This is a genomic window from Streptomyces sp. NPDC031100 (genome assembly GCF_055570785.1).
In genome coordinates this window covers 787,780-870,452 of sequence record NZ_JBVIGN010000002.1, presented here as the reverse complement: position 1 = coordinate 870,452, position 82,673 = coordinate 787,780, and the positions used below count along the sequence as shown (strand labels likewise).

Below are 82,673 nucleotides of genomic sequence, written 5' to 3'. Positions count from 1 at the left end.
TCCTCCACACCTACAACCACCACCGCTGCCACACCGCACTCGGCGGCCAGCCACCCATCACCCGCGTGAACAACCCTGCGGGTCAATACACCTAGCGCGCCGACAGCGCGCGCAGTCTGCCCGGTTCCGGGCTGGGCCTGGCGATCGTGCACGCCGTCGCCCTCACCCATGGCGGCACGGCCTTCGCCCGCAACCGCCGCGGCGGCGGTGCGGTCATCGGCTTCACCGTCGGCCCCGCCTCCCGCGTCGAACACCTCGTACGGCGCCGACGGCCGACTCCGCTGTCGCGCCTCTCTGACCGGCAGAACCCGCCGGCACCCTCAGAGCAGCCCACGCTGCATCTGTCGCCATCGGCTCATGGCCGACTTCGAAATCGTGCGTCAATTGATCAAGTCGAGGCAGAAAGAGACGAGCGAGGCGACTGCGCCGGGGGCGCCCGCGCCGAAGGCGACCACCATGGCCTGACCGATCGCCACGTCATAGGGGTCGAGGCCGTGGGACCAGGTCAGCCGGGCGTCGATCCCGGGGATGCTGCGGAAGGGGCCGTACGCGCCCAGGGTGCCGTGCGCTTCGCCAATGGGCGTGCCGTTGCGCAGGATCCGGGCCCGGCACAGGCTGGTGGGCCGCAGCTCGTAGCTGCGCTCACCCACCACGGCCGTGCGGGTGCGTGTTCTGCGGCGCAGGGCCCAGCGGCTGTCGCTCCCCCGGCGCGTGGGGATCACCTGCCCGTCCACCCTGATCCAGCCGCGCTCACGGCTGGGCCGGACCGTGACGGGCGGCATGCCGGGTCCCTGGACGAGCGCGATGACGCTGGGCCAGCTGTCGTAGCTGATCCGTGTCGGCCCGAACGGGCTGTCGGCCGTACGGTGCTGGGAGAGCCGGACGGTACGGCGCTTGCTGAAGAAGGACATGGTCGTATGGGCTCCGAGGTGGGGAGTTGGGGACGGCACGGGCACGTGGGGCAACGCCGGTCATCGTCAGTGGTGGGGTGGCCCCGGCTGCCATGACTGGTACGGCGCGGCTCCTGGCGCGGATTGCTGGTGAGGCATCGCCGTGGGGACCGGGTGGTGGGTGCGCAGCAGTGCCTCGAACCCGGCGTGCAACTCGCGGGCCTTGTCGGGCCGGGCGGTGTAGGCGACGACGGATCCGTCGACGCGCTGGATCGTCACCGCGGCGTCGGTGCTCGGATTCTCCTGGCCCAGCCACACTCCGCCGAGGGCGGTGGCAGGCACCCACCCCGGTTCGGACTCCGGGCCGCCCTCGCGCCATCGGCGCAGCACCTTCCGCCGATAGCCCGGGATCAGCAAGCCCGGGAGCGTCACCACGACGAAGAGGAAGATCACGATGTTCGCCACCACATCGGCCGCCCACCGCAGCAGCGCGAGGAGTGCCGCGTAGCAGACCGAGACGATGAACACCCAGGCGCAACCCACGGCGACGACGTGCGGCGCACCCACCTTGTTCAGCAGGCTGTAGAGGCCGACTGAAGCGAGCAGTACCAGGACCGTGACGCACCCGGCCGTGTCGCCGAGGAGCCCTTCGGCGATGCGGCCGGCGAGCCGGTCGCGTCTGACGACGAAACCGTGGTCATGGAAGTGGACACGTACACGTCCCCCGGGCATGGCTCTGACGCCAGCGATCTCACGCACGCCGCTCACCCTAGGTGATCGATTCCAAGGGATCGGCTGCGCGCATGAGGTGAGGGAGCCCAAAGTGCGGTTGTGACGCCAGACTTGGACTCCCTCGCCACGGCGCTGTACGTGGAATCCGACGACCTGCTGAAGGCATCGCCGCATCTCGCGCCGTGGCGACCGGCTGTCGGGATCACCCCGAAACTCATCGACGCCGAGTTGGTCACCCTCGCGGTGATGCAGGCCATGCTCGGGTTCACCTCCGAGGCGAAGTGGCTCCGCCACGCCCGCGCTCACCTGCGGCATCTGTTTCCGTACCTGCCCCAGCAGCCCGGCTACAGCAAGCGCCTGCGCAAGGCCGTCGAGCTGCTCCGCCGGATCACGCGGCTGCTGGCCGCGGACACATCCGTGTGGAGCGACGACGTATGGATCGTGGACTCCACGCCCGTGGAATGCGGCCGTTCCCACGAGACCGTGAAACGCTCCGAGCTGGCTGGATGGGCCGAGTACGGCTACTGCGCCAGCCACAGCCGTTTCTTTTGGGGCCTGCGCCTGCACCTGGTGTGCACGCTCCAGGGACTGCCCGTCGCCTTCGCCCTGACCGGAGCGAAGGCCGATGAGCGCGAGACCCTGCTGGACCTGCTCGACGCCGAACCGGAACTCCTCGCCACCCGGCCGGGACAGACCTTGATCGGCGACAAGAACTACTTCGGCCGCGACTTCGGGCACCAGCTGGCCGAGCACGGCATCCGGCTGCTGCGGCCGACCCACAAGGGTGAACCGGAGCAGCCCGGAGCCAAGCTGTTCAAACCACTGCGACAGGTCATCGAGTCGGTCAACGAGACCTTCAAGGGCCAGCTCAACCTCGAACAGCACCACGGCCGCACACCCGCCGGCGTCGTCGCCCGCATCATGCAGCGCATCCTCACGCTGACCACCGCCATCTGGCACAACGACCAGAGCGGACAGCCCGTCCTGCGCTCACTGACCGCCTACGACCACTAACCCTCGGGAGTGACCATCCAATGGGACGGTGCCAGGGAGCGCACGACGTCGAACTCGTTGCCCTCGGGATCGGCCATGACCACCCAGCTCCGGTCAGGGCCCTGGCCCACGTCCACCTTGGCGGCGCCCAGGCCAAGCAGCCTGGCCACCTCGTCGTCGGTACTGCCGTCGATCGGGCTGACGTCCAGGTGGAGCCGGTTCTTCACGGTCTTGCCCTCGGGCACCTGGATGAAGAGCAGGGTGGGCGGCATCTGGCGGGCCCGGACCTCCTCGACGGTCGGCTCCCAGGAGCCGATCTCGACCTTGCCCTCCCTCCGGTCGATCACCTTGAAGCCCAGGACCGCGCACCAGAAGGCCGCGAGCCGCTCCGGATCCTGGCAGTCGACGACCAACTCGGTGAACCTACTGGTCATTACTCCCCCAGACAGTACGGACGGGGGCTCAGCCTATGGGGCCGCGCCACCCCTCCGGTCCAGAATGGCCACGACCACCAACCCTTGGAATCGATCATCTAGACGAACGTCCGTCGCTCACATGTCCCGCATGAATGCCACCACTGCCGTCCTGCACGGGAGTGGCTCGGCGCTTGGAATCGGCACCCCGGCGATCGTCTCCGGAAGGGGGAAGCGTCGGCGGCCAGTTTTGCCGTCGGCGTCCGCAGGGAAGCCTTTCCCCGCCCAACAGGGAGGAACTGGGACATCCCGGTCGACGAGGCTTCGGGGACACACTGGCTGATGCTCCGACCAGGGACGGGGATGACATGCGCCACTGGCAGCCACTGCCCGAATCTCTCGAACCGGAAACCAGGGCCCTGATCGAGCGCATGCGCGACCTCAAGGACGCTAGCGGCATGAGTCTGGCGGGGCTTGCCGCGCCCACCGCGCACAGCAAGTCGGCCTGGCACCGTTACCTCAACGGCACACAGTTCCCGCCCCGTTCAGCAGTCGAGGCACTGGGACGACTCAGGCCGACCGACCTGCCGGAGCTGCTGGAGCTGTGGACGCGCGCCGAACCCATGAGCGAACGGTCCACCGTCCCACGGCCACTCGAACTCCCGCCCTCACCTGCGGCCCCGGCACCAAGGAGGCGCCTGCGCAGCCCCCTTGTACCGGCCGCCGTCATCACGCTCTCCGCCGCCGCTCTCGCCTGGACGACCATCGCGGGATCGCCCCTGCTCGCGGGCCAGCCAGGGCCGACGACTGCCCCAGCAGCCACGCCACCGCCGACCGGCCCCGCCGTCCCAGCGTCATGCCGGGGCGAAAGCCGTGAAGGCCAGTATCCAACCCCGTCCGGATGCACAGGCGACGCGCGAACGGAGAGCACCGTGGCGGCCTCCGCCTACTCGGTGCGGCTGCGCTTCAGCCCCCGCTGTGGTGCCGTCTGGACCGAAGTCACCTCTCGCGCCGGCACCGTGCGCGAGGTCGCCATCACGATGGAGCCGAAAGACGAGCTCTCCTCTCCCCCCCAACGACCGCTTCCCTTCCAGCAGCCCGATGCTTGCTACGACCGACCCACGGGCCGCCGAAGCGTGCGCTGTCGTGGGAGACACTCTGGCCTGCACAAGCGCGAGCGGCGGCGGGGAGATCAGCTTCGTCGGTGGCCAACTTGGGAACACCGGCGGGAAAGCCGGTGCGCCCGAGGGTCGGCGCTGTGCGTACTCCCTACACCACCTGATAGTTGGCCATCATCGCCATGTCCTCGTGCTCCAGGTTGTGGCAGTGCAGCATGTACCGGCCGCGGTAGCCGCGGAAGCGGACCAGCAGGTCCACGACCTCGTACGGGCGCACATCCACCGTGTCTTTCCAGCCGGCGTCCGTGGGCTCAGGGGCCCGGCCGCCGCGCGACAGGACCTGGAAGTGGGCCAGGTGCAGATGCACCGGGTGGTGGAAGTCGCTGGTGAACCGCCAGCGTTCGACGGTTCCGAGGCTTGGCCGGGCCAGGAACTCCGAGGTGCTGAAGGGGCGTCCGTTGATGGTCCACGCGTCGTCGGAACGGCGGAAGTCGAAGTGCCGGGTGGCGACGGCGGACGCCGGACGCAGGGCCGTGAAACGCGAGAGGTGTGCCGGGAGGTGGCTCGGGTCCTTCTCCCTGCGGGCGACCCGGAAGCGCATGACCTGGCGCATACGGCCGTCCGCCAGCGTGTTGACCAAGGTGACCACACTCCCCACCGCGCACCCGGTGAAGTCCACGACGACATCGAAGCGTTCGCCGGGCGCCATCAGGATGCCGGCCAGACGCTGAGGCGCGGCCAGCAGGCCGCCGTCGCCGCCGATCTGAGTGAAGGGGAGCGTGCCGCCGTGCTCATTCTCCAGCACCAGATGGTAGCGGCGGGCGTTGGAGGCGTTCAGCAGGCGGAGGCGGTGACGGGTCGCCGAGACCTCCGCCTCCGGCCAGGGAGCGCCGTTCACCAGCTGTACGTCGCCGAGGACGCCGTCCATGTACGCGTCCTGGACGCCGGGGGTGCCGGTGCAGGTCGGCGAGTGGCCCGGGTAGCGGAAGGAGCCGTCCTCCTCGAAGGAGCGGTCGCAGATCAGCAGCGGGATGTCCCGCTCGCCGCCGGGCAGCGGGAGCGCGTCCTCCTCCTGGTCGTGGACGAGGAACATCCCGGCCAGACCGCGCCAGACCTGCGGGGCGCTGAAGTCCATCCGGTGGTCGTGGTACCAGAGCGTCGTTGCCCGCTGGTCCATCGGGTACGTGTAGGTCTTGTAGCCCTCCGAGACCGTCCAGTCGGCCGCGGGAGCGTGCATGCCGCCCATGCCGCGGTGCGTCATCCCCCGCGCCTTGAACTCGGCGCCGCACTGCGCGGGCACCAGCACATCGGTCGGGTAGCCGTCGGAGTGCGGCGGGGTGACGCCCCCGTGCAGGTGCAGCGAGGTGGGCACGGACAGCTTGTTGAGGACCCGTACCTCCATCCCGCGGCCGGAACGGGCGGTGAAGGTGGGGCCGGGGAAGATGCCGTCGTAGCCCCAGACGGTCGTCCTCAGCCCTGGGATGATCTCAACGGACGCCTCGCGCTGGGTGATGTCGTAGAAGTCGGTACCGCCCGCAGTCCGGGACGGGCGGGCGCGCGGTGGTACGGGCAGTGGCGCCGTGAACTGCCGGGGCGGGCGGATCCTGCTGGCCAGGACGGTGCCTGTGCGCTCGCCCGACCACTTCGCGTACGCCGCCGCTCCGGCGGGTACGGCGAGGCCGGCGGTAACTCCGGCCGTCACTCCGAGGAATCGTCGACGTGACGTCACCCGTGCTCCTCCCCATGGTGCTTGTACGTGCACGCCCAGCAGGCCAGCGCCACGCCCACGCCGAACACACCGAGTGCCAGCGGGACATGGCCACCCAGCATCCGGGCCGCGCCCAGACCCATCTGTGCCCCGACCAGCACGACCAGGCCGACCGTGAACGTGAAGGGCCACGCCGGTCCCCGCATCGAGCGCCACACCAACAGGGCGGCCACGGACCCCACGAGAGCGAGGACGGCGACCAGCTGGGCGTTGGCCGCGTGCAGGTCGAGGAAGCGCACGTCACCGGTGATGAACAGGCCCGCCAAGGCCGCTTGGAGGAGAGTGTCGAAGACGAACAGCAGCGAGACGGTGCGCAGCAGGGTCAGCGGCCATGTACGGGACCGCTCCGCGGCTCTGCCGGATTGCGGCTCCTCTTCCGTCGGGCGCGGACGCGGGAGTGCAGCCTCCGTGGACGTGTCAGTCACGCGCCACCTCACCGCCTCCGACACGGGCCTGCGCCTCGAATGCCTGGAACCCGGCCTCGACGCCCATGAAGATGTCGTTCATGACCAGGTAGCCCTGCGCGATCAGCGGCGAGTCGCGCAGTTCCTCGATGAGGAAGTAGTACGCCTTCAGGTCCTCGGTCTCCAGCAGCACGAAGTCGGAGAAGGCCGTGGTGAACGCCTCCGCGTCGAAGAAGCGGGCCGAGACACGGTCCGCATACCTGGCGAAAACCGGGTGGATGTGGGCCGCCGCCATCGCGTTCCGCTCGTCGCGGGAGAGTGCCAGCCAGGCCGGGGTGAAGGTGTAGGTCACGATGATCGTCGTCTTCACGACAGAGTCCCCCGCTTCCGAAAGCGACGTAAACGGCGTTAGCTTACGGCGTTTACTAGAGATGATAAGCGTTAACATTGTCAAGCGCGGGCCGGTCGGCGGAGCCGCGTCAGGTCAGGAGGCACAGCGTGAGCAGCGAGACCTCGCCGGCGCGACGGGCTCGGCAACGCGAAGAGGTGCGCGAGCGTCAGCGCGCCGAGACGAGGTCCGAGATCCTGCGGCATGCCCGCCGGTTGCTGGTGGACGAGGGCCCCGCCGCTGTCTCCCTGCGGGCCATCGCGCGCGAGATGGGGATGACCGCTCCGGGGTTGTACCGCTACTTCACCGACCACCGCGAGCTGGTCCAAGCGCTCACGGCTTCCCTCTACGACGAGCTGGCCGCCGCCCTGGAACGCGCCCGCGACCAGGCACCTCAGCAGTCCCCGCGGGGCTGCTTCACCGCCACCGCACGAGCCCTACGAGCCTGGGCACTTACCCACAAGCCGGAGTTCACCCTCATCTTCAGCAAGCCGATGCCCGACGCCGACTGCGCACCGGGGGACCCCTGCCATACGGCCAGCTGGCGCTTCGGCGGCGTCTTCCTCGACCTGATGTTGGAGTTCTGGCGGGTCGGCACCCTCCCGCTGCCGAAGGCCGACACCCTCGACCCGGACTGGCTCCCCCAGCTGGAGGAGATGAGGGAACACATCGACTCCGAGCAGCCGCCCCTGGAAGCCCTGTACGTCTTCGTCCTCGCCTGGTCCCGCCTGTACGGCATGGTGTCCATGGAAGTGTTCGGACACCTGGACTTCGCCCTGACCGATCCCGAGCCACTGTTCGAGCACAACCTCCGCGACATCGTGGAGCTACTCGAAGCCGACCCGCGAAACGACCAATAGTCCGCACCGCGCCGAGGTCAGGGCCTTGGCCAGTACTTCGGCGGCCCCAGGTGCGGATCCGTAACCTGCAATCGGCCGTGTCGGGAGGAGGCAAGGGCCGACGGCAGCGTCTCTTGTCGTCGCTGCCTACGAACCCTCCGCGCCCAAGGATCCAAGGATCTGCAGTACTCAGTCGCCGACGTCAACGGCCGCTTCCCGACGGGCCTGCTGGCCAGGATCTCTGCCCTCGCTGTCGTGGTGGTCGACAGGCTGCGCGGCGTGATGACGCTGGTCGCCCTGGCCATCAGCTTCCTGGTGCTGAACTTCTTCGTCCTGCCGACGGTCTTGCAGGGGTGTCGCCGAGGTGAGCCCACAAGCCGCCAGTTGTTGATCTTGAGACCCGGACGGCTCGCTATGGGGTGTCGCCCGCGAGGGTGCTGACGCGGTTCTCGTACTCGCGGCGGGCTTTGCGTTGGGCCGGGACCGCCGGGGTGCCCTGGCCGCCGTCGAAGGGCTGGCACAGTTCGAGGAGTCGGCGGTGGATCGCGGGGACGGCGGTGACGCGCAGGGTGTAGCCCTGGCCGCGCCGTACGGTCACGCCCTGGTCGAGCGCGGTCCGCTCGGCGGGATCCAGGTCGGCCACACGGAGGAAGTCGGCGACCTTGCCCGGTACGTCGAGGATGACCGGCAGTTCCGGGACCGGGGCGCCCTGGTCGTCGGCGTTGTGCTCGGGCATGAGGTCGGCGACGGCGGTACGGATGGCGCCGCGGCTGACGCCGTGGTCGCGGGAGAGGGCGGCGATGGACCGGCCTTCCAGGTACGCGGTGCGTACGGCGTCGGTTTTGTCGGCCGGGACGGCGGGTCGGCGCCCGCCCTTGTTGCCCTTCGCCTTGGCGGCCCGCAGCCCGTCGTACGTCAGCTCCCGCTGAAGGTCGCGCTGGAGTTCGCCGGCGGCGGCGAGGGTCTGCACCATGAACTTCACCGTGGACAGCAGCTCGCCGGTGCGCGGGTGGCGGGCGGTGAGGTCCATCGCGGAGAACGCGCCGTCGTGGATGCGCAGGGCGAGGCGGTCGCGGTGGAGGACGTCGAGCACGTCGAGAATGTGCCGGTGCCGCGCACCAGGCGGAACATCTCGGAGATGTGCACGGTGTCGCCCGGCCGCGCGTACGTGAGCAGCTCGCCGAACTTCGGGCGCTGAAGCGGGTGGAGGCGGCTGGAGGTGCCGGCCTGCTCCTCGAAGACGACCGGGTCCTCGATCCCGGCCTCGTCGAGGACGAGGTTCTGGCGGTCGGTCGACTGCTGGTCGGTCGACACCCGCTTGTAGACCAGGTTGGCCATGCCGCTCCCCGCTGTGGTGGTCGCATTCGACCCTAGCTGTCAGCAATCCCTGTCATCATCCGCCATCGGATCTGATTGGATCGGCGCCGCCGTCGGGCCCCGGAAAGTCCGGGTTCATTGGACGCCTGCTGCGCCTGTAGTCATTCGATCGATTGACGACAGGGCGGAAGCGGCAGGCGGACCAAGCAAAACAGCAAGTCCAGACAGAGCGTCACATCATGTGACGGCGAACTGCACTCTCTGTACGGTTCCTACTCGCCCCCCGCCTACTACCTCGCCTTCGCGCCCACTGAGGTTTTCTCAGAGGCTGAGTTCAACGTCTCTGCGGACCAAGTGTGGACCACTTCGAGTACGCGCGGCCTACGCCGGTGGGGAGTCACACCGGGTCCGGCAGGTCCATGAGCGCGAGTTTGGCCGGGTCGACCACAGCGGTGATCTCGGTGATGTGGCCGTCGGCGACGGTGAAGACGAGGAGGGAAAGCGGGGTGCCGTCTGCGCTCCAGGAGATGACGCCGGGGCGGTCGTTGACGATCGCCGCATGTCCTCGTGCCGCGCTGCCGGCCACTCGCGCGCGGGTGGCGACTTCGGTGGCCCCGAGCGTGACGAACGTGCCGTTCGGGGTGTGGACGGTGAACTTCACTTCGGGGTGGAGAACCTGCAGCAGCTGCTCGAACCGGCCGTCGCGGGCCGCGGCCAGGAAGGCTCGCACCACCTCGCGTCGTTGTCGTCCGGCGCTTGCCGGCTGCTGGGCGGCCTGTACTTTCCTGCGGGCGCGGCTGGCGAGCATTTTGGTCGCGTCGGCGGATTTGCCGAGAATGGTGCCGATCTCCGCGAAGGGCACGGCGAACACGTCGTGCAGCACGAACGCCAGTCGTTCGTCAGGGCGCAGCGAGTCGAGGACAGTGAGGAGCGCGAGGCCGACGGAGTCCCCGAGTGCCGCGAGGTCGTCCGGAGCGGGAGCGTCGTCGAGCGTCACCGTGAATTCGGGTAGCTGGTCGTCGAAGGAGACTTCTGGGCGCGTTCGGCCCGACCGCAGGACATCGAGGCTGATGCGGCCGACCACGGTGGTCAGCCAGCCGCCGAGGTTGTCGATGGTGCCGGTGTCCTGACGGGACAGACGCAGCCACGCCTCTTGGACCACGTCTTCCGCATCGGCATGTGATCCGAGCATCCGGTAGGCGACGGCGCGGAGCCGGTCACGGTGGGACTCGAAGGCATCGACGATCGGGTCCGCGGGATGGGTGCCGGCCATGGTGTTACCTCCGTGGAAGCTGCTCCGTCATAGGGATGACGCGCACAGGCGCCGCAACGTAACCCGATGAAGGAGAGCACTCCCCCATGGAAAACCGGCTCAAGAACAAGAACACGAACAACCCCGATGTGTGGACCGCGATCCAGCACCTCCACAAGGCGATCGCCGCCGGCGGTGTCGACCCGAAGCTGCTCGCGCTCGTCCACCTGCGCGCCAGCCAGATCAACAGCTGCTCGGCGTGCGTCTACGCCAGTGTCGCCGGCGGGAAGAAGGCCGGTGACACCGACGAGCGGCTGCACAACGTCGCAGCGTGGCGCGAGGCGCCGTTCTACACCGACGCGGAACGCGCGGCACTGGCGCTGGCCGAGGCCGCAACCCGACTGCAGGACGGTGCGCCGGGCGTCACCGACGAGATCTGGGAAGAGGTCAACGCCCACTTCACCGAGGAGCAGATCGGCGCCATCAACCTGGAGATCGCGCTGACCAACTTCTTCAACCGGATCAACCGCACCATCAAGGAACCGGCCGGCAAGACCTGGGGCTGAGCCCAGCGTGGCTCTCACCCACTGAAGCTTCGCCAGTGGGTAAGAGCCACGAGGCCGGGCAGGTGTGAAGCCCTGGTAGGACTGCTCTGCCAAGATCATGTCCGCTCGAACCAGAGGCTTCACGTTGGTCACTTATGCTGCCACGCTCGACGTCCCACGCCACGTCGTCGAGTTCCTCGCCCGGCTGCTGGCCGCCCACCGGCGCAGGATCGGCACGCCTAAGGGCTCTCGCGCCCTGGGCCCGTTCCGCCAGGCGGTACTGGTGCTGCGCTGGTTCCGAGAACACGGCTGCGTGCACTGCCTGGCCCGGGACGCCGGGATCTCGCAGGCCACCGGCTACCGCTACCTCCATGAGGGCATCGGCGTGCCGGCCGCCAAAACTCCTGATCTGCACGAGGTGCTGGACCTCTGCCTCGCCGAGGGGATGACACACGTAGTGCTGGACGGCCCGCTGATCGCCTGCGACCGGCTGGGCGGGGTCCGGGAGAACGGCAACGACCTGTGGTTCTCCCAGAAGCACAAGAGCTTCGGCGGCAACATTGAGCGTTTTCAGCGTTGCCTCTTCAGAGTGAGGACGGCCTGGGCGATGACGGTCATGCGGTTGGGGCTGATGCGGGCTCTGCGGAAGATCTGCCAGGACTTCAGCCGTGCCATGCCGCGTTCGACGGGAGCTCGGGCCTGGGCCAGTGCGCGATTGACGGTGCGCTGTGTGGGGGTGAGTTCGCCGCCGGCTGGTCGTTTGAGCCTGGTGGCGACCCAGGGGCCCGCGCCTTGGTAGGCGCGGTCGGCCAGGACGGGGACGCCCTGTCGCTCGCAGATCCGGATGATCCTGTGGGCGCGGGCCGCGCGGCTCGGTGGCCAGCCTCTTCGAGGAGCAGCGGGTGGCATAGGTGCGCGGACCCCCGACAGGTTCGGGGGCCCGCGCCTCGCTCACCGCCATGGCTCACTCAGGTCTCGAGTGGTCAGGACCACTCCGATCCGGCCTGGCCGTTGCAGGTCCACTGCTGGGCACGCGCGCCGTTGCGGTTGGAGGAGTTCTCGATCTCCAGGCACTTACCGCTAAGGACATTGATGATGTACAGGCGGTCACCGCCGGCATCGGCGAAGCGCCACTTGGACCCGGCCTGGCCGTTGCAGGTCCACTGCTGGGCACGCGCGCCGTTGCGCTTGGAGGAGTTCTCGATCTCCAGGCACTTACCGCTACGGGCATTGATGATTTCCGCGCGGTCCCCGCCGAGGCGCTGGAGGTTCCACTTGGCTCCGGCCTGGCCGTTGCAGGTCCACTGCTGGGCACGTGCGCCGTTGCGCTTGGAGGAGTTCTCGATCTCCAGGCACTTACCACTGTGGTTACGGATGATGATGGCGGCACTGGCGTCGATCGCGCCGTCGGCCGTGCCCGCCAGTTGCGCGCCCATCATGGCGCGCTCGGGCGCGGCGGCCGGGGCCGCGGCAGCCGGGCCGGGAGCAGCGACTGCGGACAGCGCCATCGTGACTCCGGCGGCGGCGAGAACACGTGAGAACCGCATGAACACATTCCCTTTCGTTGGTGTGCTGATTCATGCCCGACCGGGCCCGCAGCCGTCCCCCGTCATCCGTGGCAGCTGCGAGCCGTACGGCCGTGCCCCATCACAGTGGCCCGCCAACCGACTGCCGGTCGTTAGCAGTGAGTCCACACTTCCTTGGCACCGAGTCCACCTCGCCACAAAGGGTCTGCTGCCGGTATTCCGTGGGCGGCATCCCGTACTTGTTGCGGAACGCACGGCTGAAGTCGGCGGCGTGGGAAAAGCCCCAGCGGGCACCGATGACGCTTACGGGCGTCCCGTGCAGTGCTGAATCCGCCACCTCACGGCGGGCGCCCTCGAGGCGCTGCTGGCGTATGCAGGCGGCGACCGTCAGCTCCTCGTCCTGGAAAAGGCGGTGCAGATAGCTCGTGGAAATATGGTGCGCGGCGGCGATGGTGCGCGGCGTCAGTTCGGCGTCACCAAGATTCTGCTGGATGAAGGACTTGATGCGCAGTGTCAGAGCCCGTCGGTGGCTCTCCGGTGGGAGGCGGTCGTCGGCTTCCAGCAGGTGGGCGAAGAACGCGGAGAGCAGGTCGACCAGCACCGTGCCAAGGCGTGGTCCGTCGGCGGGCTGGTAGGCCCCGGCGTCCGACACGACCTGGGTGAGGAACTGGCTGAGCAGGGCGGGGATGCCTTCCTTCCTGGGCATCGGCTCCTCGAGGAGCCGTTCGGTCCGGCTCAGCGGGAACGGCAGCAGCGACTGGGGGACCGCTGCCGACACGGCTGTGAACAGGTCCTCCCCGTCCGCCGCCCGGACGTCGTATTCGCAGGGTCGGCACGTGTCGTGCACCAGCAGCTGGCCCGAGCCGCACGTACCCCGCCAATCGGCCTGCGCGACATCTACGGACCCAGGGCCGGGGAGGGTGAGGAGGTACACCTCCGGGTTGTCGGCGGACCGGATCATTTTCGGGGTACGGCGCACCTTCATGGGAAGATAGCTCGTCGTCCACAGCTGAATGGCGCCGAGTTCCACGAGGCGCTGGGTGGCTCTGAAGTCATCGGCGTGGTCACTGGTCAGTTCGGCGGGCGCGTGGGTCTGCCCCGTCCGCTCACGCCAGTAGTCGAACCGGTCCGCCGCCTGTACGTCCTCACTCCTGAATACCGTCTCGACGAGCATGTCCCCAAGCTCCCCCTGTCCCCTGGTCGCGTGGCTGAATTCCGCCTGCTGTGACGCGTAGTCGTCGACGGGCTAACGGCTCGGCGTGGCGCTCCAGCGGAGGCGCGTTGTCTCGGCCCGTGCCCGGTCCGTCGGCACGGGAGCGATGATGGCCGTGGCGTTGTCGACTCGGTGTGCTCACTGTTGGGAGCCTCATATCGTCATGCCGCCTGTCACTGGCGCGGCCTGTGTTCACGCTCGCGGAAGCCCGGTCTTGGGCGCGGGGTCGTCGCGGCGGGCGCGGCGGGTTCCGATCAGCAGCAGGGCGCATGCGAGCGCGAAGAGCGGCCAGGGCGTGAACGGGAGGACCACGGCGTCGACGACGGTCCAGCTCCCCAGTGTCCAGGCGATGAATGCTGGCGGGGTGATGCCGCGGCGGTCCAGCCACAGCACCGTCAGGCCGATCAGGATGAGCGGTATGCCGAAGCTTGCCAGGCTCAGCCAGTACGCGCTGCCCGCCGGGCTCATGTCGGTAAGGTCCTCGCTCCACAGTCCGCCGCTGAACCATGTCCCGGCGTGGCGCGCGGCTTTCTCCACCGTCAGGGCGCCGATCGTGTGTGCGGTTCCGAATAACGTGATGATCCAGCCAGCCCACTTGATCATCTGAGTTCTCCGTTCTTGTCGCGAAGCCACGCGGTGCGACTTCATCGCGGTTGTCTCTGCGCAGTGGGGGTCAGCGATCAGCGATCGCTGCACCAGCCGGAGCAGCTCAAGTCGTTCCACGAGTCCCTGACGCCGGTCGCGAAGCACCTGCGCGCCACGCGCGGCAAGCAGTGGCGGGACGCTTTCCCCTCCCGCGCCGCACACCCCCGTGGTGCGGCGCGGGCGAGGCGTTTTCTCAGCGTCCGCCGTTCACCATCCGCGCCACGCGAAGCAGTAGGTGTACGTACGGGCCGCGGCGCGTCGGCCGGGCGACCGTGCCCGTGAGGGCCAGCTCGGCGCGGTCCAGGCTTTCCTCCACGCACGCGTCGTGGAGCCACCGCCAGAACAGGGGCCAGGTCAGCCGCGCCGACCCGCGGGATTCCTTGGCGAGAGTGTGCCGCAGCCGGGTCCGTCCGTCCGCGTCAGTCAGGACCGCGAACTCATGGAAGCCGTCAAAGCCTTGTGGCGCGGTGAAGGCGAACCTCACCCAGACAGACGGGACATAGGCGGCCACACGGTAGCGGACCGGGCCGTGCCCGCCCCTGGCCCCCACCCCCAGCGGCCGGTCCAGCCGCATCGGCAGCCACGGCGCCTTCGGCCACAGCTTGTCGTTCTCACTCGCGAGCCCGTCGATCAGCGCTCCCACCTCGGCTGGCTTCGCCGGCAGCGAGCGCTCGTGCACGTTGTAGACACCGCTCATGCGGTCCTCCCCCACAGCGTTTTAGAGGATGCTCTCTAATACTACTGGAGAGTAGTCTCCCCTGTCATGGCCAGACCCCCTCGCTTCGACACGGACCAGCTCCTGGACGCCGCCGTACACCGCGTCGCCTCGTCCGGACCGTCCGGGGTGACCATGTCGGCGGTCGCCAAGGACGTGGGCGCGCCGAGCGGTTCGGTCTACCACCGCTTCCCGGGGCGCGCCGCCCTGCTCGCGGAGGCGTGGCTGCGGACGGTCGAGCGCTTCCAGGAGGGCTACTGCGCGGCGCTGGACTCGGGCCCCGATGCTCTGCGCTCGGGCTGCGCGGCGGCACGCCATGTGGTGGCGTGGAGCCGCGCCCACCCCGAGGAGGCAACCCTCCTGCTCTACGGCCCCGAGGACTTCGGCCGGGCGGACTGGCCGACCGAACACCGCGAACGGGCGGACCACGGCAAAACGCGCGTCCACGCCACCCTGGCGTCGCTGGCGACGGCCCTGGGCTCCGAGGGCCCTGCGGCGCTTGAGCGCGTGACGCTGGCCCTGATCGACCCCCCCTGTCCCTGGTCCGCCGCCACCTCCGCGCGGGCGAGTCCCTGCCCGCACACGCGGAGGCCCTGGCAGAGGAATGCGCAGCGGCACTGCTCACCGGCCCACGAGCACTCTGAGCGGGTGCTCCGCGAGCGTTCGCCGAAATTCGGCTTGAGTGGGCCTCTGGGGCGCCTGGTGTCGTCTTGGCGAGGGTGAACAGGCCAGGCCCGGTGGCGGGCCGTGAACGCGCCCCATCTCGTTGCTCATGTCCGCGCCGGGGCCCGCTGCGAACGCGGCCACCTCTTCGAACGACCCGAGACTCTCGCGGCATGAACACGTCCCGCTGCAGAAGTACAGATCTGCCTGAGTGTTGAGTCGGGTCGCCTGCCTGTGTCTAAAGGTCCGCTACGAGAAGTCGGTAGCCGACGTCGAGTGCTTCGCAGTCGAGCAGATCAGCATGGCGTTCGTGCCACAGGCCGGAGGACAGGTCGCTGGACAGCCGGGCCAGACCCGGGCGGACGACCTCCTCGCCGGTCTGGGCGAGCATCGAGATGCCAGCTCGCACGTTCGGATCGAGGTATGCCTCAGGTCGGCGCCAGAAGGCGGCGCCGAATCCGTCGGTGCAGTCGTGCGGAATCAGGACCGTCTCGACGCGGGCGGCTCCCAGCAGCGCAATCAGCCGATCGATGAGGACGCTTCGTGTGTCGGTGAACGCGGCCACCTCCGGCAGGTACTCGTCCAGCAGCCAAAACCTGCGGAAGATGGCCTGGTCCCAAGTGAAGATGACGACGCGTTGCCGGGCGATCCGAAGGAGTTCTTCGATACCGGCTTCCAGGTTCGTCCAGTGGTGCACGGTCAGGATGGCCATCGCCGCGTCGGTCGAGTCGTCGGCGATCGGGATCGACTCTGCGGATGCCTGCAGGGCCCACGCGGATCCGGCCGGACGTTGGGCGATCATCACTGCACTGGGTTCAACCGCCAGCACGGTTTGCGGTGGTTCGTAGGAGCCCGCGCCAGCGCCGACGTTGATGACAGTGGCGGCATCGCCAAGCGCCGCGTGGATCTTGGCAGCGATCCGGTGGTCGGGTCGTCGCGTGTGATTGTAGGTCGCACCGATGCGGTCATACGTCGTCACAACTGGCAGTATGCCTCGGCACTCGCCACCCACCGTTGCTGATGAGCCATCCACAAGTATTGACAATTTCTCGCAACGTACGAGGCTCCGGTGCCGTTGGGGGAAGTGTTCGAAGCCTCAACCCACCGACAGAGGAGTCGCGTTGGTTCCCTATCCTGCCGCACTCGACCTGCCTCACGCTCTGGTCGAGTGGGTCACGATGCTCATCGTCACCGTGAGGGTGACCGGCGGTGCAAGCTCCCGCCGCACCAGCGTGCGCTGGTCGCCCTGGTGTACACGCGCCGTCATGACACCCTCGCGCGCATCGCGGCCGGCTTCGGGATATCCGTCGGTACCGCTCACGCATACGTCACGGGTGTCGTCGGTCTGCTCGCCGGCCGTGCTCCGGGCCTGCTGAAGGTCCTGCGGGAGAGCGACCCAGACTTCGTGCTGCTGGACGGGACCCTCGCCGAGTGCGACCGGACCGGCGACGGCCGCGGCGACTACTCGGCCAAGCACCGCCGTCACGGGGTGAACGTCCAGGTCGTCACCGACCTGGCTTCGTTCATCCCAAGGGACAGCGCTTCTCGACGAGTTTCGACGGCAGTTGTTGATCAGCCCTGCTTGAGAGGTTGACGAGAAATGACGGCGGTGCGGTGATCGGGCACGGCCCGATGCCTCTGCTCAGCTGCAGTCGTGGGCCTCGCGGGTCATAGGCAGGGTTGGCATTCTTCCTCGCCAGAGGTAACGCTCGCCTGCAATCTCAAAGCCGTGGCGTTGGTAGAACCGGATCGCCCTTTCGTTGTAGTCGGCGACCCCCAGACGGATGCGTGAAGGTCCTGCCCAGGTGAGGAACTCGGTCATCATGTAGCCGCCGAGTCCGTGCCCCTGGGCGTGGTCCAGCAGATACATCGGTCCGAGGGTGACCGATCCCGACTCGTCCTGGTGGCCGCAGAGATAGCCGACGATCTCCGTCTCGGACCGGACGACACGGCAGAAGTGTGGGGCAGGGTGCTGGTTCGCTACCTCGATGAACTCTCGCCACTGCGTGATGCCTTCCGCAGTGGCAGACGAACCGCGGTGCTCACGGATCCAGACCTCATCGACCCCCGCGTCTGCGTTGAGGTAGTTCTCCAGCCAGTTCCGCAGATGCAAGGGTCCCAATACCGCGGCGTCGTCAGGATGAGCGGCAGTGATCACATAGGCCATGTCAGATGATACTCGTGCACTGGCCAAGTCATTGTGCAACTAGCCCCGGGAGGCTCAGCCGGCTTTGGTGGGCTCCTCGGCTTGTGCACGGGTGCTGGCGAGGCGGTAGGAGTCTGTGCCTGTCTCGATGATGGTGCCGTTGAAGGTGAGACGGTCGACGATGGCCGCGCAGAGGCGGGGGTCGGTAAAGGTCTTGGTCCAGCCGCCGAACGACTCATTCGAGGCGATCGCGACGCTGCTCTTCTCCTCGCGTTCGGTCAGCACCTGGAAGAGGAGCTCGGCGCCGTGGCGGTCGAGTTCCATGTAGCCGAGCTCGTCGATGCAGAGGAGATCGACGCGGCCGTAGCGGGCGATGGTCTTGTTCAGCTGCTTCTCGTCTGCGGCCTCGACCAGCTCGTTCACCAGCTTAGTGGCGAGGGTGTAGCGGACTCGGTATCCCTTCATCGCGGCCTCGGTGCCCAGAGCGATGAGCATGTGGGACTTGCCGGTGCCGGAGTCGCCGATGAGGCAGAGCGGTTGGCTCTTCTTGATCCATTCGCAGCTGGCGAGGGTGTGGATTGTGGCCGGGTCGATGTTGGGGTTGGCGTCGAAGTTGAAGGACCGCAGGGACTTCTCCCGGGGGAAGCCGGCCGCCTTGATCCGCCTTTCTGACCTGCGGCGGGCACGGTCGTCGCACTCGGCCATCAGCAGTTCGGCGAGGAAGCCGCGGTAGCTCATCTGGTCCTTCAATCGCCCGGTCGGCGATGTCGGAGAACTCGTTGCGGATCGACGGTAGCCGCAGCAAGCGGCAGGCGGAGTCGATGGCGGCGTCGGCGGCCTTCTCGGTCAATCCTCGCTGGCGGGGCATGGTCACTGCGCTTCTCCCTCACGGTGGCCGCTGCCGCTGGTGCGGCTGCGTCGGAGTACCTGGTCGTAGTGAGACACCGAAGGCAGCGGCCTGGTGTCCGGCGGAAGATGCGCCAGGCGCCACTCGTGCAGGGACGTCACCGTCGCCGGCGGCTGGCCGAGGGTCCGGGCATTCGGTGCGGGCTCGGTCTCGGCCTGGGCGGCCTTGCGGGCCTCCAGCGCGACCGCATCCGCGGTCATGGCCCCGGCCCGCAGCGCTGCGGCCAGGCCGGCGACGACGTGTTCGTGCGTCATGTGGCGTCCGAGCAGCAACACCTCGATGAGCGCGCGGGTCCCGTCCCGCTCGCCGTGAATTTTCATTGCCTGAGTCCACCAGGCGTCGTGGACTGGGGTGAACTTGCCTGCCGAGCGGGCCTGTTCGAGAGCCGTCGAGCCGGGGAAGGCGCCGGGCTTGCGGACTAGGACCTCCAGGTAGTGGTCCAGATCCAGGCGGACGGCGCCTTTGGCGATCAGCCGCTCGTGCCGTGCCACTTCCACGTTCTGGTCATAAACAACCAGGTGAGAGGCGTGAAGGATGACCCTCACCCGCTTGCCGATCAGCCGGATGGGGACTGAGTAGCGGTTCGTGCGGACCGGGATCTGGCCGTAGCGGTCGACTCGCGGCGTGAACAGCCGACCGGTCTCGAACGGCTCCTCCGGCAGCGGCATCAGCAGTGGATGTTCGAGGGCGAAGTCCTCGGCGATGGTTCGGGACCTTGAGCCGATCCGGCGGGCGTCGTCCTGCCGGTCCCATTGCTCGACCATCTCGTTCAGCTCGGCGAGCGAGGACACCTCGGGGACGGGGACGAAGTGGTTGCGGCGGAAGTAGCCGATCTGCCCCTCGACGCCGCCCTTCTCGTGGGCGCCCTCGATGCCTGGGCGGCAGTAGAAGCTTTCGATGCCGTAGTGCGACTTGAACGCAATCCACCGGTCAGCTTCCACCCTCGCCCGGCTCAATCCGAGCACTCGGGCGACGGCCGCCTTGAGGTTGTCGTAGCGGACCTTGGTTCGCGGGACCCCGCCCAGCGTCCGCAGTGCGTGGACGTGGCCTTCGAAGAACGCCTCCTGCCCGCAGGAGGCGAACACGCGATGGACGGCCTTGCCGGAATACGACAGGCGGAAGGAGAACAGGTAGCAGGTCACCAGCTCGCCAGCGAGGCGGATCGTCACGTCGCCGAAGTCGACCTCCGCTTCGTGACCGGGCTGGTGGGTCTGAGGGACGAACGCCTCCAGCGGAGCCTTGCCCGACTCGACCAGGATCTCAGGCTTCCGAGCCGCGACGTAGTAGCGCACCATCCCGTAGGAGACGTCGGCGCCGTGCTCCTCGACCAGCCGGTGGAAGATCCGGGTGACCGTGTGCCGCTGCTTGCGCGGCGCGTCCAGGTCCGCCCGCAGGATCTCGTCGATCACCGACTTGTAGCGGTCCACTCCGGTTGCCCGCGGCGGCAGCTTCTTACGCGGCTCCGGCCACGACGAGTCCAACGCCTTCCGCACCGTCCGCCACGTCACGCCGTGCTTGCGCTCAAGCTCCCGCATCGACATGCCGCCACGGTGGTCACGCCGGATCGCCGCGTACAGCTCGACCTTCGACATCCGCGGCATGACCAGCACCTTTCACCAGGAGCATCCCGATGCTGCCCTGGCAAGAACCTCAGTGCCTCCCAAACTCGTCGACATCACCCATCCGTGGAACAGGGCGCCTCCCAAACTCATCGACAAGCGACGTCACTACTCCTCGATAAAGCCAACGCGGCCGAGGCGCGATCTGTTCCCCGGTCCGATGGGCGCTCACGGCCCCATTACGGGCGATACAGGGAAACCCCTTGAGCCGATACAGAGGAAACCCTGTGTTTTTACTGTGAGTTGGCTGAACACTGTAAATTCTCGGTTGCTTCGCGCCACACTGGCGCCTTCTCTCTTGTTGCGTGACATGTCCGGTGCAACCATCCCGGATTGCGAACACGCGCTCCATCGGCGTGAACGTCCTTCTCTACCCCACAGGCCGGATGATCTCCGGCTGCCCGAAAGGATGTTCCGTGGCCCGATCCAGACACAGACGCGGCCGGATAGCCGCGCTCACCGCGATACTCGCCACAGTCCCCGCTCTCTGGCTTTCCGCTCCCGCGGCCCAGGCCGATCCCGCACCCCACACCCCCGCGGCCCACCGTTCGGCCGACACCGGCCCCGCCGTCCGGCACGACACCTCTCCGACTCTGCGCTCCATGGCCGCCCACGCGCACCACGGCCATCACGGCAAGAAGGAGCAGGACGACGATCCCGGCGAGGAGCGGCTGCCGCACCCGCCCGCCTCCCCCATCCCCGACCCGGTCGTGCAGTCCAGCCCCGGCGGCCCCTCGGCCCCCTCGACGGGCACGAACTTCGAGGGCATCGGCGCCGGCAACTACTCGATCACCGGTGTCCCGCCGGACCCGAACTCCGCTGTCGGCTCAACGCAGATCGTCGAGACGGTGAACACCGCCTACGCGGTGTACTCCAAGTCTGGCGCCACGGTGCTCGCGCCGACGAACACCAGCACCCTGTGGTCGGGATTCGGCGGCTCCTGTCAATCCACCAACGACGGTGACGCGGTGGTCCGCTGGGACACCATGGCCAACCGCTGGGTGGTGACGCAGTTCGCCAACGTGTCCTCGTCCTCCGGCCCGTACTACGAGTGCGTGGCCGTCTCCACCAGCGCGGACGCGACCGGGAGCTACTACCGCTACTCGTTCCAGTACGCCAACTTCCCCGACTACCCGAAGCTTTCGGTGTGGCCGGACGCGTACTACATCACGTACAACATGTTCACCGCCTCCGGCAGCTTCCTGAACGCCGAGGCGTGCGCGCTGAACCGCTCGGCCATGCTGACCGGCGCGAGCGCCACCCAGCAGTGCTTCACCACCTCGTCCTCCTACGGCGGCCTGCTGGGCGCGGACCTGGACGGCTCGACCGCACCGCCGTCCGGGGCACCTGAGCTGATGGTGGGCCTGGGGACGACGAGTACGACGCTGGCGTACTGGAAGTTCCACACCGACTGGACGACCCCCGCCAACTCGACGTTCACCGGCCCGACTTCGCTGACCGTGGCGTCGTACACCACCGCCTGCGGCAGTTCCGGCACGTGCATCCCGCAGAGCGGAACCAGCCAGCAGCTCGACTCACTCTCCGACCGGCTGATGTTCCGGCTGGCCTACCGCAACTTCGGCGACCACGAGTCGCTCGTGGTCAACCACGCTGTGACGGCGGGAAGCTCCGTCGGCATTCGGTGGTACGAGCTCCGGATGTCCGGCGGCAACCCGACCGTGTACCAGCAGGGGACGTACGCCCCCGACTCCACCTACCGGTGGATGGGCTCGATCGCCGAGGACAAGGTCGGCAACATCGCCCTCGGCTACTCCCAGTCGTCCTCCTCGGTGCACCCCTCCATCCGGTACACCGGGCGGCTGGCCGGCGACACACTCGGGACGATGACGCAGGGCGAGGTCACCGCGATCACCGGCGGCGGCTCGCAGACCAGCTACAGCCGCTGGGGCGACTACACCTCGATGTCCGTGGACCCGGTCGACGACTGCACATTCTGGTACACGAGCGAGTACATCCCGTCCAACGGCAACTTCAACTGGCACACCAGGCTTGCCTCCTTCACCCTGCCCAACTGCGGCTCCACCTCGACCAACGACTTCTCGATCGCCGTCAGCCCGGCCTCGTCCAGCGTGACGGCCGGATCGTCGGCGACGACGACGGTCTCCACCGCGGTCACCTCCGGCGCGGCGCAGTCGGTGAACCTGTCGGCCTCGGGGCTGCCCAGCGGGGCGACCGCGACCTTCAACCCGACCTCCGTCACCGCAGGCGGCTCCTCCACGCTGACGGTGGCCACGTCTTCGTCGACGCCGGCCGGCACGTACAACATCACCGTGACGGGCACCGGTTCCTCGGCCACGCACACGACGACGTACACGCTCACCGTCAACGGCAGCGGCGGCGGTTCGATCACCAACGGCGGCTTCGAGACCGGCAGCCTGTCCGGCTGGACCTCGGCGGGCAGTACGTCCGTGGTCAGCTCCGAGGCGCACAGCGGTACATACGCGGCCCGGGTCGGCAGCACCTCACCCACCAACGGCGACTCCTCGATCGCCCAGACCTTCACCGCGCCGTCCGGGACCAGCACGCTCGGCTTCTACTACAACGTGACCTGCCCGGACACGCTCACCTACGACTGGGCCACGGCCACCCTCAAGGACAACACCACGGGTACGACCACCACGGTGCTCGCCAAGACGTGTGTGTCGTCCTCGGGATGGGTCCAGAAGACGGCATCCGTCACGGCCGGGCACAGCTACACGCTCACCCTGATCAGTCATGACGACAACTGGACGGGTGACGCCACGTACACCCGATACGACGACGTGACCCTCTCCTGATCCATCGGCGTCGTCCCGGGGGTGGACCGCCAGCCGTCCGACGACGGTCCGCCCCCACCCGAACCCCACATCAACGACAAGGGGTCTCCTCATGTCGCGCACCGCTTTCCGCAGATCCGTCGCGACCGCCACCACCGCCCTGCTGTCATTAGGCGGCCTTCTCCTCGCCTCGCACCCGGCGTTGGCTGACGTCTCCAACGGCGGCTTCGAGTCCGGCAGCCTGACCGGCTGGACGAGCACAGGCACCACCTCCGTGGTCAGCTCCGGTGCCCACAGCGGCACCTACGCCGCCCGCGTCGGCGGCACCTCTCCCACCAACGGCGACTCCTCGATCGCCCAGACCTTCACGGCGCCGACCGGCGCCAACCAGTTGTCGTTCTGGTACAGCGTCACCTGCCCCGACACGCTCACCTACGACTGGGCCACGGCCACCCTCGCCGACACCACCGCCGGCACCACAACGACCGTGCTGGCCAAGACGTGCACCAACGGCCAGGGCTGGAAGCAGGTCACGTCCTCAGTGACCGCCGGGCACAGCTACACCCTCAAACTCGTCAGCCACGACGACAACTACACCGGCGACGCCACCTACACCCTCTACGACGACGTCGCCTTCACCACCGCCACCCCGCCGCCCGGCCTGACCCAGGTCAGCACCGACCCCTTCACCAACACCTCCAGCCAGCACGCCACCGAACTCGAACCCGACACCTTCGCGTACGGCAACACGATCGTCGCCTCCTCCCAGGTCGGCCGGTTCACCGACGGCGGCGCCTCCGACATCGGCTGGAACACCTCCACCGACGGCGGCACCACCTGGCAGCACGGCATGCTCCCCGGCATCACCACCTACCAGGGCGACACCTGGGCCCGTGTCTCCGACCCGGCCGTGGCCTACGACGCCAAGCACGGCACCTGGATGGTCACCGGGCTGCCCATCGACTCCAACGTCAACGGCGCGGGCGTGACGGTCAGCCGCTCCACCAACGGCACCAGCTGGCAGAACCCCGTCATGGCGGTCGGCAACGACGGCCAGGGCTACGACAAGGAATGGATCGTCTGCGACAACACGGCCTCCAGCCCGTACTACGGCACCTGCTACATCGAGGTCGACGTCACCTCCTCCGGCAACCGCATCGTCATGAGCCGCTCCACCGACGGCGGCGCCACCTGGTCGAGCCCCGTCTCGCCCTCCGGGAACCCCAGCGGACTGGGCGGACAGCCCCTCGTCCAGCCGAACGGCACCGTCGTCGTCGCCTACTCCGCCAACGGGTCCTCGATCCGCGCCTTCAACTCCGCGAACGGTGGCTCCAGCTGGTCGTCCACCACGCTGATCGCCAATGTCTCCAGCCATGGCGTGGCCGGTAACCTGCGCGACGGTGAGGGACTGCCGTCCGCCGAGATCGACGGATCGGGCAAGATCTACGTCGCCTGGCAGGACTGCCGCTTCCGCTCGGGCTGCCCGGCGAACGACATCGTGTACGCCACCTCGGCCAACGGCACCAGTTGGTCGTCGGTGACCCGGGTCCCGATCGACGCCACCACGAGCGGCGTCGACCACTTCATCCCCGGCATCGGCATCGACCCCGCCACCTCGGGTACGACGGCGAAGATCGGCCTCTACTACTACTTCTACCCGACGGCCAACTGCGCCGCCTCCACCTGCCAGCTGGAGGTCGGCTACATCTCCTCCGTCAACGGTGGCAGCACCTGGAGCACGCCGACCACTGTCGCCGGGCCCATGTCCCTGTCCCAGATCGCCGACTCCACGCAGGGCCGTATGGTCGGCGACTACCTGTCCACCTCCGTCATCGGCGGTAAGGCGGTCTCCACCTTCGCCGTAGGCAAGACTCCGACGAACGGGCAAGCCTTCGACGAGGCCCTCTACACCGCCGGGCCGCTCGCGGTCACCGGCGGCAGCACCGCCTCCACGACGCGGGGCGCCGCCACCGTCCCCTCACCGCACATCACCAAGCCCCTGCCGATCCAGCACTGATCTCGCCCCTGTCCACTCCGAGGTGCGTTCCGGTGTCCGCCGGAACACACCTCGGCCACGTGCTGTGGTGAGAGTTTGGCTGTTCCGCGCTGTTGCGACCCCAAGGCGCCGTGACTGTCGGCGCCTTTCGGGCCTGGTGATGCTTCAGTTTCCTTTCACAGGAAGGGAATTCGGACCTATTTCGGTTCTTGCCCCAAGGCGCTTGGTGGGCCGGTCACGGATCGCTAGGTTCGCTGCGGTGCGGCGGCAGTGCTCTGCCCAGCACGTGTGGGGGGAGTGGCGATCGATGCCGTCGTGCGTCCGATTCGTCCATCATCTAGGGGGATTCTGCATGTCCGGTTCCATCCGCATGCCCCTGGCCGGGGCCAGACGGCGAAGACTGTCCGTCTGGGCGGTCATGCTCCTGATCCTTTCGTTCGGACTGGCGGGCATCGCGTCCACGCCCGCATCCGCCTCCCCGCACGGTCAGGGCAACGCCGGCCAGGCGGCGACCAGCAGCGGTGCTCGGGTGACGGCTGCCGTCTCCGACAAGCCGCGTCAGTACACGGCCGAAGAGCTCGCCCAGCTCAACGCCCGGCTGTACGACGAGGACACCATGAGCAAGGGCAAGGCGGGGCCCAAGCCCCTTCACGCCCCGCTCAGTAGCGCGGTCACCGCACCGTCCTCGGTACGGTCCTTCGCCACCACGGTCCGCGACAGCGCCATACCGACGTCCGGGATATCCGGCGGCGCCTCCTACCTGTCGTCGACGCAGGAGCCGAGCACCGACGCCAACGGCTCCAACATCTTCCAGACCGGCAACTGGTACGCCACCCGCTCCACCGACAACGGCGCGACCTGGTCCTACCTGGACCCGTACTCACTGTTCGGGTCCGGGTTCTGCTGCGACCAGGTGACCCAGTACGACCCGGCGACCGGCAGGCAGTTCTGGCTCCTTCAGTTCAACGACCACCTGACGATCGCCAACGCCTCGGCGTCCGGCTCGGGCGCGTACACCGGCTGGTGCTACTGGAACATCACCCCGAGCTGGATGGGCCTGGCGAACACCACGGCGCTGGACTTCAACGACATGTCCATCACCAACAACAACGTCAACATCTCCACCAACTTCTTCCCGAGCAGCGGGGGAAGCGGTGCCGGGCTGCTACGACTGCCGAAGAGTCCGATGAGCACCTGTAGCGGGTTCAGCTACAACTACCTGACCCGCACGGACAACCTCACCTTCAAGCTGGTGCCCGGGTCCACCGACACCCTGTACTGGGGCAGCAACTGGGGCCAGACCAACGGCAGCTCCTTCCGCGTGTTCGCCTGGCCGGAGAACTCCGGCAACTACTCCTGGTGGGACCGCACCGTCCCCTCGTACGGCTTCTACACCCGCAACAGCGGCCAGAACTGCGCCAGCACCGACGGCGTGGTGACTAACTGGTGCCAGTACGCCGACTCCCGCGTCCTCGGCGCCTACCGGACGAGTGGACTCATCGGCTTCTCCTTCAACGCCAAGCAGGACGGCAGCCACCCGTTCCCCTACACCCGGTTCGTCTGGTTCAACGAATCCGACAAGAACCTCAACGGCTCCGGTGACCTGTGGGGCAGCTGGGGTGCCATCCAGTTCGCCTCGCTCGCACCCAACTCGCTCGGCCGGGTGGGCCTGGAGTTCGCCTGGGGCGGCGGCACTGGCGGCACCCACTACTACCCCGGCAGCGGCATCAACAACCAGCCCGCCAACGCCATCGACACCAGCCCCAACTACTACCTGTGGGGCGCGGGCAACACCTGCACCTACGCTGGCCTGCCCCGCTGGGGCGACTACCTCACCGTCCGCACCTACCAGGCCGACCCGACCCGCTGGGTCGCCGCCGGCTACGCGATGAAGGGCGGGAACTGCGGCGCCACCGGGGCCTACCCCGAGCCGCACAACGTTCTGTTCTCGTAACATCACCCTCAGCAAGCACCCCGGGGGCGGGGCGGAGGACCGTCTCCGCCCGGCCCCCGGGGCATGCCCGCACAGGAACCGACCAGCACCGTGGGAAGTCCAATCCGTATGAAGAGCTCCTTGCGTAGCGCACTCGCCATCTTGGCGCTGGCTGCCATGCTCTCGGCCGCCGCATGCGCGGGGGCCCATGGAGCCGGATCGCCGGGCGCGTCCGACTCCGGAATCAAGGGCCGCACCATGGTCGACGGCGGTTGCCCGGTGGTCCGCGAGCAAAGCCCCTGTCCCGACCGGCCTCTGAGCGCCCGGCTGACCATCACCAGCGGCGATCCGGAGCGGACGGTCGCCGAGACCACCAGCGACAGCGAGGGTCATTTCCGTGTCTCGCTGCCGCCAGGCATCTATACCATCCGCCCCGCCAACCTCACTGGCGCGGTCGCCCCGATCGCCCAACCGGTGTCCGTAACCGTCACGAGGGGGCGGTTCACCACGATCGTCATTCCCTTCGACTCGGGTATCCGCTGAGGCCCTGCCCAGCCCCTCGAGGGCGACGGGCGGGAACCGAACTGCGGCCGAAGTCGTCGCAGTGACGTCCGGTGGCACTAGGGAGTGAGTCGTGATGGCGGTGGACAGCAGGCGCGGTCGAGGATCCTGTCCATGGGTCGCGGCCGTCCTGGTCGCCTTTTCCTGTCTGCTGACCGCCTGCGGAGGCAGTGGCGGCGGCTCGGAAGCGGAGTCGGCGCCCCCACGTCCTTCCGCAGACCCGCCCACCGCGACTCCCTCGGAGAGCGGCCCCGGCACGCCGGAAACGTCCGGCTCACCCGCCCCGACAGTTTCGGCGACGTCACCGTCAGGCACCCCAGCTCCTCATGGGACAGCCTCGGCGTCCCCGGGGTGCGTCGCGGGGTCCGCCACCGTCGCTCACCGCCCCGCGGATGCCTCCGTCCACGACCTGTGTGTGCGATCCGGTACGACGGTGACCGTGATCCTGGAGCCCCGGAAACAGGGCCCCTGGCCGCAGCCGCGCAGCAGCAACCCGATGCTGGCGCTCGTGACCTCGTCCGCCACGGACGGAAAGGGCGTCACCCGGGTCACGGTGCGGGCCGCCCGCACCGGCTCGGTGACCGTCACCTGGGGTCCGCAGAGCGCGCCCCTCTTCACACTCCGGCTGAGCGTGGCGGCGTATCCGGTGCAGTGAGCCGAACGTGCGGCGGCCGGTGCGCCCCCGGGCTGGGTGCGCACCGGCCGCCGTATGCCGGGGTCGGTCGTGATCAGTCCTTACGGCCCTTGAGGCGCCGTACGTCGAAGGACCAGATGCCGCGTCCGTGGGTGGCGGCGTACAGCCTGCCGTCCGGGCCGAGGCGGAGCTGCATGACAGCCGTGGTGGGCAGGTTGTGGCCCAGAACCAGCCACTTCGTGGCGCCGGCGGGGCGGTAGAAGGTGGCCAGGTCGGTGCCGAGGGCGAGGCCGCCGTTCGGCAGGAGCTTGACCGTGTCGGCCGGGACGTCGGGCAGGTTGGCCGAGATGTCCGTCCAGCTCGCGCCGCCGTCCTTGGACTCGAAGACGTGGCCGACGCCCGCGCCCGGGCCCTCGGTCCACTTGCGGGAGAAGCCGTTGACCGCCACGTAGACGTGCTGGGCGTTGGCCGGGTCGATCTCGAAGCCGGAGATGTAGCGGTTCGGGATGGTGCCGTCGACCGGCAGGTTCAGCTGGTGCCAGCCGGTGCCGTCGGCGTTGCCGACCGCGATGCCGCGGGTGAAGCCCTGGTTGTTGCAGGGGCCGCACCAGCCGACGTAGACCGTGCCGCCGGAGGACGCCACGGCCGTGGCCACGTGGCCCTCGCCGAGGTCGAAGGCGTTCGTCCACTCCTTGCCGGAGCGGATCGCGAAGCCCTTGGTGTTGATCCACACGTGCCGGCCGCCCGCGACCCAGGTGTTCGTGTCCTTTGCGTCAGCCGTGATCGGGGCGATGAAGCGGGCGCCCGCGCCGCCCAGGTCCTTGTCCGGCGGGGCGACCTCGTACTCGGTGGCCTTCGACGGGTCCGTGGTCCACGAGCCGCCGTTGACACCGCAGTTCTGAGTGACCCACATGTCGAGGTAGACGTACTCGGCAGCGATGTTGCAGCCGTTGGCGGGGTCGGCGATGGTGTCGCCGCCGTCGCCGCCGAAGTTGGAGCCCATGACCTTGTCGTGGCCGCGCAGGATCGACTGGCCGTTGTCCTGCAAGCCGCCGGTCACCGAGACCCCGCCGTTGGTGAGGTCCTTGCCGACGCCGACCGAGTAGTACTGCAGGGTGTCGAGGGTGCCGTCGTTGAGGGACTGCCAGTCCTTGGCGTGGCCGCCGGAGTCGACCGCACCGTTCAGCGGACGGCGGTAGATGCCGCCGTCGTTGCCGACGTACGCCCAGGTCTTGCCCTTGTAGCTGCCGATCGCGACCGCGTGCTGGTCGGAGTGCGTGGTGGGCGAGCAGTCACCGGTCTGCTTGGCCGGGTCGATGCTCCAGCAGGGGAAGGTGAAGTTCCAGTACGGGCCCGGGGTCGTCCAGCTGTCGCCGCCGTTCTTGGTCTCGAAGACCTCTTCCAGGCCGAGGTAGACGTGGTCGGCGTTGGCCGGGTCGACCTGAAGGAACTGGTTGTACCAGGACTGGATGCCAGGCTGGTAGCCGTCGCTCTGGAGCGCGGATCCGGACGCCTTCAGCTTGGTGTAGTCCGCGATCAGCGTCCACGGCCCGAACGGCGAGCCGCTCTTCGACACGTACACGCCCTTGAGCCCGCTGTCCGGGTTGGCGGCCATCTGGGCCGGCGACTGGTCGATGGCGTACAGACGCGAGCCGTCGGCAGCCGCGGCGAACGTCATGTTGCCGACGTCCGCGCTGCCGGTGGGCAGGTCGCCGAGCCCAGAGGCCGGCTTCCAGCTACCGCCGTCCTGCTTGGCGTACAGCCCGTTGTAGGTGTCGCCGCCGCGCCAGCCGACCGCGAGCAGGACCTTGTCCGGGTCCTTCGGGTCGACGGCGATGTCGTTGGCGATGTTCTTGTACGGTGCGCTGGGGTCGTCCGCCTTCGAACCGCCCGGCAGATAGTCCGGGTTGGGGGCGAACTCGTGCTTCCACGGCCCGGACAGGGTGGTCGTGGAGTGCGACCACACGCCGGTGCTGGTCGCCGCCCACACCTTGGTGCCGGCGAAACGCAGCGCATGGATGACCGTGGACTCCAACTCGGCGCCGCCCACGCGGTCGCCGGGCTGGAACTGTCCGTGGCGCGGGTCCTTCAGGATGTACACGCCCGTACCGACGAAGGACGTCGCCCCGGTGTTGGACTCGCCCGTGGCGTACCAGAGGCGCTGCTTGCCGTCGAGGGCGAGGGTGCCCGTCGACAGGGAGGGCAGCTTGTCGGCGATCGGCTTCCAGTGCCCACCCCCGGTTGTCGACCGGAACACACCGCCATTGGCGCCGCCCGCGTACACATAGCCGTGGTCGTCGGCCGCGATGCCGGTGATCCGGCCGGTCACCTTGCCCGAGCCACCGCTGGAGTTGGAGTTCTGATCACGGTAGCGCGGGTCGTCGGAGTCGTACGGCCTCTTCGTGACGTGATCCCAGCTGCCGGGCGTGTGTCGCATCGACTGCAGCTGCTGCCAGGCGGCGCCATAGGCGCCGGGCGCGACCACACCGGGCGCAGTGCGCGCCTCAGTGAACTGAGCTGTCGCTTCGGCCGAGTTCTCGGCCTCGTCCGCGCCGTCTTCACCACCTTCAGCGGCGAAGGCAGACATGCCGTGGCCCGCGTGCACCGCCTTTATGTGCTGCCGGCCCATCGCCGCTTGGTGACGCGCCTGCCAGGGCCGCGGTCTGGCGTCGGCCTGTGCCGCGAACGACTGGGTGCTTACCAGTCCGAACGCGGCGGCCACGACGGTGCAGGTTATGAACCGCCGCTGATACTTCGGGGGCAACATGCCCTCTCCTCCCTGCGCCGGGCATATGGGGGTGTCCCGACACAGAGGGGATCTTGGCGTGACCACAACAGTCGCACAAAGGGCCCACAGGAAAAATGGTGGGGAGTTTACGTTGAGGGCTGTCTGAACCTGAACTTCCCCCGAAACACATGTATTTGACGCGAACAGTGACGACTCCGTCATGCGTGCCGCAGGGCATGGATCATGCCTGCAAGCGCGAGCGGGCAGAGCAACAAGCGGACAGAGCGCTGCCGCGATGTGTCGAGTTCGGTGAGCCCTACCCGCTCGGTCCCGCTAAGGTCGAGGTCCTCAGCCACGCATGACACTTCGGGCGCTCTTCGAACGGCCCCTGCTGCCAAGGCCGCCGTGCACTACCGACTTGCTCTTGACTGCAGCGCCGGAATGGCCGTGATCTTGGAAGGGTCAAGGTGATCCCAGAGGATGCCCTCCGGCCGGTGCGGATCTGTGCACGCGATCACTTCGTCAGGCGTGATGACCAGGTCGACCTTCACGTCATGGTCAGTGACTGGAATCGGGGTGTCGATCACCTGGAGGCTGTGCACCGTGGTCACGACGAGAGTGCTGCGGCCAATAGGGCCGCCTTCCGTCAGGAGTGCGAACTCCAGGTCGGAGTAGCCGGCACCTTTGCCGATCCAGGCACCGTCGCGATTGACCGCGACGCTCCCGAGGACGACGACATCGACGGGACGCAGGGAGTCGACCTCGACCGTGGGTGCGATCGTGGCCGCAACACGGCTGGTGGCTGCCTCCTGCGGCGACACGGGCAGGGCGGCTGGGTCGAGCAGGTAGAAGGGTTTCGGCGCCGCCAGCTTAGGGACTGCCATGTACACGAGCTTGCCCTCGTTCAGGGCACGAACCCGTACAGGGAGCCGGGCCTTGCCCGGCACGGCCTTGATGACGTGAGCGTTCTTCCACCCGTCCAGTTCAGCCAGTCGAGTGGCGGCCTCGTCGGCCCCTCGGAAGTTGGGGATGCGGCCGTGAGCGCTGTCGTCGTAGACCGCGCCGGCCGCGTCGAGAGCGTTCCAGACCTGGGTCCGTACAAGTCGCTTGGCGTCGTCGTGCATCACGGGCTCCCAGGTCACTCCTCTCACTCACGCCGTTGCCATGAGAGCGAAAAGCTGGTCATGGACGTCGGCGACGATACGCTCTTGCCGCCAGGGGCTCAGTTCGCGGGCGGCGTTGAAGATCACGTTGAGCCCTCCGCCGCCCCTGGTCTCTTGCACTTCCGCGATGGCTTCGGGCAGAACGTGAACCAGCTGCACGAGGAGTCCCTCTACGTCCGCGACCACGCCCGGTTCCTGGACGAGGCGGCACGGCGCACCATTCCCAGCGGGGGCGATTCCGTTCCAGCACAGGTGAGGCAGGTCGTCAACGACCAGGTCAGCTACCGCTACCCGGACCGCGAAGCCGCCGCCCTGGACGGGGGTCACTCACGCTGCCCATGGGCTCGGTCACCGCCGTGGTCGGGGAAAACACTCCGGCAAGAGCATGAAGGTGTTGTCGGGCCTGTTGCTGCCGCAGAGCGGGACCGTGTGGTGGGGTGATGCTGACGTCGCTTCCCTTGACCGCTCCGAAGTTTTTGACCGCGTCGCGCTGCTCACCCAGGACTTTCAACGCTGGCCAGTGACCGCGGCGTTGAACATCCGGATCGGCCGGCCCACCCAGGAAGCCGGTCTCGAGGACCTTCAGCCGTCCGTCGACCACGCGGGTGCAGGACCGGTCGTCGCGAAACTTCCCGACGGCCTGCACAGCCTGTTGGCCCGGATGTTCCGCGGTGCCAGCGAACTCTCCGGCGGCGAGTGGCAGAAGATCGGGCTCGCCCGTACCCACTGGCGCAGCTCCACCTCGGATGCCGACAGCGTCCTCATCGTGGACGAGCCCACCTCCGCCCTCGACCCGGAAGCCGAGATCGCTGCTTTCGACCGCATCCGCCGGCTCGCCGCCCCGAACCGCGCCGTCGTCCTGGTCACCCACCGCATGTCCGGCGTCCGCCACGCCGACCGCATCTACGCCCTGCACCACGGACAGCTCGTTGAGCACGGCACCCACAAGGAACTCATGGCCGCTGAAGGACGCTACGCCTCGATGTTCGACGCGCAGGCCGCCCAGTACACCCCCGCCGGCACCATCCCCCGCCCCGGCTCCCCCACCGTCGCCGATCCCGCATGACCCGCTCGAAGGGCCCAGGTGTGACGTCTCCAAGGGCGAGCCCGCCGTCCTCGAACCCGACCGGTGCACGCGGTGGCAATGGTGGTCGCTGTCCCCACTGCCTGAGCCGATCAAGGAGTACACGGGGGTGCCCCAGCTGCTCGCTCGCCCGGGCAGCCAGGGCTGCCACGGTTGTTCCGGCCGCCCCGGCACCGCAGCGTCTCGTCTGGCGCTGCCCCGTTCTTCAGCCTTCGACAGCCCACCAGGATCACGATCATGGCTGTCCGGCCCACTCGCGAAAGGAGCCGAATGACCTCCACCTCATCACCGCACCCCAGGACGAGCGCGCTCAGCTGATCACCTGAACACGCGCTTTCCACTGGCTGAACCGGCCGGCCGTACTGGAGATGGCCGCCCGCGTCACCGCACCGGCCGCGACTTCGCGGGGGTCGGGGACGGCAGCCTGTGGACCCAGCAGGCCCCGTGGACGTCGGAGCTGAAGCGACTCGTCCAGTCCTACCTCGGCGAACAGCGGCGAGCCGGCACGAAAGGCGGATACCCCGCTCCTGGGCGCCGGAACGGCACCGTGACACCCTGCTCAGCCAGCGCCTCCATCACACGTACCGCATCCCCGAGTGCCACCCTGCCCGTTCGAACAGGCAGGGTGGAGAGCCGCCGATCAGCCCACGCCGAAGCGGACGTACTGTGGCTCGACGAAGCGCCGGTCACCGCCGCCTTGCAGCGTGTATCCCGCGGTCACCCACTCGGAAGTCTCCGGGTGGTGTCGGTGACAGATGACGTAGTCACCCCAGGTACCGGTGTCCGGCCCCTGGGTGCTTTGCCGGCTGAACACCAGGCGCCAGTCGGTGCCGTCCCGGAAGCCGACGACATGGCTTGGATGCAGTGAGCCGCCGCCCATGAACAGGCTCACGCCTACGACACCCTGGGCGTTCGGGCAGGCTGCCGGGAAGGCGAAGGCCGACTGCTGGTTCCAGATCTCGGGTTCCTCGGCCAGTGTCTGCGTCGTGACATCGACGACCGCGCCCTTCACGTAGGGCATGGGCCGGCCGGCGCGTGCCGCGGCGGTCCACAGGAAGCCGGCGCGTGTGCCGCTCACCCAGGCGCCGGTGATGCGGGAGTCGGCCCGCTTGGCGAGCCAGTCCTTGCCATCAGGTCCCTGGGCCCGGTACGGGCCGGCGCTCCACGGGCTGACTTGGACGTCGAACCAGCCTACGGTGTTGGAGTTGTCCGGCCAGCCGTGCACACGGAGCGTTGTGCCGCCGTTGTGGCTGCCGAAGAACATGCTGTCGGTTGCACCCTGGGTGAGGCGCAGCGAGCCATTGTTCGTGGTGGACCACCACTGGTAACTGAGGGAGTTTCCGTCCTTCAGGGAGTCAAGCGGGTATTTGAAGACGAAGGCGCGCTGCCAGTTTCCGGCGGCGTTGAAAGCGTTGAAGGTGACATAGAGGTGGTTCGCGCTGGTTGCGGCGTGCGGGTAGTCGAACCACATGTCGCGCCAGTCGGCGTTGAGTGCGATCGGAGCGAAGTCCCACCAGTGCCAGGCAGCCGGGTCCCTGCCGGAGGAGACCGCCACGCGGAAGACGTTGTTTCGGACGCCGGGTTGTTCGGGATCATCCTGCGCTATGTACTGCAGTATCCAGATCCAGATGTCACGGCTGGGCTCGTACATGACGATCTGATCGCAACAGAATCCCCCAGCCGCGGAGGGGAGGACGGTGAAGGGATCTACCAGCTCCCAATCCTTCCCGGTTGTGGTGCTGCGGCTGGCGAACCAATTTCCCGTGACGAAGCTGTCGCTGTTCGAGGTCGCGGCGGTGGGTTCGTTGATGGTGCTTGTCTGGGTGCTTGTTGCCTGGTCGTCCAGGCCGATGTTCTGGACAAGGCGGACCGTTGCCATGGCTGCCGTCCTCCTGGGGAAGTCACATCACTTCGGTGGGCCCTACGGCTCGTGAGGTTCTGGCGTGGTGGGGGGTTCGTCGGATGGCGGCGCCGCCTCCTCGGGGACCGTCTCGGGAATCTGGTCCGACGTCGGCCCCATGGGCTTGCGCTGTTTCGTGAACTTCTGTTCCCGCGCATCCAGCATCCGCTGCCGCTCGTCGGGCTGGACATCGGACCGGGGCGCCGCTTCCTCCTCGGACAGCGACTGCGCCGGGCCGGCCTGCGCCAGGGCGGCGTCCTCGGCTTCATATGCGCGGCCGCCGCGCGGTTCGTTCGTCATGGGACTTCTCCTTCGTGATGGGTGTCGTCTTACACGCAGCCTGGGCGCCGCTGTTCAGGCATCGTCGCTCAGTCAGTTCGGAGCTGCCTGATTCTGCGCCATTCGCTGCGCGCGAGAAGAGAGAAGGCAATCGTGGCACAAAATGCGACAGCGACGATTGCCCACTCCAGGGCGCCACTTCCCTGGTCGGGATCCACGCCGAAAAGGCGCTCGATCCAGTCACGCCAGACCACAGTAAGGACGAACACGATTCCACAGATCCCAGCGGCGACAGTTTCAGTCCACGCTCGCATCCGCACGTTCCGCATCATGATGGACACCCTTAGTGATGTCGTTGATTCCCGAGTAAAGCCCCCCTTTCAGTAGGCGCCAGGGCGCGCCGATCTGCAACTCTGCTTCAAGAGCTAGGGAATCCGTAAATTATTCACATGTTGCACGGTCAACGGCTTCACCAGCGTCGGGGGTTGCACCGTCCTCTGGACCACAGGGGCCCGCCTTCCCGGCGGTGCGCGGCAGTCGTCTGCATATGCCCGAGGCTGGCCTCAGCCGCACGACGCCGAGCTGCAGCGCAGTGCCCCATCACCCCGCGAGCCTGCGCGTCGAAGAGGCTTCCCGATCCAACGGCCGGCCACCACGGCAAGAAGTCACCCATGTCGTCGAAGGACGAATGGGCTGCACAGGTGCACAACGGTGCCGCCCGCGCAAAGTGGAAGCTGCAACTAACCCTGGATTACTTGTCGCATCGATCCCGTCCGCAACCGCTTCTTCGGCAAGGACCTCATTGGCCTTGAGGCCATGGCTTACGTCACCGGGACGGGCGTGCAGCGGCCACCGCACATCTGCGGCTCGGGCCCAGATCTCACCTCCCGCTAGGCTCGCGCCATGTCCGACAACGGCTCGGGAGGCGTGGAGATCACTCACCACCCCGGGGATCCAGAGAGCCCGCAGCTGCGGCTGCGGGTGGGAGAGGAAGCTTCGGTCACTCTGCACGGGTCGCCGGCCTACGGCTGGACCCCGGTCGAGGTCGTCGCCGGCCCCCTGACACTGATCGAGACCGCAGCGGTCGCGGGAACCGCCCGAGCTGCCGTGCGAGCCAACGCTCCCGGGGAGGCGGAGTTGCGTTCGACCTCGTCATTCCGCGGGGATCGGTTCGGGCCGCGAACCCGACTGTGGCGACTGTTCGTGCACGTTGATCCGTAGCGGCCATGGGGGCGCGGGCCACGGGACGACAGCGAGCGTCAGCCGCCAGTCTCGGGAAGGCGGGCCGTGCGGGTCAGGGGTGTAGCTGTCGGCGGAGGTGACGCGACTGTGCCCTGCGAGTTTGCGCGTGCGGCGGCGCTGCGAGTCCCGTTGGGGACTGATTGATTGCCGAGCGCCTTCACCACACTCGGAGTTGAGCTTGCGACCGGGGCCCGTTGGCAGTTGCTCGGCGATCTAAGAGCGATTTGGATGCGTGTGCCGACGTGTACGCAGGTGGTCCGCAACGGGTTGCCCGATGCGGGGTAGCGGACGGAGACCGTCCAGCTCAGGCACAGCCCGGCGCTGGTGGTCAGAAACGTACAGGCGCGCCTGAGCCTGTTGGAGCCACGTCTTTTGCGCATGCGATCCCCTCCCCGTCGGCGAACTCACTCGCCACTTAATGGCATGATCGCGACAATCGAATCGCGAAGTCCGAGGCTAGGGAGGCGAGATACCGTTACGGAAGGAGAGCAGCAGCGAACGTTCCGTGCGGCCTTGCCCGTTACCGGAACCAGCCGCACTCACTTCTGCGGCCGGTTGCTCCGTCGGTGCGGGGCAGGGGCAGACCCGATTCTGGTCTGACGTACCGCGCGCAGCGCGATGGGGATAGGGCCCGCATCAGGACTTGGGGAGCGGCCTGACGGGCGTCAGCGAGTTCCGCAGGGCAGGCAGCGCGGCGGCGATGACGAGCGCGGCGATGCCGGAGACCAGGAGGGGAACCCGGCCGTCGGCGCCCCAGGCGAGTCCGGCCCAGAGGCCGGCGAGCAGGATCGCGGCTCCGGTGGCGCCCTGGTAGAGGCCCTGGGCAGTGCCCTGTTGGCGGCCGGGGGCGAGGGTGGAGATCCACGCCTTGCCGACGCCGTCGGTGCAGGCGGCGAACCCGCCGTACAGGGGCAGGACGACGAAGACCAGCCAGGGCTCGTGAATGAGTCCGAGGCCGAGGTAGCCCACGGCGAAGAAGACCAGGCCCGCCGCGAACACGAGCGGGCGGGACAGCCGGTCGGACAGGGCTCCGGCGGGGTAGGACAGGGCGGCGTAGGCAAGGTTGTAGACCACGTATGCACCGAAGATCCCGGCCGTGGACAGACCCAGCTCGTGGGCGCGCAGCAGGAGCAGCGCGTCGGGGAAGTTGACCAGGTTGAAGACGAGCAGTACGGCCAGGACACGCCAGTACGAACGGGGCAGGGATCGCCAGGGGGTCCGTACGGGCTTGGCCGACTCCTTGTCCGCACGGCCCGGGTCACGGACGGCGGCGACCAGGGCGACCGAGGCGACCGCCGGGATCACCGCGACCCAGAACAGTGGTCGTAGGTGGTGGTCGAGTGCCTTGTACAACGCGAGGCCCGCGAGCGGGCCGACCACGGCGCCGGCGGTGTCGGCGACCCGGTGCAGCCCGAACACCTTGCCCCGCTGGCCGTTCGGAATGCCGTCGACGAGGAGGGCGTCGCGGGGCGCGCCCCGCATGCCTTTGCCGAGCCGGTCGACCACCCGGGCCACCAGCACTATCGGCCACACGGTGGCGAGCGCGATGATCAGCTTGCCGAGCGCGGCCAGCCCGTAGCCCGCACCGATGAGGGGCTGGCGCGAGAAGCGGTCCGCGAGGCGTCCTGCAGCAACCTTGGTCACCGAGGCGGCACCCTCGGCCAGGCCCTCGACGGCACCGACCACGGCGGGCGGAGCCCCGAGGGCCACGGTCAGGAAGATCGGCAGGATCGGGTAGAGCAGTTCGCTGGCCGCGTCCTGCAGGAAGGAAACCCCGCACAGCACCTTGACGTTGTGGGTCAGCCACGCAGGACGTCCTGGTGACGAGGGTGTCGTCGCGGTGGGCCCCGTCATGGGTGCAGGACCTCGAGGAACCGGCCGAGCGCCGAGGCGGCATCGGCCAGGGCTACGGCGGTCACAGTGACCAGGGCGCCGGCCAGGACGGCGGCGCTGCGGCGGCTTTCCGGTCGGGTGCCGTGGAGGGCGCGCACCCGGGCGGTCACTTGATGGCGCAGGTAGGCCAGCGTGGTGGCCAGCCCGCCGCCCGTCCCGGCGAGGGCCGCGCGAGCCAGGGAGCGGGCCGCGAGTCGTCGGCTGGCCACCGCCTGGGCGGCATCCTCGTCCGCCCAACGCTCCAGGGCGAAGCTGAGCTGGTCCCGCAGGCTGCGCAACAGTGGATTGAGCGCGCAGGCCATCTCGCCCAGCGCGCTGTAGCGGTCGTGGCGATGGGCCAGGTGGGCGCGTTCGTGAGCCAGCAGCACGGCTCGCTCGTCGGCGGGCAGCGCGCGCAGCATGCCGGAGGTGACCACGATCCGCCCGGGTCGGCCGGGCAGGGCGTAGGCGTCCGGCTGGTCGTGGGCCAGCACGATCAGGTCTCCGGCCGTGGGGAGACCTCGCAGGTCGGCGAGTGCCCTGATCTCACGGCGCCGGTGCCACATGCTTCGGGTCAGTCGGGACAGCCCGCAGGCGAGCAGAAGGGCGGCCAGCATGCCCAGCGTGCGCGGCACCGGATCGGCTGCGGCCAGGGCAGCCGGGTCGGGGCGGGTGTAGGCGACGACCTCGCCGATGCGGCCCAGGCCGCCGGCTGTCAGGACCAGCAGCCCCCAGACCGTGGCCACGGCCGCGACGGCCGTGGTGGCCGCCAGCATGCGGGCCGCGGCAGCCGGAGCGAGTTGCCGGGCCAGCCGAGGGCTTGCGGCAGCCAGCACCGCCGGGGCCAGGAGCAGGAGGTAGACGGTCAGGTACACGGACGTCGTCGCCTTTCCGAACCCCTTCAGTCCGTGGAGTCGAGCAGGGCGCGCAGGGCGGCCTGCTCGTCGGCGTCCAGGGTGTCCACGAAGTGCTGGAGGACCTCGGTGCGGTGGCCGGTGCGGCGCAGGGCGGCGTTCATCTCCTCTGCCGCCAGCTCCGCAGTTGCCCGGCTGGGCGTGTAGGCATGCGCGCGGCCCACGGCTTCGCGCTCCACGAGGCCCTTGGTGTGCAGTCGGCCGAGCACGGTCAGCACGGTCTTGTAGGCCAGGCCGTCACCGAGTTGCTGGTGGACCTCGGCGGCGGTCATCGGGCGGTCGCCGGCCCACAGGGCGGCCATGACCTCGGCCTCCAGGGCCCCAGCAGGACGCCGGGTACCCGCCTCGGCGGCGTCGGCCTCATGGTGCGGGCTCGGCATGGTCAGCTCCCGTTCCTTCTTCTCAGCCTCCGTCGATGCGGGGCTGTGGCACTCCTTTGTCGCACATCCTGTAGGACTCAGGCTAGTCTCACAGCGTGTAGGACTTCGCGGAGCCGTGGGCTTCGGCGGAGAGGTTCGTCGCGCCCAGCGCCACCCGTGCAAGGAGAACGACCTTGGCTTCGACCGCAACGACCCGGTGGCCGGCGCGGGCCGCCGCGCTGGCCCTGCCGCTCACCTTGTCACTGGGAGTGGTGCCCGCCGCCCACGCCGACACCCTCGCAGAGGGCCCCTACACCCCCTACGACCAGGGCGTGCGGCATGTCGCCACGCTCGCCGGATACCTCTCCTACGCCTGATGGCCCTGGCCGTGTGCTTCGGCATCCTGACCACCACCGGCTGGGCCCGCCGCAGCGTGCGCCGCGAGACTCTCTACGGCGGGCACATGCTGCTGGCGGTGATCTGCCTGGCCTTCGGCTGCATCCATGCCATCGCCTACGCCTTCCAAACCGGGCAGCACTTCTCCTACCTCAACGTGGTCATCCCGTTCGTCAACGGCGGCGAGCCGGAGGTCGCCTTCGGCATCATCGGCCTGGAACTGGGCCTCGCGGTCGCCGTCTCGATCTGCGTCCAGCGCAAGCTCGGCTACCGCCGCTGGCACCTGGTGCACTACCTCGCCTACCCCGCTTTCGGCCTTTCGCTGCTGCACACCATCACCGCCTCCGCCGAGGTGCAGGCGCTCGGCCTGCTCGGCATCTTCGTCCTCGGCGTCGCCGCAGCTCCGATCCTGCTGTTCGTGCTGCGGTTGCTGCCCGCCACCACCGCGGTCGCCACTCGCATCGCCCCGCAGGAGGTGTGACGCCTGTCTCCCGATCCCACGCCGCGCACACCGTGATCAACGCCTTCGGCCCCCACATCACCGTCCCCGCCGAAGCCCATCCCGCTCCCGGCGGCCCGGCGGTAAAGGTCAGCGTCGACAACAACCACTGCGAGCTGTACGCGATCTGCCAGCAGGAAGCCCCACAGGTCTTCGACCTCGGCCCCGACGGCCGTCTGCGTTACGACGCCACCCCCGCCGCATCGGAAACACCGGCGGTGCGTCAGGCCGCCCGCTGCTGCCCCATGCAGGCCATCACCCTCACCACCCGGGAGAAGCAGTGACCAGCCCGGCCACCAACCGGATCGCCGTCGTCGGCACCGGCCTTGCCGGCCTGTCCGCCGCCGAGCGTCTCCGCGAACTCGGTTGGCGCGGCGAGATCACCATGATCGGCGAGGAACCCCACCGCCCCTACAACCGCACCCCGCTGTCGAAGCAGCTGCTCACCGGCGACCGCCAGCCCCCTGACCTGGCCCTGGTCACCCACACGGAACTGGACGCCTCCTGGCGGCTGGGCACCCGCGCCCTCGGCCTGGACATCGACGGGCGCGAGCTGCTGTTGCCCGGCGGCGAACATCTCCCGTTCGACGGACTGGTCATCGCCTCCGGTGTAGAGGCCCGCCACCTGCCCGGCGCCCCGCTGCACTCCGAGCGGGTGTGGATGCTGCGCACCCTCGCCGACGCCCGCCACATCGACACCGCCCTCGCCAAGGCCCGGCACGTGGCGGTGATCGGCGGCGGCTGTACCCACCACCCTCGCCGAAGCCGACACCCTGGCCTCGGTCGTGGACGACATCGCCGCCGCGTTCCCGCCGCACTCCGGGTCCCTGCCCCGGGCCCCCGCCCTGCTGCCGATGGCCACCTTCGGCGACACGGAAGCGGCCGACGAGGAGCGGCTGCTGCTCGCCACCGCGACCGCGCACCCCAGCGACGTCGAACAGATGCGGTGGCTGAGCAGCACCGACTTCACCCACCCCCTGCACGCCGGGCTGTGGCAGTGCCTGACCGCCCTGGTCCGCCGCCGCGCTCCCGTCGACCCCGTGACGGTGCTGTGGGAGGCCGGGCAGCGTGCCCTGCTGGACGCCGGGCCCGAGCCCCAAGAACTGCTCGGCCTCCTCTCCCAAACAGCCGGCTCCCCCGAGCACTGGGGCGAGCGCATCCTGAACCGCTCCGTCCTCGCCACCGCCCACCACACCGCCCTGCTCATCCACGCGTTCACCGACGAGCCGGCCAACACGCCCTACCAACTCGTCGTCGGCAGCCGCCGCGCCCTCGCCGACCTGACCGCCGTACGAACCCGCTGGCACCACGCCACCTCACCCACCCCAGCCCCAGCAGCCACGTCCGGACGCGCCAAGGCCGTGCCCCGGGCCGGACCGCCGAAGACCACCACGCCGACACCTGCACGCATCTCCCGCTGACCCACAACCCGCCGGTGGTCGTGTCCCAACAGCGTCGGCCACCGGCAGAAGGGAGGACCCTCTTCGTGACGACACCCCCATCGACGCACACGTCCGCACCTCACTCAGCGCACCGGCCACCGAGCCCGCACCTGCAGCGCCAGAGTCGGAAGTCGTGCCGGCCTACGCCGCCGACCCAGGCGACCACGACGCCATCCTCGACGAATTCTTCGCCACACACGGAGACTGGGAGAAGTGGCCCAGTTTCCCTGTTGAATCAGCGTGTTGAAGCTGATGCAACAGGGGTGGTGCACTCGTCGGAGCACTCCACCAAGCCATCACGGAGAACCGGAACCTCCACCAGCAACTCGCCGAACAGCGACGCAACATCCGCACCCTCCGGCCCGGCGCCGCCGGGGAGACCTGGCTGCGTACGTGATGCTCAAGCGTGAGATGTTCGGCCGTGCAGGCTTCGCCCGCACCCGCGACGAGGGGCATCCGCCGGGGCGGACGCCCTCATAGACGTCTGAGTTCTCCGTCAAGGGCAACTCCAGCACCGGATACAGGAATAGCTCCATGGCAAGCATCCGTGGTGCGCAGCCTGCACGGACGCGCCCCCGAGCGTGCGCCCGGCGGCGGCTCTGCGCCGTGCTTCCAGTGCGCCCCAGCGGGTGTCTTGAGCGAAGGTCCACAGCTCCATCACAGCGTTTCCAGATGGCTCCAGTCCGGCGTTTGTCGAGGTCACGGCACTGATACCCCCGTCTGGCGGCGGCAAGGGTGCGTCCCCGGCCACGTCAGCCACTTCTAGTCACAGATCAAGTGCACTGCGTTATTAGTGCAGGTGAGGGGGATGAAGAGCACGACTGGGGGCCGAAGCCGCTGCCCCGCTCAACAAGTGAAAGGACACTCGTGAGCCACTTCTCGCGCACCACCAGGCGGGCCCTGGCCTTTGTGAGCGCCGCTCTCCTGTCCGGGGGGCTTGCCACGACGACGGCCGCCGAAGCGCACGCCGCCGCGGCGTCGGAGATCATCATCATCGACGGCTACACCCAGACGGTGAGGGAATCGTCGGGAACCCCGGTCGCGTGTCCCACCAACCAGGTCCTGCTCGGCCGGGCGCACTACGGCGACGAGAACGGGAACACCACGTACTACTGCGGTCTCATCCTCATCGACGGACAACAGGTCCAGGTGAGCGCGCCAACCTGGAGCAGCTCCCAGAGGGAGAGCAACTCCTTCTTTGCGGCCCCGCCCAACGAGGTCCTAGTCGGCCGGCAGCACTCCGGCGACGAGAACGGCCCGACCCGGTACGCCACCGCCTCGATGTCCGTCGGGGGACGTCAGGTCGAACTCACCTCGGACCGCTGGAGCCCGGAGCAGAGGGAAAGCAACAGCTTCTCCAAGGCGGGCGAGTACGAGGTCATGGTCGGCCGGCAGCACTCCGGCGACGAGAACGGCCCGACCCGCTACCAGTACGCCCGCATCGCCGACTGACAGATCGAGCGCCAGGCGGTTGCCCTCCAACACTGCCGTCAAGGCAAGAGCCAGAGGCCCTGTGGATCACCTCCACAGGGCCTCTGATCTTCAACACGCAGGGAACGCACCTGGTCGGACAACACCACTCACGCGATCCACGAGTCGCAAGTTCTGCGCATTGAGCGCGTCCATGAAGCCCGCCCGCGCGAGACCGCGTGGACCGTGGCGGCCTACGAAAGTCCCGTCTCGAATCGTGTGTGGCACCTCACGGTCATCGGTGCCACCCCCGCACCCATCGTCCACGCCCTGCTCACCGCCCTAGATGAATGAGTCCGATTCTCAGTGGCCGGGCTTGCCGGCGCCCTGGTGCTCGACGGCGGATGAACGGGGCGTCGATGCTCACTGCACGGTGACGAACAACAAGACGACACGGATCACTGTGATGGCGATGCCCGGACGCCTTGTCGCCGATCCCCGTAGTTGAGGTCGAGAGGTCAGAGGGCTGTGGGTCGGCCGATGAGTGGGCCCCGGCCATCGCCTGGATCCCGCAGGAGCCGCAACAGCGGCTCCCAGGTGGCGAAGTCGTTCAGCGCGGACAACGAGGACCTCCAGACCCGGGGATCATGACGACCGCGATTATGGCCGCCACCACCGACAGGCGGCCGCTGCTGCCGGGCGCCTGGCCCGGTTCGTCCAGTCCCAGGGCGTGCTCGACGACTCCTACTGCTTCTTCCGCTGAGTCACCCGCGGTCGCGGCTGCCCGAGGACTCGAGTTCCGCGTCCGGCTCGGTCTGATCCGCTGACCGGGCGGCGGGCTGGGCCTGGCGCGGGGCCAGCGCGGGCAGTGCGCGGCCCAGGCGGGCGAGGGCGGCGTCGAGGTCGGCGAGCGGCCACTCAGCGGCCGGGGCGTGCCGCAGACCGAGCGCCGTGCCGGGGTCGGCGAGCCAGTGCCACAGCGCCGTCACGGTGGCGGCGGTCGCGGCCACTCCCGGTGGGTGGCCGGGCACCGCGCCGAGAGCGGTGAGGGCGCGGACCGGCGCGCGGCAGTCGTGCAGGGCGTCTGCCAGGTCGGCGCGATGGGGTCGTCCGTGCCGTGTGCCGAGCAGGCGCCGGTGGAGGCGGTGTGGCCGGGCGACGGACTCCACCGCGTCGGCGGCGCGTTCGAAGCGCAGCAGCGCCTCATCGACCGGGGTGCCGCTGTGGTGGGCGTCGAGGAGCGCCGCCAGCGCGCGCAGTGTGGCGCTCAGGTGCAGTCGCAGCACCTCGCCGGCCCGCACGGGTGCCACGAACCAGCCCACGGCAACGGCCAGCGCCGCGCCCATGGCGACGGCCTGAACCCTGATCAGCAGCAGGTGCGCGGCCGAGTGGCCGAAGTACTCGTGCAGCAGGGACATCAGGGTGGTCAGGGTGGCGGTGAAGAGCGCGTAGCTCCTGGCGCGGAACCCCGCGGCCGTGGCGAGGACCGCGAAGATCACCACCAGGCCCAGGGTCCCGTGCGGCTGGACCACGGCGGCCAGACCGGCGGCCAGCAGCGCGCCGCCCATCGCTCCGGCGCCCCGTTCGACGCCCCGCAGGGCCAGATCGCCGCGGCCGCCCCGGTCCAGGCCCACCACCAGGGCCGTCACGACCGTCCACCGCCAGTGATGTCCGAACAGCCGGTGGCCGACGGCGAACGCAGCGGTGAGAGCGACAGCGGTCTGCACGGCGGCCCTCGTGCTGACCGACAAGCCGGCAGGGCGCCGCTGGGGCAGCGGTGCCACCGGCCGCCGAGCCGGCCCGGACCTGCCGGCCACCCGCCGGCCTGCCCACTGCACCGCGTGCACCCACCAGAAGGCCGTGAAGCCGATCACGGCCACCCAGGAACCGGCCGGCCACCACCCCCGGGTCGCACCACCGTGTGGAGTCATCAGCGACGCGAGCAACGCGCGCGGAACCATCGCGCCCAGCCGCACGGCCCTGGCCCCGAACCGCCGCGCCCAGGCGGAGACGGTCATCAGCGCGACGAACAGGCCGGCGCCCACGACGGGCTGACGCGGCATCCACCAGACGACCCAGGTGCCGACCGCCATCAGCACCGCGAACGCGGCAGCCGATGCGAGGCCCTCACCGCGCGGCTCGGCACCTCGCCGCCCGCTCAGAAGGAACGCGGCCGCGGCTCCCGGCACGGCCAAGGGCGCCACCGGCGAGCCCACGAGGTGCGCGAGCGCCACCGCGGTGGCGATGGCGAGCAGGACGGCGCACACCGCGGTCAGGGCATCGCGGATGGCGCGCACCGGTGACGTGGAGCGGTGGCGCATCAGTGTGGCAGGCTGCCGTTCTCAATCCCATGACGTGGCGGGGGCAACTCCTCGGCAGCACGCACCCGGTCCTTGAGCCGGTCGATCAGGAGCCGCCGACGCACCTTGCCAAGCTCCGTGCGGGGGAACTCGCTCACGTGCTCGACCCGGACGGGCAGGTACGACTCGTGGAAGCCGAGCCCGGCCACGTGGTCGCGGAGTTCGCCGAGGTCCGGTGGCGTCGAGCCGACCACGACCGCGCACGGGACTTCGCCGCCCTCGGCGTCCGGCCAGGGCAGCAGCACCGCGTCGTCGACTCCGGGGTGGGAACACAGAGCCTCTTCGACGTCGGCCACCGGAATCTGCCATGCCCGGCCGACGCGTCCGGCGCGCCGTCCGATGAACCACAGCGCGCCCTGCTCGTCGGGCGCCACCACGTCGCCCGTGTCCAGCCATCCTTCGTCGTCGGCCGGTGACCAGATGACCTGCCGGCTGGCACGGCCGATGGTCGCCAGACACACGCCCGGCCCGCGCACGTACAACCGGAAGGCGTCCGTGTCCCGCGTCCGGCCGTCCGGCTCCAACCGGACTTCTCCCGCGCCCCTCATGCGGCCGAGTCGATGCCCCGCCTGATGCTGGGGATCATCCGCCGAGGTGGAGATCACGTGGCCGCACTCGGTCGTGGCCCAGATGCTCAGCACGACCGGGCAGAGCGTCCCACGCGCCTGCGCCACGAGCGCCGGGGACAGCGGGCCACTCGAGCAGCGGACCGCTTGCAGGCTGGAAAGGTCACGGGCCTGGCGCTGCTGCTCCTCGGTCAGGGCCCGCAGGGCGCCGGGCGTGGTCCACAGCTGGGTGACGCCGACCTCCTCGATGAGCCGCAGCCAGCACCCCGCCTCGCGGCTGTCGCTGTAGAGCGTGGGGACGTGCCGGGCCGTCGTACGAAGCACCCGGCTGAACCCTCCGATGAACGTCATGCCCGCACTGGTCGCGTGGAGCCGTTCGGCCTCGGTGGGCGCGCTCAGCAGCGATCCGGCGTTCAGCGTGTTGGCGCTGTGGGCGACGAGGTGGGGGTCGCCCGTGGTGCCGGAGGTGAGCAGGAGTGCGCACACCTCGTCGGCGCCGAGCGGCTCGCCGGGAGCCGTTGCGGGACGTTCGCCGCTGAAGGCGCCCTGCAGGCTCTCCGCCGCGGTGGCCGCCGCGTCACCGATGACGATGCGATGCCGCAGCGCCGGCAGCCTGCCGGCCTGTTCGGCCAGTCGGCGGCCGTACTCGACGCCGTCCCAGCTGTCCGGCACCACGCATGCCACCGCCCCGGTGGCGGCGAGCATCCGCTCCACTTCCTGCGGCCCGAACAGCAACGGCATCGGGGCCACCACCACGCCGGCCCGCAGACACGCCACCGCGAGGACGGCCGCCTCCCACCAGGCCGGCAGCTGGTACGCGACGACCTCGCCGCGACGAACCCCAAGCTCCCGCAAGGCCCCCGCGACAGCATCGGCGCGCGCATCGAACTCTCCGAACGACAGCGTGACCAGCCTGTCCTCCAGATGGCGCCACGTCAGCAACGCCGTGTCATCGGGTCGCTCGAGCGCCGCAGCGCGCAGATCGTCGGAGAACGTCGCATCGCGCCACCACCCCCGCTCGCGATAACGGTGGGCGACCTCAGCGGACGGAACCACCGAATCCAGCACGACACGCATACGAACCCCGGACACTTTAGGTAGGCAATCAATTTCGAGGAGTGATGGTACTGGCTCAGGCTGCACCCGGCGCACTCTGCTCGAGCGCACGCGTGCCACGGGCGAGTTGATCGACCGCCGTTCGAGGGGGCGCCAGCAGCAGCTGCGGCGGCACGGACCGCAACCAGTCGCGTGCGCTCTCCGCGCGATCGGCCGGGACGCCGAGGACGGCCCGGTAGTACCCGAGGTGGAAGGGCCCGCGGTTGGCGGAGTTGCCCGTGAAGCAACGCAGCTCGGTCCCCACCGGAGCCGGCGGCAGGACCGCATCGTTGCGCACCGGCAGTTCGAGCGCCACCTGCTCGGCCCGGCACGGCGGCACGGGCTCGCCGAGGGCGGCGGCGACGTGTGCGGTCTGCGGGTCCACGCCCGAGCTCGTCCAGCTCAGATTGGACATGCCGCTGAGCCGGCCGTTGATCTCGATGATCTGCAGCCGCCCGTCATCGCCGACCGCCAGGTCCATCTGCCACGGGCCCGCCGGGCCGAAGCCCGCCGCGATGTCCTCGACGACCCGCAGCAACTCCCGGTGCGCCTCGTCCGGCATCGGCGCTGGCGCGACCCGGGCCCGCTTCCCGGGTGAGCAGTCACTGTCGAGCCGCCCCATGGAGGCGACCGGCCAGACAACCGTGCCCGAGGGGGTCGTCAGCAGCTCGACGCCGAATTCCTCCCCCGCCACGACGGCCTGGACCAGGACCGGGAACCGCACCTGCTCGCACGCCTGTCGCAGGGACCGGCCGTCCGACACGTAGTGACGGCCGGCGAACGGTTCGCTGCACGCTTCCTTGACCATCGCGGGCAGTCCGATCGTCTCGGCGGCAGCCAGAACGGCCGCCGGTCCGTCGCAGACGACTCCCTGCGGGGTCGGCCAGCGCCGCTGCCGCGCGACCGTGTGCAACCACACCTTGTCGGTGGCGAGTCGCGCGAACTCCCCGGAGTGCGCGAGCATCCGACGCCCACGCGCCCGCCAGGCGGCCCCCACCCGGGCGTAGACCGGGAGCATGCGTTCCTGGCCGATCTGGCCCAGGTTCGCGACGGCCAGGTCCGCGTCGTGCTCGCGCAGCAGCGACAGCAGCCCGGCGTCCGTCAGTTCGGCCGGCAGCTTCGCGCAGCTGGCCTCCCCGCCCAGCAGCTCGTCCAGATCCACGAAGCTCAGGACCACCACCTCCGCGCCGACGCGCGCCAGCGGCGGCACCATTCGGTCCGCACGATGTTCGCCCAGCAGAACAACTCGCATGTCACACATCCCAATCGAACGCATCGGGCCCTGGCAGCCGGATTGCTTCAGCGGTGAGCCGACCATGGCCGAATTCCTGCCCTGGTCCGCGGCGGCTTCAGCCCGGCAGTATGTAACGGGCAGGGCGCCCCGCAGGACTTGGCGAGCGTCCGTCTCCTCCCCTCTGCGGGTGACTCGATTCACCCCACGGGGCTACAGTCGGCGGAGATCCGCGACAAGGCCCAACTGGGTTCGCGCCGTCCCGAATAGCATGGCCGACGATCGTGCCCGCGCTTCTCGGGACGCGGTCGGCAGCACACCACTCGGCGCAGCACTCGGCAGACAAGAGGACATGATCTCAGCCAGCGGATCACAGCCGGCGGGCCGCATCCCGTCCCTCGTCATCGTCGGGGCTGGGCCCCGCGGCACCGGAGTGGTCGAACGCATCGCCGCCAACGCACCGGAGCTTCTGGGCCCCGAACAGCTGGATCTTCATATCGTCGACCCCTATCCACCAGGCGGTGGCCGGACCTGGAGGCACGAGCAGTCACCACTGCTCTGGATGAACTCCAGGGCCAAGGACGTCACCATGTACACCGACGACTCGGTGACGATGGAGGGCCCGGTCAGGCCCGGCCCCACGCTCGCCGAGTGGGCAGCCCGGGCCGCACCGCCCCTTTCGTCCCCCGAGCTCACCACCGAGGCAAGGGAGTTGACCGCGCAGAGCTTCGCGAGCCGCCGGCTGCAGAGCGCCTACCTGCGCGAGGTGTACGTGCGGGCGATCGCCGCTCTGCCGCCGGGCATCACTGTCCACGAACACCGTGCGACTGCCGTTCGCCTGGCCGGCCCGCGCACCGGGCGCCAGCGGGTCTGGCTCGACGGCCGGGCCGACCCACTGACCGCCGACCTCGTCGTGATCGCCGTTGGTCACTTCGCGTCGGAACCCGACGACGAACAGACCACGCTCGCCGCCTTCGCTGCCCGCCACGGCCTGGTCTACCTTCCCCCCGACTTCACGTCCGAGGCCGACCTGAGCGTCCTGCTGCCCGGCACCTCTGTCCTGGTACGCGGCCTGGGTCTCGCCTTCACCGACCTGATGGTGCTGCTCACCGAAGGCCGCGGCGGGCGCTACACGGACGACGGCTCCGGGAAGCTCACCTACCACCCCACCGGCCGCGAACCCGTCCTTCACGTCGGCTCCAGGCGCGGAGTGCCCTATCACGCGAAGATCGGCTACGGGATGCTCGGTCGACCACTGCCGCCGCCACGCTACTTGGGGCCGGCTGCCATCGACGAGTTACTGCGCCGCCCCGACCGCATCGATTTCTCGCAGGACGTGCGTCCCCTCGTCGCCAAAGAGCTGGGCTTCGCCCACTATCACGAACTGTTCGCCGCACACCCCGAGCGCACCCGCCTCACCTGGGACGCGTTCGACGTGAAGTACGCCGCCTGCGCGCCGGGCAGTGCCGAACTCCGCGCGCTGGTCGAGTCCTCGGTACCCGACCCGAACGACCGGCTCGACCTCGACACCCTTGACCAGCCGCTCGTCGGCGTCAGGTTCCCTGACGCCCAGTCTCTCCAACGTGGTCTGCGCGCCTACATCGAGGCCGACCTCACCCGCAGGGACGATCCTCGACACAGCCCCGATCTTGCGGTGATCCGCCGTCTGTTCCCCGTGCACCGCCAGCTCCGGCGGCTGGAAGGCATCGGCCCCTGGTGGTACGGCTTCTTCAGTTACCTGGCATCCGGCCCGCCGGCTCCGCGGCTGCGGCAGCTGCTCGCGCTCTCGCGTGCCGGGGTGGTCCGGTTCCTCGGTGCGGGCACGACCATCGAGGCCGACCCGGTGCGCGGTGTCTTCCGGGCGCACAGTGCAAGCCTGCCCGGCCGCGTCACCGAGGCCCGGACGCTCGTCGAGGCCAGGCAGCCGCCACCGTCCATCCCGCGCGCCCGGGAACCCCTGCTCCGCTCTCTTGGTGCACACGCCCGCGTGACTCCTCGCGGACTGCTCGTTGTCGCCCCGGCCGACGGACGCGTGCTCGACCGCGACGGTCGGCCCCACCCCCGGCGCTTCGCGCTCGGACCGTTCACCAACGCCCGCATCCCAGTGGGACTCCCGCGGCCACGAGCCAATGCCGCCAGCCTCCGCCAGAACGACGCGACCGCACGTGCCGCGCTGACCTTCCTGCGCGCGCTGCAGCCATGAGGGGCGCTCCGGCAACCGGGGCATCCCGCTACCCCGTGGAGCGCATCAGGGTCACGCTGCGTCCTCGGTTCTCGATGCCCACACAGGTGTTGACGAGGAACGGAGCCAGCTTCGGGGTTGCCCGGTCGGCGCCGCTGCGGGCGTCGAGGACGACATTGCCGTTGGTCGTCCGGCCGTACACCGCTCCATGCCACACGGCGGTGACCTCCCGCACGAGTCGTCCTTCCGGCGCCTCGGTGATCGACCACAGCCATTTCATCGATGTCGCTTCTAAGGTCGACCGGCAATAGGCGCTGGTGAGGTGGCCCTGACGGCAGAACGGGCACGGGTCCACGCGATCATGGAGTTCTCTACGCTCAGTGATCACGAAGGACAGGCGTGCCCGCGCTGCCATCTTGCCTGCTCGAACCCCTCTGGGACCAATTCGCCGCTCTCCTGCCCGCACGGCCGGAGTTCGCTGCGGGCCACCCCCTCGGCTGCCACCGCCGCAGGGTCCCCGACCGCACCGTGTTCGAGCATGTGGTTCCCGTCCCTCGTGCTCGTCAGACCCTGTGTACTGGGTGGGCAGGAGGGCTTGAAGGCAGTGTTCCGGTAGCGAGTGCTTCGGACCGAGCTTGGGATCGATCTCCACGGCCAGGTGGTCAGTGCTGGGACGGACGTGCGCGATGCCGGCCGGGTGAGCGCAGTAGTCGCTAGTGCCGCCCAATCGCTCGAACACCGCGGCTTCCAGACGGGTCTGGTCTCGGCTGGCGGCGGCTGGCACCGGGTCTTGTCCATGGAGGAATTGGAGGTGCTGGAGGCTGGCCTGGTGCCCGATGCCAGTGCAGCGGGAGCGGTAGCGGGCCTTCTGCGTGAGGATGTCGCCGTGGCTCATCAGTGTTCCTGAACTGCGGACCGTCCGACCCCGGTACGCACAGGTAGGTGCAGATTGCCTTGTGCGGCTGGATTCGAGGGTCGGGGCCTGACTCCTTCGCATCCGCCAGTAACGCTTCAGGGCATCTGGTCGGAGAGAAGCCCTGCGGATGCTGGCCCACTTACTGATCATTTCAGAATGAGGTTGGCTCTCAGGCTTGGCAGTTGGGCTGGTGGGCGGCAGAGTTCTGCGGGTGTCGGATGATCTTGTGCCTGATGATCTGTGGGATCGTGTCGCTGCGCCGCTCCCTCCTCGCCCGCCGCGGCGTCGGCGGTACCCGGGTCGGCTGCCGGCGGATGACCGTGCGGCTCTGCGCGGGATCGTCTACGTGCTGCGCACGGGTGTGACCTGGGCGGACGTGCCGACCGAGACGATCGGCTGCAGCGGGGTGACGTGCTGGCGGCGCCTGCGGGACTGGACCGAAGCCGGCGTCTGGCCCCGCCTGCACGAGACCCTCCTCACGGAACTCCGCAAGGCCGGACTGTTGGACATGGAGGACGCCGCGGTCGACGGCTCGCACGTCCGGGCCCTCAAAGGGGGGCTCACACCGGACCTTCGCCGGTCGACCGCGGCCGCCGGGGCAGCAAACACCATGTGATCACCGACCGGCACGGAACGCCCCTTGCAGTGTCGGTAACCAGCGGAAACCGTCACGACGTCACCCAGCTCATGCCCCTGCTGGACGCGATCCCCCGCATCCGCGGCCTGGTGGGCAGACCACGTCACCGACCACGGCGGCTGTTCGCCGACCGCGGCTACGACTACGACAAGCACCGGTGGCTCCTCCGCGCTCGCGGCATCACGCCGAAGATCGCCCGCAAAGGCACCGCCCACGGTTCCGGCCTGGGCAGGACCAGGTGGGTCGTCGGGCGCACCTTCGCCTGGCTCCACCAGTTCAAACGCCTGCGGACCCGCTATGAGATACGAGCCGACGTCCACCTCGGACTGCTCCAACTCGCCTGCAGCATCATCTGCTTGAGACGACTCCGAACCTCATTCTGAAATGATCAGTTAGTGTCCGCAACCACGAAATCATCATCCAGGCCGGAAAGTCCCGCGCGGATGCCCTGGCCAAGAAGATCCCCAAGCGGCCTGGCAGCAGGTGCCTGCCGGAGCCGAACCCGGAGCCAAGGAGCAGACTGGGCTCGGCACCACCCCCTCGCCCTCTGTCCAGCACGACGCCCCTACGGACCCACCGAGTTCGAGGCCGCTCGGTGTATCGCGGATGGGACGTGCGCTAAACCACGAACGCGTTCACCCGGCCCGCGGCGATCTGGGCCTTGCCGGCGACGGCCTGGGCGACCGCGGGCCTCGGCGTCTCGTAGTTGAGGCTCCAACGGTAGCCGACGAACAGCTTGGTGCTTGGGTCGGCGTAGAAGACCATGTGGCCGTAGCCCACGCCGGGCATGGGGGTGTAGCCGACGTCCGGGTTCTCGGTGTACATGCCCCGTGTGTCGGGATAGGCGAGGTAGCGGTCGATGCTGGACTGGTTGGTCACCGTCACGTCGCCGTGCGGGTGACTGGTGCAGTCGACGATCTGGAAGAGGTGCGGGACGACGCCCGCAATGTTCAGCTTGCTGTCCCAGGAGGAGGCGTAGGTTCCCAGGTAGGAGCGGATCATGACCGTGTGCCCCGTGGCCTCGCCCGTGGCGTCCGGATCGGTGTTGATGTCCCAGGCCACGATGTCGCCCGGACGCAGGTTGATCGGCTTGGTCACCTGATCGAAGTGCGGCACATTGGCGGCGTTGAGGAAGCCCGCTTGCAGGTCCTCGGCGGTCGGGTACGACCCGCTGCCCCGGGGGGAGCCGTCCTTCGGCGGGAAGTACTGGTTGAAGTAGTCCGGGGTGGCCCACCCGTAGGCGCTGCCGGTGCCGTAGGTGTGCTCGAGCAGCGACGTGAGGAACGAGGAGCAACGCGAGAGGTTCTCGAACTCCTCCGGATGTCCTGGCCGGCCCCACTTCACCGTCGTCGTGCCCAGGCTCTTGCCGTCGACCAGGTTGTACCGGTTGTGGTTCCAGTGGTCGCTGCCTAGTCGCAGGTACTCCACCAGCGTCTCGGCCTCCAAGAGGTGCGGCGGCTTGAGCGGGTATCCGGCGGCGGCCGCCGGCTCGGCCGCGACGGCCCGGGCTGGGGAGACCACCGATCCGGCGGTCGCGGCGAGCGCCAGACCGGCGCCACCGGTCAGCACATGACGGCGGGAGGGCCGTGCGGAGCTTGTGGGCATGGCTGTTCCTTTGTGGAGGACTTGTGTTCGGTCTGCCGCACCTTACCCAGTCGTGATCTTCGAACGGAAGCCAAATCTGCCGCGACAGCCGGTGTCGCCCCGGTCTTCGCTTGGTGCGGCTCCTGCGGTGGTGCGAGGCTGGGGGAAGAGATGTCCGACGAGGGGGCTCTTACTGATCGTTTCAGAATGAACTTCAGAGACAGCGAAGGCAGATGATGCTGCAGGCCAGCACGAGAAGGCCCTGGTGAAGGTCAGCCCGGCGCTCGTGCGGATGCGGAGTCGTTTGAACTGGTGCAGCCAGGCAAAGGTGCGCTCGACCACCCAGCGCACCTTGCCCAATCCGGAGCCGTGGGGGATGCCGCGCCTGGCGATCATCGGCTTGACACCGCGCTTCCACAGCAGGCGGCGGTACTTGTCGAAGTCGTAGCCTCGGTCGGCATACAAGCGTCGGGGCTTGTGGCGCGGGCGTCCGCGCAGTCCTCGGATTGGTGGGACGGCGTCCAGCAGCGGCAGGAGCTGGGTGACGTCGTGTCGGTTGCCGCCGGTGAGCGTGACGGCCAGCGGGGGTACCATGCCGGTCGACGATCACATGGTGCTTGGAGCCGGGGCGGGCGCGGTCGACGGGTGCGGGGCCGACACGATCCCCCCTTTCAGAGCCCGGACATGTGAGCCGTCGACGGCACAGTCGTCCAGGCCCAGCAGGTTCGCTCGCCGGAGCTCGGTCAGCAGGGCGGCGTGCAGGCGGGGCCACACGCCGGCTTCGGTTCAGTCCCGCAGCCTGCGCCACGCCGTGACTCCGGAGCAGCCCACGCTCTCTGCTGGCACGTCGCGCAAAGCAACTCCCGTCCGCAGCACGTACAGCACGCCCGCGAGCGCCGCCCGGTCCGGAACACGCAGACGTCCGGGGTAGCGACGGCGCCGTTCGGGAGCGGGCGGCAGCAGCGGGGCCACGCGTTCCCACAGGGCATCCGGAACAAGATCAGCGCGCATCCGCACAGCCTGGCGAAACAAGATCGCCTGACGCAAGATCGCGAAGTCTCTGAGGCCATCAGCAAGATCGGCCCGTGACTTCGTTCTGGCAGGATCGACGTATTGCCGATGCCGCTTTCGCCGCGGCTTGCGCCGCAATCGGACACGGCCCCGATGAGCGTCACGAGGAAGCTCGCGGGACAGCATTCTGGTGGACCAACAGCCGTCCTGCATGGCCCCACGGGGTCGTCGTGTTCTGGCGGCACGGCCACGACTGGCAGTTCATCCCCCTAGATCGCGATGAGAACCCAATCCCGAGCCGCGCTGAACAACTCCATTGGCCGGCCGAGCTGTCACCAGACGAAGCCGCCCGGCGGGTCGCAGAACTACTGGGGGACCCCGCCTGACGTGAGGTGGAGCCCGACGCAACTGTCATTCTGAAACGATCAGTTAGAACTCCTAACGAAATGATCTTCAAGGTGGTTGGATCACTCCGGGACTGATGATCCGGGGGTGCTGGGTGGCACGGCCGAAGCCATGGGAAGTCGACGGCGAGCTATGGGCGGTGATCGAGCCACTGCTGCCCAAGGTCGAGCGTCGGGCCCGGCACCCCGGGCGCAAGCGGCATCCGGACCGGTTGGTGTTCCAGGGCATCCTGTTCGTCCTGCACACCGGGGTTGCCTGGGAACACCTGCCGCAGGAACTCGGCTTCGGCTCGGGCATGACCTGCTGGCGCCGACTGGCTGAGTGGACTTAAGGCCGGTGTGTGGTCCCGGCTGCACAAGGCCCTCCTGGCCAAGCTGCGCAGTGTGGACGCCCTGGACTTCTCCCGGGCGGCCGTCGACGGCTCCCACATCCGGGCGTTAAAAGGGGGTCCAAGACTGGACGAAGCCAGCCCCGTCGACCGGGGCAGGACGGGCAGCAAACACCACTTGATCACCGATGCCACCGGCATCCCTCTGGCCGCCACCCTGACCGGTGGCAACCGCAACGACGTCACCCAGCTGATCCCACTGCTGGAGGCGATCCCGCCGGTACGGGGCAAGCGCGGCCGTCCCCGTCGCCGCCCCACCGTGGTCCTGGCCGACCGCGGCTACGACCACGACAAGTACCGCCGTCTGGTCTGGGATCTCGGCGTGAAGCCGCTGATCGCCCGCCGGGGAACCGAGCACGGCTCCGGACTTGGCACCCAACGCTGGGTCGTCGAGCGCGCCTTCGCTCACCTGCACTGGTTCCGCCGCCTGCCGATCCGCTGGGAGATACGCGACGACATCCACGAAGCATTCCTCACCATCGGATGCGCACTCATCTGCTGGCGCCGCCTGAGCTCAGCTGTCGCCCGCTAGTTTTTCTGCAGGGTGCGGGTGACACCCGCGATGACGGCGGTCGTCAGCACCCAGCCGAAGGCGATCAGCAGGTAGGCCAGCCACTGGAGGGTGTCGTTCGGCCAGTACCAGGCGGTGCGCTGCCCCAGACCACCGATGGGGATCAAGAGGTCGAGCGTGTAGACGAGCGGCTGGAACGCGGCGCCTTCGCCTCGTTGGACTGGAGTGGGGGCATGAGTGCTGAAGGACAGCGTGCCCAGCAGGGTCAGCACGAGGAGCCAGACGCCGGCAAGCCAGGGGCGGTAGCCATAGCCGACGGTCACGTCGAGCAGGTGCCCCCACGCACGCGCGGCCGGGGGCAGAGTTTGGCGCCGGTGGCGCTGTCTGGCCAGGAGTACGCGGCGGGCGTCGTCGTCGTGGCCGGCCTTCCGGTACCAGCTCGCCAACTGCTCATAGGGCTGGGGGTTGTAGCCCGGGCTGCGTCGTATCCACGCCACGCGGCGGGCCACGGAGTCCCGCCGCCCCACTGCCTCCCGCCGCTCGCCTGCCTCGTCCACCTTGATGGAGCCATAGGCGAAACCGTCCAGCTCCACCACATCCGGCCAACTGTGCGCGCTGTCGTGAAGGTAGGACACCTGCGCGCCCCGCAGGTCCACGGTGCCGGACGGCGATCGGGCGAGGGTGAAGTCGAAGTCGACGGCCTGCATCAATAGGGCGACCAGTGACGGGCCATGGCCGTCGGGCGGTCCGTTCAGGACGGCTCCTTCAAAGGTCAAGTTGTCCGAGATCCGGGCACCCCGCAGCCGTACGGTCCCGTTGGCGGTGAACCCGTCCGAGAAGTCGAGCGTCGAGGCCACGGCGTTGTCCAGGGCGAGCGCCACCCCGCGCCCGCCGGGGCGTTCCAGTAGTGCGCCCCGCATGTGCAGTCCGCCTGGCATCTGTGCCCCCATGAGACGGACTTCACCGTGCGCGATGAATCCGTCCACGCAGTAGACGCCGCCCTCCGCGACCATTCCGCCAGCGGACACTGCCCACTCCCCAGGTGCGGTGATCTCGGCGCCGCTGAGGTTCACGGCGCCGCTCACGTGGGCGTTGATGAGCGACAAGGCGGTGACCCTGCGGTGGAAGGGCGAGGCAGAGCCGCTTTCCAGGCGAGAGCGCCGCAGGTCGAGGCGCCCCTCGATACGGATCAAGCCGGCTTCCATGCCCGGCACCCGGCTGCCCACGATCGCAATCGACTGGGTCGACGCTCCGGAGAGGTCCACGCCCTCCTCGAACCAGCAGTCCTCAAGCCAGAAGGCGTGAGCGATCTGCGCGCCGGCCAGGTAGAGGTGCCCGGATATCCGAGCCCCCGCGAGCCTCAGGCACGGGACTGCGCCCGACTGTCCGGTGTTCGCGCCCTGGAGGAGGGCCACGATCACGGCGGCCCGAACCGTCCGCCCGGGGCCCCACTGCCCACCTTCGGCGACACGATCGTCCTCGAGCACACCCGTGCGCAGATCCACGCGGCGTCCCTCGGGGAACGCATCCCATAGCTCACGCTCTGGTGAAGTCAACTCGTCGTATGAGAGCACTCATGCAGAGTAGTGATCTTCCTTCGTGCTCGCCTCGCCCTGCCACGCGAGAACCCGAGGCCGGCGCATTCTGTTAGGAGTTCTAAGCGCCGTCACTTCCTCCGTGCGTTCACACCGAGTGGGCCACATAGAAGGCGAACCCCCGTCGCCGCAGATCCAACGCGCCCGGATCATCCGCGAGTTGACTCTCGGAAAACACCCACAGGTAGACCGGAACGGCCAGATCGGACCGCAGGTACCACCCCGCTTGGAGCGGCGCCCGAGGGGAATCGACCTGCGGGACAAAATCGGATGAGTATCCGGCGGGAGGCTGCGCCGTGAACTCCAAGAGTGGCTGGCCGGACTCCCGACCCGCGTCGATCAACGCCTGAAAGGTCCACCCGCGCGACGGCACCCACGGGCCACCGAGTTTGATCACGGAGGGCAGTTGCTCGTGCGGGGCAACCCCACCGGTGTGCCGGGCCCGCGACGCCGGCTTCTTCTTCCTCTTCTTCGGCATGCGCCGGACAGTAGCGCCCCCCTGACAACGGCCCGCGCCTCGAGCAGTGGCCAGGTGAAGCGCGCCGCCACTCGTGCGGACTGGTTCCTCACATCGTTGCGTTGCCGTGCGTCCGCGCAGCGCAAGGTCCGCCCCGATGCTGCGGCCGCCTCCGTGTTCGCTGATGCGCCAGTGTTGACATGTGGTCGGCAATGCTCCCCTTCGGCAGCGCCCCGGCTGAAGCCTGGCGCCTAGCGAAGCCCATCCAGGACGTCCTCGAGCAGGTGGAACCGGACGCGTTCCTGTTCAAGGCGCACGTGATGGCCGAACTCCCCGTCCACAAGGCTGTCGTAGACGTCGGCTTCGTCCGGTGTGAGCGTCCCGAGGTGCTCGTGGGCGGGGACATCTTCCTTCACCCACTGCCCTCGATGCTCCAGGAGAATGCGCCTGTTCATCAAGATGGACTGGGTGTGCGGGAAGGCCCGGCGGAGCCGGTCGAGGATGGTGAAGCCGTGGGTGTCCAGGTCGCCCCAGTAGACCAGGCGTACGTCGTGCAGCCAGGCCAGGGCGGACAGTTGGGTGACGGCATAGCCGCCGCCGTGGATGACGATGCTGTGCGGCTGGTCGGGGAAGGCGAGGTAGGTGGTTTCGTTTTCGACGACGTACACGGTCGTGATGCCGTGGGGCGGCGCGGTGAACTCGTCCGCGCGCACGGTGAGTTCGCTGAAGCCGCTCGGCGAGGCGCTGCCCAGTATCCGGAACCGTAGGTAGGCAGGCTTGCGCAGGAAGCGGAAGCGGGCGGCGAAGTCGGTGCGCGCGACCTCGGTGTTGATGCGGTCCTCGGGCATGCAGTGCTCGAGCAGGGTGGTCAGGATGGCACGGTGGTGTTCGATGAACTTGGTGTCCACGCCGGGCACGTCGAGCTGGCGCAGGTAGACGGCCGGGCCACGGTAGTCGGTGATCCACCGGACCGTGGCCTGGAGGCGGGGCCAGTCGGCTTCCCGCTGGGCGACCTTCATCGGGTGGTCGGCCATCCACGCGGCCAGCGGGGGCAGGCTCTCGCGGGCGGCGGCCAGGAGGGAGGTGTAGCGGGTGACCGTGTTGGTGACGCCGAGGAGTTGGAACAGGTCGTCGCGGTGGTCGATCCAGACCCGGGCGGGGGCGTTGTTCACGCCGGCGAGGCGTCCGCCGAGCTTCCGGTACTCGATGCGCAGGTGCCGGTGTTTGTCGGGGGCCCATGAGGTGGCCCAGGCGAGGACGTCGTCGTAGTGCTGGGTGATGTCGCCTGCCCTCGGGCCGCGCAGGGGGATGGCAAGTGGGTCGAAGTCCGTACCGGCGGCGAGCTGACTGAGGAACTCGCCGCGCTCCCAGCGTTTGCGCAGGCGGGCGACGACGTCGCGGGGTGTGGTCCAGGTGGGGGTGGAGGTGGCCGCCATGTCAGTGGTCCTGTCCGGTGGCGGGCTGTCCGGCGGCCAGGGCGTGGGCGAGGCGTTCTCGGCGGTACTGGGCGACAGTCAGGGTACGCAGGCGGGAGTGGTGTCCAGTGGGGTTGTCGACGAAGCCGACGGCGGACACATACGGCTCGATGACGTGGATCTTCTGCAGCGGGGTGACGATAAGGAGCTGCAGGCCCAGGCGCTTGAAGAGGTCCAGGGCGAAGCGGGCGGATTCTTCGGAGCCGCGCCCGAAGGCTTCGTCGATGACCACGAAACGGAAGGTGCGGCTCCTGCTGGCGGTGGTGTCGAGCTTGAACTGGTAGGCGAGGGAGGCTGCCAGGATGGTGTAGGCGAGTTTCTCCTTCTGCCCGCCGGACTTGCCGCCGGAGTCGGAGTACACCTCGTACTCACTGTCGTCCTCGCGGCGGCGTTCGCTGGCGCTGAAGACGAACCAGTAGCGCACGTCGGTGACGCGCCTGGTCCAGGCTCGGTCGGCATCCGTGTGGCCTTCGCGGCCCTTGAAGCGTTCGATCAGGCGCTGGACCTGGTGGAACTTCTCTTCCGAGTACAGGTCGGAGTCGTCACCCGAGAGGACGTCGTCGGTGCAGGCGCGCAGTTCGGCAGTGAAGTCGCGGATCTCGGTGTTGGGGGTCTTCTCGGGCTGGAGCATGATGTAGCGGCCCGGGTTGTAGTCGATGTCGGCCAGCGACTCGTTGATGGTGGTGATCCGTTCGCCGATCTCATCGGCCCAGTTGTTCAACTGCGCGTGGAATCCGGCGATTTCACGGATCACGTTGGTCTTCAGGTAGGTGCGGAACTGCTCTTCGAAGCGCGGCAGGTCGTCGGCGACGAGCTGGCGGTGCAGGGTGCGGTAGCCAGCGGCGGAGGCGACGGAGTCGTCGAGCTCGTTGGTCTCGGCCGGGTAGTCGGTGCGGAAGGTGCGCATCTGGGAGGCGATCGCCTGGGCGAGGCGGGTCTGCTCCTTGCTCCACCGGTTCTTTCGCGCCGTCCCCTCCTCACGCAGCCGGGTCTCGGCGCGGGCGCACTCCTTGGCGGTGGCGCAGGTGAGTCGGGCTTCGGTCAGGCGTTGTTCGAGGGCGGGGAAGTGGGCCTGGGCGTCGGTGGCGGCCGGCTCGGCGAGGATGACGCGTGCTTCGTCGCGGGCGCGTTCGGCGGCGTCCCGTTCCCCGTCGATGCGGCCCCAGCTCTGGGTCGCGCTCGCGTAGGCCGCTTCCTGCTGCTTGATCTCACCGGCGATCTTGTCCAGTTGGCGGGTGAGTTCGTTCAGGTCCTTGGAGTCGGCCTGCAGGCGCTGCTTCTCCTCGGTCAGCTCGGCAATGTGCCGCACGACGGAAGGCCAGTCGATCTCGCTGAACTCCCCCATGGCCGCCAGCCGGTCGAGGACCTTGTCGCGGCTGATGGCATCCTCGTGGGCGGCTTCCAGGCCGCGTTTCGTGTCGGCCGTCTCGCGCTGGGCTGCATGGACTTTGCTGGCCTGGTCCAGGAGGGCGTCGATCTTTGCCTGGTTCGTCCAGCCGAGCACGTAGGTGCTGCGGTCGTCGATGCGGGTGGTGTCGTTCTTCTCGTGGCGGCCCCGCGCCCCCTTGATCAATCCCTGTGCGGTCATGGCGAGTTCGGCGTGCCGCAAGTCGTCCATGGTGGCCACGCAGGTGTGCGAGGCCCGGCGTTCGAGTTCGCCGGCCAGCCACTCGGCGAAGGGCGAGTCGCCGCGGATTTCGAGCTTGGTGAACAGCGCGGTCGAAGGGGCCGGCTGGGTGCGCCGGGCCGGGGTGTGGTCGGGGACACGGAAGTAGACCAGCTTCGTGCCCAGGTGGTGGTCGTTGATCCACTCGGAGACGCGGGCGTACTGGCCTTGGGGGACGACGAGGGACAGTGCGAAGCCGCGCAGCAGCCGCTCGGCGGCGCCGGCCCAGGTCTGTTCTTCGTCGCGGACCTGGATGAGTTCGCCGACGAAGGGCAGCGTGCTCTCTTCGATGCCGAGTTCCTGGCACAGGAGGGTGCGAACCTGAAGCTGTTTGCGGGGGATGTTGCTGCGGCGGGAACGCAGGCTGACCAGGTCCTCGTTGATGTCCTGGGCCTGCTGGTGAAGGCGATCGGCCTGAACGGCGAGCTCCTCCAGGGCCGCTCGCGTCTCCTTCTTGTCCGCGGCGACGTCGTGTTGGGCCCGGGAGATCTCCTCAAGGCGGTCGGTGAACTGAGCCTGATCACTGACCGGGGCCAGCCCGGCCTGTTCCAGCAGGTGGGCGTGGTCGCGGGCGAGCCTTTCGCGCGCGATGCGCAGCCGCTCCGCCTCCTCGATCTGGCGTTCCAGTTCGCCAAGGCGCCCGCCACCCAGGCCCTCACGCTCAAGTTCCCGCCGGCGTTCCTGGCCGCGCAGCCGCTCCAGCTCCTCCTGGGCAGCCTTCTTCTCATCCTCCAGACGCATCAGCGACCGTTCCAGCTCGGCGCGTTCGGCCTCGTGGAGAACCGCCGTACGCGCGGCCATGAAGTACCGCAGCGCAGCCTGCTCGGCATCGGCTTCCTCGATCCGGGCGGCCAGGCCCTCGTAGGTGTCGCAGTCCGCGAGCAGCGGGGTGAGGGCCTCGATCTGGGCTCGGGCCCGCTGCACGGAGTTGTAGGTGGTGGTCAGGGCGTCGAAGTGGCTGACGATGTTATCGGTCATCGCGGCCGCATCGAACGGCTCGAGCATGTGGCTGCGCACGAAGTCGTCCAGGCTGCCCACCGACTTCATCGACACCGTCTGGTGGAAGAGCTCCAGGGCCTGTTCGGACTCGATGCCCATCCGGCGCCGCAGGTCCTTGCTGTAGGGCGGGAACGACTTGTGGACACGGACATCGCTGGCTTCGAGGCGCTTCTTCAGGGCTCGCACTTCGGTGCCGAAGTCCGCGAAGTCACCGGCCACGGACAGGACCCGATCCGCGACCAGGAACAGCCGTTCGGGGCTGGTGGCGTTGGCGTCAGGCAGCCAGAACACCTGGCCCACCGTGACGGTCAATTCCAGCGCGGCGTTGTGGAACACGCCCAGGATGACCGAGTAGCTGCCGGGCTTGCGCAGCGCCACCGGCTTGGTGGCTCCGGTCTCTTCGTTGCGTTCGGACTTGTAGTGGCCCAGCACATAGGAGCGCAGGCTGCGCTCGCCGCTCTCCGCTCCGGCGGCCCGGTTGTAGGCGATCTTGCGGGCGGGCATGAACAAGGTGGTGATCGCGTCCACCAAGGTGGACTTGCCGGAACCGATGTCCCCGGTCAGCAGCGCGTTGGCGCCGGCGAGGCCGAACGACCACACGTGCTTGTCGAACGTGCCCCAGTTGTAGACCTCCATGCGCTCCAACCGAAACCCGGCCGCGGCGAATGTGGCGGGGATGGGCGGGTCGGCAGGGCCAGACTGAACGGGGATCACTGCGTCTTCTCCTGAACGATGTGGGAGGCCGCGTACTGGGCCAGGTTGGTCTCGAAGTCGGCGAGCCACTGCCCGTCGACGAAAGCTTTGATGATCCGCTGCACCTCGAACAGCTGCTCCTGTCCGCGGGCGCGGCGCAGGAACTGCAGATCCACCACCTTGTTGATGTGGCCATCGATCTGGTCGACCAGGCGCGCCTCGTTACTGCCGGCCGGGAGGAACGTACGGATCATCTCGACGATCTCGTCCCGGGTGATCATGAGGCGGGTGCCGTCGGCGCCGGCGTCGAACTCCGCGAGCCGCTTGCGCAGCAGCACGATCAGCAGACTGACGGGGTAGGACAGTGAACGGCGCGGAATCAACCGCGGCGGCGCCATGCGAGGGTCCCGGACAGCGTCCTCGTCGTCGGGCATCGACTGCAGGAAGGCGTAGCCCTCCATCTCGTCGATCACCACGCGCAGCCCCATGACCTCGACGTAGTCCTTCACCCGAGCACTCAGGTGCACCAGCGCGTCCCAGGCCCGCTCGTGCTGGTCCCGGAAGACCGGACCCTTGAGCAGCTGGTTGACCGGCAAGGAGAGGGTGTACGGCTGTGGGGCGGGAGTGGAAGGCGTCGTCATCGCCCCTCCTTCTTCTGGTCGGTGGCCCATGCGATGCCGGGGTTGATGCGGGCGAAGGTAACGACGGGCACGGTGGCGACCTGCTGGACGTCGTCCTCGCCGATCCACGTGATCTCTTCTTGGCGGTGGTCGTCGAAGACCGTGGCGAACCGGTCGTCGGGCAGCGCGAAGTAGGCGACCAGCTCGGCGAGCCCCTGCTCCAGGGGGTGCTCACGCAGCGTCTCGGCCAAGGACACCTGCGTGCGCGCGCCGAGGGCGTCGTGGACGGCTGCCGTGAGCCGGGCGGGATCGACGTAGACCGCCTCGAACAGCGCGTCGGCGGCGAACTCCTCGTCCCCCGCTTCGATGCCAGTGCTGTCGATCGGTGTCTTGACCAGCGGCGTATACAACGGCCGTTCCATCGGAAGCGCGATGGCCGGGGCCGCTGCGTCGATCTCGGCGACCAGATCCACGCCCGGCACGTCTCGCAGCGCCAGTGCGTGGGTCTCGATCGCGCGTACCAGCTCCAGGACACGGCGGTCTTCCGAGCGCACCTGGTCATCGAGGAATCGGCGTAGCTGATCCGACAGCTGTCGCACGGTGGCCTGGGTGCGCTCGGCGGCCTCCAGCCAGTCCCGGGGCATGCGTCGCATGCGCGGATCGGGTTCGTCGATGGCCTCCATCGCCTCGACCTCGGCCAGCAGCGTCTTGAGCTCGTCCTGACGGCTCGGCGCGAGCAGGAAGTCGTAGAACGCCTGGAAGGTCCGGCCCTGGTCCGACTCCGCGATGCTCTCGCGGCTGCCCAGCACCTCATCCAGCAGTTCGCCCTTGGCCCCGTCCCAAGCCGCGATCTTGCTGCGCAGATCGCGGTCCAGATCCCGGAAATTCGCCTCGACCTCACGGAAGTCGGCCAGAAGCCCATGCGCCGTATCGGTCACCTGCTGATAACGGTCCCGCAGCGCCGCGCTGTCCAGAACGTCCACCTCGCCGGCCTCAACCCGCTCGATCTCCAGGTTGATTTCGTGACGGCGCCGCCTGAGTTCAGCCAGCCGCGCCTCCGGATCGGTTTCCGTCCCGAACGTCATCTGCCGCAAGAGATCGAAGATCGTATTCAGGCGCGACTCCGTACCGACGAACGAACGCTCCTCAAGTGACCTGATCCACGAGATGGCCTTCTCGACCGCGGCCGTGGCGTCATAGTGCGGCTCGTCCGAATCCGGCGGGTAATACTTGCGCAGCCAGCCGTTCCCTGGCGCCGACCAGTCGTCCAGATACGCCTTGGCGGACTGGGGAAACGTCCCGTGCCCCAGCCGCTCATTGAGCGCGAACAACTCGTCATCCAGCCGCTCGACAAGTTCCGCACCAGCAACCGAGCGCGCCCCCTGCTCGACGAACACCTTGTTGAGGAAGCTCAGCATCAACGCCGCGTTGTTGGCCGTCAGCAGCCGCCACGCTGCGCTCTGCTTCCGCAAGGCGACCAGGCGGTCGTAGTCCAACTCCATACATCCTCCCCTCTCACTACCCCAGGAGGTACGACCGCATTTCCCCACCAACAGCGAGAACGCAAGCCCCACCCGACAGGCACTCATGCCCGCGCGGCCGCGCACAGGCATTCCGTGCCGGCCACAAAGAACCGTAGAGCCCACCACTGACAACGGGGATTCGCAGGACAGGCGACCGGATGGTTCACAGGCAGCCCCGGGGAAGGAAGGCAGCAGGCCAGAGGGCGTACAGATCTGGATTCCGGATCGTTCCCGATCCTCACCCCCACAGCATCATGCGAACGAAATTTCGAATCTCTTCCTGAAGACTTCTTGCTCGCCCGCCGATCTGCCAGCATCCTGCGGCATCAAGTCTTAGCCATGCCGCCTGCCGGACTCGGGGCCGCGCTATCGAATCTTGATCGTGCCCGGTCAGGACTAGACAGAGGGTGCCGTCTGCAGATCGGGCCACCGGAAAGCGCGGCGGACTAGCGCAAGATCAAAAGAACCCCTGAGCCATTTGGATTCTCTGTCTAAATTCCAGTCATCGTTTCCCTGTGACAACCGTGGCGGCGTAGATACAGGGAGGGCCTCGCCGATGAACGGGCCGTCAGATCAACGGACTGCACTGCTCATGCTCGTTGGTTGCGGCACCGAGTACGTCGCCTTCGAGCACCCGTCGTTTGGCACCGCCATCATCGTCGGTGTTGCCGTAGTGCTGGCCCAGTGCCCCGTTTCGCGCGACGTCGCTACAGCCACGCGCGCCTCGCAGCCCGGAACAGCGAACCGGAGCAGAGCAAACCTCATCGACTACCGCTTAACCCGGGACCATCCTGAACGCCCGAGACCCCCGCCGGAACGAGCCGACAGGGGTCCACGTCAGTCACCGCAGTCACATGCGTGTCACCAACAGGGTCGACGCAGTTGCACCACAAGGTGCTGACCAGGCCAAACGCTCCCGCCCTGGACCACACGGACGCCAGAAGACGGTTCCGCCTACCTGTGCCATGTGGTACCCAGTGAGGGACCCAGGATCAGGACCGGAGCGTCTTCTGGCCCGTCAAAGCGGTATTGCAGGGTGTTCGGGGGTGTCTCACTCACGCCCCAGACCCTCTCATGTCTCACGGACTGCCCCTATGACGGGGGTTGCGACTGCACAGGTCTGATCAGGTGAAAGGCCTCCCGGGCCGCGTAGCGCTTGAGGCTGCGGACTATCTCGCGCCGGGTCTTCCCCTCCCTGCTGCGGCGTTCGTAGCACTCCTGGGTGCGCGGGTCGACGCGCAGGCGGGTCTGCACGATCCGGTGCAGGGCCGCGTTCGCTTGCCGGTCGCCGCCCCGGTTGAGGCGGCGGTAGTGCCGACTGCCCGAGGAACGCTCGACGGGGCTGACCCCGCACAGCGCCGCGAAGGACGCCTCACTGCCCAGGCGTTCCGGGTTGTCCCCGATCGTGATCAGCAAAGTGACGGCCGTGTCCGGACCGAGGCCCACCACCTCGAGCAGATGCGGAGCGTGGGATTCCACCAGCCGGGTCAGGCGGCCTTGAAGGTCCTGGATCTCTTCGCTGAGCTGCCTGATGCGCCGGGCCAGGAGACACAGGGTCACGTGGGTGGCGTGAAGCACAGCTCCCTCGCCGGCCTCGTCGTTCAGGCTGTCTTCGACGAGCCCTGCGCAGGTGCGGAAGAGCTCTGCGTTGCCCAGCCCGGTCAGTTCCTCCCTCAGCTGCGGATCGGCCCGGATGAGGACGGCCTTGAGCTGGTTGATCGCCTGGGTGCGGGCCTTGACCGCCGAATCCTTGGCCAGCTTGTACATCCGGGCGATCTCCACCGGCCCGTCGCACCAGTACCCGACGCCCTGGCCCACCCCAGCAGGTCTCGGTATCCAGCCGCGCTGGCCGGGAACTCCTCGGTGCCGATCACTTCCCCCACCAGGGAGAGCACAGCAGCCACATGGGCATCCCGGTGCGTGTCCACTCCCAGGACCACCTCCCCCCTCGGCCGGCGCCGACGAGGACGCGAAGCGGAGGGTGTGCCGATCACGCTCGTTCCCTTTCAGGCCGACGGCTTATCGCTAGCCGGCACCGGGCCGTGCGGACGGTCAGAATCGTGATGACGCCTGTCCGGCAAGCCCCTATCGAGACACGCCCGGTCAGCCCGAGACCAGCAACGCACCGCCCCCGCCGGTGGTCGACACAGTGTGAGCAGGACACTTCCGGTCAGGCATCTCAGGAGTCAGACCTCACCGCAGGACAGCACCCACCTACTGTTCTCCCTCTATCCGGCTTGCAGCCACGTCAGCTCGCTCGTTCGGACGAATTGAGTCGAAGCACCGGTCGCCTACCAACGGAACTGGCACCATGCCGCCGTCGTACGTCACTGCGAGTCGAAGGCGGGCCATTGGAACGGCGGGTCAATGAGCGGCAGCTCTCGGTGTTGCAGTGGGTAGGCGCCGGGTGCCCTGCCGGCGTATGGGAGACCAGCTCCTACAAGACCACCTGTCAGGCACTGCACCACCGGGGCCTGGTGACGGTCTCCCGGAAGGCCGGGCAGTGGAGCGTCGCCCTGACAAGTGCAGGCCGGCACTACCTAGCGCACGGCGCGTACCCTCCCCGCGGATCACGTCAGCGGAAGACTCAGGCCGCCGCTCCACGACCCCAGTCCACCCGAGGGCAGGCGACTCCGGCCGCCGGGCGAAAGCCAGACCCTCCCTCACAGCCTCATGTGACGTTCACGGAGCAGCTGTTGCAGGAGCTCGCGGAGTCCGACGGCAGGATCGTCAAGAGCGGCAGCGGTCCCGACTTGGAGAAGTGGCCGTCCCGCGTCGCCGCCGCACGCAGATCCGGAAGGATTCCGCAGACGAAGGAGCTGTACGGAAGCTGGTGCCGTGACGGGTACGAGATCAAGCTCGTCGACATCCCCGCCTGGCGTCTTGACGTCCTCGAACCCGTCCCCGTGCCGTCGCGGCTCACTCGGCCGCACGCCGTTATCCGGGCCATGCAGAACGAACGCCTGCCGCTCGGCCTGACCAAGCCCGTCCAAGGACGCGCTCTCCGGCTCATCCAGGCACTGATCACCACCGCCGAGGCCGAAGGACACACCTGCGCGGCCGGGCAGACCGGCTTCGCACCCCCGTCTCATCGCCGCCGCAGGGCAAATCCCCACTTCACCATCACCGCACAGGGCCAGCCAGTGGGGTTTCTCGTCCTCCAGGAGCAGGACCGGGCCGAGCACGTCGCCACCGAGAAGGAACTCGCCGAGGCCGAGAAGCACTCCTGGGTCAGAATTCCCCGCTTCGACTACACCCCATCCGAGCGTCTCCGCTTCATCGTCAGCGGCGGCCAGCCACACCGGGCGGGCGAATGGGCCGACGCTCCCGGTCGCCCCCTCGAACAGCAGCTCGCCGAGATCGCACAGGAGGTCACACTTCGCGGCGAAGCCGCCGAACGCAGACGTCAGGACGAGGCCGAAGCGGCACGCCAGAAGCGCATCCGCTGGGAAGCCGCCATGGAACAAGCCCGCATCCAGTACGCGGAGGCGTACCGCGTCACGCACCTTGAAACCCAGGAAGCGGCATGGCGCCACGCCACGCGACTGACCGACTACGTGAGCGCGGTACGCACACGAGTCGAGGCCATGCCACCAGGGCAGACCAGAACCGAAGCCGAAGCATGGATCAGCTGGGCAGCAGCCACCGTGGACCGCCTCGACCCACTGAACACACCGCCCCGGCTGCCCGACATTCCCAACCCACAGGCCGACGACCTGAAACCCTTCCTCGGGCACTGGAGCCCCTACGGCCCCACCTGCTGAACGCCCGCTCCGCCAAACGTTCGGCCCGCCGAACTACGGCGGCAGCGCGCCTGCCACCGCAATCAGCGGAGCGGGGAACCCAGCCGAATTCTCTTCAAGTTCCGGCAAACCGCTCTCGGGAGGTCACGTTCCGTCAGAAAGAGCAAAAGATGGCCACAGGGCGTGATCAGTGGGCGCGCGCGATGGGCTGTTCGGACCAGATGGTCTTGTGGTTCTGGCCGTGGCGGCAGCCCCAGCGCTCGGCGAGTTGGGCAACGAGGAACAGTCCGCGTCCACCCTCGTCGGTGGTGCGAGCGCGGCGCAGACGGGGTTGGGCGGTGTTGGAGTCGGTGACCTCGCAGACCAGAACGCGGTGGCGGATCAGTCGCAGCTCCGCCGGCGGACGACCGTAGCGGATCGCGTTGGTGACCAGTTCGCTGACGATGAGTTCGGTGGGGAAGAGGAGGTCGTCCAGCCCCCACGCGGTGAGTTGGCAGGTCGCCCATGCCCGAGCGTCCGAGACAGCAGCCGGATCAGCCGGTATCTGCCAGCGAGCGGTGTCCTCGGCCGGTACGGCGCGGGTGCGTGCCAGCAGCAGGGTCGCGTCGTCACGTGGTGCTTCGTCCACCAGATGGTCGAGGAGGGTCCTGCCGGTCTCCTCCAGCGCGCGGTCCGGGCGGCAGGAGGTGGCAAGGGCATCGGTCAGCCGCTGGAGCCCGTCACAGACGTCGTGTGTGGCTTGCTGGACCAGGCCGTCGGTGTAGAGCACGAGGACGCTGCCCGGCTCGAGGTCGATCGTGGTCGTCTCGTACGGCATGCCGCAGACGGCGAGGGGCGGCCCCGGGAGTATGCCGACGGCTTCGGCACTCCCGTCGGGCCGCACGAGCACCGGCGGCGGGTGCCCGGCACTGGCCATGGCGCAGCGTCGGGTGACCGGGTCGTAGACCGCGTACAGACAGGTGGCGCCCATGACGTCGTGGTCGCCAGGGGGTGCTTCCGCCGCGAGGCGCTGGACCAGGTCAGCGAGACGCGTGAGCAACTCGTCCGGCTCCAGTTCGAGGTCGGCGAGGGTCTGGATGGCAGCGCGCAGACGGCCCATGGTGGCACTGGCGGGTATGCCGCGGCCGATCACGTCTCCGGCGACGAGGGCCAGCCGGAGAGCGGGCAGGGGTATGGCGTCGTACCAGTCGCCGCTGGTGCCGCCCCCACGGTTTGTGGGCAGGTAGACGCCGGCGGTCTCGGCTGCCGGAGTGTCGGTCGTGGCCGGGGGAAGGAGTCTTTGCTGCAGGGCCATGGCCGCTCTGTGCTCGCGCGTGTAGCGGCGGGCGTTGTCGATGGCGAGTGCTCCCCGTGAGGCGATCTGCCTCATGAGATCCACCTCGTCCGCGGTGAACGGTTCGGACGGACCGGTGCGCCAGACCACGATCGCTCCGAGGGTGAGGCCGCGGGCGTGCAGCGGTGCCACCATCACCGCGTGGGTGTCGTGCGGGAGGAATTGCCCGACCGGATGTGGGCCGTCGATCAGGGCGAGGTAGTCGTCCCGGCCGTAGACGACCGTCTCGCCGTGCTGGAAGCGGCGCAGGAGGGGGTGGTCGGACAGGGATGGGACGAGGTTTCCGCGCTGGATGCCGGGCGGCCAGTCCGCGGTGGCCGGCGCCAGGGCAGCGTTGCGCAGATGCGGATCTCCGCCACCCAGCCGCTCTGCGGGTTCGTCACCGTCGAAGACGGCGTCCGCAAGTTCGACTGCTGCGAGATCACCGAAGGTGGGTACAAGGGCGTCCGCGAGATCCTGGGCGGTCCGCACGACATCCAGGGAGCCCCCCACCCGCTCGGCGACCGCGTGGGCGAGATCCAGTTGTCGGCGGGCACGCAGTTGGTCGGTGTCGTCTGTGTACAGGGCTGCGACTCCTGCGGGGCGTCCTCGTGCGTCCTCCAGTCGGAAGGCGGACAGCGACAGCGCGTGCCGCCGCGCCGGATGGTGTCGCCAGCTCACTCGCTGGTTCCTGTGGATCAGCGGGACGCCCGTCTCGAGCACCTGCCGCAGTACCGCCTCGATGCTCTCGGCGTCTTCGGCGCACAGCACGTCGCTCAGTCGGGCGCCGGGCTGTATGGGACGGCCGTCGGGAGTGTCCGGCATGGCGTTCGTCTGCGCGGTGGTGAGATCCGTGTCGTGCAGGGCGATCGTGATCCGGTTCTGTGCGGACAGTGCGCGCAGGAGGGCTGCGCCGTGCCGGTGGTCGGCGACGTGAGGAGTGGGGGCTGCGAGCACGAGGAAGTTCGCCGAGCCGCTCACCCGTGTGGTCCGGAATGTGACGTCGATCGTGTTGCCGCACTGGTGACGCAGTCGTACCCGGCCGGTCGCCGGCACTTGGGCGGCCCTGCGCGGGTCGTGCGGGAGGTCGGCCACGAGCTCCCGCACGGGGCGGCCGTGGACCTCGTCGGCGCAGAACCCGGTCAGGTCCTGTGCTGTGCCGGTCCACCCCACCACCGTGCCCCGATCGTCGAGCACTGCCGCGGCCAGACCGTCGAAGGCGGGCGGCCGGCCGCCGGGGCCGGCGCCGAAGACGCTCGTCGCACCTCGAAAGGCGCCTGCCGGGTCGGCGTTTTCAACATCCGATGGGTCCATGTCTCTGGCTTTCATTACGAGTTCCGCGACTACGGCAGATGGGGGTCCTGTGGCGGCTGTCGGCGCTCAGCGGGCACCTGTTGGGGATGGCAGGTCCTGTTCGGCCCAGACGACCTTGCCGTCTGTTACGGAGCGGAAACCGCACCTGCGCGACAGCCGACCGACCAGGTGAAGGCCGCGGCCGTGCTCGTCGAGATTGCCGGGATGGCGGGAGCGTGGCTGACCGGTGTTGGTGTCGGAGACTTCGCAGGTAAGCACCCGGTGCTGGATGAGCCGTAGGCGGATCGGGCCGTCGCCGTGGCGGATCGCATTGGTGACCAGTTCACTGACGAGCGACTCCACGGCCGTCACCAGCGGCTCCAGACCCCATTCACGGAGTTGACGGGCGGCCAGACGCCGGGCCCTCGGAACGGTGACGAGTTCGTTCGGCAGATCCCAGGACGCGACTTGGGCGGGTGGCAGGGCGCGCGTCCGCGCAAGGAGCAGGGTGACGTCGTCGGCCGGTGCCTGCGCCGACAAGGTCTCCATCGCCCGCGAGCACAGGTCCTCCAGGGCGGCACCGGGCTGTGCCAGGGCGGCGCCCAGACGCCGCAGGCCGACGTCGATGTCCTCGCCGCGGGACTCCACCAGGCCGTCGGAGTAGAGGGCGAGCACGCTTCCTTCGGGCAGTTCCAGTTCCACGGACTCGAAAGGCACCAGGCCGAGACCGAGGCCCAGCGGGGCTCCGGCCGGCAGGTCGGGGACGGTGACCCCGCCCTGTGCGTCGACGACCAGGGGCGGCGGATGCCCGGCCCGTGCCAGCGTGCACCGTCGGGAGACCGGGTCGTAGACGGCGTACAGACAGGTGGCACCGACGACCGCGGGAACCCGGTCGGTGTCGTCGGCGTCCTCGTCGTTCAGTCGCCGGACCGTGTCGTCAAGGTGCGCCAGCAGTTCGTCCGGGGGCAGGTCGAGGTCGGCAAGCGTGCGCACGGCGGTGCGCAACCTGCCCATGGTCGCCGCGGCGTTGATGCCGTGTCCCACCACATCACCGACGACCAGGGCCACCCGGGCACCGGACAGCTCGATCACGTCGAACCAGTCGCCCCCCACACCGTGGTCCATGTCGGCGGGCACATAGCGCGAGGCGACCTCGACGGCGGCACCGCCCTGCACCCGGTGAGGGAGCAGGTCGCGTTGCAGCGCAAGAGCGGCGGTGCGCTCGCGCGCGTACTGGAGCGCGTTGTCCAAACAGAGCGCGGCCCTGGTGACCAGCTCCTCGGCGAGGAGCAGGTCGTCCTCCTGGAACGGCGTCTGTTCCGTGGAACGGCCGAACAGCGCCAGTCCCAGCACGCAGCGCCGGGCACGGATGGGTACGACCATCAAGGAGTGGACGCCGCTGTCGCGTACTTTCTGCGCCCGCACCGCGTCATGGTCGACCCATGGGCCGGAATGGGTGTCCAGCATCGGCTCCAGGTACGACCGTCCCGTGCGCATGGCGGCGAAGAACGGCGAGTCCGGGTGGGGGTGGACCACTTCTTCACGCACCCACGGCAACTCGAGGAGACCCAGGTCGACGGAGGCCAGACCGGCACGGCGCAACAGCTGCGGTCGGCCACTCGTCGTGCCGGTTCGTGCAGGCGGCTCGACGCCGAACGGAACGAACTCCACGAGATCGACCAGGGCGTGGTCGGCCAGCAGGGGCACGGTGAGCTCTGCCAGTTCCTGGGCGGTCTGCATCACGTCGAGGGTGCTGCCGATGTGCGTGCTGGCCTCGCTGAGGATGGCGAGGCGCTCGCGCGCCCGCTTGTTTCCGGTGACGTCCACGGTCATGGAGCACACGCCCAACGGGGTGCCGTCCGCGCCCTGGAGACAGAAGAAGGAGGCGGAGAACGCATGCTCACGGGGCCGGTCCGCAGGCGGCCACGCGCGGTACTCGTGCACCGTCGTCGTGCCGCTCTCCAGCACCTGTCGCATCACGACCTTGAGCGCTTCGGCCTCGACGGCGGGCAGTGAGTCCTTCAGACCGCGCCCGAAGCGTCGGTGACGAGGCACGCCGTCGTGCCGCTCCATGGCGTCGTTCGCCCAGACACAGCGCAGCTGCGCGTCATAAACGACGATGCCGATCGGGGCTCGGGCAAGGAGCGACTCCCGCACCGGTCCCCCGGTCGCCCCCGAGGACAGGGAGCCTATGTCCGTCACGGACGCCAGCCACCGGGTGTCGTCACCCTGTCCCCGTAGCAGCGAGACCCGCAGCGTCATCCTGAGCGTGTGGCCGTCGCGGTGGCCTATCGCGACGGTGCCGGACCAGCCGCCCCGCGCACGGCACTGCTCGGCGAACGCCAACGCCCTCCGGGCGTCCTCGGGAGGCGGCAGCACGTGTGCGGCGGACCGGCCCACCACCTCCCCGGCCGCATAACCGACGAGCTGCTGAGCGGCGTGCGTCCACCCCACGACGATGCCCTCGGCATCGATCATCGCTATCGCGGCATCGGGCACCTCGGGGAGGCTCACCGGCTCGGCGAGGAGGGTGTGGTCAATGTTGGTCATCGCGGTCCATCCCATCGGTGCGGAAGTGGGAGCGTCGGCCTGTGGTCCGGCGGCCCTGTGTGCAGCGGTGGTGAACGGCGATGTCCTGGTGAGCGGCACACGGTGCGGTATGTGTCATATCAGAGCAATTCGCCCTTTCTGATGAAATCATCAGATGTAACGGCTTGGACGTCAAGACCCTCATAGGTGATCGAAAAGTCAGATGCTGGGGCTCCAGGTCACGGCTTCGCAGGTGAACGGACGGGTAGCGGGTTCCGCCGAGCATGCGCGGTGGGTGGGAGCGGCTCCCCAAGGTTCAGACCACCCGCCGGATGGCGCGGCCCACCCTGGCGACCGCTCGGCAGGCTGGGCGCCGGGACGATGCCGGGGAACCCATTACCCGGAGTGCCCGAGGGCTGATGCGGCACCGCGCGGGAGTCGGCAGGCTGACGGCTCGCCGTCCAGCCCGGCGGGGAGGGCCGGGGCGGCGGCGTAGACGACGTCGTCGTCGGGCATGGCGAGACAGGTGAGGCCGTGCGGTTGTCCACTGCGCAGCCTCGCGGCCGTCTCGGCGGGCGTCTCTGCCCTGGCGGTCAGTACTCCCAGCAGGCCGGAATCCAGGTGCGCACGCCTGCCGAGCCCGGTCGGGTCATCCACTTGGTAAGGGTTGTTGCTCACCAGCACGGCATCCGGCCCGTCCACGGTGAGCGGCCCGGCGGGCGCCACCAGATCCGGGCCTTCGTGGCGGGCCGGGAATTCCGGAAGGATGCGCACTGCCGTGCCAAGCTTGTCGTCTCGATATGCCGGGTCCTGCACCAGGGCGGCATAAGCACCGAACGAGACGTTGTTGACGAACGCACGCTCGCCTGCGTACCCCAGATCCACGCGCACCTCGACGCCGTCCGTGAGGGCCTCCAGCGCGGCCGAGGGGTCCCCACGGTCCAGGCCGAGATCCATGGCGAAGTGGTTGCGGGTACCCGCCGGAATGACCACGAAGGGCAGGCCGCTCTCCGCGGCCACCTCGGGGACAAGCGCCTGTGTACCGTCTCCGCCCGCCACGCCCAGCAGATCCGCACCGTCGTCCACCGCACGTCGGGCGACCGTCGCCAGGTCCCGGAGCAGGGAATGATCGATCAGGAACACCTGGGCTCCGAGCGTGCGGGCGCGTTCCGCGATCCGGAACCGGCTCGCCTTCCCTCCCCCCGAACGCGGATTCACGATCAGCCGGGGCCGCCGCGCGCCTGTCGTCGGCCGCGACGCGTTCTCGCTCACGGCGCGTGCCCGAAAGCCGAGCCGCATGCATCAGCCCGGCGATGACACTTCCTTCGACAGTTACGGCCTGCGGCATCAGCTTGCAACTCGGCCTGGGGATCCGCACCTGGGATACGGCGGTGCCTCGTGCCCCAAAGCCGACCGTCTCCCCGGTTGAGAGTCCGACCGGGGCCCTTCTCCAGCGCCAGCCGCACCGAGGCGAGTACGCCCAGGACGTGACGGACGCGAAGAGATCTCCTCGTTTTCCCGTGACCGGGCTGGGCAGCCGATGCCCATGGCGACGCGTCCGGTTCCGGTGCGAACCATCCTCGCCACCATCGGCCTGGTGCTCGCCACCTACGTCGTACTCGAGCTGGTGGTCCAGGCTCGCCGGGTCCTGATCTGGGCGGTCATCGCGTTGTTCCTGGCCGTCTCACTTCATCCGGCGGTCGAAGCCCTGCAGCGACGGGCGCCGCGGTGCCGACGGTCGGTGGCCACCTTGCTGGTCTTCCTGGTTGCGGCCGCGGCCGTCGGCGCGGTGATCGCCCTGTTCGTCATCCCCCTGGCCCAGGAGGGAAGCCGGTTCGCCGGTCGCCTACCCGCGATGATCAGGGACGCCCAGGCCGGCCGCGGGCCAGTCGGCAACCTGCTGGAACGGACGCACGCTCTGCAGTATGTCCAGCACCATCAGGCGCAGATCCACGCGTTCGCCACCGGACTGAGCACGCCCGTCGCGAAGTTCCTCCGCGGTGCAGCGAGCACCGCGGCAGGCGCTCTCACCATTTTCGTGCCGGCCTATCTGATGGTGCTGGAGGGCCCCAAGGCCATAGACCGGTCCCTGGCCCTCGTGGACGAGGCGCCCGCGGCCCGCATACGCCGCGTCGGAGCCGCGTGCGCCCGTACCGTCAACGGCTATCTGACCGGGAACTTGCTGATCAGCGTCATCTGCGGGCTTCTGACCTACGTCGTGCTGCTGGTTTCCGGAGTGCCGTTCGCCGGCCTGCTGGCCCTCTTCGTCGCCGTGACCGACCTCATTCCCCTGGTGGGAGCCACCATAGGAGCTGTCGTCGCCTCCGCAGTGGCGTTCGTCCACTCCCTGCCGGCCGGCATCGGGGCCATCATCTTCTTCATCGTCTATCAGCAGGCCGAAAACCACCTCCTGCAACCGGTCATCCTGTCTCGGACGGTGAAACTCAACCCCCTCACCGTGCTGCTGGCCACCCTGATCGCCGCCGAAATCGCCGGGATACTCGGTGCCCTGCTGGCGATTCCCCTCACCGGCATCATCCAGGTCGTCCTCGGTGACATCTGGGCTCACCGCGGCGGTCGGCCACTGGGGCTGCCGACACGGGCAGACAACGGCCCCGAGACGGCCGACCGGTCCGACGCCCCCGGCTGACGGCCCCGTGGAAGCCGGCCGCCACAAGCGCAGCGAGGAGTTCGCCCGGGTCGACGGCTGCGCCTTTCCTCGTCAGGCGAAAGATCGTTGACAGGCCGGTCGGGGTTGCAGGCACAGCTTGAACGGACGGACCTGGCAGACAGCGAGGACCCGGGGTGAGAGCGGGTTGTTGATCGCCCTCGCCCGGTCAGTGTTCGAGCGGGACCTGGACGTCGGACTGACCGAATACCTCGGCTGCCGCCTGCGTCGCCATCACAGCCGCGCCGAGATGCGCGTGAAGGACCGCTCGCCGGCCGACGGCCAGCGGAGGTGGCGGGATGTCGCCGCTCGCCGGCGTCCGGTCGATCCGGCTTCGCCGGTCAGTGCTGGGGGTGCGGACGTGCGTGGAACAGGGGGCGCCGCTGAGGGGCCGTGCCGGCAGCCAGACGGCCGATCTCGACGCGTGTCCTGATGGCACGGACCACTTCGGTCAGACCGACGACGATGGCCATGACGCCCACGACCAGCGTGAGTGTCGCGATGGAGGCGAACGGCATGACGATCATCACGATGCCGGCCATGGTGCCGATGATGCCGAAGGCCACGTGCCAGCCGCGCGCCGGCATGGTCTGATCGGAGGCCGCCGCAACCGTCTCCAACGTGCCCCGAAGCAGCCAGCTGAAGCCGATCCACAGGGCGAGCAGAAAGACCGACTCGAGGGGGCCCCGGAAGCAGACCAGTCCCAACAGGACGGAGGCCGCGCCGGTGATGAAGTGCAGTACGCGAAGATGCCGGGGGACGTGGGTGCCGAAGGCGGCGGCGAGTTGGAAGGCACCGGTGGCCAGCAGGTAGACGCCGAAGAGCACGCCGACGACGCGGAGCGTCTCGCCCGGCCAGACCAGGGCGATGACGCCCAGGGCGATGGTGGCGAGGCCCATGGTGAGCAGGATCTGCCAGCCCATGTTCGCCAGAGCGGTGATGCCTTCGACCGCAGGACCTTCTTGTGGTTCGGTGCCACGTGGCGGAACGGAACCGGAGGAATCGGAAGGAGATGTCATGGCACCTACCTCCTTCTGTAAGCAGCGTGGTCACGTCACTACATGTCCATCGTCACCCGATCAGCCTCATGTCGCTCGGCGGAAAGGGCAGGGGACCGTGGCGCATGAGGTGTTCCGGGCAAGCTCCTCCGTCCTGCGGGAGCCGGGGTGCGTATCCGCCGGACCGTCCGATGCCGGCGGCCAGGCACAGTCGTGGTGTCCCGTTCGCGTGAACGACGGGATTCACGCGTAGGGGGTGATGACGGCACGTCCTTGGATCCTGCCGTCGTGCAGGAGCTGGTAAGCCTCGTTCGCGCGTTGCAGGGGGAAGTACTCGACCAGCACCTTGATCTTTTCCTGCTGGGCAAGCGTGATCACATCCATCAGTTCGGTGAGGGAGCCCCAGTAGGGCGAGACGACCGAGCACTCGTGCGGCGGGCTGGAGAAGTCGACGGGCAGGGCTCCGCCGCCGAGTCCGACAATGGTCAGGTGCCCGAGCACCCTGGCCACCCGGGCAGCCATTCGCAGGGTCGCGTCCGTGCCCACCATGTCCAGCACGAGCTGAGCGCCCTGCTGCTCCGTCATGTCCCTGATGCGCGCGATCGCCTCGTCGCCCGAGAGCAGAGCCTCCTCGGCGCCCAAGCGCTGGGCGGTCTCCAGCTTGCCGGCGTCGGTGTCCACGGCGACGACGGTGGTCGCCGCGCTGAGCGCGCGCAGGATCTGAATGGTCATCTGGCCCAGACCGCCGGCCCCGATCACGACCGCGGTCGAGCCCGGTCCCAGCAGGTGCAGCGACCGCTTCACAGCGTGATAGCTGGTCAGTCCGGCGTCGCTGAGCGGGGCGGCCTGGCGGGGATCGAGGGTGCCGAGCGGAATCAGGTAGCGCGCCGCCGGGACCAGCAGGTACTCGGCCATGCCGCCGTCGTGTCCACCGCGCAGGCCCGGTCCCTCACCCGCGCGCTTCTGGCAGTAGTTCTCCTGGCCTTGACGGCAGCTTGGGCAGATGCCACAACCCCAGGAGCCGTAGACGATCACAGGGTCCCCGGGCTGGAACCCGGTGACGCCCGGTCCCAGCCGCTCCACCCATCCCGCGTTCTCATGGCCGAGCGTGAAGGGCGGATCCGTGAAGCCGGGTAGCGGTGCAGGTGCCTGCATGATGTGCAGATCGGAGTGACAGGCACCGGCACCTGCGACCTTCACCAGGACCTGGCCCGCGCCGGGCTCGGGCACCGGCACCTCGCGCAGTTCGGGCGGCCGCCGCCAACCGACGAGTTGAAAAGCCCGCATAGCGATCCTTCACGCGCACACTGGTCAGTCGCGGATGCCGTCGAAGTCGACCAGGACGTGACGCGGGCCGCGGAATATCTGGTTGTGCCGGTACGGCGGCGGGTCCTCGACGAGCCGGGGGTTCTGCACCCGGCGGACGAACTCACCGACCGCAATCTGGACCTCGAGTCGCGCGAGCGGGGCGCCGAAGCAGAAGTGGATGCCCTGGCTGAATCCGAGGTGCTGGTTGTCGGGGCGTTCGAGGTCGAGTGCGTCGGGGTCGGTGAACCGTTCCGGGTCGCGGTGGCCGAGCCATACGCCAGGAAGATCGGCGCCCCCTTCGGGATGGTGGTGCCGGCGATGTCGATGTCTTCCACGGCGGAGCGGGTGTGCCAGAACTGCACCGACGACTCGAAGCGCAGCAGTTCCTCCACCCCCGGCACGATCAGGTCGGGCCGGCGCCGCAGCGTCTCCAGCGCGTCGGGGTGGCGCAGCAGGGTGAGCACGCTGTGGGCGATGAGATTGACCGTGGTCTCGTGTCCCGCGAAGATCAGGAGCAGGGCGTTGCTCGCGAGCACACCCTTGGACATCTGTCCCTCCGGGCCGTCCTCGTTCACCAAGGCTGAGAGCATGCCCGGGCCGGGCTGTTGGGCGTACCTGTCGAGCAGCTCACCGGCGAACTGCCCGAACTCCCGCACGGCATCACGGCCCCCGGCCTGCCTGCTCCGTATCTCTTCGGAGGCGGCCTCGGGGCCGAAGTCCAAAGCGTCCAGAGCCGTTTCGATCCACTGGTGGAAGCGCGGCTCGTCCTCCAGCGGCACGCCCAGCACCTTGCAGATCACCGTCACCGGCAGGGGGTAGGCGAAGTCGTCCACGGCATCGATCCGGGTCTTGCCCCTCATGTCGTCCAGGAGGCCGCCGACGATGCGGCGGATCTCGGGCTCCAGGTCGGATATCAGGTGAGGCGCGTGGGGCGGGCCGGCGAAGTGCGGCATCATCATCCGGCGGTCCCGATCGTGCTCGGGCGGATCGCAGGTGATGATGTTCGGCTCGGTCAGCGCTTCCCTGATCGGCTCGGCCACCGGCTCCGCCGAGCCCTCTGCCTGGGTCACGGCCGGGACGGGACATTTCCTTGGATCCGAACTGACCCGGGGATCGTGCAGCAGCGCGACGATCTCCCGGTAGGTGCTGACGACATAGGTGCCGTCCGGCTGCCGCGCCACCGGTTGCTTGCGGAGTTCCTCGTAGAACGGGTACGGGTTGGCGCGGTTGGCGTAGCGGAGGGCCTGCTGCCAGGGGGTTTCCTCGACCACGAGACTTCACTCCTTCTCCAGTCGATGCTGTCCGCCTTGCCCCGGCGAGCGCGTCAGTGGCGGCGCGGCCGGAACTCGGCCGTCCGCTCACTCGGGGCGTGTCCGGTCAGGACGACGTCGGGGATCGCAGTCGGGACCCTTGGGTCCGGGAACTCGGCCGGCATCGGTTTCGTGTCGGCGGGCTGGTCCCAGCCCGCCGGTGGAGGCGGGAATGGCCCTGATTGCTCGATCAACTTCCCGTAGTACTCCAGCCACTTGCCGTGATCGAAGGTGACGGCGGCGACGATGCGGCCCCGGTGACCGTAGGCCGCGGCGAAACGGCGCTCCTCGACCGATCCTTGAGTGAAGACGATCTCGTCACCGAAAGGCGGCACGCCGACGGACTTGATGTTCACGCCGAACTGACCGGACCAGAAGCCGGGCAGCAGCAGATGCGGACGATAGTGGGGCTCCAGGTTCACCATGTTGTGCGCCGCTACCTCCGCACCGAGAACAGCGTTGTCCCAGTGCTCCATCGCCAGGAACTGGTACTCGTAGAGCACATGCGGCGCACGCGCCACGTCCCCTGCCACGTAGATGCTGTCGGTGACCACACCGTTGATGTCGAAGGCGCGGCCACCGGCATCGCACCCGACACCCCAGAAACCGGCCGCCAGCCCCGAGCCCTCCAGCCATTCCACGTTCCGGATCGACCCCAGCGAGGCCACCACCACATCGGCGTCGACAGTGGTGCCGTCGGACAGGTGCGCCCGCCGCACATGCCCTTCGGAGTCGCCCTCCAGCGACGACACGCCCAGCCCGCAGCGCAGGTCAACACCGTGATCACGCTGCATCTGCGCGGCTATCTCCCCGATCACCCCGCCCAGCGCGCCGACCAGCGGCGCCGAACCCCGCTCGACGACGGCCACCGGGATGCCGAGCTCCCGGCAGACGGAGGCCACTTCCGAGCCGATGAACCCGGCGCCGATGACCAGGACCCGCGACGGCGGCTCGGCCAGCTCCTTCTGCAGCTGCGCGGCATCATCACGCGAGCGGATCGTGTGGACCCCCTGCAGTGCGGCCTCGGCCGGGTTCGGCCACTGTCGTGCGCGGGTGCCCGTCGCGATCAGCAACCGGTCGTACGGCACCTGCTCGCCGTCGGCCAGGCGCACCTGCTTGGTGACCCGGTCCAGCCCAACGGCGGCCACCCCGAGCCGCCAGTCCGCATCCACTTCTCGCATGCGGGGCAGCTTGGTGTGGTCGGCCGGCACCCAGCCCTTGAGGACCTGCTTGGACAGCGGGGGACGGTCGTAGGGCTCGTACGGCTCGTCCCCGATGATGGTCAGGGAACCGGTGAAGCCCTCCTCGCGCAGGGTCTCCGCGGCCCGCAGCCCGGCCAGGGAGGCACCCACGATGACGATCCGGCCGCTGGCCCGAAACTCCCGCACCAGCTCCGCGACCGTTGCCCGCAGAGTCATGGCGCCTCGCCCCGCTTCGCGCCGTCCAAGCGGTCGATCACGATCGCCTGCACCGGGCACGCCGCAGCGGCTCGCTCGACCTGCAGGCGCCGCTCGTCGTCGGGGTTCGGCTCATAGGTGAGCGCCTCCTGGCCGTTCAACCTGAAGACCTCGTGCGCCAGATACACGCATTGCGCGTATCCCTGGCACCGATTCAGGTCCACGACGATCCGCATGGGCAGACTCCTTCCGCTCTGCCTCCGCCCCACGGCGACCATCGACCCGGTCATGCAGCCTCGATCATGAAGCCCAGGGCCGGTTTCTCAAGCCTCCCGTCAGGCGACGGGGCCGGATACCCCACCCGCCGCCCCGGTCAGGCCACCGAATGAGCGGGTTCGGTCCAGTTCGCTGCGCCGCTTCCTTCACGGTGACGCTTGTCGGCTGTGAACGTGAGCGTGGGCGTAACCAGAAGGGGGCGCTGCATCGACGGTGTCGGCATCAGGGTGTGCCCCGGTCATCACGCCCTAAAAAAATACTCGTCCCGCCTTCCGGCGATCGCAAACCCGCCTCTGCGGCGAACTGATGCATCCGTGACTTCGAGCCCTCAACTCCCCGGGCTGAGGCGATCTTCGGGCCACTGAAGCCACCGATCACCAGGGCACACCGCCGCGGCCAAGGGGAGGAAGGCCGGCGTGCCGAGGGGACGGCGACGGACAGCTCGCGCTGAAGAGCGACATCTGCTGGCGCTTGTGCCAGCCGGTCAACGGTTACCTTCGTCACTTCGACATTTCCATACAACGTATGGTAACAATGAAAACGCGCTTCCATACGACGTATGGAACTGCTCGCTCGGACCACACCGGGCTTCACACATCACCTGACAGAAACGCCGTTGGCGCAGATCACCCCCTGGGGAAGG

General features: G+C 68.7%; 64 protein-coding genes and 11 pseudogenes. 27 read left to right on the top strand and 48 right to left on the bottom strand.

What is annotated here, in order from left to right; translation table 11 throughout:
• Positions 1 to 380: 380 nt before the first annotated feature.
• Positions 381 to 911: a hypothetical protein gene (locus ACZ5DS_RS08135; RefSeq protein WP_468235083.1), complete on the bottom strand. Its 531-nt coding sequence runs from the start codon at positions 909 to 911 to the stop codon at positions 381 to 383.
• A gap of 66 nt (positions 912 to 977) precedes the next feature.
• Positions 978 to 1,649: a hypothetical protein gene (locus tag ACZ5DS_RS08130; RefSeq protein WP_468235082.1), complete on the bottom strand. Its 672-nt coding sequence runs from the start codon at positions 1,647 to 1,649 to the stop codon at positions 978 to 980.
• Between the two features lie 72 nt (positions 1,650 to 1,721).
• Between ACZ5DS_RS08130 and ACZ5DS_RS08125 the strand changes: the two genes are divergently transcribed.
• Positions 1,722 to 2,636, top strand: coding sequence for an IS982 family transposase (locus tag ACZ5DS_RS08125; protein WP_468235081.1), 915 nt, complete (start codon positions 1,722 to 1,724; stop codon positions 2,634 to 2,636).
• Here the strand turns inward: ACZ5DS_RS08125 and ACZ5DS_RS08120 are convergent.
• Complete coding sequence (locus ACZ5DS_RS08120; protein ID WP_468235080.1) at positions 2,633 to 3,049, bottom strand: VOC family protein; 417 nt, start codon at positions 3,047 to 3,049, stop codon at positions 2,633 to 2,635. The genes ACZ5DS_RS08125 and ACZ5DS_RS08120 overlap by 4 nt on opposite strands.
• Before the next feature lie 134 nt (positions 3,050 to 3,183).
• Between ACZ5DS_RS08120 and ACZ5DS_RS08115 the strand changes: the two are divergent.
• A pseudogene (locus tag ACZ5DS_RS08115) lies at positions 3,184 to 4,062 on the top strand (helix-turn-helix domain-containing protein); the annotation flags it as partial.
• A gap of 235 nt (positions 4,063 to 4,297) precedes the next feature.
• Here the strand turns inward: ACZ5DS_RS08115 and ACZ5DS_RS08110 are convergent.
• From ACZ5DS_RS08110 to ACZ5DS_RS08100, 3 genes are read right to left on the bottom strand one after another with little or no spacing between them, the layout of a single operon-like run.
• Positions 4,298 to 5,848, bottom strand: coding sequence for a multicopper oxidase family protein (locus ACZ5DS_RS08110; protein ID WP_468235078.1), 1,551 nt, complete (start codon positions 5,846 to 5,848; stop codon positions 4,298 to 4,300).
• A 23-nt stretch (positions 5,849 to 5,871) separates the two neighbouring features.
• Entirely contained in the window at positions 5,872 to 6,339 is a 468-nt protein-coding gene (locus ACZ5DS_RS08105; protein ID WP_468235077.1) for a hypothetical protein, read from the bottom strand.
• Positions 6,332 to 6,688 (bottom strand): darcynin family protein, encoded by a 357-nt coding sequence (locus ACZ5DS_RS08100; protein ID WP_468235076.1) that lies wholly within the window; start codon positions 6,686 to 6,688, stop codon positions 6,332 to 6,334. Before ACZ5DS_RS08100 ends, ACZ5DS_RS08105 begins: the two co-directional genes overlap by 8 nt.
• 128 nt (positions 6,689 to 6,816) lie before the next feature.
• Between ACZ5DS_RS08100 and ACZ5DS_RS08095 the strand changes: the two genes are divergently transcribed.
• Positions 6,817 to 7,566: a TetR/AcrR family transcriptional regulator gene (locus tag ACZ5DS_RS08095; protein ID WP_468235074.1), complete on the top strand. Its 750-nt coding sequence runs from the start codon at positions 6,817 to 6,819 to the stop codon at positions 7,564 to 7,566.
• 115 nt (positions 7,567 to 7,681) lie between these two features.
• Positions 7,682 to 7,899, top strand: a pseudogene (locus ACZ5DS_RS08090) (YibE/F family protein); the annotation flags it as partial.
• A gap of 58 nt (positions 7,900 to 7,957) precedes the next feature.
• On the opposite strand, the gene ACZ5DS_RS08085 reads toward ACZ5DS_RS08090, so the two are convergent.
• The 3 genes from ACZ5DS_RS08085 to ACZ5DS_RS08075 form a co-directional block, all read right to left on the bottom strand.
• On the bottom strand, positions 7,958 to 8,638 hold the full coding sequence (locus tag ACZ5DS_RS08085) for a serine integrase family protein (protein WP_468235073.1): 681 nt from the start codon (positions 8,636 to 8,638) through the stop codon (positions 7,958 to 7,960).
• Complete coding sequence (locus tag ACZ5DS_RS08080) at positions 8,524 to 8,883, bottom strand: recombinase family protein (protein ID WP_468235071.1); 360 nt, start codon at positions 8,881 to 8,883, stop codon at positions 8,524 to 8,526. Before ACZ5DS_RS08080 ends, ACZ5DS_RS08085 begins: the two co-directional genes overlap by 115 nt.
• Before the next feature lie 376 nt (positions 8,884 to 9,259).
• Positions 9,260 to 10,135 carry a sigma-70 family RNA polymerase sigma factor gene (locus tag ACZ5DS_RS08075; RefSeq protein ID WP_468235070.1) on the bottom strand — a complete coding sequence of 292 codons (876 nt, stop codon included), beginning with the start codon at positions 10,133 to 10,135 and terminating at the stop codon, positions 9,260 to 9,262.
• A gap of 86 nt (positions 10,136 to 10,221) precedes the next feature.
• On the opposite strand from ACZ5DS_RS08075, the gene ACZ5DS_RS08070 reads away from it, so the two are divergent.
• On the top strand, positions 10,222 to 10,680 hold the full coding sequence (locus ACZ5DS_RS08070) for a carboxymuconolactone decarboxylase family protein (protein ID WP_468235068.1): 459 nt from the start codon (positions 10,222 to 10,224) through the stop codon (positions 10,678 to 10,680).
• A 549-nt stretch (positions 10,681 to 11,229) separates the two neighbouring features.
• Here ACZ5DS_RS08070 and ACZ5DS_RS08065 read toward each other — a convergent pair.
• The 5 genes and pseudogenes from ACZ5DS_RS08065 to ACZ5DS_RS08045 all read right to left on the bottom strand — a co-directional run.
• Positions 11,230 to 11,526 (bottom strand): annotated as a pseudogene (locus tag ACZ5DS_RS08065) (transposase family protein); the annotation flags it as partial.
• Between the two features lie 116 nt (positions 11,527 to 11,642).
• A complete protein-coding gene (locus ACZ5DS_RS08060) occupies positions 11,643 to 12,206 on the bottom strand; it encodes an RICIN domain-containing protein (protein WP_468235066.1) in 564 nt (187 codons plus the stop codon).
• 100 nt (positions 12,207 to 12,306) lie between these two features.
• Positions 12,307 to 13,359 (bottom strand): AraC family transcriptional regulator, encoded by a 1,053-nt coding sequence (locus ACZ5DS_RS08055; RefSeq protein WP_468235065.1) that lies wholly within the window; start codon positions 13,357 to 13,359, stop codon positions 12,307 to 12,309.
• 231 nt (positions 13,360 to 13,590) lie between these two features.
• Positions 13,591 to 14,001, bottom strand: coding sequence for a DUF6463 family protein (locus ACZ5DS_RS08050; RefSeq protein WP_468235064.1), 411 nt, complete (start codon positions 13,999 to 14,001; stop codon positions 13,591 to 13,593).
• Between the two features lie 235 nt (positions 14,002 to 14,236).
• The gene (locus ACZ5DS_RS08045; RefSeq protein ID WP_468235063.1) at positions 14,237 to 14,740 is read right to left on the bottom strand and encodes an SRPBCC family protein; all 504 of its coding nucleotides are present in this window, start codon (positions 14,738 to 14,740) and stop codon (positions 14,237 to 14,239) included.
• A 66-nt stretch (positions 14,741 to 14,806) separates the two neighbouring features.
• Here ACZ5DS_RS08045 and ACZ5DS_RS08040 point away from each other — a divergent pair.
• Positions 14,807 to 15,402, top strand: a pseudogene (locus tag ACZ5DS_RS08040) (TetR/AcrR family transcriptional regulator).
• Between the two features lie 257 nt (positions 15,403 to 15,659).
• On the opposite strand, the gene ACZ5DS_RS08035 reads toward ACZ5DS_RS08040, so the two are convergent.
• Positions 15,660 to 16,400, bottom strand: a complete 741-nt coding sequence (locus ACZ5DS_RS08035) for a class I SAM-dependent methyltransferase (protein WP_468235061.1) — start codon at positions 16,398 to 16,400, stop codon at positions 15,660 to 15,662.
• 142 nt (positions 16,401 to 16,542) lie between these two features.
• On the opposite strand from ACZ5DS_RS08035, the pseudogene ACZ5DS_RS08030 reads away from it, so the two are divergent.
• Positions 16,543 to 16,934 (top strand): annotated as a pseudogene (locus ACZ5DS_RS08030) (helix-turn-helix domain-containing protein); the annotation flags it as partial.
• Between the two features lie 129 nt (positions 16,935 to 17,063).
• On the opposite strand, the gene ACZ5DS_RS08025 reads toward ACZ5DS_RS08030, so the two are convergent.
• From ACZ5DS_RS08025 to istA, 3 genes and pseudogenes are all read right to left on the bottom strand, one after another.
• On the bottom strand, positions 17,064 to 17,588 hold the full coding sequence (locus ACZ5DS_RS08025) for a GNAT family N-acetyltransferase (protein ID WP_468235060.1): 525 nt from the start codon (positions 17,586 to 17,588) through the stop codon (positions 17,064 to 17,066).
• Positions 17,589 to 17,642: 54 nt separating this feature from the next.
• Positions 17,643 to 18,441: pseudogene (istB, locus tag ACZ5DS_RS08020) on the bottom strand (IS21-like element helper ATPase IstB).
• On the bottom strand, positions 18,438 to 20,066 hold the full coding sequence (gene istA, locus ACZ5DS_RS08015) for an IS21 family transposase (protein WP_468235130.1): 1,629 nt from the start codon (positions 20,064 to 20,066) through the stop codon (positions 18,438 to 18,440). Before istA ends, istB begins: the two are co-directional and overlap by 4 nt.
• A gap of 443 nt (positions 20,067 to 20,509) precedes the next feature.
• On the opposite strand from istA, the gene ACZ5DS_RS08010 reads away from it, so the two are divergent.
• From ACZ5DS_RS08010 to ACZ5DS_RS07990, 5 genes are all read left to right on the top strand, one after another.
• Complete coding sequence (locus ACZ5DS_RS08010) at positions 20,510 to 22,891, top strand: hypothetical protein (protein WP_468235058.1); 2,382 nt, start codon at positions 20,510 to 20,512, stop codon at positions 22,889 to 22,891.
• A 91-nt stretch (positions 22,892 to 22,982) separates the two neighbouring features.
• Positions 22,983 to 24,887, top strand: coding sequence for a sialidase family protein (locus ACZ5DS_RS08005; RefSeq protein WP_468235057.1), 1,905 nt, complete (start codon positions 22,983 to 22,985; stop codon positions 24,885 to 24,887).
• Positions 24,888 to 25,218: 331 nt separating this feature from the next.
• Positions 25,219 to 26,820 carry a hypothetical protein gene (locus tag ACZ5DS_RS08000; RefSeq protein ID WP_468235056.1) on the top strand — a complete coding sequence of 534 codons (1,602 nt, stop codon included), beginning with the start codon at positions 25,219 to 25,221 and terminating at the stop codon, positions 26,818 to 26,820.
• Positions 26,821 to 26,940: 120 nt separating this feature from the next.
• Entirely contained in the window at positions 26,941 to 27,342 is a 402-nt protein-coding gene (locus tag ACZ5DS_RS07995; protein ID WP_468235055.1) for a hypothetical protein, read from the top strand.
• A 451-nt stretch (positions 27,343 to 27,793) separates the two neighbouring features.
• Positions 27,794 to 28,015, top strand: coding sequence for a hypothetical protein (locus tag ACZ5DS_RS07990; protein ID WP_468235054.1), 222 nt, complete (start codon positions 27,794 to 27,796; stop codon positions 28,013 to 28,015).
• Positions 28,016 to 28,088: 73 nt separating this feature from the next.
• Here ACZ5DS_RS07990 and ACZ5DS_RS07985 read toward each other — a convergent pair whose 3' ends face one another.
• From ACZ5DS_RS07985 to ACZ5DS_RS07975, 3 genes are all read right to left on the bottom strand, one after another.
• The gene (locus tag ACZ5DS_RS07985) at positions 28,089 to 30,761 is read right to left on the bottom strand and encodes a WD40/YVTN/BNR-like repeat-containing protein (RefSeq protein ID WP_468235053.1); all 2,673 of its coding nucleotides are present in this window, start codon (positions 30,759 to 30,761) and stop codon (positions 28,089 to 28,091) included.
• 371 nt (positions 30,762 to 31,132) lie between these two features.
• Positions 31,133 to 31,846, bottom strand: a complete 714-nt coding sequence (locus ACZ5DS_RS07980) for a 5-formyltetrahydrofolate cyclo-ligase (protein ID WP_468235052.1) — start codon at positions 31,844 to 31,846, stop codon at positions 31,133 to 31,135.
• A gap of 27 nt (positions 31,847 to 31,873) precedes the next feature.
• Complete coding sequence (locus tag ACZ5DS_RS07975) at positions 31,874 to 32,071, bottom strand: hypothetical protein (RefSeq protein ID WP_468235050.1); 198 nt, start codon at positions 32,069 to 32,071, stop codon at positions 31,874 to 31,876.
• Between the two features lie 199 nt (positions 32,072 to 32,270).
• On the opposite strand from ACZ5DS_RS07975, the gene ACZ5DS_RS07970 reads away from it, so the two are divergent.
• On the top strand, positions 32,271 to 32,951 hold the full coding sequence (locus tag ACZ5DS_RS07970) for an ATP-binding cassette domain-containing protein (RefSeq protein ID WP_468235049.1): 681 nt from the start codon (positions 32,271 to 32,273) through the stop codon (positions 32,949 to 32,951).
• A 658-nt stretch (positions 32,952 to 33,609) separates the two neighbouring features.
• On the opposite strand, the gene ACZ5DS_RS07965 is transcribed toward ACZ5DS_RS07970, so the two are convergent.
• Positions 33,610 to 34,848 carry a hypothetical protein gene (locus ACZ5DS_RS07965; protein ID WP_468235047.1) on the bottom strand — a complete coding sequence of 413 codons (1,239 nt, stop codon included), beginning with the start codon at positions 34,846 to 34,848 and terminating at the stop codon, positions 33,610 to 33,612.
• 42 nt (positions 34,849 to 34,890) lie between these two features.
• Positions 34,891 to 35,169 (bottom strand): hypothetical protein, encoded by a 279-nt coding sequence (locus ACZ5DS_RS07960; protein WP_468235046.1) that lies wholly within the window; start codon positions 35,167 to 35,169, stop codon positions 34,891 to 34,893.
• A gap of 882 nt (positions 35,170 to 36,051) precedes the next feature.
• Between ACZ5DS_RS07960 and ACZ5DS_RS07955 the strand changes: the two genes are divergently transcribed.
• The gene (locus ACZ5DS_RS07955; RefSeq protein ID WP_468235045.1) at positions 36,052 to 36,369 is read left to right on the top strand and encodes a hypothetical protein; all 318 of its coding nucleotides are present in this window, start codon (positions 36,052 to 36,054) and stop codon (positions 36,367 to 36,369) included.
• Positions 36,370 to 37,026: 657 nt separating this feature from the next.
• On the opposite strand, the gene ACZ5DS_RS07950 is transcribed toward ACZ5DS_RS07955, so the two are convergent.
• The 3 genes from ACZ5DS_RS07950 to ACZ5DS_RS07940 are packed head-to-tail and all read right to left on the bottom strand — an operon-like array spanning position 37,027 to position 39,556.
• Positions 37,027 to 38,244 carry an MFS transporter gene (locus tag ACZ5DS_RS07950; RefSeq protein ID WP_468235043.1) on the bottom strand — a complete coding sequence of 406 codons (1,218 nt, stop codon included), beginning with the start codon at positions 38,242 to 38,244 and terminating at the stop codon, positions 37,027 to 37,029.
• Positions 38,241 to 39,137 (bottom strand): M56 family metallopeptidase, encoded by an 897-nt coding sequence (locus ACZ5DS_RS07945; RefSeq protein WP_468235042.1) that lies wholly within the window; start codon positions 39,135 to 39,137, stop codon positions 38,241 to 38,243. The genes ACZ5DS_RS07950 and ACZ5DS_RS07945 overlap by 4 nt, the downstream gene beginning before the upstream one ends.
• Positions 39,138 to 39,163: 26 nt before the next feature.
• The gene (locus ACZ5DS_RS07940; RefSeq protein WP_468235041.1) at positions 39,164 to 39,556 is read right to left on the bottom strand and encodes a BlaI/MecI/CopY family transcriptional regulator; all 393 of its coding nucleotides are present in this window, start codon (positions 39,554 to 39,556) and stop codon (positions 39,164 to 39,166) included.
• A gap of 173 nt (positions 39,557 to 39,729) precedes the next feature.
• Between ACZ5DS_RS07940 and ACZ5DS_RS07935 the strand changes: the two genes are divergently transcribed.
• The 7 genes and pseudogenes from ACZ5DS_RS07935 to ACZ5DS_RS07905 all read left to right on the top strand — a co-directional run bounded on the left by ACZ5DS_RS07935 (position 39,730) and on the right by ACZ5DS_RS07905 (position 43,636).
• Positions 39,730 to 39,912: a hypothetical protein gene (locus ACZ5DS_RS07935; protein WP_468235040.1), complete on the top strand. Its 183-nt coding sequence runs from the start codon at positions 39,730 to 39,732 to the stop codon at positions 39,910 to 39,912.
• Positions 39,912 to 40,412, top strand: a complete 501-nt coding sequence (locus ACZ5DS_RS07930) for a ferric reductase-like transmembrane domain-containing protein (RefSeq protein ID WP_468235039.1) — start codon at positions 39,912 to 39,914, stop codon at positions 40,410 to 40,412. The genes ACZ5DS_RS07935 and ACZ5DS_RS07930 overlap by 1 nt, the downstream gene beginning before the upstream one ends.
• Positions 40,409 to 40,714 carry a ferredoxin gene (locus ACZ5DS_RS07925; RefSeq protein WP_468235037.1) on the top strand — a complete coding sequence of 102 codons (306 nt, stop codon included), beginning with the start codon at positions 40,409 to 40,411 and terminating at the stop codon, positions 40,712 to 40,714. The genes ACZ5DS_RS07930 and ACZ5DS_RS07925 overlap by 4 nt, the downstream gene beginning before the upstream one ends.
• A pseudogene (locus ACZ5DS_RS07920) lies at positions 40,711 to 41,118 on the top strand (FAD-dependent oxidoreductase); the annotation flags it as partial. The gene ACZ5DS_RS07925 and the pseudogene ACZ5DS_RS07920, both read left to right, overlap by 4 nt.
• A 97-nt stretch (positions 41,119 to 41,215) precedes the next feature.
• Positions 41,216 to 41,851: a DnaB-like helicase N-terminal domain-containing protein gene (locus ACZ5DS_RS07915; RefSeq protein ID WP_468235036.1), complete on the top strand. Its 636-nt coding sequence runs from the start codon at positions 41,216 to 41,218 to the stop codon at positions 41,849 to 41,851.
• 888 nt (positions 41,852 to 42,739) lie between these two features.
• Positions 42,740 to 43,324, top strand: coding sequence for a hypothetical protein (locus ACZ5DS_RS07910; protein WP_468235035.1), 585 nt, complete (start codon positions 42,740 to 42,742; stop codon positions 43,322 to 43,324).
• 135 nt (positions 43,325 to 43,459) lie between these two features.
• The gene (locus ACZ5DS_RS07905) at positions 43,460 to 43,636 is read left to right on the top strand and encodes an SPDY domain-containing protein (RefSeq protein ID WP_468235129.1); all 177 of its coding nucleotides are present in this window, start codon (positions 43,460 to 43,462) and stop codon (positions 43,634 to 43,636) included.
• A 410-nt stretch (positions 43,637 to 44,046) separates the two neighbouring features.
• Here the strand turns inward: ACZ5DS_RS07905 and ACZ5DS_RS07900 are convergent, their stop codons facing one another.
• The 3 genes from ACZ5DS_RS07900 to ACZ5DS_RS07890 form a co-directional block, all read right to left on the bottom strand.
• Complete coding sequence (locus ACZ5DS_RS07900) at positions 44,047 to 45,603, bottom strand: FUSC family protein (RefSeq protein ID WP_468235033.1); 1,557 nt, start codon at positions 45,601 to 45,603, stop codon at positions 44,047 to 44,049.
• The gene (locus ACZ5DS_RS07895) at positions 45,603 to 47,276 is read right to left on the bottom strand and encodes an AMP-binding protein (protein WP_468235032.1); all 1,674 of its coding nucleotides are present in this window, start codon (positions 47,274 to 47,276) and stop codon (positions 45,603 to 45,605) included. The genes ACZ5DS_RS07900 and ACZ5DS_RS07895 overlap by 1 nt, the downstream gene beginning before the upstream one ends.
• A 64-nt stretch (positions 47,277 to 47,340) precedes the next feature.
• Positions 47,341 to 48,555 carry an ATP-binding protein gene (locus tag ACZ5DS_RS07890; protein WP_468235031.1) on the bottom strand — a complete coding sequence of 405 codons (1,215 nt, stop codon included), beginning with the start codon at positions 48,553 to 48,555 and terminating at the stop codon, positions 47,341 to 47,343.
• Positions 48,556 to 48,886: 331 nt separating this feature from the next.
• On the opposite strand from ACZ5DS_RS07890, the gene ACZ5DS_RS07885 reads away from it, so the two are divergent.
• Positions 48,887 to 50,737, top strand: coding sequence for an FAD/NAD(P)-binding protein (locus tag ACZ5DS_RS07885; RefSeq protein ID WP_468235029.1), 1,851 nt, complete (start codon positions 48,887 to 48,889; stop codon positions 50,735 to 50,737).
• Positions 50,738 to 50,765: 28 nt separating this feature from the next.
• Here ACZ5DS_RS07885 and ACZ5DS_RS07880 read toward each other — a convergent pair whose 3' ends face one another.
• Entirely contained in the window at positions 50,766 to 50,996 is a 231-nt protein-coding gene (locus ACZ5DS_RS07880) for a hypothetical protein (protein WP_468235028.1), read from the bottom strand.
• A gap of 119 nt (positions 50,997 to 51,115) precedes the next feature.
• Here ACZ5DS_RS07880 and ACZ5DS_RS07875 point away from each other — a divergent pair.
• Together ACZ5DS_RS07875 and ACZ5DS_RS07870 are read left to right on the top strand one after the other, a co-directional pair.
• Positions 51,116 to 51,262, top strand: a pseudogene (locus ACZ5DS_RS07875) (IS5/IS1182 family transposase); the annotation flags it as partial.
• Positions 51,263 to 51,843: 581 nt separating this feature from the next.
• Positions 51,844 to 52,652 (top strand): IS5 family transposase gene (locus tag ACZ5DS_RS07870; RefSeq protein ID WP_468235027.1). Its coding sequence is split into 2 segments (ribosomal slippage): positions 51,844 to 52,183 and positions 52,183 to 52,652, totalling 810 coding nucleotides; the frame shifts between segments, so codons are not numbered across the junction.
• A gap of 235 nt (positions 52,653 to 52,887) precedes the next feature.
• On the opposite strand, the gene ACZ5DS_RS07865 is transcribed toward ACZ5DS_RS07870, so the two are convergent.
• Together ACZ5DS_RS07865 and ACZ5DS_RS07860 are read right to left on the bottom strand one after the other, a co-directional pair.
• A complete protein-coding gene (locus ACZ5DS_RS07865) occupies positions 52,888 to 53,874 on the bottom strand; it encodes a hypothetical protein (protein WP_468235025.1) in 987 nt (328 codons plus the stop codon).
• Between the two features lie 193 nt (positions 53,875 to 54,067).
• A pseudogene (locus ACZ5DS_RS07860) lies at positions 54,068 to 54,864 on the bottom strand (IS5 family transposase).
• 481 nt (positions 54,865 to 55,345) lie between these two features.
• Here ACZ5DS_RS07860 and ACZ5DS_RS07855 point away from each other — a divergent pair.
• Positions 55,346 to 56,189, top strand: a protein-coding gene (locus ACZ5DS_RS07855; RefSeq protein WP_468235024.1) for an IS5 family transposase whose coding sequence is annotated in 2 segments (ribosomal slippage) — positions 55,346 to 55,597 and positions 55,599 to 56,189 — 843 coding nt in all. Because the reading frame shifts where the segments join, the coding sequence is not laid out codon by codon here.
• Here the strand turns inward: ACZ5DS_RS07855 and ACZ5DS_RS07850 are convergent.
• From ACZ5DS_RS07850 to ACZ5DS_RS07820, 7 genes and pseudogenes are all read right to left on the bottom strand, one after another.
• A complete protein-coding gene (locus ACZ5DS_RS07850; RefSeq protein WP_468235023.1) occupies positions 56,186 to 57,742 on the bottom strand; it encodes an oxidoreductase in 1,557 nt (518 codons plus the stop codon). The genes ACZ5DS_RS07855 and ACZ5DS_RS07850 overlap by 4 nt on opposite strands.
• A gap of 109 nt (positions 57,743 to 57,851) precedes the next feature.
• Positions 57,852 to 58,241, bottom strand: a complete 390-nt coding sequence (locus tag ACZ5DS_RS07845) for a hypothetical protein (RefSeq protein WP_468235022.1) — start codon at positions 58,239 to 58,241, stop codon at positions 57,852 to 57,854.
• Between the two features lie 230 nt (positions 58,242 to 58,471).
• A complete protein-coding gene (locus ACZ5DS_RS07840) occupies positions 58,472 to 59,656 on the bottom strand; it encodes a Wadjet anti-phage system protein JetD domain-containing protein (RefSeq protein ID WP_468235020.1) in 1,185 nt (394 codons plus the stop codon).
• Between the two features lies 1 nt (position 59,657).
• A complete protein-coding gene (locus ACZ5DS_RS07835; protein ID WP_468235019.1) occupies positions 59,658 to 62,996 on the bottom strand; it encodes an ATP-binding protein in 3,339 nt (1,112 codons plus the stop codon).
• A 74-nt stretch (positions 62,997 to 63,070) separates the two neighbouring features.
• Positions 63,071 to 63,694 (bottom strand): DUF4194 domain-containing protein, encoded by a 624-nt coding sequence (locus tag ACZ5DS_RS07830; RefSeq protein WP_468235018.1) that lies wholly within the window; start codon positions 63,692 to 63,694, stop codon positions 63,071 to 63,073.
• Positions 63,691 to 65,175 carry a DUF3375 domain-containing protein gene (locus ACZ5DS_RS07825; protein WP_468235017.1) on the bottom strand — a complete coding sequence of 495 codons (1,485 nt, stop codon included), beginning with the start codon at positions 65,173 to 65,175 and terminating at the stop codon, positions 63,691 to 63,693. The genes ACZ5DS_RS07830 and ACZ5DS_RS07825 overlap by 4 nt, the downstream gene beginning before the upstream one ends.
• Before the next feature lie 1,113 nt (positions 65,176 to 66,288).
• A pseudogene (locus ACZ5DS_RS07820) lies at positions 66,289 to 67,190 on the bottom strand (transposase).
• Positions 67,191 to 67,892: 702 nt separating this feature from the next.
• On the opposite strand from ACZ5DS_RS07820, the gene ACZ5DS_RS07815 reads away from it, so the two are divergent.
• A complete protein-coding gene (locus ACZ5DS_RS07815) occupies positions 67,893 to 68,960 on the top strand; it encodes a hypothetical protein (protein WP_468235016.1) in 1,068 nt (355 codons plus the stop codon).
• A 166-nt stretch (positions 68,961 to 69,126) separates the two neighbouring features.
• Here the strand turns inward: ACZ5DS_RS07815 and ACZ5DS_RS07810 are convergent, their stop codons facing one another.
• From ACZ5DS_RS07810 to ACZ5DS_RS07800, 3 genes are all read right to left on the bottom strand, one after another.
• Positions 69,127 to 71,565, bottom strand: coding sequence for a SpoIIE family protein phosphatase (locus ACZ5DS_RS07810; protein WP_468235015.1), 2,439 nt, complete (start codon positions 71,563 to 71,565; stop codon positions 69,127 to 69,129).
• Positions 71,566 to 71,631: 66 nt separating this feature from the next.
• On the bottom strand, positions 71,632 to 74,094 hold the full coding sequence (locus tag ACZ5DS_RS07805) for a SpoIIE family protein phosphatase (protein WP_468235013.1): 2,463 nt from the start codon (positions 74,092 to 74,094) through the stop codon (positions 71,632 to 71,634).
• Positions 74,095 to 74,469: 375 nt separating this feature from the next.
• Complete coding sequence (locus tag ACZ5DS_RS07800) at positions 74,470 to 75,345, bottom strand: diacylglycerol/lipid kinase family protein (RefSeq protein WP_468235012.1); 876 nt, start codon at positions 75,343 to 75,345, stop codon at positions 74,470 to 74,472.
• A gap of 274 nt (positions 75,346 to 75,619) precedes the next feature.
• Here ACZ5DS_RS07800 and ACZ5DS_RS07795 point away from each other — a divergent pair, with 274 nt between their 5' ends.
• The gene (locus ACZ5DS_RS07795) at positions 75,620 to 76,723 is read left to right on the top strand and encodes an AI-2E family transporter (protein WP_468235011.1); all 1,104 of its coding nucleotides are present in this window, start codon (positions 75,620 to 75,622) and stop codon (positions 76,721 to 76,723) included.
• 359 nt (positions 76,724 to 77,082) lie between these two features.
• On the opposite strand, the gene ACZ5DS_RS07790 is transcribed toward ACZ5DS_RS07795, so the two are convergent.
• From ACZ5DS_RS07790 to ACZ5DS_RS07765, 6 genes and pseudogenes are all read right to left on the bottom strand, one after another.
• A complete protein-coding gene (locus ACZ5DS_RS07790; protein WP_450987019.1) occupies positions 77,083 to 77,760 on the bottom strand; it encodes an HdeD family acid-resistance protein in 678 nt (225 codons plus the stop codon).
• Positions 77,761 to 77,982: 222 nt separating this feature from the next.
• Entirely contained in the window at positions 77,983 to 79,026 is a 1,044-nt protein-coding gene (locus ACZ5DS_RS07785) for an NAD(P)-dependent alcohol dehydrogenase (RefSeq protein WP_468235009.1), read from the bottom strand.
• Between the two features lie 24 nt (positions 79,027 to 79,050).
• Entirely contained in the window at positions 79,051 to 79,401 is a 351-nt protein-coding gene (locus tag ACZ5DS_RS07780; protein WP_468235127.1) for a cytochrome P450, read from the bottom strand.
• A pseudogene (locus ACZ5DS_RS07775) lies at positions 79,380 to 80,000 on the bottom strand (cytochrome P450); the annotation flags it as partial. The pseudogene ACZ5DS_RS07775 and the gene ACZ5DS_RS07780, both read right to left, overlap by 22 nt.
• Positions 80,001 to 80,371: 371 nt before the next feature.
• On the bottom strand, positions 80,372 to 81,775 hold the full coding sequence (locus ACZ5DS_RS07770; RefSeq protein ID WP_468235008.1) for an NAD(P)/FAD-dependent oxidoreductase: 1,404 nt from the start codon (positions 81,773 to 81,775) through the stop codon (positions 80,372 to 80,374).
• Complete coding sequence (locus tag ACZ5DS_RS07765; protein WP_225835830.1) at positions 81,772 to 81,990, bottom strand: ferredoxin; 219 nt, start codon at positions 81,988 to 81,990, stop codon at positions 81,772 to 81,774. Before ACZ5DS_RS07765 ends, ACZ5DS_RS07770 begins: the two co-directional genes overlap by 4 nt.
• Between the last annotated feature and the right edge of the window lie 683 nt (positions 81,991 to 82,673).

Bases quoted from the DNA above. Each gene is read 5' to 3' on its own strand.
- ACZ5DS_RS07970 (WP_468235049.1), top strand. From the start codon at position 32,271: ATGAAGGTGTTGTCGGGCCTGTTGCTGCCGCAGAGCGGGACCGTGTGG.
- ACZ5DS_RS07880 (WP_468235028.1), bottom strand. From the start codon at position 50,996: ATGAAATGGCTGTGGTCGATCACCGAGGCGCCGGAAGGACGACTCGTG.
- ACZ5DS_RS08005 (WP_468235057.1), top strand. From the start codon at position 22,983: ATGTCGCGCACCGCTTTCCGCAGATCCGTCGCGACCGCCACCACCGCC.
- ACZ5DS_RS08055 (WP_468235065.1), bottom strand. From the start codon at position 13,359: ATGCTCGTCGAGACGGTATTCAGGAGTGAGGACGTACAGGCGGCGGAC.
- ACZ5DS_RS07785 (WP_468235009.1), bottom strand. From the start codon at position 79,026: ATGCGGGCTTTTCAACTCGTCGGTTGGCGGCGGCCGCCCGAACTGCGC.
- ACZ5DS_RS08060 (WP_468235066.1), bottom strand. From the start codon at position 12,206: ATGCGGTTCTCACGTGTTCTCGCCGCCGCCGGAGTCACGATGGCGCTG.
- ACZ5DS_RS07865 (WP_468235025.1), bottom strand. From the start codon at position 53,874: ATGCCCACAAGCTCCGCACGGCCCTCCCGCCGTCATGTGCTGACCGGT.
- ACZ5DS_RS07885 (WP_468235029.1), top strand. From the start codon at position 48,887: ATGATCTCAGCCAGCGGATCACAGCCGGCGGGCCGCATCCCGTCCCTC.
- ACZ5DS_RS08000 (WP_468235056.1), top strand. From the start codon at position 25,219: ATGTCCGGTTCCATCCGCATGCCCCTGGCCGGGGCCAGACGGCGAAGA.
- ACZ5DS_RS07890 (WP_468235031.1), bottom strand. From the start codon at position 48,555: ATGCGAGTTGTTCTGCTGGGCGAACATCGTGCGGACCGAATGGTGCCG.
- ACZ5DS_RS07955 (WP_468235045.1), top strand. From the start codon at position 36,052: ATGTCCGACAACGGCTCGGGAGGCGTGGAGATCACTCACCACCCCGGG.
- ACZ5DS_RS08135 (WP_468235083.1), bottom strand. From the start codon at position 911: ATGTCCTTCTTCAGCAAGCGCCGTACCGTCCGGCTCTCCCAGCACCGT.
- ACZ5DS_RS07845 (WP_468235022.1), bottom strand. From the start codon at position 58,241: ATGCCGAAGAAGAGGAAGAAGAAGCCGGCGTCGCGGGCCCGGCACACC.
- ACZ5DS_RS07930 (WP_468235039.1), top strand. From the start codon at position 39,912: ATGGCCCTGGCCGTGTGCTTCGGCATCCTGACCACCACCGGCTGGGCC.
- ACZ5DS_RS07980 (WP_468235052.1), bottom strand. From the start codon at position 31,846: ATGCACGACGACGCCAAGCGACTTGTACGGACCCAGGTCTGGAACGCT.
- ACZ5DS_RS08120 (WP_468235080.1), bottom strand. From the start codon at position 3,049: ATGACCAGTAGGTTCACCGAGTTGGTCGTCGACTGCCAGGATCCGGAG.
- ACZ5DS_RS07950 (WP_468235043.1), bottom strand. From the start codon at position 38,244: ATGACGGGGCCCACCGCGACGACACCCTCGTCACCAGGACGTCCTGCG.
- ACZ5DS_RS07810 (WP_468235015.1), bottom strand. From the start codon at position 71,565: ATGGACCCATCGGATGTTGAAAACGCCGACCCGGCAGGCGCCTTTCGA.
- ACZ5DS_RS07960 (WP_468235046.1), bottom strand. From the start codon at position 35,169: ATGACGAACGAACCGCGCGGCGGCCGCGCATATGAAGCCGAGGACGCC.
- ACZ5DS_RS07795 (WP_468235011.1), top strand. From the start codon at position 75,620: ATGGCGACGCGTCCGGTTCCGGTGCGAACCATCCTCGCCACCATCGGC.
- ACZ5DS_RS08075 (WP_468235070.1), bottom strand. From the start codon at position 10,135: ATGGCCGGCACCCATCCCGCGGACCCGATCGTCGATGCCTTCGAGTCC.
- ACZ5DS_RS07790 (WP_450987019.1), bottom strand. From the start codon at position 77,760: ATGACATCTCCTTCCGATTCCTCCGGTTCCGTTCCGCCACGTGGCACC.
- ACZ5DS_RS07965 (WP_468235047.1), bottom strand. From the start codon at position 34,848: ATGGCAACGGTCCGCCTTGTCCAGAACATCGGCCTGGACGACCAGGCA.
- ACZ5DS_RS08050 (WP_468235064.1), bottom strand. From the start codon at position 14,001: ATGATCAAGTGGGCTGGCTGGATCATCACGTTATTCGGAACCGCACAC.
- ACZ5DS_RS07985 (WP_468235053.1), bottom strand. From the start codon at position 30,761: ATGTTGCCCCCGAAGTATCAGCGGCGGTTCATAACCTGCACCGTCGTG.
- ACZ5DS_RS07900 (WP_468235033.1), bottom strand. From the start codon at position 45,603: ATGCGCCACCGCTCCACGTCACCGGTGCGCGCCATCCGCGATGCCCTG.
- ACZ5DS_RS07765 (WP_225835830.1), bottom strand. From the start codon at position 81,990: ATGCGGATCGTCGTGGACCTGAATCGGTGCCAGGGATACGCGCAATGC.
- istA (WP_468235130.1), bottom strand. From the start codon at position 20,066: ATGTCGAAGGTCGAGCTGTACGCGGCGATCCGGCGTGACCACCGTGGC.
- ACZ5DS_RS07840 (WP_468235020.1), bottom strand. From the start codon at position 59,656: ATGGCGGCCACCTCCACCCCCACCTGGACCACACCCCGCGACGTCGTC.
- ACZ5DS_RS08045 (WP_468235063.1), bottom strand. From the start codon at position 14,740: ATGAGCGGTGTCTACAACGTGCACGAGCGCTCGCTGCCGGCGAAGCCA.
- ACZ5DS_RS08025 (WP_468235060.1), bottom strand. From the start codon at position 17,588: ATGGCCTATGTGATCACTGCCGCTCATCCTGACGACGCCGCGGTATTG.
- ACZ5DS_RS07830 (WP_468235018.1), bottom strand. From the start codon at position 63,694: ATGACGACGCCTTCCACTCCCGCCCCACAGCCGTACACCCTCTCCTTG.
- ACZ5DS_RS07940 (WP_468235041.1), bottom strand. From the start codon at position 39,556: ATGCCGAGCCCGCACCATGAGGCCGACGCCGCCGAGGCGGGTACCCGG.
- ACZ5DS_RS07835 (WP_468235019.1), bottom strand. From the start codon at position 62,996: ATGGAGGTCTACAACTGGGGCACGTTCGACAAGCACGTGTGGTCGTTC.
- ACZ5DS_RS07770 (WP_468235008.1), bottom strand. From the start codon at position 81,775: ATGACTCTGCGGGCAACGGTCGCGGAGCTGGTGCGGGAGTTTCGGGCC.
- ACZ5DS_RS08080 (WP_468235071.1), bottom strand. From the start codon at position 8,883: ATGGCCAACCTGGTCTACAAGCGGGTGTCGACCGACCAGCAGTCGACC.
- ACZ5DS_RS07825 (WP_468235017.1), bottom strand. From the start codon at position 65,175: ATGGAGTTGGACTACGACCGCCTGGTCGCCTTGCGGAAGCAGAGCGCA.
- ACZ5DS_RS08070 (WP_468235068.1), top strand. From the start codon at position 10,222: ATGGAAAACCGGCTCAAGAACAAGAACACGAACAACCCCGATGTGTGG.
- ACZ5DS_RS07805 (WP_468235013.1), bottom strand. From the start codon at position 74,094: ATGACCAACATTGACCACACCCTCCTCGCCGAGCCGGTGAGCCTCCCC.